A 114,106-nucleotide genomic window follows, 5' to 3' on the forward strand; every position below is an offset into this window, starting at 1 on the left:
CCGAGCGCCTTCGCCACGATATCGCCGAGTGCCAGGGCGTTGAGCCGTGGGCCAATGAAAAACGCAAGCAGGAGGCCAACAGCTATCGGCCCGAGCGCTGCGGCAATAGTGCCGTAGCTGACGCCGGCCAGATCGCCCGCAAGCCAGAAACGCAGGGATTGCAGCGTCTCCTCGTCGAAAAGCAGTATGGCCGAGGTGATGGACGAGGCCAGCGAAGACAGTGCGATGCCGCAGAAGGTAACCTTGAGCATCGTCGGGCCGGAGCGACCAGCGGAAGACACTGCCAGCACAAGAATAAACAGGGTGGCTGCGCCAACGGACGCGATCAGTGGGCGACTGAGACCACCAGACAGGAAAGGCACACTGCTTGTCGCTGTGACCGCCAGTGCGGCACCGGCATTGAGGCCGAGAATATGAGGCTCACCCAGCGGATTGTGCAGCAGCCCCTGCAGGAGAAGCCCGGAGACGCCGAGTGCCGCACCGACGAGGAGGGCGGCTGCCAGGCGTGCAAATCGCAACTTGACCAGCAGCTGATGATCGAAATTAGCGGGATCGAAATGGAAGACCGCTTGAAAAAAGGTCAGCGGTGAAACCGGTCGGGCGCCAATACTCACATGGATGCAGGCCAGTGTGAGGATCGCCAGGAGAAGCGCGCCCGTTACAAGGCCAACGCGAATCCCGCTTGAGGGCTGGCGCCTGGTATCCGAGGACATGACATAATTCACGTGATCGGCCCCGTGCCATGGGCAGGAACGAAAACCGGTTTGTCAGTCTGCGGATGGGTCAGTCGAATGACCTGCACGCTGAAGACGTCCTCTATGAGTTCGGCAGTGCAGGTACCGGGATCCTCCGCAATGTGCCGAATGGACCCGTTTTTCAAGAAGACGACGCAATCGGCATACTGGACGGCGAAATTCAGGTCGTGCAGCACGACGACGATCGTCCGGTCGTGATCCTGGGCGAGATGCCTCAGCAGTTCCATGACCTCCACCTGATAGTGGAGGTCCAGATAGGTCGTCGGTTCATCCAGCAGGATAACCGGGGTTTGCTGCGCGAGAGCCATGGCGATCCAGCACCGCTGCCGCTGACCGCCGGAAAGACTGTCCACCGGCCGGTGGAGGAGGTCGGAAAGGTCTGTAACCTCGAGTGCTTGCCTGACCGCTTGCTCGTCCTTGTCGGTCCACTGTTTCAGAAAGCCCTGATGCGGATGGCGGCCGCGCGACACGAGGTCATAGACCGTCAAACCTTCCGGAACCACGGGGCTTTGCGGCAGAAGGCCCAGCTTCCTCGCCACCGACCGCGTCGGTAAAACGTGAATGTCGTGTCCTTCCAGAAGCACATTGCCAGCGCTGGGCTTCATCAGGCGGGCGATGGTCGCCAGCATGGTCGACTTGCCACAGCCGTTGGGGCCAACCAGCGCGGTCAGCTTGCCTGCACCGATGTCGAGCGATATTCCGGATAAGACTGTCTGCCGTCCGTAGCCGGCAGAGACGTCGCGTGCGGAGAGGGGATGCCCTTGCCCGGCTCCTCGAGCGTTCGAGTTCAATCTGTCCGTCATGCCCGCGGCAGTCCTGTTTTAAAAATCCGACCTCTCCTACCGTCTCGAAACCGCGCGAGAAAGAGAATTCTTGAGTGTAGTAGTCAATTTTAAATTCGAAAAGATGCGATTGCCGTTGTTGGTTGTGCCTGCGTGACAGCCATATCGCGGCTCACCTCTCCCATAGGCGCACGCTCAACACATTGCTTCTATTTATATATTAGGGGTATCTCAGGGTCGAGAGCCTGACGGCAACGGGAACGCAGGCGAGCACGCCGGGCATAAAATTGCGGATATTCCAGCAATTAAAGTTGACTACTACATTCATGAAATCATACCTGCCATCGGCTTGCAGGCGGGCAAGGGGTAATTCTGACGAAGATATCCGCAAGGATATGGGGGTACGACATGATTGAACGGCGAGCCGCAGGGCGCTACGGTCCCAATATCCTGAGGGCGACTGCCTTGGCGCTGGCTGCCTGCGCCGCCTATCCGGCATTCGGCGAAGACGCTCAACCGGCTGCAACGGCAGAGACCGATGTATTGCCCAAGGAGAGCCGGATAAAGGGCGACACCGTGCTGAAGCCGATCGTCGTCGGTAAAGGCAGCAATGCCGCGACGCAGGGCTATCAACCGATCTCCACCGTAACCGCGACGCGTACGGATACACCTCTGCTCGATATCCCGCAGGCCGTGAACGTTGTCAGCCAGGACGTCCTGAGAGACCAGAATGCGCGGTCGCTGGACGATGCACTTGCGAATATCAGCGGTGTTGCGCAGTCGAATACGCTTGGCGGCACGCAAGAATCCATCATCCGCCGCGGTTTCGGGGACAACAGGGACGGTTCGATCCTCATCGATGGCATGAAAACCGCGATGTCTCGCAGCTTCAATGCGACGACCGATCGTGTCGAAGTTCTGAAAGGCCCGGCGTCGACACTTTACGGCATCCTCGATCCCGGCGGCATGATCAACGTCGTGACGAAGAAACCGGAACAGACTTTCAGCGGCAAGACCTATACCAGCGTTTCAAGCTTCGGCGGTGGATCTGCAGGGTTTGATTTCACAGGCCCGATCGAAGGCACCGATTTGAGCTATCGCTTCGTCGGAGACTACAAACACGTCGACTACTGGCGCAATTTTGGCGTCAACAAGGATTGGGTGCTCTCGCCATCGCTGACATGGTCCGGTGAAGATACCGAAGTGACCGTCTCCTACACGCATGAAGACTATAGCGTCCCCTTCGACCGCGGGACGATCTTCGATCTCGCCACCGGCCATGCCGTCGATGTCGACCCGAAGATCCGCTTCGACGAACCCTATAACATCAGCAAGGGGCAATCGAACCTTGCGTCTGTCCACGTCAAGCGCGACCTTGGCGACGACTGGAAGCTGACATTCGATTACACCTACAGCATCAATACCTATTCGGATAACCAGGCACGCGTCATCTCCTATAACGCAGCGACGGGGATCCTGACGCGACGCGCGGATGCCACGCAGGGCTCGACTATCTACAATCACGCCGTTCGCACCGATCTGTCCGGTGACGTCGATATTGCCGGTTTCCGAAATGAACTGCTGTTCGGGACGTCCTACGATTATGCGGATACGCTCCGGACCAAGCTGATCCGTTGCGCCAATCGCACCGGGTTCAATATCAATAACCCGACTTACGGCACGCTACCGGAATGCACCACCGTATCGGCTGCCGACAGTGACCAGACAGAGCAGATCTCTACAGCTTCCTTCTACGCTCAGGACGCTTTGCATCTCAACGATCAATGGACCCTGGTGGGCGGTTTTCGCTATCAGTATTATGACCTGATGGCCGGCAAAGGGCGTCCTTTTAACGAGAATACCGACAGCTTTGGTACTTCTTTCGTCCCACGGGGTGGGATTGTCTACAAGGTGACCCCGGACTTCTCGCTGTACGCCAATGCTGCCAAGACGTTCCGGCCACAATCTTCCATCGCCAGCTATTACGGCAATCTCGATCCTGAAGAAGGCGTGGCCTATGAGGTCGGTGCCAAATTCGACCTGCTTGACGGCATCACCGCGAACGTCGCGCTGTACACCAGCGACAAGAAGAATGTCGCTTATTCCAGCCTCGATCCGGCGACTGGCGATACGGTCGTGAAGACGGCAGGCCTCGTGCGGGCAAGCGGCATCGAAGCCGATCTGGCGGGCGAAATCACCGATGAGATGAGTTTCATTGCAAGCTACGGCTACACGCACGCGCGGATCCTCGAGGACCCCGACTACGCCGGAAACGAGCCGGTCAATGTACCGCATCATACAGGCTCGCTTTACCTCACCTACGATTTTGGCGAGATCGACAGCCGTGGTGATTCACTGAAGCTTGGAGGCGGTGTTCGCGCTGTTGGGCGGCGTGCCGGGATCAACACGAACGCCTATTACCTGCCGGGCTATATGGTGGCTGACGCATTTGCAGCCTACACCTGGAAGAACGACCGCCCGTTGACGCTCCAGCTCAACCTCAAGAATATATTCAACAAAACCTATTACACATCATCGATCGGCACGACGGCATTGGGAAACCAGATCGGCGAGCCTTTCAGCGCGGTATTGACGGCAAGCGTCCAGTTCTGACAGGTGGCTGAGACGATCGCTTGTCGATGGTTGGCTTGACGGCAGCCTTCCATCGGCCTCTTCGGCTTATTTCCGTAGTCCGCTTTCCTGACGCGGACTACGGGCGCGCGCTGCTGGCCTTATCGGCGCGGCAGCAACCATCAGCATTGCCGAACAGACCGCTGGATCCTCGTTTGTCAAACGGACGGCTACTCAGAACCTGCATTCTCAATTGCGTAGGAGTTCCATAATTACTATTACGAATTTTTCTGTGTGTAGCCGGTACATTCCATTTCCAAGTGCGACATGCCGCGCGCGCCTTTCATCACCCCTCAACCACCCATCTGTTTCATATCCCTGACGTTTTCGACCTTGGTGGTTGTGACGGCGAGGGATTGGGCGAGGATGCCGTTGAATAGGGGGCAGACGAAGAAGAGGTCGCGGTGTGTCTGGGTGGGGGCGTTTTCGAGGGCGTGGGCTAGCGCTTTCAGGAGGACGGATCCGGAACGGAACGCGTAGGTTCCAGCCGAGGCTTCGCTGGAGATGACCTTTTTCTCGGCCGCCTCTACAACGTTGCCCTCGTCGTTTTTACGTAGATAGCTGTAGAGGGGATTTTGGCTCTGGAAGGTCAGCGCGAGGCCGCCGACGTCAGCGTGCCGGGCAAAGTGGAGGGCTGGATCGAGGGCGGTCGCGTAGAGGATGTCGGCGAGATCGATGAGGACAGGATTGTTGTGGGCGCCGAGTTGCAGGGCTGCGCCGGCAAGGCTGCTGAAGGCTGCGCCGGCCGTGAAGTGCGACAGGAAGACGACGCGGCAACCGGGAAACCAGGCTTGGAGGTAGTCGCTTGCAAAGGCGCGTGTTTCCGCCCGATCATGGAGCACGAATGCGTAGCTGGAGGGGGCGGTGCCCCTCGCCCAAGGCCGCTGCTTCAATGTCGCGTAAAGGAAGGGGTCGGCTTGCCCGATATCCATGAGTGCCTTGAGGCTGCCGTCTGCCGACACGAAGTCCGGACCGGCCAGCGGCACGACGATATTGAGGCCGGAGATGTCCATCGGCGTTACGAGGCCATGGCGAGGGGCGCATCGGCCGAAGACGGCAAGCCGCTTGCGGCGAGGTATGCGTTCAGGTCCTCCGGGGTGCCGAGGCCTTTCATGGCATCCGGGCTGACCTCGTAGACGCCGATCCTGGCGCCGTTGCGGATCATGTAGTTGTAGACCGGGCAGGTGTAGAACTCGTTGTTCACCCGGTCGTTACAGGCGATCATGTCGACGGCGGCGCGGACGAAATCGGAGCCCCGACGGAAGAGATAGATGCCGACGGTGGCGAGATCGGAGATCGGCTTTTTCTCTGCCACCTCGGTGACCAGGCCCCGGTCGTCAACCTTGGCGAAGGACCATTTCGGATCCATCTGCGCATCGCGAAAGACCAGGATCGAGCCGTCGAGCTTGCGCTGCAGGCAATCCTCGATGAAGGCGCTGCAATCGAAATCGACCCACTGATCCGAGTTGGCAATCAGCAGCGGCCGGTCGTTGTCGAAGCTGCTGCGGGCAAGCAGCACCGTGCAGGCGGTGCCCTCCGTCAGGTGGTCCACGGGCTTGATCGTGGTGCCCATTGCCCGCAAGAGCTGGACGTCTCCATCGCATGCCTTCATGTGCTCGGCGCGCAGCAGCACAGTGGGTGTGGCATTCGGCGGGCATACATTGCCGATAACATGTTCGAGCATCATCCGGCCATCGACATCGATGAACGGTTTAGGCTTGCGCCAGTTCTGCCGGGCAAAGCGGCTGCCCTCGCCGGCCGCCGGGATGAGCACGTTGATCGGTCGGTCATCCCGTGACTGGTCGCGCAGGCTCGCAGCGAGCTCGGTCGCCGCAAATTCGGCAATCTTTTCCGGCGAATAGAAGCTGTAGTACCTGGAGGCCTCGATCTTCACATAGGCGACCTCTTCGTCGCTGAGGATGATCTGGTTGAGGGCGGCAGAGAAGTAATATTGGCCCTCGACGTCATCGCCGTTGAGGATCGCGCGGCGTGCCGCCGCGAAGAAGTCACCTGCCCGCCGAAAGTAATAGAAGCCGGCAACGGCGATATCGGAGACGACGCGCTTTTCCGCCGCCTGGGCAACACGTCCGTCGCCTTCGGGCACGATGTAGCACCAGCGCGGATGGACGGAGCGGAAGGTGACGACGCCGGAGGCGACGTCGTCATGGCGAAACTTCTCCAGGATTTCCATCAGCGGCGCATCGATGATCTGGTCGCTGTTACAGATGACGAGAGGCGCCTCCAGATCCAGTTCGTCGCCGGCGAGCAGCGCAGAGCAGAGGCCGCCCCTGGTCTCGCCGACGCGCTGGATGACCTTGGTCCCCTGCCCGCCGACAATCATCAGGGTCTCATCGAGCGAAAAGCGTCGCGCATCGTCGGCTGAAATGATGAAGCAGAAGCGGGCGTCGGCAATCGTCGTGCGCAGCGCCGAGACGACGCAGTCGATCATCGGCTTGCCGGCGATCTCGATCAGCGGTTTGGGAAAGAAATACTCCTGCTCGGGAAAGAACTGCGAGCGGCTGGCGATCGGCATAAGAATCTGCATGGAGAATCCTGATCGGGTTACGCTGTCTTGCGATGGGAGATTGCGGATGTGCCGGCATTTGCCGCTTCAGGCCTTGCGGGGTTGAGATCAGCGGCGCCCTGCCCCAGCATGCGGCCCATGTCTGCGAGCTCGATCTCGCTGATGCGCTGCATGATCCGCTCGTAGGTCACATCGGCGGGCGTGCCTATGACGAGCACATGACCGCCGCTTGCACGCGCCGCCCGGATGCCGTGCTCGTTGTCCTCGAGGATCAGGCACTCATGCGGCTCGACGCCGAAGCGCTGCATTGCCGAGAGGTACATTTCCGGATCGGGCTTTGCCTTGGCGACATCCTCGTTGGAGACAATGGCATCGATGAACGGCGAAAGCGCTGCGAGCCGCATCATCACCTCGATGGAATTGCGGATCGAATTTGAGCAGACGGCGATCTTGCGCCCCGACTTGTGCAGGCGTGAGAGCGCCTTCTGGTGGTGGAAGACGGGCTTGCAACGCAGATGGGTGAGTTCGATGGTGTAATTCTGCTTCAGCCCGTTCAGCAGATCGTGCAGCCCGCGCGGCAGTCCATGAGCCGCCGTCAAAATCTCTAGCTTGCGACGTGTCGGCAGTCCATCGAAGGTGGACAGATGGGATTCGCGGCTGATCGTGTAGCCGAACAGCTCGAGCGCGCGGTTCAGCGCCTCGTAATGCCAGTCCTTGGCGTCGATCAGGACACCATCCATGTCGAATAGAACGGCTTTGATCATGCTGCTTCACTCCCGAAGTAAACAGCTGCGGCATCGGGAAAATCCGTGCAGAGCAGCATGGAGGCGAGATCCAGGTTTGGTCGATCCCGCAGCGACGACCAGAAGGTTTCGTGCGGGCGCTTGTGCAGCTCTGGCGAAACCAGCGCGATCGGCTTGCCATTCGTGGACAGTCCCTCTGCCACGTCGACCTGGGGAAATTCGCCGGTAAAATTGTCGAGCCAGATGCCGGCCGATTCTGCGGCCAGAGCGGGCGTCGGCTCGTATTCGCTGACGCGCGTGTAGACCGGCATTCCAGCCCTGATGTAGGCCAACATGTCCGGGATCGACATATCGAAGACGAAATAGGAATTGACGCCGTGGGCGCGCAATGCGCGGTGGGTCATTTCGGCAAGACCGTCGGCCTTGATGTTCAGCGCCAGCGTTCCCGTGCAGCCATTGACGGCGTAGAAATCGAGTAGCCAGTCGAAGGTGATGATGTCGTCGGAACGGGTTGGCGGATCGTGGGAGATGACGAGTGCGCCATCGAGATCGCGAATGTCAGTTTCGAGGCCGAACCCGGCGAGGAGCGCGCTGCAAAGGGCAGTGCGCGAATTTCTCGCGACGTGTTCGTTCCAGCTGCCGCGATGAGCAAGGATGCTGCTTCTGGCAATCGTGCCCATTCTACCGCCCCATCCAAGATCACCGATCAGCACATGCTGTCGCTGCATGGCCATGCCGCAGCAAAACCATGAGTCGCGCTGTCGAGGTCATTGGAGGGGCTGCAGCTTGTGCCAGCCTTATGGTTGAACGATATGCGGGGAAAATCGTACGATAGCGATCAAGTCAAGGTTGTAGGCCCGGCGGCGGGACTTCGTACGGAAGATGGAAATATCAATCGGGCGCGTCGCGCGATCAGTGCGCCCGCAGCTCTATTGATTGCTCCGCAGACGCCGCTATGTCCGTGGAAGCTGTAACCTGCTCGGCCATGCGCGCGGAGAGATCGAAGAGCTCCGTCAGTTCCTGATGCTCGCGGTAGGCCGACAGCCAGTTCTGCTCGCTGGCAGCCTTTGCTTCCGCGGCATCGTCTATCCATGACACGAGGGGGTCGCGTGGTTCTTCCTGATCGGAAGGGTCGTCGATCGGCTGAAACTGGGCGATCAGGAGGCCAATTTTCTGTAGCTGAGAGCGCTGCTGCATCCGGCGTTCGTTGGCGATCAGCAGTCGGAAGGCGTTCACCAAGGTGCCCTTCGGTGAAGGCAGTTCTTCGATGTCTACAAGCCTTGTCTCGGCAATCGGGTTGGCTTTCAGGTAGACGAGAAACTCGCGGACAATGTGACCGGCGTGCAGCAGCGGCGCTGTGTCCATCGGTGTTTCCGACGTGCTCTGCTCGAGCGTTCTGTCCTGGAGTTCCATCTGTAAATCCTTCCGATTGCGCTCGTTAACGCATTCGAAAGGAATTGGTTCAACTGACGCCCGTACGGGCATCCACGGCCTCAGCTGGCTGAAACCGTGGAGGTTATGCTTTAGTCGCGGAACTTGCTGTCGAGTTCGTTGATGGCGGCGACGTTGGAGGCGCTGCGGCCGTTTTCGTCGAAGGTCTGGGCGAGGTAGGCATCGGCGATGGATTTTGCGACTTCGCTGCCGATGACGCGCGAGCCCATGGTGATAATCTGGGCGTTGTTGGAGAGGGCTGCGCGTTCCGCCGAATAGGTGTCGTGGCAAAGGGCGGCGCGGATGCCGGGGACCTTGTTAGCGGAGATCGACACGCCGATGCCGGTGCCGCAGACGAGGATGGCGCGGTCGTATTTGCCGGCCAGCACATCGGCAGCGACGCGAGCCGACAGATTGGCGTAGAATTCGTCCGAGCCATCGGTGGGCTTGGAGACTTCGGAGACCTCGTGGCGGTCCTTCAGGTATTCGGCGAGGACGTGGGCGAGCCCGTTTCCGGCGCTATCGCCAGCGATTGCGAGTTTCATGGGTTTTCTCCTTCGTGTGTGAACTGGATATGGGGTCGATCAGAGAACGGCGCAAACACGGGCCAGGATGTCGAGATAGCCGGTGACATTCCAGGCCGAGCGGCCGATGAATAGGCCGTCGATATGGTCGCAGGCCGCGAGTTCGGCGCAGTTGCCGGGATTGACGGAGCCGCCGTAGAGGCATGGCACGCGGCGCCCGAGGATGCCCTCCGCGACCTTGATGATCTCGGCTTGGCGGGCGTCCGCATAATCGGCTTTCGCGGGGATGCCATTTTCACCGATGGCCCAGACGGGTTCGTAGGCGAGCAGCAGCGGTGCTGTCCGCTGTTCCGCGCTGAGCTTGCCCAGCGCGCCGCGCACTTCGGCGGCCAGAACCTCGTCGGCGCGGCCGCTCTCGCGGTCGGCCAGCGTTTCGCCGATGCAGATCAGCGGGATCATCCCGTGCCGCACGGTCGCCTCGACCTTGAGACCGACCGTCTCGTCGGTTTCGCCAAAGAATTCGCGTCGCTCGGAGTGGCCGAGTTCGACGACATCCATGCCGCAGTCGACCAGCATCAGCGGCGAAATCTCGCCTGTCCAGGCGCCGGATTCAGCCCAGTGCATGTTCTGGGCACCGACCTTCACGGCACTGTCCTTCAGCATCGCCTTGACTTCGCGGATAGAAGTGAACGGCGGGATGACGAAACATTGCAGGCGCGGATCGTTGACGATCTCGGCGCTGGCAAGCCCCTCGGCAAAGCTGCGCGCCTCTGCGAGCGTCTTGTTCATCTTCCAGCTCGTGCCTATCCAGAAAGGCGTCTCGGTCATGGTCTTCTCCCCCGGCGCTAAAGGCTGCGCCCAAATTCATGCAACTAAGGTGACAACCGGCGCCGCCAAGGCGGTGGCCGGCTAGAGGTTAAGGTCGGCAATGCCGGTGTCGATGTGCGGCGCCCAGAAGGCGATCGATTCGGCGATCTGCTCGATCACCTGCCGGTCGTTGGGCTCGCGCTCCTTGAACGACAGCTCCAGGCAGATTTCATTGTCTTTCGCGCCACCCTCGGCGAAGGCAGCCAGCAGCGGCTCCGGCTGCACACGCCCCTTGGCGTTGAATTCCGCCGTGAACGGACGGTGGCCGCCCTTGTCCATCAGCGATTGCTTGATGTGGATGATCGGCGACACCGGCGGCACTGCCCGTGCCCAGGCATAGGGGTCGATATCGTCCGGATTGCTGCTGGTGACATCGCCGTGGTCGATATCGGCCATCATCCACATCGGCACCGCCATGTTGGCTGCGGTCAGACGATCCTGGAGGGCAAAGCTGGCGGCGATGGTTTCGCCGAACTCGCGGCCGATCGACATCGGCTCCCAGAACACGTAGCTCAGACCCGCTACCTTGGCATGCTCGGCGACCTCGGCCCAGCAATCGATGGCGATCTGAATCAGCTCTTCGCGCCGCGCCGTATCGTCGAAATCGCGATAGGTGAAAATGGCAAACTGCGTGCCGACGGAGCTACCGCCGAGATCTGCGGTGATGTCGGCGAAGGTCTTGAACCATTCGACATAGTAGCGCCGGACATCCGCATCCGGATGGCCGAAATGGTTGAGGCGGCCATAGGGCCCTGTCATGCCGGAGGTGATGCGTATGCCGGTATGGGTCAGGGCGGCGCGCATGTCACGTGTCAGCCTCCGGATGACGGCAGCGGGCCAGGATGGGTTGATGAACTCGTGCGTCAACTGCACATCGCGGATCTTCAGGTCACGCGCGATGGCGCCGATCAGGTCGGCCGGTTCGGCGTAGCGGTTGACCAGCGGGTTGGTGTTGAGCGACAGCGTCAGCCCCATCGGTAGCTCCTGTAAACGGCGCGTGGCCGATCCCGTCGACCACGCCTGTAAAAATCGAAACGGCTCAGGCCGAGCGCGCCATCTGCCCATCGAACCAGGCGCCGAAAGCGGCCTTTTCGTCGGCACTCATGTGCAGGCCGTGCTTGGTGCGGCGCGTCAGGATATCTTCCGCCGTTTCGGCCCATTCCTGCTCGATCACGTAGCGCACTTCTGCCTCATAGAAGTTGGGCCCGAAACATTGGCCGAGGGCTGCCACCGATGTGGCACCTCCGATCAGCTTCGATGTGCGGGCGCCATAGAGGCGGGCATAGTGGCGGGCGAGCCCGCGTGGCAGCCAGGCATAATCGCGCTGCAGCTTTTCGAGAAAGCGCGGCACGTCGGCGCCCTCGATGTCGCCACCCGGCAGGATGCCCTTGGCCGTCCAGTCCGGTCCCATCTTCGGGAAGGTCGCCTGCAACTTCTGGATCGCGTGCTCGGCGAGCTTGCGGAACGTGGTGATCTTGCCGCCGAAGACATTCAGCAAGGGCGCGCCGCCCGTCGTGTCTAGGTCGAAGACGTAGTCGCGGGTAACGGCGGAAGGGTTACCCTTGCCGTCGTCGTAGAGCGGCCGGACGCCGGAGAACGTCTGCAGCACATCCTCGCGGCGGAGCGTCTGCTTGAAGTAGCGATTGACGGCGTTGAGCAGGTATTCGATCTCGCTCTCGTCGGCCGAAACGGCTTCAGGAGCACCTTCGTAGGGGATGTCGGTGGTGCCGATCAGGGCCTTGTCGCCCTCGTAGGGGTTGATGAAGATCACGCGCTTGTCGTGGTTCTGCACCAGATAGGCCTGCGGTCCGTCCCAGAATTTCGGCGTGATGATGTGGCTGCCCTTGACCAGCCGAACGTTGCGGCTGGAATTGGTGCCGGCGACGCGGCCGATGATGTCGTTGACCCAGGGGCCGCCGGCATTGACCAGAGCCCGCGCCATGACGACGCGCTTGGCGCCGGTTCGCGTGTCCGTCATCTGCACCCGCCACAGATCGCCCTCGCGCCGGGCGGAGTTGCAGACGGTGCGCGTCAGTACTTCGGCGCCGTGTTCGGCGGCATCCTTGGCGTTCAGCACGACCAGGCGGGCATCGTCGACCCAGCAGTCGGAATACTCGAAGCCCCTGGTATATTCGTCCTTGATCGGTGCGCCTTCCGGATCGCGCCTGAGGTCGAGCGTGCGGGTTGCCGGCAGTTTCTTGCGGCCGCCGAGATGGTCGTAGAGAAACAGGCCGAGCCGCACCAGCCAGGCGGGCCGATCATTGGGGCTGTGCGGCAGCACGAAACGCATCGGCCAGATGATGTGGCTCGCTGAGTTCAGCAGCACTTCGCGCTCGATCAGGGCTTCGCGGACCAGGCGGAATTCGTAATATTCCAGGTAGCGCAACCCACCATGCACCAGCTTGCCGGAGCGCGACGACGTGCCCTGTGCCAGGTCGTCCTTTTCGCAGAGGATCACCGACAACCCACGGCCTGCAGCATCGCGCGCGATGCCGGCGCCATTGATGCCGCCACCGATGATGAACATGTCTACCGTTTGAATATCGCTCATCTGCATTCTCCTGCGGCACGTGCCAGTGTCTTGTTCCGGTTCTGCCGGATGTGATTGTCGATCGGACTTATTCTCGTGGGGATCATGCAGCCGGCGCCTGCTGCGCCGCGAGCATGTCCCATACGGGCTCGAGTGCCTCGCGCGCCTGCCTGTATGCTGGAAACGTCCGGTCGTAGACCGGCACCAGCGACGGGTCCGGTGCTGTACCCGCACCGAGCAAGGGCGTGACCCATTCGGCGATGCAGGCGTTCATGTCGGGGTAGACGCCGACAGCCACTGCCGCCATCATCGCCGCACCGGCAGCCCCGGCCTCCTCGCGCGCCGAGACGCGGACACTGGCGCCGGTAGCCGCAGCAAGCACGCCGCCCAGTGCCTTCGAGCGAGCAGCACCGCCCGTCAGCCGCAACTCGCGCGGCAGTGCACCCATCGCCACGTAGCAATCCCGCGCTGCCATGCCGAGACCCTCGATAACGCTGCGCAGGAGATCGGGATAACGATGGCCGGCATTCAGCCCGATGAAACCGGCGCGCGCGCTGGCGTTGACGAACGGGCCTCGTTCTCCGGCTTCGGAAATGTAGGGGTGATAGAGAACGGCGCCCGGCCGGCTGGCCGCCATCCAGTTGTCGATGCGGGCGACCATCTCTGCGTGGGAAGGTGCAGTACCAGCCTCGCCGATAAGGTCGGCGGCCACGTGCAGGATCCAGTCGAGATTGAGTGTCGCTGCCATGTTGGTCTGCATCTGCGTCACCATGCCTGGCACCGGCAGCGCCATGATATAGCCTGTTCCCTCGGCATTCAGTTGCGCATCGGCTGTTGCGACCGGACGCATGTGGACGCCGGTCGAGCCGATGACGGTGCAGGCGGCATTGAGGTCGCCGGTCCAGACGCCTGCCCCCATGCCGGTCATCACCATGTCGACATAGCCGAGACTGACAGGCGTGCCCTGCTTGAGGCCAGTTGCGGCAGCGGCGGCTGCCGTTAGCGGATGCGTTACCTCGGTTCCGTCGATGATTTCCGGAAGAAGATGCCGGCGCGATGAAAGCCCCAGCGCCGCAATTACACCGTCGTCATAGGCGCGGCTGCGAAAATCGCCGAAGGTCCAGCACGCTTCGGATGGGTCCGTGGCACGAACCCCGGTGAGATTGAGATAGAGCCAGTCCTTGCAATGCAGCGCCACTTCGGCGCGGTCGAGCAGTTCGGGCGCGGTGGCAGACATGTGCGCCATCTGTGCGCCCTGCTGGCAGGTGTTGAGGCCGGTTCCGGTGGTCTCGAAGCGCGTGCGCTCGCCGGATGCGCCGACCAGCTTTCTGACCGTCGGTGCGGCGCGCGCATCGAGCCAGATCCAGGCATCTCCGACCGGGGCATCGTTAGCGCCCACCAGCCAGGTGCCATCCCCCTGTGCCGTTACGGCGACTGCAGCAGTCCGCGCGGCAAGCCCCGGGACCTTTTCGCCGAGTCCCCGGAGTGCAGCGGCACATTCGTCCCAGGTTCGGGCAAGCGGTTGCGTCGCCGAACCGTCCTGCCCCGAATTATAGCGGTTCGCGACCGATGCCGAGGCGATCTGCCGTCCGGCAAGATCGAAGGCCACGGCCTTGATCACCGAGGTGCCGGCATCGATACCGACGAGGATGTCCTGTCCGGCATCAGCCATGGAACTTGGTTCCCGTTTCGCTGTGGCTCAATATCATGCTGTTATTCATAGAACTCTCCCCCTCACCCGTCCCCTCAGGCCAGGTTATCTAGCAGCAGTGCTTGCGCCGTGCGTTCGTCAGTGATCAGTCCGCTCAGCAATCCGCTTTTCATCACCGCCGCGATCGCCCCGACCTTATTCTTGCCGCCAGCAATCGCGACGATACGCCGGCCCTTCATGGCATCGAGACCCGGCGACAATGTTCGCGCCGACAGCGATGTCTCCACCGCCTTGCCGGTCCTGTCGAAGAAATGCCCGAGCACTTCGCCGACGCCTCCGAGTTCGCGGACTTCGGCGATCTCCGCCGCCTCGATCATATGCGACGCCACAAGCTGTGCGTCCGGCTCGACAGTGCCGATGCCGACGATCATCGGATCGGCGCCTGCCGCAAGTTCGAAAATCTCGCGCACGCCGCGTTGCGACAGGAGAACCTCGCGATCCTCCATGGTGTTGGCAAACAGCGGGATCGGCATGACGTAGGCAGCGGCCGCTGTTTTCTCGGTCAGGCGATGCATCACATCGTGCGGGTTCGCCGCATAGTTTCGTGTCACCCCGCCGAGCAGCGAAACGAACCGTACCCGGCTGGCATCGAGGCGTGCCATTTCCTTCACGGCCGCCGCCAGCGTCCGGCCGTGTCCTATGCCGATCACGCCGCCTTGGAAGTTCTCGATCTCGCGCTGCAGAAAGCCGGCCCCGGCCATGCCGAGTGCCTTGAGAGGCAACCCCTGTTCATGCAGATCAGGGACCACCTCCGCGTAGGTGAGGCCGTAGTCGCGCTCCAACTGGCGCTCGAGCGTCACGCACTCGGCGATGTCGCCTTCGATCGTCACCTTCACGGCACCGTTCTGGTTTGCGCGCGCAATCAGCCGGTGGGCTTTAACGCTGGTGATGCCGAGGCGGTTGGCGACTTCGGATTGCGTCAGGCCGGCAGCGTAATGAAGCCAGGCCGCGCGCACGGCGAGGCTGTCTTCATTGTCGCGCTTGTCGGCAAATCGCGCCATGTGCTTTCCGAAGCCTCCAGATTCAACTGAAATTATTGTCGCTCAATGTAATTTTTTGCACGTTTTTATAACATAAGTCAACATTATCACATGTCGTATTCGGGGGAATTTCGGATGGATTGCGAGGGGTACTGCCTTTGCAGGTCTCCGTCGCTTCAAGCGGCAGCCTGCAGAGTTAAGCAGGTCGTACTAACCCGAATTTACCGAAATATGCATTAATTTTGAGCATTTTGAGCTAGAAATTGCCATGAATTGACGGTTTTTGCATACCGAATAGACTCATGTCTTGGTCAATGCGGTTTAGGTCCGGTCTATCCGGGGGCTTCACTTCACACTCTTATGTTGCTCACTCGGCTTGGAGCTTTGTTTTTTGTCCTCTGAAACGGTTTGGAGGTAATTGACAACATCCTGGGTATATCACATATTGAAAGTGGCTGATAACATAAATATACCACAGCCGGTATCGGCGGGTTGAGGAAACTCCGCTTCAAGTGACATTCATAATGCAGAGGGTTTTCCATTTGGAGCCTGACGCAATCCGCCGCTTGGAGGAGGGGCGACCATGCAAGTTTCAGCGCCTCACCCCGTTCGTCTTCATCGTTTCGCTGTCCCTGTCGCCATTGGCAGTGCGCTCTGGCGCGGCAGCCTCTCCCCTTCCCGCATCGTCAAGTCAAAGGTGGTCACACCATGAGCAATCTGGTCGGTACCTCGATACCCAATCCTCCCAAGCCCCGCCTCGGCCTGATCATCGGTTCCGTCGCTATCGTCGTACTGGTCGCTGCCATGGCGCTCGATACCAAGGTGGTGAAGATCGGCTCTGAGGCGGGCGCGCAGCCCAATGCGTTCTCGCCCGAAACATTCGGTTCGACCGAGTTTCCGAAGATCCAGGCGGCTATCGAGAAGCGCGCAGTCAGCGCGGACACCTTGGCGACGGCGATTGCAGCGAACAAGGACGCGGCGGCTAAGCAGTACGGCGTGCCCGGTGGCGTAGGGCCCGAAATTTCGGTCAAGTTCACCGGCGTCGTCGGTGCGGCCAAGTCCGGCATCTACACGGTAGCAGTTCCCGGCGTTCCGAACACGGTGACGATCCGTGTCCAGACTGGGCCGGCGATCAACGGGACCGACCTGCGCGATTCGACCGGCACCGTGACGTTCGACCAGTTCACCAACCAGATCGAATATCAGAATGCCGGCTCGGCCCTGAACAAGGAAATGAAGGCGCAGGTGCTCTCCAAGATCGACACAGCAAACCTCACCGGCAAAACCGTGTCGGTCGTCGGCGTCTTCCAGCTCATCAACCCTAACAGCTGGCTTGTCACGCCGGCCAAGCTGGATGTCCAATGAGCGCCGCACTCAAGCCCGCACCGCAGAACGGAGACATCGTTCTTTCAGCGCATAACGTCGCCAAGTCCTATGGTAACGTTCATGCCCTCAAAGGCGTAAACTTCGATATTCGTCGCGGCAAGGTGACGACGCTGTTCGGCGAAAACGGCGCCGGCAAGTCGACGCTGATGAAGATCCTGTCAGGCGTGGTGACGCCGACCTCCGGGGATATTGTGCTCGATGGCGAACGCGTGGTGTTCAATTCCTCGACCGATGCCCGCGATCGCGGCATTTCCATCATCCATCAGGAACTCAGCCTGGCGCCCAATCTGAGCATCCGCGACAATATCTTCATGGGTCGCGAGATCAGAGGCCCGATGGGTGTCGATTTCGCCGAGGAAGCCCGCCAGGTCAAGGCGCTGATGGCGGATCTCAACGAGGATATCGATCCGATGACCCGCGTCGAGGAGCTCAGGCTCGGGCAACAGCAGATCGTCGAGATCGCCCGCGCCCTTTCCGTCGATTCCCGTATCCTGATCATGGACGAGCCGACATCGGCGCTGAGCGCAACCGAGGTCGAAGTGCTGTTCAAGGTCATCCGCGATCTTACCAGCCGCGGCGTGTCCATCGTCTATATCTCCCACCATCTCGAAGAAGCGCTTCAGATCACCGACTATGCCGTGGTGCTGCGCGATGGAGCCATGACGGCCAAGGCTGACGTCAAGGACATCGACCTCGAATGGATCGTCCGCAACATGGTCGGCGAAAACTTCGATCTCGGCTCGCCGCCATCGGGCTACGAGTTTGGCGATGTCGCGCTTTCGGTCAGCGGCGTCAGCGTCGCCGATGCCTCGGGTACCGGCTATTCCGTGGTCGACAACCTGTCGCTGGACGTGCGTGCCGGCGAGATCGTCTGCATCTACGGCCTGATGGGCGCCGGTCGTACCGAGCTGCTCGAATGCGTTGCAGGTCGCGTCCCGTCCACCGGCGGCAAGGTGATGCTCCAAGGCCAGGACGTGTCGAAGCTCAGCATCGCAGATCGCATCGGTCGCGGGCTGGCCCTTGTTCCCGAAGATCGCCAGCGGGACGGGCTCGTCCAGACGATGTCTGTTGGTACCAACCTGTCGCTCGCCAGCATCGGCACCTTCGTGAAGGGCATGCTGCTGTCGCACAGCCGCGAAAAGGCGCTGATCGACGATTCCATCCGCAATGTCCACATCAAGACGGCAGGCGGCGGCGCGCCGATTGGCTCGTTGTCCGGCGGCAACCAGCAGAAGGTCGTCATCGGCAAGATTCTCGCCACCCATCCGCGCGTCATCCTCCTCGACGAACCCAGCCGCGGCATCGATATCGGCGCCAAGGCCGAGGTCTTCAAGCTGCTCGCCGAACGGGCAGCGCAGGGGCTTGCGGTGGTGTTTTCGACCTCGGAAGTCTCGGAATGCCTGAGTATCGCCCACCGCATCATCGTGATGAGCAAGGGCAGGATCTCGGCGCAGTTTGGGTCCGACGCAACAAAAGAGCAGATCATGGCCGCCTCGGGCGAAGCGGTGATCGAACAATGACGAAGAAGAACGGAGCCATGACCATGAGCGAAGCTGGTCCATCCCGCACAACCACCAAGCCAGGCCTCTTCAGCGGCGGCTTCGATCTCGGCCGCCTGCTGCTCGAGGGGCGCGCCTTCTTCGCGCTGATCCTCATCATCGTCGTCTTCTCGATGCTTTCGCCCTATTATTTCTCGACCGCCAACTTCCTGACGATGGCCTCGCACGTTGCGATCTTCGGCATTCTCGCCGTCGGCATGCTGCTGGTCATCCTGAACGGCGGCATCGATCTTTCGGTCGGGTCGACGCTCGGCCTCTCCGGTTGCATCGCTGGCTTCATGATGCAGGGCATCACGCTGAAGGTGTTCGGCGTCATCCTGTTTCCCCCGGTCTGGGTCGTCGCCGTGTTGGCCTGCTGCCTCGGCGCGCTCGTCGGGCTGGTCAACGGCGTGTTGATTGCCCGCTTCAAGGTTCCAGCCTTCGTCGCGACGCTAGGCGTCATGTACATGGTGCGCGGCGTGGCGTTGCTGATGACCAACGGCCTCACCTACAACAACCTCGGCGGCAAGCCCGAACTCGGCAACACGGGCTTCGATTGGCTCGGCTTCAACCGGTTGGCCGGCGTGCCACTCGGCGTCGTCGTCCTCGTCGTCATCGCGTTCCTCGTCAGCGTCATGCTCAATCGCTCCGCCTTCGGTCGCTGGCTTTATGCTTCCGGCGGCAACGAGCGGGCAGCCGAACTCTCCGGCGTTCCGGTCAAGCGTGTGCAGATCCTGGTCTACGTGCTTTCCGGCGTTTGCGCCTCGATTGCCGGCCTGATCCTGTCCTCGCAGCTGACGTCGGCCGGGCCGACGGCCGGGACATCCTACGAATTGACTGCGATTGCTGCTGTCGTCATCGGCGGCGCGGCGCTCACCGGCGGACGCGGTAATATCCGTGGCACGCTGCTCGGCGCCTTCGTCATCGGCTTCCTGTCCGACGGTCTGGTGATCATCGGCATCTCGTCCTACTGGCAGACGGTTTTCACCGGCGCGGTCATCGTGCTCGCGGTGTTGCTCAATGCCATCCAGTATAGCCGCCGCGCCAAGAAACCCGTCTCGACGGGCGGCCAGACCACTTCTCCGCAACTGGGAGGTAAAGCGTGAAGGCTTGTTCCGCAGCCGAGAAGAATACCGGGTAACCGGGCACTACCATCAACCAAGGAGGAAAGTTTCCATGTTCAACAAGACAAGACTTCTCATGCTGTCGGCTGTCGTTCTCGCCGGACCGCTTATGGCCGCATCGTCCACCTCGGCATTCGCCGACGGCCTGATCTCCATCATCGTCAACGACCCGGCCAACCCCTACTGGCTGACCGAAGGCAACGTTGCTGCTGCCGAAGCCAAGAAGCTCGGCTATACCTCGAATGTCGGCGCCCACAAGGGTGATACCAACACCGAGAGCAACCTGATCGACACCGCGATCACCAACAAGTCGGTCGCGATCATTCTCGATCCGGCCAATGCCAGCGGTTCCGTCGGTGCCGTCAAGAAGGCCGTTGCCGCTAACATTCCGGTGTTTCTGGTCAATGCTGAAATCAACCAGGCCGGTCTTGCCAAGGCACAGCTCGTGTCGAACAACGCCCAGGGCGCTGCCCTCGGTGCGCAGGAGTGGATCAAGTCTGTCGGCGACAAGGGCAAATACGTCGAACTGCTCGGCGCGCCTTCCGACAACAACGCCGCAACCCGTTCTAACGGCTACGAGACCGTGCTGACCCAGTATCCGGACCTCGAAAAGGTCGGTTCCGACGTTGGCAACTGGGATCGTACCCAGGGTCACGACAAGATGCAGAACCTGCTGCAGGCCCATCCGGACATCACCGGCGTCATCAGCGGCAACGATGAAATGGCACTGGGCGCTATCGCTGCGCTGAAGGAAGCCGGCAAGCTCAAGGGCATCAAGGTCGGCGGCTTCGACGGTTCGCCGGATGCTGTGGCTGCCATCAAGGCCGGAGAACTGCAGTACACCGTTCTGCAGCCTGTCGCCGTGTTCTCGGCAAAGGCTGTCGACCAGGCAGATTCGTTCCTGAAGACGGGCAAGACCGGTGTCGACACCGAGAAGCAGCTCTTCGATTGCCTGATCATCAACAAGGACAACATTGCCAAGTATACGGCACCGTTTACTCTGTCCGAATAATCCGACTTTGGGGGCGGCCTTCGGGCCGCCTCCTCTCTTCATGACGAAAGCCCGGGATAGCCCGACTTGTCCACACTCTAGACCGTTGGCATGTCAGTCGCGACGCATTACCGTTTGTGACGACGCCCTGTTCGCGTCATAGATGATGGACGCCGGGCGGGACAACCGCCCAAGTGAACTCGAGCATGCCGGCCCGAACGTGATGATACTGTCCTCGCAGCTGCTGAAGACGACGGGTGATGTACATGATGCCTCTGCGACGTTGCTCGTGGTCGCATCCGACGGCGTGGCAGGCGTGGGCCGGTGATCATGGGTGACCACGACGATACCGGCGAAGCTGCGGACAATCCTCTGATGCAGGAGCAGGTTCCGAGCGACACGCGGCTGGCGCGTCAACTGGCCCGCCGCCAGCAGATGACCGAGGCCGTCATGGCCGAAGGCTCGGTACGCATCGAGGATCTGGCCGAACGCTTCGGCATCAGCCTGATGACTGCCCACCGGGATCTCGACGAACTCGTCAGCCGCGGTATCCTGCGCAAGACGCGCGGCATTGCCTCGGCGGCGCCGACAAGCCTGATCGAATCCAGCGACGTCTACCGCTCCAGTCGCCAGTCGGTCGAAAAGCGTGCGCTTGCGCTTGCGGCAATGCGCTTCGTCGAGCCCGGACAAGCGATCTTCTTCGACGATTCCACCACTGTGCTGCAGATGGCGCAATTCCTGCCCTCCGCCGTGCCGCTTACCGTCATCACCAACTCGCTGACGCTGATGAACGATCTCAAGGGTATCCGCGACCTGACGTTGCTCGGTCTTGGGGGCCAGTACTACAACTGGTGCAATGCCTTCATGGGCCGCATGACCACCCACGAGATCTCGCAGCTGCGGGCCGACACGTTGTTCATGTCGATGTCTGCGATCACCGACGATATCGCTTTTCACCAGTTTCTCGAGATGGTCGATACCAAGCGGGCGATGTTCGATTCCGCCTCCACCCGCATCCTTCTCGCCGACAATACGAAATTCGACCGGCGTGCCCTGCACGTCTTCTCGCCGCTTACCGATTTCGACATCGTCATCGTCGACGACGGCACGCCGCCGGTCCATATCGCCCGCATGCGCGACAAGGGCATCAATGTTGTTGTGGCTCCGACGCGCGGCTCAAGCCATGCATCCGCGCTGAAGCGATACGATCCCCAGGCCCGATAGCTCTCTGTCACGTCACTGAAACAAGGCGGTTGAAGCACCTTTTTACCCTTTGCTAAATGTAACATCACTTGACGTGAACTTACCATGTTTATATGATCCAGTGATGTTGCAGCTGTGGTACGAGCGCTCGTCTTGACGCTCCCGCACCCGGTCGTAAAAGGGAGCGAAAACCATGCCCAGCCTGCTAGGGATCGACAACGGCCTGACTGTCACCAAGGCGGTCATCTTCGATATCGACGGGACGCAGCTTTCGGTGGCGCGACGCCGGGTGCCGCAGTCGATACCCCGGGCGCGCTTTGTCGAGCGCGACATGGCAGGCCTCTGGCAGGCGACAGCAGAGGCGATATCGGAGGCGATAGCCCTTTCCGGCCGGCCGGCCGACGACATCAAGGCCGTTGCCGCCACTGCCCACGGCGACGGGATATATCTTCTGGACCACGCTCTCCAGCCGCTCGGCCCCGGCATCCTTTCGCTTGATAGTCGCGCCGGCGGTATTGTCGACCGCTGGTCGGAAGGATCGCTGTTTGACGAAGCGCTGGCCCTGACCGGCCAGGTGCCGCATGCATCTGCGCCATCGGCCTTGCTTGCCTGGTTGAAGGAAAACGATCCGGAGCGGTTCGGCCGCATCGGCCATGTTCTCGCCTGCAAGGACTGGCTGCGCTTCTGCCTCTCCGGCACGATCGGCACGGACCGGACCGAGGCAAGCACGTCCTTCACCGATGTCAGGACGCAAGCCTATTCGGCCGAGGCCTTGCGCATCTACGGGCTGGAGCAGGTGGAAAGTGCCCTGCCGCCCATCGCAGATTCCAGTGATATCGTCGGCCATGTCACGGCCGCGGCCGCAGCTCTTACCGGGCTCGTCGAGGGCACCCCCGTTGCCTGTGGCCTGCACGATGTCACTGCTTCTGCGCTCGGCATCGGCGGCCATGTCGAAGGTGTGATCAGCATCGTTGCTGGCACCTATTCGATCAACGAGGTCGTCTCGGCGGAACCGCTCACCGATCCCCGCTGGTTCTGCCGCAACGCCATTGCGCCGGGCCAGTGGAACGCCATGTCGATTTCTCCGGCCTCGACGGCCAATTACGACTGGTTTCTCGACACCTTCTGCCGGAAGGAGCAGGACGCCGCCGCCACTGAGGGTGGCTCCATTCATGCGCTGCTGGCAACCGAGATCGACGCGGCGCTGCAGCGGCGCTCGACGATCCTCTTCCACCCCTATCTGTTCGGTTCGCCCTACGGCAATCTTGCCAGCGGCAGCTTCCTCGGCCTGCACGGCTGGCACGACCGGGGCGACATGCTGAAGGCAGTACTGGAGGGGATCGCCTTCAATCACCGCACCCACGTGGATGCGCTCCGTGACGGCTTCCCATTCGGCCAGGTGCGGCTGACCGGCGGCGCCTCACGCAACCCGGCCTTCGCCCAGATGTTTGCGGATATCCTGAACCTGCCGGTGACCGTCACCTCGACGGACGAGCCGGCGGCCTTCGGCGCCGCGCTTTGTGCCGGCACGGCCATCGGCGTCTATGCCTCTCCGCAGCAACCGCATCTGACCGTCGGCGCCACCAGCCGGACCTATCAGCCGGATGCCGCCCGCAGCGCCGTGTTCAACGAGCGCTTTGGCCTGTACTCGCGCCTCGCCGAAGCCTTGAAATCGGAGTGGCCAGCGATCGAGCGGCTGGGCATGCCGCCGGAGACCGTCGCGTGATCAAGGCCGACGAACGGCGCGAGGAAATCGCCAACTATGTCATCAAGTGCGGTCAGGTCCGCATCGATGATCTTGTGACGCATTTCGGCGTGTCGCGGATGACCATTCACCGCCATATCGAGCAGCTGGCCCAGCAGGGCGTATTGCGAAAGCTGCATGGGGCTGTCACCGTGCAGCCCTCCGGCATCTATGAGAGCACGTTCCGCTACCGCATGACGGTCGGGCGTGTCGAGAAGGATGCACTGGCCCGCGCCGCGCTGGAATATGTCGAGGCCGGACAGGTGGTGATGCTCGACGATTCCACCACGGCCAGCGCCGTGGCGCCGCTGCTGGCCGAGATCAAGCCGTTGACGGTCATCACCAACAGCGTGTCGACCGCAGAGGTGCTGATCCATGTCGAGGACATGGATTTCATTTCCCTCGGCGGCCAGTTTCACCGCACCTACAACGCCTTCATCGGTCTCGTCACCGAGAATGCCATCTCGCGGCTGCGCGCCGACATCCTGATCTGCTCCACCTCGGCCATCACCGGCACGACCGGGTTCATCCAGGACCAGCAGGTCGTGCGGGTCAAGCAGGCGATGATGGCCGCCTCCCGCCGCCGCCTGCTTCTCGTCGACCATGGCAAATTCGACAGGATGGCGCTGCACGTGTTCGACGAGCTGACGGCATTCGACGCCGTGCTGGTCACCGACGGCATCGCCGACGCAACAGCGCAAAAGCTTGAACAGGCCGGTGTACGGCTGAAAATCGTAAGGATGGCATCATGACTTCCCCGGAAACAGCATCGGTCGATTTCGCCAGCCGCCTTGCGACTATGACCAATGAGGGCAGTGTCGATGTCGTGATCCTTGGGGCCGGCATCAACGGCGCCGGTCTCTTCCGCGATCTCTGCGCCCAAGGTATCAACTGCCTGATCGTCGAAAAGACGGATTTCGGCGCAGGCACTAGCGCCGCACCTTCGAGGCTCATCCATGGCGGGCTCAAATATCTCGAAACCGGCGAATTCGGCCTGGTGGCGCAATCGACTCTCGAGCGCAATCTGCTTTTGAAGAACGCTCCCCATTGCGTCACCGCGCTGCCGACGATCATTCCGATCTTCTCCTGGACCAAGGGCATCTTCGCGGCGCTGCGCACGCTGTTCGGCTCCACCAGCGCGCCCCGCAGCCGAGGTGCGATCCTCATCAAGATCGGCCTTTCCATCTACGACTACTACGGCTCGCGCGACCGGGTCATGCCACGCCACAAGCTTATCGGCCGAAAGCAGGCCCTGCGCGACATCCCGGCTATGACCAAGTCAATCGTCGCCACCGGCACTTACTACGACGCCAAGATCAGCCATCCGGAACGGCTGGTGCTGGAACTGGTGACCGATGGCCTCGACGCAAATCCGCGCTCGGCCATGGCCAACTACACGACGTTGACATCCGCCAAAGACGGCGTCCTGACCTTCCAGCCGGAGAACGGCCCAGCCTTTTCAGTGCGGCCGAAGTTCGTCGTCAACGCCGCCGGGCCGTGGATCGACCATGTCAACGCCGCCCTCGGCGTGCCGTCGAAAATGATCGGCGGCACCAAGGGATCGCATATCCTGCTGAAGCACGACGAACTGCTGAAGGCGCTAGACGGCCGGATGATCTACTTCGAGGCCGATGACGGGCGTATCTGCCTCGTCTACGACTATCTCGGACTTGCGCTGGTCGGCTCGACCGATATCCCCGCAGACAACCCCGACAGTGTCGTCTCGGAGCCGCAGGAAATCGACTATATGATCAACAGCCTCCGCGGCCTGTTGCCGGGCATGACCTTCGATCACAGCCAGATCGTCTACGCCTATAGCGGTATTCGCCCGCTGCCGGCCTCGAACGCATCCATCCCCGGTCTCATCAGCCGCGACCATTCCGCACCGGTCGCCGAACCCGATAAGGCCCGCCCCTTCCCGATCATCTCGCTGATCGGCGGCAAATGGACGACATTTCGCGGCTTTGCCGAAGAGGTGACCGACACCATCCTCAAGCGCATGGGCGCCAGCCGCAAGACCACGACCCGCGCCATGCCGATAGGCGGCGGCAAGGACTTTCCCACCACCGCTGCGGCCCGTGCCGAATGGTTGAAGCGGGAAAGCGCCGAGACCGGCCTCGATATCCCTCGCCTCGACCAGCTCCTGACACGCTACGGCACCAAGGCCCGGGAGATCGCCCGCTACCGCGGCAAGTGGACGGACCGCGATCGCTTGCCGGATTCGACGGATCACAGCCTCGCGGAAATCGACTACATCCTCCAGAACGAGGGTGTAGAGCACCTCTCCGACATCGTCATGCGCCGCACCACGCTCGCCATCACGGGATCGCTGACGCTGAACGACCTGCAACGGATCGCTGCCACCGTAGCTGTCATGCGCTGTTGGGATGAGACGCGGGTGTCAGCCGAGATCGACGCGGTCACGACACAGCTCGCCAAGAGGAACCATATGCGGGTGAAGTGAAGTTGCTGGCGGGAGGTGGTGCCGGATATTGCCAATGGGCAAGAATCTTGCCGAATAGACAGTCGTTCACAGGAGACAGCATCGCCTCGGCAGCCGTGCTGCACCAGAGGCGGTCATCGCGTGTTCGAAAAGTGAACCTTGCTAGGCTTTGGAATAACAGGGTTCTGGACCTGGGTGTCGCTCCAGATGAGTTCTCGGCCATCCACCGATGTCACTTCGAGGCGGGAAACAAGAGCACCGTTCTTCTTGTCCACCAGTGAAGATCGCTCTTCCTCGGGAGCGAACAGATTTTCTTCACCCCACTGGCGAAGAGCCACGATGACGGGGAACAGTCTGCTTCCCTTGGTTGTCAGCACGTATTCCCGATAGGCTGTGCCATCCGAGGCAGGCGCAGTTTCAAAGATTCCACGCTTCACGAGGTCGCGCAACCTGCTCGCTAATACGCCCTTGCCGATACCCAATCCGGTCTGGAATTCGCTAAAACGGCGGGCGCCATCAAATGCGTCGCGAATAATGAGCAAAGACCACCAATCCCCTATCACATCCAAGGAACGCGCTACCGGGCACCCTGAATTCCAGAGACTGACGCGCTTGACCATCGGCTCTCACTCCATGCAATCATTCTGGTTCTAACTTAGAACTAGAAATAACGCAATCCAGCGGGTCTGATGAAAAACAGGATTGAATTCATGCAGAGGATTGCAAGATGGAAGACGGATCGACCTACGCGGCACTCGGACAACAGGTTAAGGGCTTGTCAACCACGCAGACATTGATCGTCGCAGCATTCGCGGGTCTAAGCGTGGCGAATGTCTATTATGCCCAGCCACTGCTCGATATCATGGCACTTGATTTTGGGATGTCATCCGCGGCCACTGGATCTATCGTCACGCTCACGCAGATTGGCTACGGACTGGGCTTAATCTTCATCGTACCGATTGGCGATCTTTTTGACCGTCGATGCCTTATCGTCGGCCAGGGCGTCCTTTCAGCAATTATCCTGATGGTCGTGGCGACAGCCCGGACGGAGACAATCCTGTTTTCTGGCATGGCCGCCATGGGGCTTCTGGCTGTGGTCGCTCAGGTTCTTGTCGCATACGCCGCCGCGTTGGCAACGGTTGCCCAGCGAGGCAAGGTTATCGGTACGGTCACAACTGGCATCGTGATGGGCATTCTTGCCGCACGATCCATTGCTGGTTCGGTGGCCGACCTCGGCGGTTGGCGTGCGGTCTACATGCTGTCTGCAACGCTTACCTTGTTGATGGTCTGCCTTCTTTTGCGGGCCTTGCCTTCACATCATCCTGAACAGAGGTCAGAAACCTACATTTCTGCGGTCAGCTCGGTGCCGATCATGATCCTGCGTGAACCGGTACTGCTTATCCGAGGCATCCTCGCACTGCTCATTTTTGCTGCGTTCAGCACATTTTGGACAGCGCTCGTTCTTCCCCTTACAAATCAACCTTTCTCCTACAGCCATACCCAAGTCGGTCTGTTCGGCCTCGTCGGGCTGGCAGGCGCGGTTGCTTCGACATATGCAGGCAAGCTTGCCGACCGAGGACATGCCCATTGGACAACGGGAATTTCCCTGTTGCTCCTGCTGATATCTTGGGGCTGGATCGCCTTTCTTCCAGTTTCAATTCCAATACTGCTGATTGGAGTGGTTTTACTCGATCTGGCAGTTCAGGCGGTGCATGTCATCAGCCTGAGCATCATCGTGGCCTTGAATTTGCAGAAGAGCGGTCGTCTGATCGGAGGCTACATGGTCTTCTACTCAGTCGGCAGTGCGGTCGGGGCAATTGCCACGACAACGATCTATGCCCGTTTTGGTTGGTCAGGTGTCAGCGCGCTGGGAGCAACGTTTAGCCTGGGGGCATTGGCACTATGGTTAGCCACATCTCGGTTCTCGGAGATAGGTCGGGGAATCCATTTCTCTGATGGGACGGACTAATGGCCGCTGTTGGCCGATCGCGCTCACCCGAGACTCCCGTACCACCCCACCCTTCACCTCCCATGACAGCCATCGCAAAGCGTGATGGCTCCTGCGTGTCCGGGGTGGAACGTACAAGGCTCCACAACCGTTCTCGTTATGACAATTCCATTTTGGAGATCATACGATGGTTAAGGCCCTGATAGTCTCAGGCGCTCTTGCGCTTACAACTCTTACCGTTATCGGCTACGCAGCGAGTGCATCCGGCGCGGGTGCGGCTGGTGTCGAGACGATGGCTGCGCCTCCGGGTGCCGTGGTCTCGTTTGTCGAGGGGCAGCCTAACCCGGTGTCGACAGCCCTTGTCGAGGAGCCAGTCGTCGTCGGCCAGGCGCTCTCGTCGCATGTCATCCTGGTGCCGGTGCCGGACAATGCGAATTACGCCTATGCGATCGTCAACAACCAGCGGGTCATCGTTGAGCCCGCAAGCCGCAAGGTGGTGCAGATCATTCCTTGATCGGTTGCTGCAAGCAGGCATGACAAACCCGCCGGTCGCCCGGCGGGTTTGTTCGTTCTGGAGGTCTATCAGTGCTTGCCGAACGACTGGTCGAGCAGGCCGCCGTCCGCGAAATATTCTTTCTGAACCTTGTCCCATGAGCCAAAGACGTCTTCGACCTTCAGAAGCTTGACCTCCGGGAAATCGGCCTTGAACTCGGCGGTGACGGCGGGATCGTTCACGCGGTTGCCGTTTTGCGCCAGGATCCGCTGGCCATCGCCTGTGTAGAGAAAGTCGAGGTAGGATTTGGCCACCTCGCGCGAGCCGCGCTTGTCGACGACCTTGTTGACGATGGCGACCGGGAATTCCGCCAGCAGGCTGACGGCCGGCGTCACCACGGCGACCTTGTCGGCGCCGAACTGTTTGGCGATACCGCGGGTCTCCGCCTCGAAGGTCACCAGCACGTCGCCGATGTCGCGTTCGACGAAGGTCGTGGTTGCGGCGCGTCCGCCGGTGTCGAAGACCGGTACGTTGCTGAACAGCTTCTTGGTGAAGGCAGCAACCTTGGCATCGTCGTTGCCATAGGCCTGCTTGGCGAAGGCGACGGCGGCAAGATAGGTGTAGCGGGCATTGCCAGACGTCTTCGGGTTGGGAAAGACGACCTTGACGTCGTCACGCACCAGATCGTCCCAGTTCTTGATGTTCTTCGGGTTGCCGGCCCGCACCAGGAAGGACGGGAAGGAGTAGAAGGGCGAGGCGCCGTTCGGAAACTGCTGCTTCCAATCGGCAGATACAGCGCCCTTTTCGGCGAGGTGGTCAATATCGGTCACCTGGTTGAACGTCACCACGTCGGCATCCAGTCCCTCGATCACGGCACGCGCTTGTGCGGAAGATCCGGCATGGGACTGCTTGACCGTGATGTCCCGGCCGGTGTCGGCCTTGTATTTGGCGACGAACGCCTTGTTGACCGCGACGAAAAGCTCGCGGGAAACATCGTAGGATACGTTGAGGATCTTGTCCGGCGTTTCGGCCATAGCCGCGCCGGAAAGAGCAGCAGCCAAGGCTGCGCCGAACATCAAGGACCGATACATGAAAACCCCCGGAATATGCTGAAATGTGCCGCAAAATTATGCCAACCCACCTCGCGATACGAGGTATGGATTGGCATCGCTGGCAGCGACTTGGAAAATATTGCTCTTTCATCCACATAAACGGGATGAGTATGCTGCAGCGCTATTTCCAGCCCACATTGCTCCGGCGCTGGCTTGGCGCGCGTCAGTAGCCGCTCGTCTTGTCGACTAGGTGCGGAATGGCCTCGCCGCGCTCGAAACGCATGACGTTGCGGGCTATTTCCAGCACGGCGATGCGCGGATGGGTGGGCGCTGCCACGTGCGGGCTGACCCGGATATCGGGATGTCGCCAGAACGGGTCGCTCTCGGGCAACGGCTCGATGCGGAAGACGTCGAGGACGGCGCCGCTGAGCTGGCCGCTGTCGACAGCAGCAATCAGGTCGGCATCGACGACATGGCCGCCGCGCGCACCGTTGATGAAAAAGCCGCCTCTGGCCTGGGCGTTGAACAGGTCGGAACCGACGATGTTTTCCGTCTCTGTCGTCAGGGGCAAAAGGTTGACGAGAATATCGGCGCCGGTGACGGCCGCTACCAGGCTATCCCTGCCGGCGAAGGATTGCGCACCCTCGATTGCGCGCCCGCTGCGGCTCCAGACGCGTGTCTTAAACCCGAAGGCGACGAAATGCCTTGCAACCGGTGTTCCCAATGCACCGGCGCCGAGGATGGTCACGATGCGCTCATGGGCCAGCTTTTCGGCCTGCGGCTGCCAGCGCAATTCGCGCTGGAACCGCTCGTAGAGGCGGATGTTGCGGTGCCAGGACAGCGCCTCTGCCAGTACCCATTCCGTCATCCCTTCCGCCAGCCCATCGTCCACCATCCGCACGATCGGCGTCTTCTCGGCGATTTCGCCGGAACGCAGCAGGTGCTCGATGCCTGCGTTAAGGCTGAGGATAAGCTTCACCTCCGGCAATGCGACCATCAGGCCGGCCTTCGGACGGCCGACGACGAGATAGTCGATCGGCGCTTCGCCCGGCTGCGGCATGTCGATGAGGATCTCGTGGGCGGGAAGTGCCGCCCTGAAAAGGGCAGCCAGGTCTTCGCTGCCTTCGGCAATCAACAGGCGTTTCATCATTTTATCCTGGTCTTGGCTGTTATGCGCGCACGCGCTTCCCCTTCGGTCGACCATCAGGCAATCGTCGACCGAAGGAGAGAGTTCAAAGGCTAAATCAGTGGGTCGACAGTTCCGTCTGGAACTCCTCGATCGAGCGCTCGAAGATGTCGAAGATATCGTTGATCTGGCTCTGCGTGGTGATCATCGGCGGGCACAGCGCCAGCGAATCGCCGATGGCCCGGGCTATCAGTCCGTTATTCTGCAGGATGGCAAACAGCTTCGGCCCGAGCATGCCGGGCGCAAAGCCTTCTCGGGGCGCAAGCTCCAGCGCACCGATCAGGCCGGCGCCACGGGCTTCGATTGCCAGTGGGTGTTCGGCCAGGCCCTTGAGGCGCGAAAGGAAGTTGCCGCTGAGATCGCGGACGTTGCCGACCAGATCGCGCTCCTCGATGATCGCCAGGTTTTCCAGCGCCACCGCCGCAGCGACGGGATGACCTGCGGCCGTCACGCCATGACCGAAGGTGCCGATGACCTTGGATTCGTCGGCGATCGGCTGGTAGACCCGGTCGTTGATCAGCAATGCCGAGATAGGCAGGTAAGATGAGGAGAGCTGCTTCGACAGCGTCATGATGTCGGGGCGCATATCGTATGTGATCGATCCGAACATGTTGCCGGTACGTCCGAAACCGCAGATCACCTCGTCGGCGATCAGCAGGATATCGTGCTTGGCGAGCACAGCCTGAATGGCGCTCCAGTAGCCTTCCGGCGGCACGATGACGCCGCCGGCGCCCATCAGCGGTTCGCCGATGAACGCTGCAATCGTTTCCGGCCCTTCGGCCATGATGATTTCTTCGAGCTCTGCGGCCAGCCGCGCCGAGAAGGCCAGCTCGCTTTCGCCAGGCTTGGCAAAGACGCGGTGGTGCGGGCAACCCGTATGCAGGATACCCGGCATCGGCAGGTCGAACGAGCGATGGTTGTTCGGCAGGCCCGTCAGGCTGGCGCTCGCAAGCGTTACGCCGTGATAGCCTTTGACGCGGGAGATGATCTTCTTCTTGGCGGGAAGGCCCAGCGCATTGGCGCGATAGCGGATCATCTTGACGACGGTATCGTTGGCTTCCGAGCCTGAATTCGTGAAGTACGCCTTCGACATCGGCACAGGCGCCATGCCGATCAGCTTTTCGGCCAGATCGACGGAAGGTGCGTGGCTCTTCTGCGTGAAGGTGTGATAGTAGGGCAGCTTCTCCATCTGCCGGGCCGCAGCCTCGACAAGTCGCTTTTCGCCAAAGCCGACACCGACGCACCAGAGGCCGGACATGCCTTCGATGTATTTCTTGCCCTCGTTGTCGTAGACATAGATGCCTTCGCCGCGCTCGATGACCAGTGGCCCTTCCGCCTCGTTCTTCCGCGCGTTCGTATAGGAATGCATGTGGTAGGCGGCATCGCGCGCCTCGACGGAATTGGCTTTATATGTCACGAGCGTCTCCTTGAATCATCCTCTGTCTACAGTGCAGCAGCGCGCCTTGTTGTCAACGACAGCATCGCTCGGGCAAGCGATTGGGCGGATTTCTTGACGCAGACCTGCCACTCGGCCGCGAACGACTTTTCGACATTTAATAAGGCTCCCTTGCAGTCACGAATTAGTGAACAAGTGTGACCTTGCATCGGAACCTTTGTTCCAACGGCGGGTTACAGACCCTGTGATACTCAGCCGAAATCGGCTCGATATACGCATAGGGAGTTCAAACATGTCCAAGATGCTTTCTATCGCCGGCCTCGGCCTGGCTCTCGCCGGCAGCATTCTCGTCGGCTCGGCGACCATTGCAAGCGCCCAGAACCTCGACATCCAGGTTGGCCCGAACGGCATACGTCCGGTCATCCGTGACCAGGACCGCGACCGCGGCCCACGCGGCGAGTGCAGCCCCCGCGAAGCCATGGCCGCTGCGCGCGACGAAGGATACCGTCATCCGCGCATCGTCCGCGTCACCGATCGCCGCGTGGTGGTCGAAGGCATGACGGAAGAGGGTCTCGACCGCATCACCTTCGCCAACCGCCCCGGTTGCCCGGAAACCTGATCGAAAAATATACGCAACCGCTTCAGCCCCGCTTTCACGAGCGGGGCTTTTCATTGCGGTGAAGGCGCTCCTGCCAAGGGTGCTGGAGGTTATCGAGCGCCTGTGCAACAAGCGTTTCGCTGACGGGACGAGTGGGCTGGATAGAGACGTTCATGCGTTTGCTTTTGAAATTTTTGCGTGTCGTCGCAATCCTGGCCGGTGTGGTCGTTGCTTGCGGCATACTCGGCGTGCTCGTACCCCACCCACCTGCCCGAGATGTCGCCGACGCATCCAGAAACCATCGCATACTGATCCTCAGCAACCCTATCCACACCGATATCGCCATTCCAGTCGATGACGAACTTCGCAGGGAGTTCGACTTCCTGCCATCCGCGGGTCTCGATTTTAAACTCGATGGTGTGCGCTATGTCATCTTCGGATGGGGCGGGCGGGCGTTCTACACGGAGACGCCGACATGGTCGGAGCTGAAGACCATTCCAGTGCTGAAAAGCCTGACCCTTGATCGCTCCGTCATGCATGTGGAACTCGGCGGAGAAATTCCGGTGGGCAGCCCCTATGCCATGACGGTCAATCTCGATGACGCCGGCATGGCAGAGCTGCGCAAGGCGGTACGTCGGAGCTTTGCTGAAAGCGCCGGCGCCCCTTCCGTTTTGAATGGCTTCGCCTACGGTCCCTACGACGCGTTTTACGAGGCCAACGGGTATTTCAATGTGATTGCGGGCTGCAATACATGGACTGCGGCCATGCTGCGGCGCGCGGGTCTCACCACGGGATGGTGGACGCCCATGCCCTTCATGCTGCGGCTGGCGCTCCGGCTTCACAACGGTGCCGACAGCCTGCCTGCCGTGTCGTCCTAGAACTCGGACTTAGGCAGGCCATCGGTGCCGGCTCTCGTCATATGGCGGGCTTGGCCTTATAGTCGCCGGATGAGGATTCTCCTGGTCGAAGACAATCGCGAACTCGCATCCTGGCTCGGCAAGGCGCTGAGACAGGCGCATTATGCCGTCGACATCGTCCATGATGGCGAAGATGCCGAGCATTCGCTAAAAGTTGCCTTTTACGCCGCCGTCGTTCTCGATCTTTCATTGCCGAAGCTCGATGGTTTGACGCTGCTCAAGCGCCTGCGGCAGGGCGGCAACAAGGTGCCCGTCATTATCCTGACGGCGAACGCAAGCCTCGACGGTCGCGTTGCCGGATTGGATAGCGGCGCTGACGACTACCTCGCAAAGCCCTTTGAGATGCCGGAGCTCGAGGCCCGCATCCGCGCGCTGGTGCGCCGCGGTCACGACCGGGCAGCACCCGAGATTGTCGTCGGAGATCTGTTCTTCGACGGCGGGACGCGACAGTTCAAGCTGGCGGGCGATCTCCTTGCACTGACGCCGCGCGAACACTCCGTTCTGGAGCATCTTGTGATGCGGGTCGGCGTGACAGTCAGCAAGGACCGCTTGTCGGAAAGCGTCTTCGGGTTTGACGACGCTGCCGATCCGAGCGCCATCGAGATCTATGTGCATCGCGTCCGCAAGAAGCTGGAGGGCAGCAGCGTCCAGATCGCCACCCTGCGCGGCCTCGGCTATATGTTGCGCCATGCGGAGTGAGGGCGACACCGGCTTCCTTGCAAGGCCAACCCGAGTATTCGCAAGATTGCGCGACAGTCTGCGCGTCCAGCTGCTGACCTGGGTACTGCTGACGCTCGCCGGCGTCATCTGCGTCAATCTCTATCTGAGCTACAAGTCGGCGGAGGCTACGGCCGATCTCGTCACCGATCACACGCTGCTTGCCGCGACGCGGGTGATCGCCGAGGCGATGCGGGTCGATGCATCAGGCACGGTCGAAGCCAACATCCCGCCGGCAGCCCTCGAGATGTTCGATACCGGTTTCGGCGACCGGGTGTTCTATCAGGTCATCACCGCCTGGGGCGGCCTTGTGGCCGGCCTGCCGGACCTGCCTCAGCCGAAGGCCCCGCAACTGGCCGAGGACGGCGTCTTCCGCGGTGATCCGGTGCGGGCCATGACGCTGATCCACCCGATCGTCGGTCTCGGCGAGGACGGGACTATTTCTGTGACGGTGGCCGTCACCCATAACAGCCAATACGCCATGCGCCGCCGCCTTTGGCTTTCGGATTTCACCAAGCAGCTGGTGCTGGTGGTGATCGCCAGCCTGGTAACCATCATCGGCCTGCAGCGGGGGCTGGCGCCGGTGCTCAGGCTGCGCGATGCAGTCAGGGAACGCGGTCGCAATCGGCTAGATCCGCTGTCGCCCGATATGGTGCAGAGCGAGCTGCAACCCCTCGTCCATGCGCTCAACGACCATATGGAGCGGGTACAGAACCAGATGGCGGCCCAGCGCCGGTTTGTCTCCAATGCCGCGCACCAGCTGCGCACGCCGTTGGCGCTGATCTCGACGCAGGCAAGCGTCGCTGCGCGTGAGGGCGACCAGACGAAGCGCGACGAGGCGCTGCAGGCGTTGCGTTTGAGCACCCGACAGGTAACGCGCCTTGCCAGCCAGCTGCTGACGCTGTCGCGCGCCGAGCCCGGCAGTCGACGTCCGCGCAGCGATGTCATCGATCTCGCCGCCACCGCTCGTCAGGTGCTGGAAAGCCAGGCGGAAGAAGCGCTGCGCCGTCACATCGATCTGGGCCTGGAGGCCGAAGGGCCCGTGCATGTCGAGGGCGACGGCACGATGCTGCGCGAGATGCTGGTCAACCTGGTCGACAATGCGTTGCGTTACGGCTGTCGCGAGGGTGGCGTCGTCACCGTTTGCGTGCAGCGCGATGGTGCGACGGCGATCCTGACGGTCGAAGACGATGGTCCGGGCATCGCGGAATCGGAGCGTGGGCCGGTGTTCGAAAGGTTCTACAGGGTGATGGGCACGGAATCCGAAGGAAGCGGTCTCGGTCTGGCCATCGTGCGCGAGGTCGTTGACGGCGCTGGCGGCACGGTCGAACTCAGCGAGGCTTCGGCGGGTGGTCTGCTGGTCACCATTCGCCTGCCGCTGGCAGTCGTCCTGCCATAGAAGAGGCCGGGTTGGAGCCCGGCCCTTTCTGGATCGATATGAAGATCGTATGCCTATTGGGCATCCATATGTTGCTGTGGCCGCCACTTGGCCAGTCGGTTCTCGACCATCGTCATGATGAACTCGGCAATCAGTGTGACGAACATGACGAGGATGATAGCAGCAAACATGCCGGCGGCATCGAAGGTGCCCTTGGCAATCGAGATCAACTGGCCGATGCCGTAGCGTGCACCCACGAATTCGCCGACGATGGCACCGATGATCGCGAAGCCGAACGACACATGCAGGCTGGCGAAGATCCAGCTCATCGCCGATGGCACGATCACTTCCCGTGTTACCTGCCAGTCGGAGGCGCCGAGGATGCGGGCATTGGCAATCATGTTGCGGTCGGCTTCACGCACGCCCTGGAAGGCGTTGGCGAAAACTACGAAAAACACCATGATGAATGCGAGCGCTACCTTCGACGCAAGGCCGAGGCCCATGATCATGATGAAGATCGGGGCAAGCACGACGCGCGGAATAGAGTTGATCGCCTTGATATAGACCGAGAAGATGTCGGCCAGGAACCGGTTGCGGCCAAGGCCGACGCCGACGAGGACGCCGGTGATCGAGCCTGCGAAGAAGCCGATCAGGGCTTCCTCCATGGTGACCCAGAGATTGTACCAGAGCGAACCTTCCGTCGTGCCCTCGGTCGCCCATTCGTAGAGGCGTGAGGCGATAGAGCTCGGACTGGAATAGAAGAACGGGTCGATTATGTTGAAACGTGACGTCAGTTCCCAGAGCGCGATCGTTATGACGAGAATGGCGATCTGCCAGAAGAGGACAAGCTGCTTGCGCCGGGCGATTAGCTTCAGCGCTGCTGCTTCGATCTCGGCATCCGACGTGCCGGCGCGGAAAATCGGCGCGATGCCGGTTTCGAGTGTGGTGATTGACATGATCCGATCCTCCCTCAGGCTGCTTCGCTGGCGCGGCGATAGCTGGTCTCGACCTCCTGGCGGAGATCCTCCCAGATGGTCTTGCAGTAATCGATGAAGCTCTGCTCGTAGCGGATTTCCGAGACGACGCGCGGACGCGGCAGATCGATCTTGTAGACCGACTTGACCGTCGCCGGTCCTGCTGTCAGCACGTAGACCTTGTCGGCCAGCGCCACGGCCTCCTCGAGATCGTGGGTGACGAAGACGACGGACGCCTTGCGCTCGGCCCAAAGCTTCAGCAGTTCTTCATGCATGACGGTGCGTGTCTGCACGTCGAGCGCCGAGAAGGGCTCGTCCATCAACAGGATTTCCGGCTCGTTGATGAAGGTCTGGGCGAGCGAGACGCGCTTGCGCATGCCGCCTGAAAGCTGGTGGGGATAATGGTGGAGGAAGCGGGTGAGACCGACGCGTGCCAGCCAGTCCTTGGCGGTGCTCTCGGCTTCCGCCTTCGACTTGCCGCGAAACAGCGGCCCGGCCATGACGTTGTCTATGACGTTCTTCCACGGAAACAGCGCATCCGTCTGGAAGACGAAGCCGACGCGCGGATCGATGCCGTCGACCGGACCGCCCATCAGGCGGACTTCGCCGGCGCTCGGCTTGTTAAGGCCGGTTACGAGATTGAGGGTCGTTGACTTTCCGCAGCCTGTCGGGCCGACGACGGCGACGAATTCGCCGCGTTCCACGGTCATGTTGAAATCGCGAAGTGCCGTCAGCGACTTGCCGGTCGGCGAGACGAAGCGCAGGCTGACATTGATCAGCTCGATCGCCGGTCCCTGGGCGTTATCCTGTTGCATTTTCATACCTGGTGCGTGCCTGTCTAGGGGCGTGCACGCCTTGCCCCGGACGATCGATGGACCGCTTCCGATGTCTGCCGGAAGCGGGCAGAAGCGCTTACTTGACGTTCTTGACGTATTCCGTCGTGTACGTCTTCGACAGGTCGATCTGCTTGCCCTTGACGTTCTTCGAGAACTCCGAGAGCACGGTGAGGACTGTCTTCGGACCATCTTCCGGCATCACGCCATCAGGCGTGAACATGCCCTTGCCGGCCTCGAGCGCCTTGATGTAGCCGTCCTTGTCGCCGACGTAAAAATCCTTTGGCATCTTGTCTGCGATCTCGGCTGCAGAATGGGTGTTGATGAAACGCAGCGTCTTGACGAAGGCGTTAGCCAGCTTCTGGGCCTCTTCCTTGTGGCTGTCGATCCAGGCATTCTCCATATAGAACGAGGCTGCCGGATAGGTGCCGCCCAGTGCGGCGCGAGTCGATTCGACAGTACGCATGTCGACAAGGATCTTCGCCTCGTCTGTCTTCAGCATGCGCGAAATTGTCGGCTCGGTGGTCATGCCGGCCTGGATCTGGTCCTGCTGCATCGCGGCGATAAATGTGCCGCCAGCGCCGACAGGAATGGTGACAACGTCGCCCGGCTTCAGGCCTGCCTTGGATGCCATGTACAGCGTCAGGAAATTGGTCGACGAGCCGAGGCCGGTGACGCCGAGGTTCTTGCCCTTGAAATCGGCTGGCGACTTGATTTCGGGATGCTTGGTTGAAACGAGTTCGACTTCGCCGGGCGCCTGGCTGAACTGCACGAGGGATTCCACGAACTTGCCCTTCGCCTGCAGGTCGACGCAATGGTCGTAGAACCCGACCACGCCCTGCACTGCGCCGGCCAGCAGCTGGTTCTCGGCGTCGACGCCGGCCGCTTCGTTCAGCAGCTCCACGTCAAGGCCTTCGTCCTTGAAGTAGCCGAGTGCTTCCGTCAGCTTGGCCGGCAGGTAGATCTGCTTTTCGAAACCGCCGACCATGATGGTGATCTTGTCAGCAGCCTTTGCAGCGGTGGTTGCGCCGAGCGATGCAGCGGCCATAATGGCGGAAAGGGCGACGCAATGAAAAAATGCGTTGGAACGCATGGGATATCTCCTCCTGTTGTTGGCACCGTTCTCAGCCCTTGTCGGGCATGGGCTCCTCCACGATGCGTCTGCAACTTAGCGCTCCAACCTTTCATTCCGCTTTCAGTGGAAAACTTACGCGACACATCCCGCAATCTTTACTCGCGATGCCTCCGCGAAAGCGCTAGACGGAGTATATTGCTGACGACCGAAGAGGGACAAACATGAAAATTGCGCTTGCAGCCCTGGCCCTGCTTTGCCTCGCATCCCCCGCGCTGGCGATATCGCGCTACATCTCCACAGACCGTACCTGCGGCGACGTGCAGCAGATTATTGCCAGGGAAAAGGCAGTCCTGCTGCGCTATTTTTCGCGCCGCGGCAACATACAGGTCTATGATCGCTACGTAACAGACAGCGCCAAATGCGACTTCGGATCCTATGCCGCCAGCGCCTATGTTCCGACCAGCGACAATCCCAGCTGCCCGGTTCGAAACTGCCGCTCATCCTCGGCTATCCAGCCCCGATAGGCGCTGCGCTCGCTGATCAAAATATATGCGGTTTGTGAAATTTGCATACAGAGCGCGTTTTTTACGCAGCAGGTGTCGTTTTTCGAACAAATTTGGCATATATCGTACCGCAGCGTTTTCCTGAGCATTCCAAGTGGCTGAATGTTAGGGTTGTCATCGCCTTTTGATCCAGGAGACTGTGCAGTGACTGCAAAAGTACCAAACCCAATCGACATTTACGTCGGCTCACGAGTTCGTATGCGACGCCTGATGCTGGGTATGAGCCAGGAGCGGCTTGCCGACCAGATCGGCGTTACATTCCAGCAGGTCCAGAAATACGAAAAAGGCACCAACCGCATCGGTGCCAGCAGGCTGCAGACGATTGCCGGCGTTTTGGCGATCCAGGTAAGCTTCTTCTTCCAGCAGGATAATTCCCAGTCCATCACGACAGATGGCATCGGGCACTTGAACGGCCTCGACGACCTCTCCGAATTCCTGACCTCGAAAGAGGGACTGGGATTGAACAAGGCTTTTATGAAAATCGGTGACGCCGGCATTCGCCAGTCAATCCTGACGCTCGTGACATCCCTTGCCGACGCATCCGAAGCCGCACCGGCAGCAGTCGCTGTGACGACAGAAGCTCCCATTACACTGCACCATTGAACGCACGGTCGTTTGACCGCTGATCTGATCCAGAACGCGCGCCCTATGAAATCAGGGCGTGCTTTTTTTTGATAACACCACATGCCTCTACGGGCGTATTGGCGAGTCTCTCATCTATAAATTCCTTTTAAAGTTGTAACTAAAAATGAGCCGCACCCAAACGCTGTGTCACGGCTGTTGTCACGCGCCAATGTCCAGTGTCTGCGCTATAGAAACCGCGGAATGCGAACAACTTCGGCAGCGCATGTGGGGCAGCAATGACAACGATACTTCCTAATGAAAACAGAGAGATCGATTCCGACACCCTAAAGGAACTGGCATCGATTGCGCGGCTCATCACCTATGCCCGCGAGAGCGCCAAGGGAATGAATGCCGAGTTTCCAGTTTGGTGCCTGGATCTGGCGCTTGGCGCCGTGCTGCAGGAAATGTATGCGGCCCGCGATCCGCAGTCCCTGATGGGCGAAATGGACGACGACGTCTGCGCCATGGCGCAGCGACACTGATCCGTCCGCATAGCTTCCTCAAGGGCGTGGCAGCGCGCCCTTGAGGAAGACTTCGAAACAACAGCGCAGATGTTCGTTTCTCGCCTCGCGGCTCGGCCAGTGGTCTAGATTGCCCGGCATGGGAGCCAGCGCTCCCATCACCATGCTGAGCAGCATACGGGCCCCGCTTTCGGTATTCCGGATGCTGATTCGCCCGCGTTCGTTTTGTATCTGCAGCCATTCCGCAAGGAGGGTTCGCGATTGCTGCAGGCCGTGTTTGTGCAGCAGCCCGCCGATTTCCGGAAACCTCTCCGCCTCTCCCACGATAAAGTGAATGAACGCCTGGCGATCCCTGTCGACCTCCTCATCGATGTCGATCATGAAGATTTGCTCAAGCGTTTCCATCAGCGGCAGTGTCTCTGTCTCGTCGCGTGGAAGTGCCACCATCGATGCGCGATGAAGGTCGATCATCGCCATGAAAAGCTCTGTCTTGCTGGAAAAAAGCTTGTAGAGTGTCTGCTTGGAGACTTTGCAGCGCATTGCGACCAGATCCATTGTCGTACCGGCGTAACCCATCTGGTGGAAGGTGCTGCGAGCCTCGGCAATGATCATCCTGCGCCGTGTGTCGTCGCTTGCAGTCTGCGGACGGCCACGCGGGCGGCGGACAGCTTCTGCAGCAACCGTTCCTTGAGTCTGATTTTTCATTGACAAACTCCGGGAGCAATTGACATTAACGGCTACAGATATATTTGCCATACCGTGTCGTACTGTAAATAACAGGACTGGAAACCGCAACGTGCAAAACTCCGCCTCCTCTTCGCATGTGTCGCAACGCTCGTCTGCTCCGACGGCCCGGAGCCGGAGCGCCTCGATTGGCAGGGTAGTTGCGCTCGCTGCGGCGGGCCTTGGTATGGCCCTGTTGGTTGCCGGTTGCAACGAGCAGAAGTCCGGACAGAACAACGCGCCGGCGGTGAAGCCCGAGGTTTCCGCCATAGTGCTGCACCCGCAATCCGTCGCGATTACGGCGGAACTGCCGGGAAGAACCTCCGCCTACCTGACGGCAGACGTCCGCCCGCAGGTCGGCGGCATCATTCGCAGCCGAAATTTCAAGGAAGGCAGCGAAGTCAAGCAGGGCGATATCCTGTACGAGATCGACCCCAGGCCTTATCAGGCATCCTACGACAGCGCCGTGGCGGCGCTTCAGAAGGCGCAGGGTGCACTTCCCAGCGCGCAGGCGAAGGTCGATCGCTACAAGGGTCTGAGCCAGCAGAATGCTGTCAGCCAGCAGGATTTCGACGACGCCAACTCGACACTGTTGCAGGCGAAGGCAGACGTCGCGTCCGCCCAGGCTTCACTTGAAACCGCCCGCATCAATCTCGACTACACGAAGATCCGCGCTCCGATCGACGGTCGCGTCGATGCATCCACCGTTACCGTCGGCGCGCTCGTGACCGCCGATCAGACGACAGCGCTGACGACGATCAACAAGCTCGATCCGATGAATGTCGATGTGACTCAGTCGAGCACCAACCTGTTGAAATTCCGCCGTGCTGTCGATGAAGGCCGCCTCAAGACCAGCGGTGACAATGTCGCCGTGCACCTGACGCTGGAAGACGGCTCCACTTACAAGGAAACGGGCAAGTTTCAGTTTGCCAACGCAACAGTGGCTGAAACCGTCGGTACGATCAGCGTCCGGGTTATCTTCCCCAACCCGGACCGCACTCTTCTGCCCGGCATGTACGTGCGGGCGAACATCGAAGAGGGTGTGGCTCCGAACAGCTTCCTCGTTCCGCAGCGCGCCGTGGCTCGCAACACCAAAGGCGAACCGACAGCAATGTTCGTGACGCCCGAAGGCAAGGTCCAGGCCCGGACGCTGGTCGTCCAGCGCAGCTATGGCAACAGCTGGCTTGTCAGCGAAGGCCTGAAGGACGGCGATCGGGTGATCATCGAAGGCGGTCAGCGCGTCAAGGATGGGCAGGACGTCAACGTTTCGATGGTGACCATCGACGACGCGACCGGCAACATCAAGCAGGCTTCCGCTGACCCGAAAAAGTCGACGGATCAGGCTAGCCTCGTAAATACCGACAAGGGTGCCGCCAGCGGCATCGCGGAGTAAGCTGCACGATGTCACGTTTCTTCATCGACCGCCCCATCTTCGCGTGGGTCATCGCCATCGTCGTCATGCTCGCGGGCGCACTTGCGATCACGACACTGTCGATTTCGCAGTATCCGCAGATCGCCCCGACGACAGTGCGCATCACGGCCAACTACACCGGTGCCGATGCGTCGACGGTCGAAAACTCGGTGACCAAGGTCATCGAGCAGGGCATGACAGGTATCGATAACCTGGACTACATGACCTCGACGTCGACCTCGACCGGGCAGACCTCGATTTCGCTGACGTTCACCAATGCCGCCGATCCTGATACCGCACAGGTTCAGGTGCAGAACAAGCTGTCGCTCGTCCAGTCGCAGCTGCCCAATTCCGTTACCAGCACCGGTATTACCGTCTCGAAATCCACCTCCAACTTCCTGATGGTCATCGGCTTCGTGTCGATGGACGACAAGCTTAATGCCAACGATCTCGCCGATTATGTCGACAGCACTCTGAACGATACGATCAAGCGTGTAGAGGGCGTTGGCGACACGACGCTGTTCGGTTCTAACTACGCCATGCGCATCTGGGTCGATCCGGACAAGCTGGCCAAGTACCAGTTGATGGTCAGCGACGTCTCGACCGCCATCGAAGCCCAGAACAGCCAGGTCGCCGCTGGCCAGCTGGGTGCGTTGCCGCAGCGCAAGGGCCAGGAACTGAACGCAACTGTAACGGCCAAGAGCCGCCTGCAGACACCGCAGCAGTTCGAAAACATCATTCTGAAAAGCCTTCCGAACGGTTCGCTTGTCCGCATCAACGACGTGGCGCGCGTTGAACTCGGCGCAAAGAGCTACGCAAGCTCGAGCACCTATAACGGCCATCCGTCTGCCGGTCTTGCTATCCAGCTTGCAGCCGGGGCGAATGCTATCAGCACGGCTGAAGCCGTCGAGTCGACCATCAACGCCCTGAAGCAGACGCTGCCGGCCAATGTCGAGGTCGTCTATCCCTACGACACGACGCCTTTCGTACGGCTGTCGATCGAAGACGTGGTCAAGACGCTGATCGAGGCCATCGTCCTCGTGTTCATCGTGATGTTCGTGTTCCTGCAGAACCTGCGGGCAACCTTGATCCCGACGCTTGCTGTACCGGTTGTGCTGCTCGGAACCTTCGGCATCCTGTCGCTGTTCGGCTACTCGATCAACAACTTGACCATGTTCGGGATGGTGCTGGCAATCGGCCTGCTCGTCGACGATGCCATCGTGGTGGTTGAAAACGTCGAGCGCGTGATGGAAGAGGAAGATCTTTCCCCACGCGATGCGACGATCAAGTCGATGGGCGAAATCACCGGCGCGCTTGTCGGTATCGCGACTGTGCTATCGGCTGTGTTCATCCCGATGGCGTTCTTCGCGGGCTCGGTCGGCGTCATCTACCGCCAGTTCTCCGTGACCATCGTGTCGGCCATGATCCTCTCGGTCATCGTCGCGCTTATCCTGACGCCGGCACTTTGCGCCACTCTGTTGCGCAAGCCGAAGCACGGTTCGAAGACCAAGGGCGTATTTGGCTGGTTTAACCGCAATTTCGATCGCGGCAGCCATGCCTATCAGCGCGGCGTCGGCGGCATTATCCGGCGCAGCTGGGTCGGCCTCGTCGTATTCGTGCTGATCGTCGTCGGTGTCGGCTTTCTGTTCACGCGTCTGCCGAGCTCGTTCCTGCCGGACGAAGACCAGGGCATTCTGATCACCAGCGTCACCTTGCCACCGGGAGCCACCGATGCCCGCGCTAAGGAAGTGCTGGGACAGGTGCGCGATTATTATCTGAATACCGAGAAAGACTATGTGGACGGCGTCTTTGCCGTCGCCGGCTTCGGCTTCGGTGGCCAAGGGCAGAACATCGGTCTCGCCTTCATCAAGCTGAAGGATTTCGCGTCCCGCACGACGCCGCAATCCAAGGCACAGGCAATTGCTGGTCGCGCCATGGGGGCGTTTTCGAAAATCAAGGACGGTAGCGTCTTCGCGTTGGCGCCACCGGCTATTCCTGGCTTCGGTTCTTCCAGCGGGTTTGACTTCTACCTCCAAGACGTCAACGGCCAGGGCCATGAGAAGCTGATGGCGGCCCGCAACCAGCTGCTCGGCATGGCGTCCAAAAGCCCGCTCTTGGTCGGTACCCGACCGAACGGCCAAGAGGATCAGCCGCAGTATCAGGTGGAGATCGACCAGGAAAAGGCGAGCGCACTGGATATCTCGCTAGCCGACATCGACACCACGCTGGCAACCGCCTGGGGCGGCAGCTATGTCAACGACTTCATCGACAGGGGCCGCGTCAAGCAGGTCTATGTCCAGGCCGATGCGGATTTCCGGATGCAGCCTGAGGATTTCGATCGCTGGTATGTTCGAAATTCCGAAGGCTCCATGGTGCCGTTCTCAGCCTTTGCCACGGGAAGCTGGAGCTTCGGTTCTCCTCGTCTCGAGCGATACAACGGCTCTTCCGCAGTCGAGATCCAAGGTGCTGCAGCTCCGGGGGTCAGCTCCGGTGATGCGATGAACGAAGTCAACAAGCTGGTGTCCCAGCTGCCACCTGGCTTCCGTCTGGAATGGACAGGATTGTCCGAGCAGGAAGAGTTGTCAGGCAGCCAGGCGAGCAAGCTCTACGCCATCTCGATCCTCGTGGTCTTCCTGGCGCTTGCAGCCTTGTACGAGAGCTGGTCGATCCCGCTCGCTGTCATGCTGTCGGTGCCGGTCGGCATCTTCGGGGCCCTTCTGGCGGCGACCCTCTTCGGTCAGTCGAATGACGTGTACTTCAAGGTCGGCCTGCTGACGACGATCGGCCTGGCCGCCAAAAACGCCATTCTGATCGTCGAATTCGCGCTGGAGCAGCAGAAGAATGGCAAGAGCCTGATCGACGGAACGCTCGAAGCCTCGCGGCAACGCTTGCGACCGATCCTGATGACGTCTCTGGCTTTTATTCTCGGCGTCATGCCGCTTGCCATCGCGAGTGGCGCAGGTTCCGGAAGCCAGAATTCGATCGGTATCGGCGTCATGGGCGGCATGCTTGCCGCCACCATCCTCGGCGTATTCTTCATTCCGTTGCTGTTCGTTACGACACGGCGGATCTTCAAGGGCAAGAAGCCTGAAGAGGATGTCGCAGCACCGGACGTGAAGCCGGAAGCGACCCACTAAAACGAGACTGAAAGCACAGCCCGGGAGCCGTCAAAAGACCGCTCCCGGGCTGTAGCGATTCTGGGAGGAAGTCGCTATGACAGCTTCAGAGGACATGCCCGTTCGGGAGATGTGACGGGACAGGGAGGGATCATGATCAAGGCACTGCGTATCGAAGCGGAAAACGTAACGCGTTTTCAGGAGATCGAGGCCACGCCTCTCGGACCCGGCCAGGTGCGCGTCAGCGTCCGCCATATCGGTCTTTGCGGCAGCGATCTCAACACCTTCAAGGGTCTGAACCCGCTGGTCCAGCTTCCGCGCATCCCTGGCCATGAAATTGGCGGTGTGATCATGGAAGCAGGCGAAGGCGTCTCCGCCGACTATGCGGCAGGCCGGCGCGTTATTGTCATGCCCTATACCAGTTGCGGCAAGTGTACCTCTTGCCGAAAAGGCCGGGTGAATGCCTGCCGTTACAACAAGACGCTGGGAGTCCAGCAGGATGGCGGCCTCGCCGAGGAAATCGTCCTGCCGGCTGAAAAGCTCATCCTCAACGACGTGCTGCCGCCACGCCATCTGGCCTTGGTCGAGCCATTGTCCGTCGGCTTCCACGCCGTCGAGCGCGGCCGCGTTGCCCGTGGCGACCGCGTCGCAGTGCTGGGCTGCGGCATGATCGGCATGGGCGTACTGATTGCCGCCGTCGCCCGTGGTGCTGAAGTTATCGCGGTCGATCTCAGCCCGGAGAAACGTGCTCTCGCCATGCAGTTCGGCGCCGTCGAGACGATCGATGCCCGCAGCGAGGATGTGGTGGCGCGCGTCATGGCGTGGACAAACGAAGACGGCGTCGATGTCGCCTTCGAGGCGGTCGGCCTGCCCGCTACCTTTACGCAGGCGGTCGATATCGCCTGCTTCGGCGGCCGCGTCGTCTATGTCGGCTATTCCAAGGCGCCGGTCACTTACCAGACGCAGTTCTTCAATCTCAAGGAACTCGACATCATGGGGTCTCGCAATGCCATGATGCAGGACTTCCTGGCCGTCGCCACCCATCTCCAAAAAATCGGCCAAGGCGCCGATGCCTTGATCAGCAAGGTGATTGCGTTTGACGAGGCTGAAACGGCCCTTCCCTATTGGGACGGCAACCGCAATGCCCTGAAGATCATCATAGAGCGCAACGTTTAGGGGTTGCGCGCATCTTTGCTTATAAACGCGCGCCAGGACGCTTGACAAAGACGGCATGCCTGTATTTTACTCAGGCCTGCCGAATAGGCAAATTTTAACACATGACTTCGATGTCGCCGGGCAGTTTCGCCCCCATGATGCCCCATCCAAGATGGGATCCGCGTCGTGGGGTTTTTCGCGTTTGGGTATTGAACAATGATCGACGCACTAAAGATCGGCATCCTCTTTTCGACGACCGGGCCCTATGCGTCGATGGGTCGGGATGCGCGCGACGGTGCCGAATGTGCCATCGAGGAATTTGCTGCCACGGGCGGGCTGCGCTTAGAGCCCGTCTTCGCCGATCCTCGCGCTGATCTTTCCGCCTATCTGGATGGCGCCCGCCATATGCTGCGCAACGAAGGTTGCCGCCATATCGTCGGGACGATCACCTCGGCGGCGCGCAAGGAAATCATTCCGCTGGTCGAAAAGCATGACGGCCTGCTCTGGTACATGTGCCCCTACGAGGGTTTCGAGGCCAACGAGAACGTCATTTATATCGGCGGCTGCCCCAACCAGCACCTGCTGCCGCTCTTCCAGCATCTCATCCCCCGTTACGGCAAGCGCCCCTACCTCGTCGGCGCCAACTACGTGTGGGGCTGGGAAATGAACCGGCTGGCCCGCGAGCTGATTTCCACGGCTGGCGGCGAGGTGCTGGGCGAGCGCTATCTGCCGCTCGAGGAGACTGCGGTCGAGCGCATCGTCGCGGATATTGCCGAGCGCCGGCCGAGCTTCATCCTCAACAATTTGATCGGCCCCTCCAGCTACGCATTTCTGGCGGCCATCCGCGCGCTTGCAGACCGGGACCCGGCCTTCCTGCCGGAGAATTGCCCGGTCGTCAGCTGCGATCTGATGGAGTGCGAACTTTCCGATATCGCCGCAGGTGCGGCCGTCGGGCAGCTTTGCGCCGCCTCCTATTTCGCCAGCATCGTGTCGCCCGAAAATGCCGAGTTCAAGAGCCGCGTGGCGGCGGCATTCGGGCCGGAGCGTGGCGTGTCCAGCGTTTTTGCCAGCGCCTATACCGCTGTCAAACTTTGCGTCGAGGCCATAATCGCAGCCGGTAGCGACGAGCCGCAGGCAGTGCGACGGGCGCTTCATGGCGCCTCTTGGCCGAGCCTGTTCGGTCCGCTCGCGATCGACCGGCAGACCAACCACGCGGCCCTCCCCTTTCATCTCGGACGGATCAATGCCGGCAATGGTTTCGATGTCATCGCCTCGCGTCCGGCCATCCCTGCCGACCCATATCTGACTGCGCGTCACACGATTGCGGCGCCGAAGTTGCGGGTGGTTTCATGAGGGAAACACCGAATTTCACTGGCTGGCATGCTGCGATCCTGCACAGGGAAGACAGCAACACGGAGCGCTTGATCCGCCAGCTGACACTTCTCGGCCTCAGCACATCGCTGCGCTGGGAGCCGCTCTCTGCCATGGAATGTCCGGACCTCGTGATCGTCGATGCCGATCAGGGCTGGGACGGGCTGCTCGCTTCGGCACCCGCCGCGCATCCGGCGGTGCCTGTGATTGCGCTGCTGGGTTCGGAAGCACCGGGCCGGATCGCCTGGGCGCTCGAACAGGGTGCCGGCGCGATCATCGCCAAGCCGGTTGCAAGCTCGGCCGTCTATCCGGCGCTGGTCATGGCGGTCTCCATCCACCAAGAGCGAATGGCGACGCGCTCGAAGATGGATCGTCTGGAGGAGCGCGTACGCATGCGACCGCTCGTTCATGCCGCCGTGCAAAAGATCATGGAGGCGCGGGGCGTCGGGGAAGAGCAGGCCTATACGATCCTGCGCGGCTCGGCCATGCAGCGTAGATTGCCAATGGAACAACTGGCGGCCTTCATTCTCGGCGGCTCCGAACCCTTGCCGGAGGCCGTCTGATGCGTGTCCTGAAATCGATGTTTCGCCAGCCCTCGGCGCTGTTCGGGTTGATCATCGTCATCGCCGTTGTCGTCATGGCGATCGCGGCGCCGCTGCTGGCGCCCTTCAGCCCCGATGACCAGATGTTCGATGGCCTGTCGCTGGATGGCGCGCCGTTGCCGCCCGGCGGCCCCTATCTGCTCGGCACCGATACGCTCGGCCGCGACCTGTTCTCCCGGCTGCTGTTCGGCGCCCGCACCTCGCTGGTCATCGGCTTGGTCGCCAATGGCATTGCGGTCGCCATCGGCCTCTTCATCGGTATTGTGGCTGGTTACGTGGGGGGCTTCTTCGGCAATCTGCTGATGCGCTTCACCGACCTGATGATGGCATTTCCGGCCCTGCTGCTTGCCATCGTGCTGGCGGCCCTGCTGCACCCGAGCCTGTGGATCGTGGCGATGGTCATCGCGCTCGTCAACTGGGTGCAGGTCGCGCGCATCGTCTATACCGAGACGCGCGGACTGGTGGAGCGCGACTTCATCATGGCGGAGCGCTCGCTGGGCGCCGGCCACGGCCGTATCCTGCTGCTGCATATTCTGCCGCATCTGATGCCGACGGCGATCGTCTGGGGCACGCTCGGTATCGCAACGACTGTGCTGCTCGAGGCGACGCTGTCCTTCCTCGGCATTGGCGTGCAGCCGCCGCAGCCCTCCTGGGGAAATATCATCTTCGAGAGCCAGAGCTACTTCGAATCCGCCCCCTGGTTGGTGTTCATTCCGGGCGCCGTGATCCTGCTGACCGCTTTGTCGTTCAACCTCGTCGGCGATGCGCTGCGCGACATTCTCGATCCGACCCAGAGAGGGCGCGGCTGATGGCCCTTCTCATTCTCCGCCGACTTGTCCAGGCGGCACTCATCCTGCTCGGCGTCGGCGCTATCACCTTCCTGCTGCTCTACGCACTGCCGGCCGATCCTGCCGTACTGATCGCCGGCCGTAGCGCGACACCGGCAACCGTTGCCGCCATTCGCCATGAACTGGGGCTGGACCAGCCATTGGTGCTGCAGTTCCTACATTATCTCAGCGGCATCCTCCATGGAGATCTCGGTCGATCCTATACGCAGAAGACATCCGTGCTGCCGCTGATCCTCGCCCGCCTGCCGGCAACGCTGATCCTCATGGCGGCGGGCATCCTGGTCGAAGTTGTCCTCGGTATTACGCTTGGGACCATCGCCGCCGTACGCCGCGGGGGCTTTGTCGACCGGCTGGTGATGATGGCGTCCTTCGTCGGGGTGTCCGCCCCGCAATTTGTCGTCGCGCTGCTGCTCCTCTACGTCTTTGCGGCAAAGCTCGGCTGGTTCCCCATGAGCGGCTATGGCACGCCCAACCATGTGGTGTTGCCGGCCGTGACGCTCGGCATCCTCGGTGCCGGCTGGTATGCGCGCATGGTGCGCTCGGCGATGATCGACGTGCTCAACCAGGATTATGTGCGCACCGCCCGCGCCAAGGGCCTGTCGTCGTCGCGGATCATCTTTCGCCATGCCCTGCCCAACGCCATCCTGCCGATCATCGCCATGATCGGCATCGACATCGGCCAGTTCATGGGCGGTGTCGTCGTCGTCGAGGCCGTCTATGGCTGGCCGGGTATCGGGCAACTTGCCTGGCAGGCCATCCAGCAGGTCGACATCCCGATCATCATGGGTGTCACCATCGTCTCGGCCCTCGCCATCGTCATCGGCAACCTGATCGCCGATATCGTCGCTCCGTTCATCGACCCGCGTATCCGCGCTCAATAACCAAGCAAAAACCAACAGAGGAGTTCACCAATGACAAAAACCTTCCTGCGACGTGCAGCTCTGGCTGCCATGCTCGCGACCACTTCCCTGGTGCCGGCGCTCGCCGTCCAGGCTGCCGACAAGCCTGTCGACGGCGGCAAGATCGTCGTCACCTACAAGGACGACATCGCCACGCTCGATCCGGCCATTGGCTATGACTGGCAGAACTGGTCGATGATCAACGCGATGTTCTCGCGCCTTGTCGATTACACGCCCGGCACGACCGAGTTGAAGCCTTCGCTGGCCGAAAGCTACACGGTGTCCGAGGACGGCAAGACATACACCTTCAAGCTGCGCCCAGGCGTTAAGTTCACCAACGGCCGCGAAGTGACGGCTGCCGACGTCAAGTATTCGATCGAGCGCGCCGTCAATCCGAAGACACAGGGCCCTGGCGCCGGCTTCTTCCATTCGATTGTCGGCTCCGACGCGATGACCGCCGGCACGTCACAGACGCTTGACGGCATCACTGTCGTCGACGACCACACCGTCAAGTTCACGCTGGTGCAGCCGGACGCGACGTTCCTCAATGTGCTCGCCCTCAACTTCTCTTCCGTCGTTCCGAAGGAAGCAGTCGAGGCTGCGAACGGCGACTTCGGCAAGAAGCCGGTCGGCTCCGGCGCTTTCATCCTGAAGGAATGGACGGTCGGCCAGCGCCTCGTGTTCGAGAAGAACCCGGACTACTTCGTCAAGGACCGCCCGCATATCGATGGCTATACGGTCGAAATCGGCCAGGAGCCGCTGGTGGCGCTGCTGCGTCTGCAGAAGGGCGAAGTCGATGTTGCCGGCGACGGCATCCCGCCTGCCAAATACCTCGAGATGAAGAACTCGAAGGATTTCGAAGGCATGATCGTGGATCGTCAGCAGCTGGAAACGAGCTATGTGACGCTCAACACGCAGGTAAAGCCGCTCGACAACGTCAAGGTCCGCCAGGCGCTGAACATGGCTGTCAACAAGGAGCGCATCGTTCGCATCATCAACGGTCGCGCCGTGCCGGCAAACCAGGTGCTGCCGCCGCTGATGCCGGGCTATGACAAGGACTACAAGGGCTATGCCTACAGTGTTGAGAAGGCCAAGGCACTGCTGGCCGAAGCCGGACTGAAGGACGGCTTCACAACCCAGCTCTACACCTCCAACACCGATCCGCAGCCGCGCATCGCCCAGGCGATCCAGCAGGATCTGGCGGCCGTCGGCGTCAAGGTCGAGATCAAGGCGCTTGCCAATCCGAACGTCATCGCTGCCGGCGGTACGCAGGGCCAGGCGCCGATGGCCTGGTCCGGCGGTCTTGGCTGGATCGCTGACTTCCCGGATCCGTCCGACTTCTACGGACCGATCCTCGGCTGCGGCAGTGCCGTCGCCGGTGGGTGGAACTGGTCGTGGTATTGCAACAAGGAAATCGAACCGCGCGCCCAGGCGGCCGACGCCCTGCCGCTGCCTGCCAAGGCTGCGGAGCGCAACGAAGCCTGGAAAAAGATCTTCACCGAGATCCAGGAAAAGGATGCGCCTTGGATCCCTGTGTTCAACGAGCGCCGGGTCGTTGCCAAGTCGAAGCGGATGGGCGGACCGGATGAGATCTACATCGATCCGACCCGCGTCATCGATTACGAAGCGATCTTCGTCAAGAAGTAAGCCGATCGGTTCAATACCTCCCTGGGCATCGCCCCGGGGAGGCTCAATCTTCGGAGGCACCCATGTGCATCGTCTGCACCCACACCATTCACCGCGCCCAGCATAATTTCGGCTGGAACCGGGATTTCGAACCCGCGGTCGTCGCCAAACCCGGTGAAACCATCCATTTCGAATGTATGGATTCCTCCGGCGGACAGCTTGGAGCCGACGCGACGCTGGAATCGCTGAAGGAGCTCGATTTCGGCAAGATCAATCCGGTCTCCGGCCCTGTCTATGTCGAGGGCGCGATGCCGGGCGACGCGCTGAAGGTTACCCTCCGCCGCTTCGTGCCGTCGGGCCTCGGCTGGACTGCCAATATTCCAGGCTTCGGCCTTCTGGCCGACCAGTTTCCCGATCCGGCTCTCCACATGTGGTCCTATGATGCCAACGCCATGACGCCTGCCCTTTATGGGCCCGGCGGTCGCGTGCCGCTGAAGCCATTTGCCGGCACCATCGGGGTTGCGCCTGCAGCCCCGGGTCTGCACTCCGTCGTGCCGCCACGCAATGTCGGCGGCAATCTCGATATTCGTGATCTCAGCGCCGGCGTGACGCTGTACCTGCCGATCGAAGTCGAGGGTGCGCTGTTCTCGATCGGCGACACCCACGCGGCGCAGGGCGACGGCGAGGTCTGTGGAACCGCCATCGAAAGCCAGATGAATGTCGAGGCGACGATCGAACTGGTCAAGGATGCGCGCCTGAAGAGCCCGCGCTTTACGACAACCGAGCCGGTCACCCGCCATCTGGACGGCGCCGGCTATGAGGTGACAACGGGCATCGGGCCGGACCTGATGACGGGTGCGCGGGAAAGCCTGATGCGGATGATCGACCTGCTCGGCGACGAACACGGCATGAGCCCGGTCGACGCCTACATGCTGTGCTCTGTCTGCGGCGACCTCCGGATCAGCGAGATCGTCGACATGCCGAACTGGGTGGTGTCGTTCTACTTCCCGAGGATCGTGTTCGCGTGACGGAAACAGCCTCGTCGCCCGCCGCGCTTTCGGTGAGAAACCTGTGTGTCGATGCCCGCACGCCGGAAGGCCGCCGGCGGGTGCTCGACGACATCGATTTCGATCTGATGACCGGCGAGACTCTCTGCCTTGCCGGCGAATCGGGCTCCGGCAAGTCGGTAACCTCGCTCGCTGTCATGGGCTTGCTGCCGAAAGCATCATTGCAGGTGGCCTCCGGCAAGATCATGCTCGGCGGCCGTGACCTGCTATCCCTGCCCGAGCGGGCGATGCGCAAGGTGCGTGGCGGCGAGATCGCCATGGTCTTCCAGGAGCCGATGACCTCGCTCAACCCGGTGATCTCAGTCGGCGACCAGCTGACCGAGGCGATCCGCGAGCATCAGGAGAGCGACACTGCGAGTGCCGTGGCGTCCGCCCTGCGCATGCTCGACGCCGTCCAGATCACCGATCCGGCTCGGCGGCTGAAGCAGTTTCCCCACGAGCTTTCCGGGGGGATGCGACAGCGGGTGATGATCGCCATGGCGCTCTCCTGCCGCCCCAAGGTGCTGATCGCCGACGAACCGACCACGGCGCTCGATGTCACTGTCCAGGCACAGATCCTGAGTTTGATGCGCGAGTTGAAATCGGAGTTCGGCACCTCGATCATCCTCATCACCCATGACATGGGGGTTGTGGCGGAAATGGCGGATCGCGTCGTGATCATGCAAAACGGCCGCATGGTCGAAAAGGGAGCTGCGATCGATATCTTCGAGCGCCCGACCCACGCCTATACGCAGGAGTTGCTGGGGGCCGTGCCGCGTCTTGGCGCCCATGCCGGTACGGACGGTCCACCGCGCGTCACTGCCAGAGGCCTGGTCGCGCCGATGCCGCTCGACCGGACGCCGGTGCTCAACGTCAGCAATCTGACCGTTACCTACGGCAGCCAGGCCGGCTGGCTCTTCAAGCCAACCAGGCGGGCGGCAGCGGTCGATGGCGTATCCTTCGAGATCCTGCCCGGCAAGACGCTCGGTCTCGTCGGCGAAAGCGGCTCGGGAAAGTCGACGACCGGCAAGGCTGTGCTCGGCCTCATCCCCTACGAGGGGGACGTTGTGATCGACGGCCGCAATATCGGTGGGCTTAGCCAGCGCGAAATGCAGCCGGTTCGCCGCTCCGCGCAGATGATCTTCCAGGACCCCTATGCATCGCTCGATCCGCGCATGGCGGTGGGGGCTGCAGTTGCCGAGCCGATGATCATCCACGGCATCGGCAGCAAATCGGAGCGTCGCGACCGGGTGGCAGAGCTGCTGCGCCGCGTCGGCCTGACGCCCGATGCCGCCACCCGCTATCCGCACGAGTTCTCCGGCGGCCAGCGCCAGCGCATCTGTATCGCACGTGCCCTGGCGCTGGAACCGAAGCTGATCGTTGCCGACGAAAGCGTGGCGGCCCTCGATGTGTCCGTGCGGGCGCGGGTTCTCGATCTGCTGCTCGAATTGCAGGAGACGATGGGTCTCGCCTATCTGTTCATTTCGCACGATATGGCGGTCATCGAGCGGATGTCGCACCATGTCGTGGTCATGCGCTACGGTAAAATCGTCGAGAGCGGCACGCGCCGCCAGGTGTTCGAGACGCCGAAGGATGCCTATACGCAGGCCCTTCTGGCCGCCGTTCCCGCACCTGATCCGCGCGCCCGTGGCCGCAGGCTGGCAGTCCAGCAGTCATGAGAAAATCCGGAAACCAGACCAATGCCTGGTTTCCGGCCCGGCTTAGCGCTTGCGCCAGGTAATGGCTGAGTTGGTGAAGTAGTTCCAGGCAGCCCCGATAGCGGCACCTGCGAGGCCGGCCAACCACCAGCGTGGTTCGCTATTATAGAAGGCGGTCGATACGCCGACCCCGGCAAAAACGCCGAAACTGCAGAGTGCTGCAAACATGCCCAGCCCGGTCACGAACCTCCACCCGTGCCTACGCCTGTCCCTGTAGGTGAGAGCGTTGTTCAGGGTGTAGTTCACAACCATGGTGATGAGCATGGCGGCAGTCTGCGCCGTTGGAAAGTCCAGCCCTGCCCCGAGCAGTATGCGCAGAAACACGAGGTTGACCACGAGGCCCGTCGAGCCGACCAGGCAGAAGGCCAGGAAGCGCGCAGAGATGAAGTCGCCAGAAGCCTTGGAGATGAGAAGCCCGAGATATTCGAACACCACAGATGCATCGAGTTTGCTGACACCGTGCAGGCGCGGGCTGAATGCGTAGGACACTTCCTCGATCCGCATCTGTTTCGGTGACGACGCGACGATGTCGAGCAATATCTTGAAGCCCTGGTTCGACAGGCGCGGCGCCACTGCCTCGACGAATTCGCGACGGATCATGAAAAACCCGCTCATGGGATCGCTTAGCCGCACTCCCAGCAGGGACTGCGCCATTCCCACCGCAAGCCGGCTGCCGGCATGGCGAATTCTCGAAAGCCCGTCCGATGCGCCGTCCGCCTGAATGTAGCGGCTGGCGACGACGAGGTCCGCGTTGCCGGTGCGCAGAACGTTGAACATTTCCGCCAGCCGGGTTTCATCGTGCTGAAGGTCGGCATCCATGACGGCAACCACGGGTGCGGAGCTGGACAGGATACCTTCTATGCAGGCGCCGGCGAGCCCCCGCCTGCCGACGCGGCGCAAACCGCGAATGCGCCGGTCGTTGACGGAAAGGGCGCGAACCTGGCCGATGGTGTCGTCGCTGGAATCGTCATCGACGAAAATCACCTCCCAGTCGATACCGGCCAGCGTCGCGCGCAGTCGGTCAACGAGAATGGCGACGCTTTCGCGCTCATTCAGCGTTGGAATGACGATAGAAAGCTCGGGACCGATATGATCGAGGCTGATTTGAGCGCTGATGGCCGAGAGATCGTCCTCGACAAGGCGCGCGGCAGAGACACTTACATTCATCAATCTTACGACCTTCGAGCGTTAATCCGGCAGTGGCATCAGGCCTTTGGATCGGCTGCCGGAATACGAACACCAAGCTCAGTCTCTGTCGGCGACGCGGACTGTCTGATCATGTCACTCTTGCACCCTTACCCTGACGACAAACTGAAGCGCTGCATGCGAATTCGATCGGGGTGCTCATTGCGACGGGCATTGTGCCGCCGGCGAGGCGCAGTCCCGATAGCCATATCCAATGCGGTAGTAGAACTTGCCGATGGTAACGCCATTCCGGCTGACGCCATGCGTCTGGATATCCGTGAGGCGATCGAAGTAGCGTCCCGCGCCGGGTTTATCGACGTCGCTCTTTTTCAGGCTGACCAGCATGATGGTGCGGCCCTGCATTTCCGCAGGCCTGTACCAATATCCGTACATGAGACTATCGTTGCCAAGCGGACCGGCGCCGACGGAGTTGCCCGCAACGTTGCCGTCGCGCCTGTTGTAGAAAGCGAGTTCGCTGGCAACGAAGTATTTGTCCATGCCTGCCACAAGCACGCTCTGGCCCGCCTGCTCCTCGACAGACCGTTCGATCAGGCCGACTTCGCGGCCGAGATCGTCCCAGGCCACCGGCAATGTGCGGATGTTTCCGAGATGGCCCGCGAACGGCAGCCCGAGGACCAGATAGTGCAGACACACGGCGTATATGGCCAGCGTACCAAGCAGCGTCGGCGCCCAGGACCGGCGCAGCGCTGCGGCAATCCTGGAAGAACCGGAATTGGCGTCGATGATGGTCGCGGCGACGGCGGGCAGGATCGCGAGCCACACCGGCCCCGTCCAGTTGAGCTTCACCTCATGCCCGAGACTGAACGCTGCAAAAACCGACAGGGGCGTCAACGTGAACACCAGCATGAACAGCGTCCTTCGTCTCACCTGCACATCGGTTTTCTGCGCCGTGACGAGGCGGCGAAGACATGAGACCAGCGTTGCGATTGCGACGATGAGCCCAAGCGGCGTCAGCAGCAATGCCGCGCTTGCGACCAGCGCCGGCGAGGAAAAAGCCGGCGTGTCGGCGAGACGCTGGGTGCTCTGGAAGGCGAAAGACGCCCAGGCATGTGTCGCATTCCAGTAGATGACGGGGCTGAACAGGAAAAGCGCCGTGGCAGCTGCAAGATAGGGTTGGGGCCTCATCAGCCATCGCCGCGCTCGCGGGTCGATGAGCATGAAGATCAGGGCTGCGGGGCCGAGCAGCGCAATCGTGTATTTCGACAGCATGCCGAGACCGGCACAGACCCCCACGCCCCACCAGGCATTGCGCTTGTCTGCAACCAGCGCCCGTTCGAGGAAGTACAGCGCCCCTGCCCAGGCCGCAGTCAGGGGCACGTCCGGTGTCATCAGGAACCCGGTGTAAAAGAAGACGGGTAGCACGGCGGTGAGGACAAGCCCGACAATTGCGGTCGTCTTGTCGAAAAGATGGGCTGTCAGGCGGTAGACGAACAAGCACGCAACGATCCACGCAAGGTAGGCCCCGATGCGGACGCCGAATTCGGTATCGCCGAAAAGCGCGGTCCCAAGCCAGATCATCCACGCGGACATCGGTGGGTGATCCAGGTAGCCGATGTCGATATGGCGGGAGAAGTTCCAATAATAGGCCTCTTCCGGCAGAAGATCGACGACGCCGATATAGGCGAGACGCAGCGCCAGCATATAGCAAACCACGCCTGCTGCCGCCAACTGCCAGCGCGCCGGCGCCGAGGAAGGCCACGTCATCCGGAAGACGAAAAAGTGATTGCCGAAATAGCACGCAACCGCTGAAGCGCCGGCGCCGAGGACGATTGCGGCTGACGGCGACCATGTCAGCAACGCCATCGCGTCCGCAAATACCCCGCCGCGCAGTCCGAACCCCAGAAAGCAGATTGCCACGTAGCGGCCAAGCTGATGCCAGACGCCGCCTCCGGCTGCCGCTCTGGAGTGCAGAATGTAGGAGAAGGTCGACGCCACAGCAAAGCTTGCGGCCAATGCCACCGGCAGGCTGATGCCGAGACCGAAAAGCATCTCGAAGAGCAACACGTCGATAGCGTAGGCCGTCAAGCTCCCCCAGAGGAAAGGACGTGCTGCGAGCCCGGATCGTTGCTCCACGGAAATGTCGAGCGCTTGCCTGGCACCTGAGCCGGGACCTCCGGCCACCATCGCAGGCGTCGTCACGTCGCGCACGACAGACCGGGGACCAACAGGTTGAGATGGGAAAAACTGGTCATGTTCGGAGTACGGCTTTCTCTGAGGCCAGTCTGTTGGGCTGGCGGCACTTTGAAGTCGACCACAGCAAGACGGACCGATGACGGTTGCCGTTCACTATCTTGCGCAAAGCTGACAGACGCCTGAACCTGCCTGTTCCGGGGACGCAAACAGCGCGCCCCAGTCGAGTGTCACCGGTATTTGGCGGGGCGCATTGATCGAGAACAATTTCAGGTGAATGTCAGTATAAACGTGCATCTACCGACGCTAATGCTTCGGGGGTAGCGGATTTGCGTATTCTTTTGGTCGAGGACAACTTCCTCATCGGCGATGCGCTGCACGACCACATCGTAGCGGACGGATGGGACGTGGACTGGGTGCTGACCCTTGCGGCAGCCCGCGTCGCCGCAGACGAGGGGTCGTACGCTCTGGTGCTGCTGGATCTGCATCTGCCTGACGGAAGCGGGCTCTGTCTGCTCCGTTCCTTGCAGCAGACGTCGCCGCACATCCCTGTCATTATCCTGTCCGCTTACGACCAGGCTTCCGACAGGATCGAGGGGTTGGAAAACGGTGCGATTGACTACCTGACGAAGCCCTTCGACCTTGGCGATGCTCTTGTCCGTATTCGCCGTTTTGCCAGGCCTCAGGGGATCTCACCCTGGTGGCCGTCGCTGAAGACGATCGCCGGATGCGGATTGCGCACGATAAATGGCGTTTCAAAGAAGAGCGTCAGTCACTTTGATTGAAAATTTTCTGGCTTGACCGCGGACGCTCAGAGATAGCGACGGTTGGTCATTCCCTCAGCCACCGCCAGAACTCCCGCAAAAATCACCACGGACGACAGCCAGCCAAGGATGACATCCGAGAGATAGTGCGCGCCCGTGAGCACGCGCATCACGGGGATGATGAGGGAGATAAAGGCCATGGGCAACCCCAGCGTCAGGCGCCAGCGTGCCGGCAGAAGAAGGATGAGACAGAAAAGCCATCCCGCCGACGATGCCTCTCCCGACACGAACGAGCAGTTCTTGAGACATTTCCCGGCGAACGAGCCCGCTTGGACAAAATCCAGCTGGCCTCCGAACCAGGACGTCTCGCGCGGGCGTGGGCGGCCTGAAAATGTCTTCAGGAAAAGGTTGACGGTCAGGCCGCAACCGAGCGCCAGCGACATCAGCGCTGTCAGGCTGAGCATCACCCGCGGGCTCTTCCAGTCCGCAGCACCAGTGAATTTGCAGCGGATGAGGTCGGCAATCAAGACGGCGACTGCGATGTAGGGAAGCACGAAGAGCACGTTGCGTGCCGCTGTGAAAAACGGGCTGGCATCGTAGGCAAAACTGCCGCAAGTCCGGCCGACGGCGTCGAATATGCTGCAATTTGTGCCGGTGAAGAACCGCTGTGCGACGGCGATATCGATGGAAGGAAAGGCATTGAACAGAGCGAGGATTGCCCACCAGAGAACGAACGTCACCATAAATATGACACGGCTTCTCGCCGTATAGGCTTGCGGGGCGGCAACGCTCGTCAGATCAGACATCGGCACAATATTCTCGCTTACGGTGTTTTATCCCACCTGCCTTGCTGCGTTCGACGCCCACGATCATCTGCAGCCATGCTGCTGGATATCGCTCGACGCTGACAGGAGCCTGAAGCGCCAAAGGAAATCTGGCTGCACTCTTGCAAACCGCTGTCAGCCCCCCGCACCCTCGCCCTGCTTTGCCAAGCCAGCGGCGTCCCGGCATCTGACTACCGCGCCCGTGTGAAAGGTTGATGATCCCGTTGGTGTCATGCACGTCGGCGTCCTTGTCGCCGCTGCCTGCTGTGCTGGTCCGTTGAAACGGCCATGTCTGGCAGGTATCGGTCTTCGCCGAGAAGCGCTCGATCATAGGCGTGCCGATCGGGTTCGGCGCCGTCCCTTGCGAGGGCCGATAGCAACCGCGCAGACCGGCTGAGCAGACGCGTGATCTCCAGCCATGCCCTGTAGGGCTGGACGGATAGATAATGCCAGCGCGAAAGATGAAACGCCCGTCGGTGGCCCTGTATCTGTGATATCAGGCCGATATCCTGAACGACCGGCACGGGAACGACGAAGGCTGCCTTCAGGCCGGCAAAATATTCAAGATCGAAGGCAATGTCGAAGGGAAGGCGCATGGGCATCAGGCCGGTGACGAACCACTCCGCCGCCCGCCGGTTGATGACGTATGCGCCAGACCCTTTTTCGCGCGTCAGTGAGATCGCCAGGCTCCGGCGGGGCGTGAGCTTGCGGAAAACATGCTTTTTGCCGCTGTTGACGCTCGATAGCCGCAGAATATCCCAGGTCTCGCCAGCTTTAATAGCGCCGTGGATGAGGTCGCTGATATCGTCGGGAAGAACCGCGTCGTCCTCGAGCACGAGGGCATGCTCCGACGATGAGGCCAGCAGCCGGCGAGCGCATTCGATGTGGCTCAGATAGCATCCGACCTCGGCCGGGTTGCGCCGCCTGCCGTGGCGCAGGACATAGGCGCGCTCGGCAAAATCGGCGGTCGGGAACTGGATTGCTCTCCCGTCGATGGCGGAGACCCTCTCGAACGGCAACGACAGATCCGAAAGCATCGAGGTCATCAGTTCCAGACGGTCGGGCGCCCTGTCCAGATTGATCAGATAGACAGGGACGGTAAGTGTCTCGCGATTGACCCGGTGCATGTCGTCATTACCCGCTGCGATCTCTTGTCGGCGCATTCGCCGATTTGCTGCCACAGCTATTGGCGGCAGGAATTACAGCTGACTTACGGAATAGCGGCGACACGGCAGCAGGCCGGCTCGCCGCCACTTTGATGCGTCCTAGCGGTCGTCTGAATCGCCATCCGACGCGCTACGCAGAGAGAGTGCGGCGATGGCAGACGGCACATTGGCGGCCGATGAGGCGCCAACTGTCGGCTGGGGAGTGCCCGACGGATTGGCAGATGCAGCCGGGGAAACCGGTGGTCGTGTCTGGACGGCTGCGGTGGTGGAAAGGGCGGCGATGGATGAAATGGCAGACAAGGATGCATCTCCTTCGGCCGGCCTCCGCATCATGCGTCGGGCGCAGCCAGATTGAGCGCACGGTTCATCCATCCGCGTTTGGCGATGGGGCTGTGAGGGCCATTCGATCGCTTCGCTGGTTATGCCGGCTGCAGCTTACAGGCGACTTACAGAGCTCGAGGAGAAGAGGGTGTCGGAAAGACCATCCGCGCAGACGCTCCGCCGCCGGTCGGGTTGGACAGGAACAGCAATCCCCCGTGCGCCATCATTGTTTCGTCGACGATGGAGAGCCCAAGCCCCAGTCCATCGGAACGATCGCTGACGGACTGCTGGGTTCTTCTTGCCACCGGATCGAGCTTGATGGGCGGAAACCCTGTCCCCTCGTCCGTGACTGTGATTTCGCGCTCGTTGCTGACGGTGATCGTCACCGTGCCGGCGACAGGACTGTGTTCGACCGCATTCTCGATCAGGTTTCGCAGCGCCCGGAAGATGAAGTCGTTGGCGCCGCTGATGAGAACGGGGTGGTCTGGCGTGATGATCTCGATCGACCTGCCCTTCTGGATTATGATCGGGGCGAGGAAGGCGCCGACGCGACGGACGATCTCGCACAGGTCGACGCAGTCGTCCGTTTCGAAATGAAGGCCGCCGAGCCGCACCCTGTCCACCAGTTGCGTGACGATCCGCTCCAGCGCATCGAAGTCTCGTTCGAGGTCGCAGGAAAACGCTCCGTCGGAGGCCGAAAGCTGCGCCTTGATGATGGTCATCGGCGTGCGCAGCTCGTGGGCGATGTTGCCGGAGAAGCGCTCGAGGGCCAGATAGCCGCCCTGCAGCCCGCCGAGCGCATTGTTCACAGCCTTGACGATGGCCAGCACATCGGGCGGCATGTCGCCTTCGGTCAGGCGAACGCTGATGCTGGCCGGGCTGATCCCTTCCGCCTCGCGCGCCGCGCGGGTGAGTGGCCGGAGCGCGAGTTTGGCAACCACGATGTTGGTCACGAGGATCGCCACGACGAAGGGCAGCCAGATCCAGGCGATGTCCCCGACGAATTCTTCTAGAACGCTGTCGAACACGAGATGACTGCTGGGAAAGGCCACCTGGACATAGCGAGCCAAGCCTTTGTCGGCAAGGCGCAGCGACAGGCCAAAAAGTCTCGGGATGCCGTCATGGGCAGGCAGTGAGAAATAGCGCTGGTCGACATCGTCGGCGGGCACGAGTGGTCCGGAAACACCGTCGGATGCGCTCAGCAACTCATTCGCCGCAGTTAGCACGGCGTATTGGCCGTGCAGTTCGCCAAGCCGGTTCACCACGAACTTGAAGCCGCCCTGCTGCAAGGGCAGTTCCTTGGCCATTCCCCGGGCAAAGGTCAGCAGCGTCTCCTCGCGAAAGCGATTATTGGCCGATGCGAAGCGGATGTAGAGAAAACCGATGCTGGCGAAGACCGCAAGCGTCGCCACGAGCGACATGGAGAGCACCAGCCGCGAAAACAGCGATAGTTTTCGGTAGCTCATGGCCGCTTTTCTGCCAGCATGTAGCCGAGGCCGCGCAGATTGTGGATCTCGATCTCCGCCCCTGCCCCTTCCAGCTTCCGTCGCAGGCGGTGGATGAGCACCTCCACCGCGTTGGAGCTGACTTCCTCACCGAAGCCGTACATCGATTCCTCGAAATCGGCGCGCGATATGACGCGCGAGGACCGTCGCATGAGAAGTTCCAGCGCCGAAAGCTCGCGACGGCTGATGTCGAGATCATGCCCGCCGACCCGGACGCGATATTGCGCGGGATCGAGCTCCACGTTGCGCTCGCTCAGTACCGACGTGCGCATGGTTCCCGGCCGGCGCAGCAGCGCGCGAACCCGTGCAATCAGAACATCCATGACGAACGGCTTGCAGAGGTAGTCGTCGGCGCCGCGGTTGAGCAAGTCTATCACCGACGAGCTATCGTCGCGGGCTGTCAGGATGAGGATCGGCGCGGATGGCGCGTGTCGCCGGGCGGGCTCCAACAGCGACGCGCCGTCCCGATCCGGCAGGCCGAGATCGAGCACGATCACATCGTAGGCGACGACAGCCATCGCCGCCTCTGCCTCTTCGGCATTCGAAAACAGATCGGCTGCAAAGCCTGCCGCCTTCAGCGCACCGCAGGTCAGTTTGCCGAGGCGGCTGTTGTCTTCGACCAAAAGCAGTCGCATCCAACGGTTCTCCAGATGGCGAAGTTTGAGTTTTCCAGTGTTTTTCTATTCGGGAACGGCTGCTACAAGCGTCAGCCTACGGTCATCCGGCGCAGGACATTTGTCTTCCAGTAGAACTGGTGGACCAGCGCTCCGAGCACATGTCCGCCGATCAGCACCCAGAGGATGACCTTCAGCACATCCGCATGAATACCGCCTGCGACGTCGATGCCGAAATAGTAGGCCGCCCCACCGGTCAGCGGCATAGCAAGCAGTAGGAGGTAAAGCGTTGCATGCGCGAACTTGGCAGCGATGCTGAAAATCTTCGGTTCCTGTGAAGGCGATGCCGGGGCGCCGCTGGTGAAGCGCAGGAAAAGGCGCGCGAGGACGACGAAGAATATGGCGATGCCGACATAGGCGTGGATATTGGCGCTTGCGATCTGGTCTGCGCTCGCCGAGCCGGTCTCCTCGATGGCGCGGTTCCACTCGCTCATTCCATCGGGAAGCAACAGGTTGAAGAACACCAGGAGAACCGTCAGCCAGTGAAGCACACGCTGCGGCAGCGAAAAAGAATTTGAATGGTGATTTTCCAAGACGGGATCTTTCAGGTTGGGGGATCTGCTTGGTGAAACCTAAGATACCAAACAGCTGACATCGACCTGAACACTATTCGAGAAATTGTAAACTTGTGACGATGCAATAAAAGGTTGATAAGCTGTCCATGTAAGTCTGGCGTAAGTTTTGGCCTTCAATGGCCGTCGCATTTCGGAATTCGGTCTGGTATGGACCCTGCCATCAGACCTATCGAGGGAACGCTTGCGTGTTGGTGAAAAAGACGTGTCTGCATAAGTCCGCCGCGGCAGTTGTTGACGTCCGAACACGCGCGTCCGCAATCCTTAAGGTCATTCCGCGTGCACTATAAAGCCGGCGGGATACGCGTCGGTGACTGGTGGCCGGTCATGCTGCTGGCTGCGGTGCTCGCGGCGTTTCGGCTCTTTGCCATGGCACACACCGACCTCAATTCCGACGAGGCTTATTACTGGCTTTGGTCCCGCGTTCCCTCGGCCGGTTATTACGATCATCCGCCGATGATCGCGTGGTGGATATGGCTGTCCACCCATGTCTTCGGCGATACCGCGCTCGGCGTTCGCGCCTTACCCGTGTTGTCGGTCTCCGTGGCATCGCTGGCGGTGTATGCGACCGTCATCGAACTCTATAACGACACCCGATTGGCTTTTCGTTCTGCGGTCTGGCTGAACGCAATGTTCCTGGTGGGGCTCGAGGCTATTTTCGCGACCCCAGATGCGCCGTCCGTGATGTTCTGGTCCCTGACAATCTGGGCCCTGGCGCGCCTGCGACGCACGGAAAATCCGCTTTGGTGGATCGTTGTCGGTGTACTTGCCGGAGCCGGCTGCGTCGGCAAGTACACCAACTTCTTCATCGGTCCCGGGATCCTGCTGTGGCTCTTACTTGATCCCAGGGCCGCACGCTGGCGCTTTAGCCCATGGATCCTGCTGGGAGGCTTGGCGGCCTTTGCGGTCTTCATGCCGGTGCTGGTCTGGAATGCAGATCATGGCTGGGCGTCCTTTGCCAAGCAGTTCGGCCGGCTCGGCGACAATCATCCGGCGCTCAATTCGCTTGCCACATTCATCGGCGGGCAATTCGGACTGATGAACCCGGTCATCGCCATCTTTGCGGGTATTGCGGTCTGGCGGTTTTGCCGCCATTGCCAAAATCGCCGGTCGGACCCCTTCATCTTTCTGGTCGCACTGACCGCCCCCCTGGTCGCGTATCTGATCATTCACTCGCTACATGACTGGGTGCATCCGAACTGGCCTGCCCCTGCCTACCCGGCGCTTGCCATTGCCGCAGCGGTGGCAGGTGAGGCTTCGGGCAACGTCCATCTGAGGCGTCTCCGGCTCTGGGTCGTGCCGGTCGGCATAGGACTGTCGTCCCTGCTCCCTCTCTACCTCGCCACGCCGATGGGCGAGCGCGTTCCGTTTACGAGCCCGGCCGACACGGTCATCGGCTGGCAAGACCTGACGACGGAGCTGGAAGGCCGCAGGCAGCAAACCGGTGCCGCATGGATCGCCACGACCGACTATGGGCTCACAGGCGAAATCGCCTTCTATTCGCATCAAGCAGACAAGGTTCAATCGATCGTCGATCGGCAGCGCTACACATTCGAAAGCCCCGACGCCTCTCTTGCGGAAAAGTCTGCCTTGCTGGTGGTGCGCACCGGCGAAGGGCGGCTGGCACAGTATCTGAAATGCTTCCGATCCACCGGCCCCGTCGAGCACGTTGCCCGCCGTGCCGGGACGAGGGTCATCGACGACTATTCGGTCGTTGCCGTCTCCGGGGCTGCAGGCAATATCCTGTCCAGCGGTTGCCAGGCAGCGCAATGATCGGGTTTCAAAGCAAGCGGTTGGGACAAATGACGTCTCGCCCGCGTCACCTCGACGGTATCGCCTTGAGATAGGCGGCGATCGCTTCGCGGTCCGAGGCGGGCAGATGGGCCAGATTCTGCTGGACCTCCACCATGGAACCGCCGACGCTGTCGAAATCCGGAGTCATGCCGGTTTCCAGGTAGCTTGCGATATCGGCTTCGCTCCAGGATCCGATCGACTTTGAGCCGGGCGTGATATCGGGAATGTTGCCCTCTCCCTCAGGATTGGGGGCCCCCGCAAGCCAGCTGTCGGCCTTGAAGCCACCCAGCGGATCGCGCGGGGTATGGCATTCGCCGCAGTGACCGGGTCCTTCGACGATGTATTGCCCGCGCTTCACCTTGTCGCTCGGATTGTCCAGCACGACGCGTGGCTTTTCACTGAAGTACAAGAGTTTCCAGCCGCCGAGCAACAGCCGGATGTTGAAAGGAAACGGCAGCTCGTGGGGTGGTGCGACGTTGCTGCTCTTCGGCAATGTCTTCAGGTAGCCGAACAGGTCGTTCACATCGGCATCGCTCATGCGGCTGTAGGAGCCGTAAGGGAAAGCCGGATAAAGATGTTCGCCGTCGGGTCCAACGCCGCGTTTCATGGCGTTGCCGAACTGCGCAAGTGTCCACTTGCCAAGACCTGCGGTGTCATCCGGGGAGATGTTCGGCACATGAAACGTGCCAAACGGGCTCTTGAGCGCGAGGCCGCCGGAGAGGACGAGCTTTGCATCGCCTTCCGCACCTTTAGCCGCATGGCAGCTCGAACAGCCGCCCGTCCAGAAAACCATCTCGCCCTTCTTGACGTCCGGAGTTCCGAGGTTGGCCCAATGGCTATCGGGAAGTGGAGTTGGCTTGGTCAGGACATAAAATCCCGCCACGCCAGCAAGGGCGGCGCCAGCAATGATTGCCAGGACCCGCCGAAAATTCAGGATCAAGGTCTTCCTCCCATTTCAGTTTCGGCGGATTTGGCGATGTCAGTCAACTCGCCGCTGCAACCGGAGGCGCGCTACTCCTTCTGCCGGTAGACCTGATGACAGCTGCTGCAATCCGCGCCGAGCTGCTTCAATGCCGGGCCGAGGGCTGCAGCGTCTGCCGGCAGTTTCATGGCGATCATCTCGGCATCGGCCGAGAGCTTGTCGGCATGCGCCTTGAAGTCGGCCGGGTTTTCCCAGATCTTCGGGCTTGCGGCTTTGTCGGTCTTGTCCGAATCCGGCTTGAACTGGTCCGGGAAGGCCTTGGCCGTTTCCGAAATCGTCATGAGAGCGGCTTTCACTGCCGCTGCATCGTATGGCTTGTCGCCCTTTGCCATTGCCGCCATGATGCCGACGGAACCGCCGATCTTCTTCATCATGGCCTCGCGGGCAGGCTTGGTTCCCTCGTCAGCAGCGAAGGCGGCAGTCAATCCCATTGCAACGACGAATGTAGTCATCATCATTTTGGCGCGCATAGCTTTGTCTCCGATCATGAGGAACTCTGTCCAGGTGGTGGCCGGAAAGGCACTGTCGGGCGTTTCGCGAACCTGCTGGCTGTCAACGACGAAGGGTCGAGGCCGCGCCATCGAGCGGGGGCGACCTCGGCTGGTTTCAGGGCGTGACTGTCAAGGTTGCAGCCATGCCAGCTTCATAGTGTCCCTTGATGTTGCAGAACACAAGGTAGCTGCCGGGCTTCAGATTGACCTTGAGCTCGCCGTTAGCGCCTGGCTTCAGGTCGGAGACTTCGCCAAGGCTCTTCAGCTGCTTCTCGTCGACCCGATGCTTGGCGGTGTTCAACGGGATCTTCTGGTCGGCCGACTTGAGCTTGACCACGATCATCTCGTGATTTTCCGTCGCTGCGTCGTTGTGAACAGAAAGGACAGCCGGGCCGGCCTTGACGGTCATCGGATCGAGCTTGAGACCCATGGCGCCCCCGCCCTCGCCGGTTTCAACCACCTTGATCGTCGTCTCGGCCCATGAGGGCGAAGCAAAGGCGACCAGAGTTACTGCCGCAACAGTGGCAAAAGTCATTTTCAAGACATTCATCGACAAGTCCTCCTTTTTGCACGGTGATTACCGTGCAAGCTTCATCGCGAGTGTTTATTACAAGAAGCTTACAGGGGCCAAGTTTAGTTAACAAGTCCCTGATTTCCTTGACTTGCGATGGCGAGCAACCTCGTAGAAACAAATACCGGCTTGCCCCAAGACGGATAGTTTTGCCTTCAGATGGTGACGCCTGTGCGACGGGCGATGAGATGATCGACGGACAGTCTTCCGGGCCCGCCGGCGATGATGACGAGGAAGCAGACAGCCCATGTGCCGTGGGTTGGCCAGGCGTCGGGATAGACGAAGATCTCGATGACCATAGTCATCCCCAGCAGCGCCAGTGCCGATAACCTGCTGGCAAACCCGATCACCAGCAGCAGCGGGAAAAAGTGTTCGGCAAATGCCGACAGGTGGGCTGCGAGCCATGGATCGACGAAAGGCAGCTTGTACTCGGTCTCGAACAGGTAGACGGCATTGTCGGTGACATGCCATCCTTCGACCTTCGTTTCACCCGACTGCCAGAAGACGGCAGCGATCGACAGCCGCGAAAGCAATGCGATTGCGTCGTGCGGAATACGATCGAGGAGACGCAGTATGGCGCGACTTTTCCCCAGCAGCGTGCGGTCCGGCCTTGCGGCCAGGGTCATATCGTCGGTCATGATGTGTCTCCAGATGGATCAGATGATTGCGGCGAAGGCACCGGATTGCAGGATGCCCGCGAGATTGGCGGACAGGTCGAAGTCTGGGGCCTCATTGATGGCAGCCACTGCCGCCGCCCCGAACGTTTGGCCTTCGGCCAGCGCCGTCACGAAGGTTGCTCCGCCCGGTGGCAGGCGGTGAATATTGACGATCATTTGCGGCCTGACGATCATCGCGTCTTCACCGCGCCAGTCGTCTATCGGCGCGAGCTCCAGTTCCCCCGCATTCATCGCCCAGATGGTAACGGCCGGAGTGGTGAAGCGCAGGACGGACATTGACGGATGCGGTCGGAGAATGACCCCGGCGAGATACTCCGGCGCAACCGTTGCAAGCTCTGCGCCGTCGAGCGGCATGCTGTCCCCGGCGTGATAGGCCATGCCGCGGGCAGCCTCCAGGCGGATGACATCGGGCAGATAGGCCAATTCCCGGGCCGGTTCGAACTCAACCACGAAGGCGGCAAAATCGTCACCATAGGCCAGAAGCAGGGGCGAAAGCGGTGGATGGCAGCGAACGAATTCAAGCGCCATGGCTGTAAAGAATGCCTCGCCGACGATCTCGACCGTGACCGGAAACCGCGCCGCCAACGCGCCCGTCAGGGCCATGGCAACGTTGTTGCGGTACACGCCGAACCGCCGTGCGGGATGCTGCGTGTTCCAGGCGGTCAGGCCGTCCGGCATGTCGTGGGGCGGGTTGCTCAGCGCGTTAGCAAACTGCGCCTGAGTGTCGAGGGACATGGCGGCCTCAGGCTGCGTGGCGGGTGGCGGCCCGTTGCAGGATTGCATCGGCCATTTCTGCTTCGGCACGCAAGATGGACCAGGAGGGAACGTCGTTGTCCCATTCCACCAGGCTCGCAATGGGGCCGGTGCGGGCAATTGCCTCTTCGTAGAGCGTCCAGACGGGATCCTTGACCGGCGTGTCGTGGCTATCGATCAGCAGCGGCGCGCCGGCGTCGTCGGTGGTTTCGGAATGGCCGCTCAGATGAATTTCGCGCACGGCCTGCAGCGGGAAGCGGGAAAGGTACTCGCGGGGGTTCATGTGATGGTTGGTGGAGGCGACGAAGACGTTGTTGACGTCGAGCAACAAGCCGCAGCCGGTGCGACGGACCAGTTCCGCAAGGAACTCGGTTTCGTCGATGCAGCTCTCCTCGAACAGCAGGTAGGTGGCCGGGTTTTCGAGCAGCATCTGGCGCTTCATCGTCGTCTGCACCTCGTCTATATGTTCTGCGACGCGGGCCAGCGTCTCCTCCGTATAGGGAAGCGGTAGCAGGTCGTTGAGGAAAACGCTGTCGTGGCTCGACCAGGCCAGGTGCTCGGAAAAGCTCTCCGGATCGTAGCGATCGCAGAGCATCTTGAGCCTGTAGAGATGCGCGGTGTCGAGCGCCTGCATCGAGCCGATGGAGAGGCCGACGCCATGGATCGACAGGGCATAATCCTCGCGCAGGCGGCCAAGGCGGGCATGCGGCGGTCCGCCGGCACCCATGTAGTTTTCGGCATGCACCTCGAAGAAGCCGATCGGCTGTCGCTCGGCATCGATGGCGGAAAAATGCTCCGGTTTGAAGCCGACGCCGGCACGGGGCGGCAGTGTGGGGGATTTCATGGCACTCTCCCTTCGATAACGGGGCGGCACGACAATCGTGCCGCCGCTCTTGGCTGAGGTCGCCTCGCAGTAGGCTCAGATAGGGGCCGGACCCTGGGTCAGCGTGCCGTGGCCCTTGGGCGTCGTCATCGTGACGCAGCTGCCGGCGGGAACGAGCTTCCAGGAGTTCTGCTGGTAGTCGACCTTGGAGGTACCGGCGCATGTGGTGCCGGCACCGGCGGCGCAATCGTTCTGGCCCTTGAGGGCGACGCCGTAGCATTTTTCCTTCTTGGCATCGGCGGCCGAGGCCGAGACGGCGCCGATGAGGCTCAATGCCGTTGCCAGAGAGGCGACGACGACGGTTGTCGTAAGGTTGGTCATGTCAAACTCCGATGAATGGATCGCTGTGCGGGCGTTTCGGCTCAGACCGGCTTCAGCATGCCGTGGCCATGCGGCGTCTTCATCGAGACGCAGGTGCCGGTCGGTACGAGCTTGAAGGATGCCTTGTCGTAGCTCATCGTCGACTTGCCGGCGCAATCGTGCTTGCCGGCGGCGCAGTCGTTCTGGCCTTTCATGGCGACGCCGTAGCACTTTTCCTTGGTGTCGGCGGCGAAGGCTGCAGGGGCGGCAATGGTTGCGAGTGCTGATGCCAGCGAGCCGGCCAGTGCCAGTGTAGCGATGCTGTTCTTCATAATTTTGTCTCCCGTCGATGAGCCGTGATTGGCTTGCAACAGGGACTACGGCGACGACCCGAGGGTTGTTACAGGCCGTTCGAAATCTTTTTGCAAACGGCCCTTGCCGTCCTGGCGAATGCGCGGGACAAGGCTTGGCTGCAAGGATATTGGCAGGGTGCAAAAGATTGTTGCAGCATCGGTAACAAGATCGTGCGTCTCGCCGTAGGGGATGATGTGGGTTGAATTATTCAGCGCGCGAAGAGCAATGGGCGGAGTGGATGCGCAGCGCCATCGAAGGCGACACGCAGGCCTACACCCGATTTCTGACGGCAGTGACACCTTATCTGCGAGCCATGGCGAGAAGACGCTGCGAGCAGCTTGGCGCGCCGCCGAGCGAAGCGGAAGATGTCGTTCAGGAAGTGCTTCTTGCTGTGCACCTGAAGCGGGGAACCTGGGACCCTGCCCGCCCCATCGGTCCATGGCTGTCGGTCATCGTCCGCAACAAGCTGATCGACAGCCTTAGGCGAAGGGGCCGCAGGGTCAACGTGCCGATCGAGGACGTCATCGAAACGCTCGAAGCCGAGCCGTCGAGCGATGGGTTCGACCGGCTCGACGCGGAACGGATGCTGCAGCATCTGAAGGATCCACAGCGCGACATAGTCCGCTCTATCTCCCTGCAGGGAACGAGCATTGGCGAAACGGCCGCAAGGCTGAAAATGACGGAAGGTGCAGTGCGCGTTGCGCTGCATCGGGCCCTGAAGTCTCTGGCCCTGTTCTATCGGAGTGAAACGCGTGAAGACGAATGATCTGATCAGCCTCCTGGCGGAAGACGCCCCGGTCCGCTTACGGCTCGGCCGCAGACTGGCGCTGGCGCTGGCGATCGGCATCGTTGCATCCGCCGTCCTGCTACTGTCGACCATCGGTATGCGTGCCGATATGGCGGATGCGATCGATACGGTGCGTGTCGCCTTCAAGCTGCTCTTGACACTGACATTGGCAATTATCGCCTGCGCCCTCGTCTTTCGGATCGGCCGCCCCGGTGCATCGCTGACGATCTCGCGCTGGTTGTTGCTGCCGCTTGCGGCGTTGGTCGTGGCAGTCGCCAGCGAATTGGTGGTCGTTCCCGAGGTCGCGTGGAAATCCAGCATGATGGGTCAACACGCCGCATTCTGCCTCATCTTCATCCCGGTATTGTCGCTTGTCCCGCTGGCAGGCTTCATGCTCGCCCTCCGCCATGGAGCGCCGGAAAGTCCGCGGCTGGCGGGCGCTGTCGCCGGCCTTGCGGCTGGCGGTATCGCGGCTGCCATCTATGCCTGGCACTGCCCCGACGACAGCCCTCTGTTCGTCGCATCCTGGTACATGATGGCCGTCACCCTCGTCACCGGCATCGGCGCACTGCTCGGCAACCGCTTGCTCCGGTGGTGAAATTACCAGGTGGGCGCCGCAGCATAGCTGCGACGCCCATTCTTCGGGGAGGAGAGCGGTAGATCAGGCCGCCTGCGCGGCTTTTTTGGTGCGGGCCCATTCCGGCAGCCATTCGCCGTGGGCTGCCAGCAGGTCGTCGACCAGCGACCAGATCTGGTCGAGATCGAGTTCGGCGGCTGTGTGCGGGTCCATCATGGCCGCATGGTAGATGTGCTCGCGGTTCTCCGTCATCAGCGCCTGGACCGTGAGTTCCTGGACATTGATGTTGGTCCGCATCAGCGCTGTCAGCTGCGGTGGCAGGGCGCCGATATAGGTCGGCTGGATGCCTGAGGCATCGACGAGGCAGGGAACTTCGGCGGCGCAATTGTTGGGCAGCGAGGTAATGCAGCCATTGTTGCGGACGTTGCCGTAGATCACCGAGGGTTCGCCGGTCCAGACCGAGTTGATGATCGACGAGGCGTATTCCTTCGACTGCGCGACTTCGATCTTGTCGGCGCTCCGGTATGTATCCGCCTGGCTTTGCCACTTGGCGATCTGCTCGATGCAGCGTTTCGGATATTCATCGAGCGGAATGCCGAATTTCTCGATCAGGTCCTCGCGACCTTCCTTGATGAAATAGGGTGTGTACTCCGCGAAATGCTCCGAGCTCTCGGTGACGAAATATCCGAGCCGCGTCAGCATCTCGTAGCGCACCTTGTTCGGGCAGCGTGGGTTCCATGTCGGTTTCGGTGCACGGCCTTCGCCATAGCCGCGCAACAGGTCCGGATAAAGATCGCGATAGGAGCCATCCGGCTGGCGATGCTCGAACTTCAGGAAGAAGGCCATGTGGTTGATGCCCGCCGAGCGGTAGCGGATTTCGTCGTAGGGGATCTCAAGATCTTCGGCGAGTTCCATCGCCGTGCCCTGCACGGAGTGGCAGAGGCCAACCTGCCTGATGGTCGGGTATTTCTCGGAGATCGCCCAGGTGTTGATCGCCATCGGGTTGACATATTGCAGCAGGATCGCGTCCGGGCAGACGGCCAGCATGTCTTCGCAGATCTTCCACAGATGCGGGACGGTGCGCAGGCCGCGCATGATGCCGCCGACGCCCAGCGTATCGGCGATGGTCTGGCGCAGGCCATATTTCTTCGGCACCTCGAAGTCGGTCACGGTGCAGGGTTCATAACCGCCGATCTGGAAGGCGACGACGACGAAATCCGCCTTGTCCAGCGCCCGGCGCTGATCGGTAAAGGTTTCGACCGTGGCCGAGGCGCCCAGCGTGGAGGCCAGCTTGCGGGCGACGATGGCGCTCTCTTCGAGACGCTGTGGATTGAGATCCATCAGCGCGATCTTGGCGCCCGAGAGCGCGGGACGCTGCAGCACGTCGCCGATGATATTCTTCATGAAGACGGTCGAACCGGCGCCGATGAAAGTGATTTTGGGGTTGTTTGCCATGTAAGCCTCCGGACAAAAAATGTTCAAGCTACCTCGAATGCGGCTTTGACGAGCCGTTCGGTGTAGGCGGTCTTGGGGTGGGAGAGGACGTCTTCGACGGGGCCCTGCTCGACGATATTGCCATTCTGCATGACGATCACGCGATGGCAAAGAGCGCGCACGACTTTCAGATCGTGCGAAATAAAGAGATAGCTGAGGCCGCGCTCGTCCTGCAGCTTGCGCAGCAGGTCGATGATCTGGGCCTGGACAGAAAGGTCCAGCGCCGATGTCGGTTCGTCGAGCAGGATGAATTCCGGCTCGAGAGCGATGGCCCGCGCGATGGCGATGCGCTGGCGCTGGCCACCGGAAAATTCATGCGGGAAGCGCGACAGGATGTTCGACGGCATGCCGGCCGATACCAGTGCCTCCTTCACCCGCGCCAGCCGTTCCGCCTTGTTGGCGCCGATGTTGTTGACGATCAGCCCCTCCTCGATGATCTGCCCGACCGGCATGCGCGGATTGAGCGATGAAAACGGATCCTGGAAGACGATCTGCATGCGTGAGCGCAGGGGCCGCATGTTGTTGCGCGAATGATCGTGGATCGGCTGGCGGTCGAAATAGATCTCCCCGCTATCGGCATTGATCAGCCGCAGCAGCGCTTGCCCGAACGTGGTCTTGCCGGAGCCGGATTCGCCAACGATGCCCAGCGTTTCATGCCGGCGCAATTCGAGGTCGAGGCCGCCGACGGCTACCAGCTCGCGCATCTCCGGCTTGAAGAAGGTGCCGTGCTTCAGCATGAAGGAAACGCGCACGGACTTGGCTTCGAGGATCGGCTCGCAGCCTTCCGGCAGCGGCTTGGCGTGCCCCTTCGGCTCGGAGCCGAGCAGATGGCGGGTGTACGGGTGCTGCGGATTGGCGAACAGCTGCGCCGTCGTGTTGTGCTCGCGCATTTCGCCAAGCTGCATCACGTAGACGTAGTCGGAAAACTGTTTGACCACTGTCAGGTCGTGGGTAATCAGGATCACCGCCATGCCGAGTTGCTTCTGCAGGTCGCGGATCAGGTTGAGGATCTGCGCCTGCACCGTGACGTCGAGCGCTGTCGTCGGCTCGTCGGCGATCAGCAAGTCCGGATCGTTGGCAAGTGCCATTGCGATCATCACCCGCTGCCGCTGGCCGCCCGAAAGTTGATGCGGATATTGGTTGAGCCGGGCCTTCGGGTCCGGAATCTGTACCTTTTCCAGTAGTTCGAGCGCCCGCTTGTAGGCATCCTGCCGGCTGACCCGGCGATGGACGCGGATGGCTTCGACGATCTGGCTGCCGATGGTGTAGATCGGGTTGAGCGAACTCATCGGCTCCTGGAAGATCATCGAGATCCGGTCACCGCGCAGCTTGCGGCGTTCGCGCTCGGAGAATTTCAGCACGTTTCGCCCGTCATAGGCGACGGTCGACTGCGGTGCGACGACGGCGCGCTTGGTGAGCAGGCCCATGACGGTGCGGGCGGTGACGGACTTGCCGGACCCGGATTCGCCGACGATCGCAATGGTCTCGCCACGGTAGAGTTGAAAGGAGATATCCTTTACGGCCTCGACGATACCGTCCTCGACCTTGAAATTGACCGCGACATTGCGGGCATCGATGATCGGCGCTGTCGTTCGGCCCGGATGATCGAGCCGCAGCACGGGAGCGAAATTTTCGAAGACGGAAAGAGGCATGGAGCGTCTTCCTTCAGTAGGGATCGACAGCATCGCGCAGACCGTCGCCGAGCGCATTGAACGCAAAGACGGTGACGAGCACGAAGGCGACGGGGGTGAGGATCCAGGGATAGGAGCCAATGACCGAATAGGTCGAGGTATCCTGCAGCATCAGGCCCCAGGAGATCAGCGGCGGCTTGACGGCGAAACCGAGGAAGCCAAGGAAGGATTCGAGCAGCACGACGCTCGGGATGGCGAGCGTCACTGAGACGATGACATGGCTCATGACGTTGGGGAAAATGTGCTGCATGATGATGCGCCGGTCGGTGGCGCCGACGGCCATTGCCGCCCGGACATAGTCGATGCGGGCGAGCGCCAGCGTCTTGCCGCGCACCTCGCGCGACATCTGCGCCCAGCCGAGTGCCGACATGACGAAGATGACGAAGGCGAGGAAGACATTGGTCGGCGCGGTGACCGGGATCAGCGACGTCAGCGCCAGATAGAGCGGCAGTTGCGGAAAGGCCAGCACGAGGTCGACGAAGCGCTGCATCCAGGCATCGAACGTGCCGCCGAAATAGCCGGACACCATGCCAACAGTCGTGCCGACGACGGTGACGATGAACACGACGGTGAGCGCGATCATCAGCGACACGCGCGATCCGTAGATGGCGCGCGACAGCACGTCGCGGCCGAACTTGTCGGTGCCGAGGAAATGCACCGCCTGTCCATCCGTCGAGCCGAACAGATGGCGGTCGCCGGGGATCAGGCCGAACAGGTCGTAGCTGTCACCCTTGACGAACAGGCCGATCAGTCGCGGATTGTTGTAGTCCGGACCGACGACGGGCTGGAACGTGACGGGGTCGAGGGCATCGGTTTCAGCAAGCGCGTAAACGCGTGGCTGGAGCACAAGGCCGCCATCCTTGTCGTGGAAGCTGATGATCTGCGGCGGTGCGAAGCCGCTGTCAGTGGCCTTCGGATCCATCGGCGCCACGAATTCGGCGAAGATCGACATCAGTAGCAGCAGTGCGACCAGAACCAAGCCGCCCATGCCTGTCCACGAGCGCTTCAGCCGGCGCCAGACGAGGGCCGGGTAACTCTCGTTGCCGCCTCTCAGCTTGACCTTTTCGACCTGAGGTTCGACGACTGGCTGGGGCAAGTCCGTTTTGATGAAGGCACCCATCAGAAAGCTCCTCCCTGTTGGCGAACGCGGGGATCGAGCAGGGCCAGCAGCAGGTCGGCGATGATGTTGCCGACGATCAGGGTGGCCGACAGCACCATCATGAAGGTCGCCGTGACATAGACGTCACCAACGGCCATAGACCCGACAATGGCCGGGCCGACGGTCGGGAGCGCGAAGATAATCGCCGTCTCGATCTCGCCGGTGAGCATGTAGGGCAGCACGACGCCCTGGTACATGACCAGCGGATGCAGTGCATTCGGCACTGCGTGGCGCATGACGACGGCAGCGCCGCTCAATCCCTTGGCGCGTGCAGTCTCGACATACTGGGCATTCAGCGTATCCAGCAGATTACCGCGCATGATGCGCATGTTGTAGGCGAGGCCGCCGAAAGTGGCGATGGCGACGACCGGCCAGACGTGATGGATGAGGTCTCCGAGTTTGGCGAAGGACCACGGTGCGCCGCCATATTGCGGCGAATAGAAGCTGCCGATTTCCGCGACATTGAGCTGGAAGACCAGCAGATAGACGATAATCAATGCCATCAGGAAGCGCGGCACCGTCATGCCGAGGAAGGCGACCGCCGACAGCACGCTGTCGATCCAGCTATACTGGCGGGTGGCGGCGATGATGCCGAAGGAAATACCGAGGATCGAAGCGAGGATATGACAGACAAGCGCCAGGATCAGCGTTCTCGGAAGACGCTCGCCGACCACATCGGCCACCGGCTTGTTGTAATACATGCTGTAGCCGAAATCGCCGCGGGTGACGATGCCGCCGATCCAGTTCAGGTATTGCACCGGCAGCGATTTATCGAGGCCGTGCTCAGTGCGATAGGCCTGCGCCTGCGCATCGGCCTGCGCGAAGGAGGCGCCGCCCTGGTTCATAGCCTGCGAGCGGATATAGTCGGCGTAGTCGCCCGGCGGCGCCTGGATGATGGTGAAGGTCACCAGGCTGAGGATGAACAGGATCGGTATCGCCGAGGCGATGCGGACCATTAGAAATCGCAACATGGGATTTTTCGCTTCTCTTGTTGCCGTCTGACAGTTCGGGTTTGTGGAACGGACTGCATGTTTCAGAGATATCCGGCCGCCTTGCTCTGCGGCCGGATATCTCACTGCCTTGGGAGGCTAGTCTATCGGCCCCTTGCCGCCCGGCGCGCCCGGCAGTTGTTGCGGGAAGAGCTCGTATTTACCCTGCTTGTCGGCCGCCACGAAGATGCGCTCGCGGATGATCGCGTCCTCCGCCCAGTTGAACATGAAGATCGGCGTTCCCTGGGGAATGTTCGAGAAGCGCTTGTTGATGATGAGCGCACCCGGATACTCGGTCAGGCCGACGGTGTTGACGTTTTCGGTGTAGATCTTCTGGTACTGCTTCATCAGGCTGGTGCGCTCATCGTTGTCCTGGGTGGTGATGAACTTGCGGACGACATCGACAAGCTGCTGCTCGAAGGGCATCAGGTCGAGTTCGCCGCTTTCCGGCGACCGATGATGGAAGCTCGTCCGTGGGCCGATTGGCGCAAGCTGCTCGGTGTTCTGGACCACCGAAGACAGTTCGGTGTGATTGCGCATGATCATCCAGTCAAAACGACCGGCGTAATTGGCGTCGTCGCGCTTGGTGCCGGTCTGTGAGTTGAGGATCACGCGGATCCCGAGCTTCTCCATCTGGGCGATCACGCCCTCGGCAAGGCTCTTGTCGGTGCCGTAGTCGTTGTTGACCAGCAGCACGATCTCGACATCCTTGCCGCCTGCAGTGCCAGCCGGAAAGTTGACGATGCCGTCGCCATCGGTATCCTTCAGCCCGGCCTTGGCGAGTTCGGCCTTGGCTGCGGCGAGATCATAAGGGTAGTAAACCGTGGACTGGCGGTCGTAAAAGCTGGTGCCGGAGGAGAGCCCGCCGGGATAGATCGCCGTGAACGGCCCCTTGACCAGGGACTCGCCGATGGCCTTGCGATCGAGCGCCATCGTCACCGCCTTGCGGAAGTCGAGATTGCGGTTCAGTTCGCGGATGGCCTGCTCGCGTGCATCCGGCTGTCCCCAGCCGTTGGCGGAGAAGTTCATGGAGAGGTTATAGCCCGTCAGGCGCGGACCGAAGGCGAGGCGCGCCGGTGCATCCGGTTGGGCAGCCCGTTTCAGCGAGGCGACGAAATTTTCAGGCTGCTCGAGGTTGGAGATATCGCCGGAGCCGGCCACGGCCTGCACGTCGCGATCCGCCCATGTCGAGAGCTTGTAGTGGGCCTCGTTGAGATAGGGCAGCTGGTTACCCTTCTCGTCGACCTTCCAGTAATAGGGATTGCGGCGCATGACGATGATGTCGTCAGGGCGGTATTCGACCGGCACCCAGGCGCCCATCACAGGCATGTTCATGAATTCCGGCGGGAAGGCATTCTTGAATTGGTCGTAGGTGTTCTTCGAGTATTTCGGATGCTGCGGCTTCAGGATATGCGACGGACCCGGGCAGAAGGTGCCGTAGGCCATGGCGAACAGATATTGCCGCGGGAATGCTTCCTTGAACGTCCACTCGATAGTGTAGTCATCGACCTTCTTGAGCGTCGTGCCGACCCCGAATGTCTCGGGCGTGGCGCCGTTCAGCGGCGAGACGTTGGGGTCCACCACTTCGTCGTCCCAATAGAACATCACGTCGTCAGCGTTGAAGGCGACGCCGTCGGACCATTTGGCGCCCTCGATCAGGTGCATGGTCAGCTTGTGGCCATCCGGCGACCAGTCCCAGCTCTTGGCAAGGTTCGGCAGCGGCTCGGTATCCTTTGCCTCGACCTGGAACAGCGGCGCGGTGCGCGTCAGGCATTCGGACAGGCCGATATCGATGCCGCCCCAGCCCTGGCTCTGGCCTGCACCGTAGTTCCAGCCTTCCGGCCGGCCGCCGATGACATGGCGCAGCGTGTCGCCGTAGACGCCGATGCCGTCGGTCATGTTGCCGGTCTTGTAGACCATCGGCTCCTTCGGCAGGCGGTCCTTGACGGGCGGCAGCTTGCCGGTCTTGACGAACTTTTCCGTCATCCAGTCCGGCTCGTGATATTCGGGCAGCGCCTTGAATTCGAGGATGGAGTCGCGCGCGACATACTTAATCTTGCCTTCGGCCGGAAAAGTCGGCGCGACCGGCGCAATTGTCGGCTCGGCGGCATGGGCGTTCATCGCGATGACGGACGCCGCAAGCGCCAGACCCGCTGCCAGGCTGATGGATCGGAAATGGCTCATTGTCTCTCCCCTTGTCGTGAACTGCCTCCTTCAAAGACAGCTCCGCTCCTCCAAATCAGGGCGTACGGTATGAGCGGGCGCCTCTCCTCAAGCGCTCCGCCGCCGTTCGTCCCTGCAATCTCAACTGGCCTGTTTCAGGCTGGCCTTTTCTACGCGCAGTTCCTCGATCGACCGGACATTGCGTGTCGCCGCGCCCTTCCAGTCGCCTGTCTTGACCTTCGATCGCGAAAGCCTTTCCTTCGCAGGCTCGATGGCATCGGCATATTGCGGCAACCAGCGCGCCTGGGCGACCACCATTTCGTCGACCATCTGCCAGACCTCTTCCGGCGTCGAGACAGCACCGACGAGCGGATCGTGCAAGACGGCCAGCTTCAAAAGGTCGATGTCGCCGGTGACGGCAGCATGGACAGACATCCGCTGGACGTTGATCGAGGCGATGCAGGTGGCGGCGCAAGCTTCCGGCAGCGTGATGCTGGCCACCATGTTGATGCCGAAGCGATCGACGAAGCCGGGCGACTCGATAATCGCATCGGCCGGCAGATTGGTAATGATGCCATTGTTCTTGACGTTGAAGTGTCCGCGATAGACCCGGTTGGTCTCCAGCGCTTCGAGGATATGGCTCGCATGCTCGTTGGAGCGGCGGGCCGGATCTATCGGTGCGGAAGCGGATTCGAGGATCTGGTCGAATTCGGTTTCGAACCAGTTGCGCGTCTCCGTCGAGTGGCGCAGGTAGCCGCCGGTCTCGCCGTGGATCCAGTCCGACATGTCGATCCACTTGCCGATCTCTTCAGGCCGCTTGCGGTACCACGGCAGGTATTCGGACAGATGGCCGTTGCTCTCGGTCGAATAGACCCCGAAGCGCTTCAGCACGTCGATGCGCAGCTTTTCCTGCTGCGAGAAGACGGGATGCGCTTCGAAAGCGGCGACCAATTCGTCCTTGCCGATCTTGCGGCCCCTGAGCCTGAGGTCGACGAACCAGGTCTGGTGGTTGATGCCCGAGCAGATGTAGTCCAGTTCGTCCTTGGACGTGGCTCCAAGCACTTCGGCGATCTGTTCCGCGCCGTGCTGGACGCCGTGGCAGAGGCCGACGGTGTCGACCTTGCCGTATTCGATAGCCGCCCAGGTGTTCATCGCCATCGGGTTGGCGTAGTTCAGGAACTTCGCACCTGGCTCGGCAACCTCGCGGATATCCTTGCAGAAATCGAGTATGACAGGAATATTGCGCTGGCCGTAAAGAATTCCGCCGGCGCAGATCGTATCGCCAACGCACTGGTCGATGCCGTATTTCAAAGGGATGCGGATATCGTCGGCATAGGCTTCGAGGCCGCCGACGCGCACGCAGCTGATGATGTAGCGGGCACCCTCGATCGCCTCGCGGCGATTGGTCGTGGCGGTCACCCGGGTCGGCAGCTTGCTGCTTTCGACGATGCGATCGAGGATCGCCTTGATCATCCCGAGATTGTGTTCGCTGAGGTCCGTCAGCGCGAATTCGACGTCGTGGAACTCCGGAATGCAAAGGATGTCGGTGAAAAGCTTCTTCGTGAAGCCGACACTGCCTGCGCCGATAATTGCGATTTTGAAACTCATGATCCTCACCCTGTCTGTCAAGCGAACGATGCGCGACTGCATCCGCTGCAACCTCGCCCGTCGTCTCCAGCGGCCTCGCATCGCTGCAGGCTCGCGTCCCCCCGCCTCTCCTCGGCGGATCGTTCGGTACTCTTGTCTGGCCGGGATTATGCCGATTATGCATCGTGCGACCAGAGAACTATTATGCTTTCAAGGGTAATTTTGTGCTGTCGAAACGATCTCCCATTACCCGCCTGATCGCCGCCGGTGGAAGGGCAATCGAGCCTTTTCTCGCCGCAACGCAATCTCTGGACAGACGGCGCGCTCGTCCCGTAAGCTGCCTCATCGGTACTTCACGACAACGGCCTGGCACTGCAGATGAACAAGATGGATAAACCGGCAGCCCACGACGGTCAGACCTTCGCTCCTTCGCAACTCGGCGTGCGGCTGCGGCTGGCGCGGCAGACATTGGGAATGACGCTGAAGGCGCTGTCGACAGCTGCGGACTGCTCGGAAAGCCTGTTGTCGAAGATCGAGAACGGCAAGGCGTCGCCATCGTTGCCGATGCTGCACCGGCTGGTGGGGGTGCTTGGCACCAATATCGGCTGGATGTTCGAGGAGGCCGACGGCGACGAGGGTATCATCTTCCGGGCCGGCGACAGGCCGCTGATCGCGCTCGATCCGCTGCGCCGTGGCGAAGGCATTTCCCTCGAGCGCGTCATCCCCTATTCTGCAGGCCACCTGCTTCAGTGCAACATCCATCACATCGAGGCCGGCGGCGAGAGTGCCGGTCCCATCCAGCATGCGGGCGAGGAAGTCGGATATCTCCTCGCCGGGGAAATCGAGTTGATGGTCGGCGAACGGACCTTTCGGCTTGCGCAAGGCGATAGTTTCGTCTTCAAATCGGAAATGCCGCACTGGTACCGCAACGTCGGCAGCGAGCGTGCCAGTATTTTCTGGGTCAACACACCGGCGACCTTCTAGCTTCCGGGAGGTTCTTCATTTCGGCGGCTAAAGCTAATTCAAGTATCTTGACAATCATTCAAGTCTCTTGAATTATGATTGGGCTTGAAGCCAATGAGCCCGGTCACGGGCCTATCCGAAAAGGGGAACTACATGCGATTTTCCAGATATCTGATGGCCTGCACGGCAGCCATCGCGGTGACGATGGCCGTCGGCTCGGCCGCAGCCTCCGCCAAGACGTTCGCGCTCGTCACCATCAACCAGCAGGCGCTGTTCTTCAACCAGATCAATGACGGCGCCAAGGCTGCGGCCAAGACCGCCGGCGCCGACCTGGTTATCTTCAACGCCAACAACGTCCCCAGCGCCCAGAACGACGCAATCGAAAATTACATCACCCAGAAGGTCGACGGTATCATCCTCGTCGCCATCGACGTCAACGGCGTCAAGCCGGCCGTCACTGCCGCCAAGAAAGCCGGCATCCCGGTCATCGCCATCGATGCGCAGATCCCCGACGGCGATAACATTGCCTTCGTCGGCGTCGACAATACCAAGGCCGGCAGCGATATCGGCAAGTTCTATGCGGACTACGTCAAGGCCAACATGAAGGGGTCGGCCAAGATCGGCGTCGTCGGCGCACTCAATTCGTTCATCCAGAACCAGCGCCTCGACGGCTTCAAGAAGGCTGTTACCGACAGCGGCGAGAAGGTCACCTTCCTCGACACCGTCGATGGCCAGAATGTCCAGGACGTGGCCTTGAGCGCCGCTGAAAACCTGATGACCGCCAATCCCGACATGACGACGCTCTATGCCACCGGCGAACCGGCCCTGCTCGGCGCCGTGTCGGCCGTCACCAGCCAGGGTCGCACCGGGGACATCAAGGTATTCGGTTGGGACCTCACCAAGCAGGCGATCGAAGGCATCGATGCCGGTTGGGTTGCGGGCGTTATCCAGCAGGATCCGGCCGGCGAAGGCAAGGCTGCCGTCGAAGCGCTCGACAAGATCTCCAAGGGCGGCTCGGTCGACAAGATCATCAACGTCCCGGTCACCATTGTCACCAAGGACAATGTCGACAAGTTCAAGGACATGTTCAAGTAAGATCTCCCGAACCGTGTGACCGCGGCCGGCAACAGCCGCGGTCAAATTGACAGCCGTGGAGCAACGCTCCCTGTCAGGTGAAATCATATGACCAATGCCGATACCTACCGCGTCAGGATGACCGGTATCTCCAAGCGCTACAACACGATCCAGACCCTCGACAATGTGTCGCTGAACCTGAAGCCGGGAGAAGTCCTCGGTCTCGTCGGCGACAACGGGGCGGGCAAGTCGACCCTGAGCAAGGTACTCTCTGGCGCCGTTATTCCGGACGCTGGCACCATCGAGATAGACGGCAAGACCGTCAGCTTCGCCTCGCCGGCCGATTCCCGTGCTGCACGCGTCGAGATGGTCTACCAGGACCTCTCGCTCTGCGACAGCGTCGACGTTGCCGGCAACATATTCCTCGGTCGCGAGCCGCGGCGACACATCGCCGGCGTCCCGTTCCTCGACAACAGGAAAATGCACGACGAGGCCCGCGACATGCTCGAGCGGCTTGGCATCGTCATTGCCGATACGCGGCTGAAGGTTGAAAATCTCTCCGGCGGACAGCGTCAGTCGATCGCCATCGGCCGTGCGGCGTCCTTCAATCCTTCGGTCCTGATCATGGACGAGCCGACGGCAGCGCTTGCCGTTGCCGAGGTCGAGGCCGTGCTCGAATTGATCCGCACGGTCAGCGCTCGCGGCGTCAGCGTCATCCTCATCACCCATCGGCTGCAGGACCTGTTCCTCGTCTGCGACCGCATCCAAGTGATGTACGAGGGCCGCAACGTTGCAGAGCGGCGGATCGAGGACACCAGCATCGAAGAGGTCGTCAACCTGATTGTCGGCCGCAAGTTCAACGCCCGCTCCGCCGGCCACAAAGACCAGGGGATCCCGGCATGACCGTCTCCACTACCGAACCCTCCCTGCACGCCGCTGCACCGCCGCGCGTCCACAAGACCCGGCTGCGCGACAAGGCGATGGCGAATGGCAGCATCATCTCGATTGCGCTGTTCTTCCTCGTCGTCTGTATCGTCTTCTCGGTTGCAACAGGCGCTTTCCTGACGGCGCCCAATCTGCTCAACGTCGTGCGCCAGTCGGCACCGCTGCTGATCGTCGCCGCTGCTATGACATTCGTCATCACAACGGGTGGCATCGATCTCTCCGTCGGCTCCGTGTTGGCGCTGACATCGACGCTCTCGGCGGCCTCGTTGCAGGCGGGCATTCCGTGGCCTGTGGTCGTAGTGCTGATGCTGGCCCTCGGCGGCTTCGTCGGTGCGCTGCAGGGCTTCTTCATCGCCTATGAGCGCATCCCGTCCTTCATCGTCACGTTGGCCGGCCTCTCGGTAATTCGCGGGCTCGCCCTGCTAATCACCGGCGGCTATTCGATCCCGGTCGATGCGGAAAACCCGTTCACCGCTCTCGGCCGGGCCTGGTTCCTCGGTGTCCCCGTGCCGGCGCTGATCGCTCTCGTCATTCTCGTCGTCAGTTTTATCGTCTTCAACCAGACGCCGTTCGGTCGCTATGTGACCGGCGTCGGGGCCAATGCCGAGGCAGTGCGCCGCGCCGGCGTCAACACCCGCCTGACGACGCTGCTGGTCTACGTAATTTCCGGCACCGCTGCAGCTGCTGCCGGCATCATCCTTGCTGCCCGTCTGGGTTCCGGTTCGTCGAATGCCGGCCAAGGCTTCGAACTGGATGTCATCGCCGCGGTGGTGCTCGGCGGCACCAGCCTGTTCGGCGGTCGCGGCACGATCCTCGGCACCGTACTCGGCGCCCTCACCGTCGCGGTCATTGCCAACGGCTTGATCCTTGCGCACATGTCTCCCTTCCTGACGCCAATCGTGACCGGCTCCATCATCCTGATCGCCATCTGGCTGAATTTCCGCATCTTCAAGGGTGCCGTGAGGAGCCGCTGAGACATGGATCACCTGTTCGATACAAAGCCCGTCGAACGCGCGGGGATCGGTGTGCGCTCCGGCACGGCGATGACGGTGCTCGGGCCTGTCGCGGTGGACGACCTCGGGGTCACGCTGATGCACGAGCACATCCTGCTCGACGGCGCCAGCACCTGGAAATGCCCGTGCCATCCCGACGAAAAGCTGATCGCCGAGCAGCCGGTCAATATCGAGATCGTCGGCGAGCTCAGGATGAACCCCTACATGAACCGCGACAACGTCTCGCTCGACGACAGCGACTTGGCGCTCACGGAACTGAAGAAGTTCCAGGCGCTCGGTGGCCATACCGTCGTCGAGGCGACGAATATCGGCATCGGCCGCGACCCCCCGAAGCTCGCCCGTATATCGCGCATGTCCGGCATGAAGATCATCATGGGCACCGGCTTCTATCTGCAGCATACGCATCCGGAATGGCTGAAGGCTATGGATGTCGAGGCGGTGACTGAGTTCATCGTCAACGATGTCGGTGGTGGCGAGACGCAGCCGGAAATCATGGCCGGCATTATCGGTGAGGTCGGCGTCAGCAAGGACTTCACCTCCGAGGAGCTGAAGTCGCTGCAGGCCTCGGCGCGCGCATCGCGGATCACCGGCCTGCCCCTGACCATCCACCTGCCCGGCTGGGAGCGGCTCGCTCACAAGGTGCTCGACGTCGTCGAGGAGGAAGGGGCCGATCTCAGGCACACTGTGCTCTGCCATATGAACCCCAGCCACAGCGACCTGCCCTACCAGAAGAGCCTCGCCGAGCGCGGCGCCTTCCTGGAATACGACATGATCGGCATGGACTATTACTATGCCGACCAGGATGCACAGTCGCCGTCCGACGAGGAGAATGCCCGCGCTCTGCGCTCGCTGATCGACATGGGTTTCGTCGACCGGCTGCTGCTGTCGCAAGACGTGTTCCTGAAGATCATGCTGACCCGCTATGGCGGGTTCGGATATGGCTTCATCCTCAAGCATTTCGTGCCGCGGCTGAAGCGCCACGGCGTCGATCAGGCCTCCATCGACCGGATGCTGGTCGATAATCCGAAATCGGTTTTTTCCGCGGCCACCTGAGCCGCAATCGCAATCTATCGAAGGAGTAAAGCATGCCCAAGAAGAAGGTTCTTCTCGCCGGCGAATCCTGGGTGTCGACCGCCACCCACATCAAGGGCTTCGACCAGTTCCCGACCGTCACCTACCACACCGGCGCCGACGAGTTGCTGACCGCCCTGAAGGACAGCGATTTCGACGTCACCTTCATGCCGGCCCATGAGGCCCAGCGGGATTTCCCGCAGACCATCGAGGCGCTTTCGGCCTACGATGCCATCGTTCTGTCGGATATCGGCGCCAACACGCTGCTGCTGCATCCCGATACATGGATCCATTCCAAGCCGACCCCAAACCGCCTGCGCCTGCTGCGCGACTACGTCGGCAACGGCGGTGGCCTGCTGATGTTCGGCGGCTACTACAGCTTCCAGGGTATCAATGGCGGCGCCCGCTATCACAATACGCCGATCGAGGATGTGCTGCCGGTCGATTGCCTCTCGGTCGATGACCGCGTCGAGGTACCGGAAGGCTTTGCACCGGCGGTCAACGGTTCAGAGGACCACCCCATCCTCAAGGGTCTCGGCAAGGACTGGCCAATCCTGCTCGGTTTCAACGAAGTTACGGTGAAGCCCGGTGCCGAAGTTTTGGCGACCGTTTCGACGGACTATGGTTCGCTGCCGCTGCTGGTTGCCGGCTCTTACGGCAAGGGTCGGACCGTCGCCTGGACATCGGATGTCGGCCCCCACTGGCTGCCGCAGAGCTTCATCGCGTGGAGCGGCTACAAGACCCTGTTCGAGCAGATGCTGGCCTGGGCAACCACCAAGGATTGATCCATGCGCGTCCACGTCGTCGGCAATGTCTGCATCGACACCACGTTCCGCCTCGACCGTTTTGCGCGGCCGGGGGAAACGCTGAATGCCGACGGCCATAGCGATGGCATCGGCGGCAAAGGGGCCAACCAGGCGGTCGCGGCCGCCCGGACAGGTGCTCCGGTCGACTTTCTCGCTGCCACCGGCACGGATGCTGCGGCCAGAACCATCCGCGAGATGCTGTCGGAGGAATTCGACACAGCACTGATGCCGGCCCTGGAGCTGCCGACCGACCGCTCCACGATCATGGTCGATGCCAGCGGTGAAAACATTATCGTCAGCGGCGTCACATGCGCTGAGGCCTTTGATCCCCTGCTTCAAACCGGCCTCGCGGCCTCGATCGGGGATCAGGATATCGTGCTGTTGCAGGGAAACCTGCGCGCCGATGTGACAATCGCCTGTCTGAAGGCCGCCAAGGCGAGCGGGGCAACGACAGTGTTCAATCCAAGCCCACTCGCACCGGGCAGCAGTCCGGACCTTGCGGCGGCCGATATCGTGATTGTCAACGAGGGTGAGGCTGCCGAGATTTCGGGGCATGCCGATCCGCGGGAGGCCGCCCGTGATCTCATCTCCCGGGGCGCAGGCTCCGTCGTCATTACGCTCGGCGCGCGCGGTTGCCTTGTTGTCGACAGGGCGGGAGGCGCGCCGGACTGGGTCGAAGGCCTGCGCGCCGATGTCGTCGATACCAGCGGTGCGGGCGATGTCTTTTGCGGCTGTGTCGCCGGATGTCTTGCGCAAAAGATCCCACTCGGTCATGCCGTCCGCATTGCCACGGCTGCTGCGGCACTGTCCGTCGGCCGCACCGGTACAATGCAGTCCTGCCCCAGCCAGCAGGAGATGGCACACCTTATCGATATGGAAATGGAAACGGAAAACACATGACAGCCCCTACGAACCGCATCGGCCAGGTTGCCGACAACGTGCTGGTCTCCCTGTTCGGAAAGCCCAAGGCCGTCATCGGTGTCGTCCATCTGATGCCGCTGCCGGGATCGCCCCGCTACGACGGCGAGACGGTGGAAGCGATCTACCAGCGCGGCCTCGATGACGCAAAAGCCTATCTGCACGGCGGATGCGACGGTGTGATCGTCGAGAACCACGGCGACATTCCCTTTGCCAAGCCGGACGATATCGGCCCGGAAACGTCGGCCTACATGTCTGTGGTTTCCGACCGCATCCGCCGCGAACTCGGCCGACCCATCGGCATCAACGTGTTGGCCAACGCCTCGATCCCGGCGCTGTCGATTGCCAGCGCCTCGGGTGCCGGCTTCGTTCGCGTCAATCAATGGGCCAACGCCTATGTCGCCAATGAAGGCTTCATCGAGGGCGAGGCCGCGCGCGCCATGCGGTTCCGCGCCAAGTTGCGTGCCAACGGAATCCGTATTTTCGCCGATGCCCATGTCAAGCACGGCGCCCATGCTATCGTTGCTGACCGTCCGGTCGAGGAGCAGGTCAAGGATCTCGTGTTCTTCGACGCCGATGCGATTATCGCCACCGGACAGCGCACGGGCCATGCAGCTGACCTCGGCTACATCAGGATGATCAAGGAGGCCGCCGGCCTGCCGACATTGGTGGGCAGCGGCGTCACGCCCGACAACGTCAACGACATTCTCGGCATCGTCGACGGTGTCATCGTCGCAAGTTCGCTGAAGTATGACGGCGTCTGGTGGAACCCGGTCGAACTGTCGCGCGTCCAGTCATTCATAGCGGGCATCAGGGCGTGACATCGGCTTCCATCAACGGCAAACGGTTGCTGGCCCGAATGCAGGCCTTTGCCGCAATCGGAGCCACGCCTGCCGGTGGTGTCAACCGCCAGGCGCTGAGCGATGGCGATCGCCAGGCTCGCCGGCTGCTGGCGGAACTCGCGCTGGCACGCGGTTTCGGCGTTTTCCAGGACAGCATGGCCAATCTGTTCATCCGGCGGGAAGGCCGCAACGCGGTGCATGCGCCGGTGCTGATCGGAAGTCACCTCGACAGCCAGCCGACGGGCGGCCGGTTCGATGGTGCGCTGGGCACACTGTCGGCGTTCGAGGTACTGGAATCGCTGGAAGATTTCGACGTAGATACCGAGGTTCCGGTCGAAGTCGTCGCCTGGACCAACGAAGAGGGCAGCCGATTTTCGCCTGGGGCGATGGGCTCGATGGCCTTTGCCGGCGCCGCCGACCCCGCAGAGTGGGACTCTCTTTCAGGTGCCGACGGTGGCTCCTTTGCCGACGAACTCGCCGCCACTCTCTCGGCGCTGCCGGAAGCCACGATGCGCCCGCTCGGCACGCCGGTGTCGCGTTATCTCGAATTGCACATCGAACAGGGGCCATCCCTGGAGGCGGAAAATATTCCTATCGGCGTCGTCACCGGTGTGCAGGGCACGCGCTGGCTGCAGGTGACGTTCTCCGGACAGGCTGGACACGCCGGCACCACGGCTCTTGCCTATAGACGCGATCCGATGGTGGCAGCCGCTTCCGCCCTGCACGAGTTGCAGGCAACCGTGATGCACAACGATGCGCATGCGCGGTTGACCGTCGGTCGGATAGCCATCCATCCGGGCTCCATAAACGCCATTCCGGACTCGGTTGCCTTCAGCGTCGATATCCGCCATCCCGACCCAAACAGGCTGGATGGCATCGAGGCCGAGGTCCGCAGTGTCTGCGACAGTCGAGCCATTGCCGAGAGATGTAGCTGCAGCATCCTCCAGACCTTCGATATGCCGTCGGCGACCTTCTCGCCTATCGTCACCGGTGCCGTCGAGGCGGCAGCGACAAGCCTTTCACTGACATCCAAGCGTATGGTCTCCGGCGCCTTTCATGACGCCCTGTTCCTCGCCCGCGTAGCCCCGTCGGCGATGATTTTCGTCCCCTGCCGCGATGGCTTGAGCCACAACGAGGCGGAATATGTTGCCCCAGAGCACATCGTGACGGGCGCCCGCGTCATGTTCGAAGCAACGCTGTTGCTGGCCAATTCGATGACAGCTGCCGTTTGATCCATCGTTCGCAGTCAACCGGCGCACAATCTGCAGACGACGTGTTGACGCGGCCTCAAATCTGAGGCGTCATCGGCATGGATGGCTCGTGCCCGCGGTCGGTGCCGGGTCGGGCAAGGCATCATGACAGAGTGAGTTTGCAACGGGGGAGTTCGGAACCTATCGTCGAAGCTGTAGTTTAATTTTCAACCACTACAGAAACCTCGTCAATTCCGGGCTCGCGTCCGAGGCCAGAGATCAATCAATGTCGCTTGTGCTCACCAGACCCGAAATATCGATGCCGCAAATGGCATTCATGACCGACGCCGCCCAGGAGATCCTGCAATTCGCGGCCGACTCCGTCGACGAAGGCTTCGAGACGGCGCTTGTCACCCTGGTCGAGATCCGTGGCGGTGCAGCGCGAGCGCTCGGTGCCCAGATGGCAGTTCGCCGGGACGGCCTTTACTGCGGCTACGTCTCGGGCGGATGTACGGAGGCGGCGGTCGCGGCGGAGGCCCTGCAGGCCATCGCTGGCGGCAATGACCGGTTCTTGCGCCTGGGGGAAGGGTCACGGTTCTTCGATATCGTCCTGCCTTGCGGCGGTGGTATCACGCTGGCAATCCATGTGCTCAGGGACAATCTCAGTCTGCGCAGCGTGCTGGAAGGCCTGAAATCTCGGCGTCGCATGGGGCTCAGGTACGATGCTGGCGCGCAGTCACTCGAGGTTGCAGCCTTTCCGGCCAAGGATGCCTGGGACGGAGAGCATTTGTCGAGAGGCTATCGTCCGCGTCCTCGCCTGTTGCTGAGCGGCAGGTCCATCGAGGCCGAGCGCACGGCCAAACTCGCAGCCTCCACCGGCTATGAGGTCGTCCGCCGGGAAGATGGTGCAAATTTGCTGGGCGGTGCGTTGCCCGACCACGATATGGCGGTTGTCCTCCTGCACCACGATCTCGATCTCGAACTGCCGGTCCTTCGTGCAGCGCTGGACGGAAATCCGTTTTACATTGGTGCCCTCGGCAGCAGCAAAACCCACGAGCGGCGCTCGGCGGCGCTGAAAGAGCTTGGATACGAGCAAGCTGCCATCGACCGGATCAAGGCGCCGATCGGCGTGATCGCCAAGGCCCGGGACGCCAATACGCTGGCACTCTCCGTACTCGGTGATGTCGCTGCTGCCTACGCGATCTCGCGCTGACTGGGCAAGTTTTTCCAATATCGGACTACGGGCCGAACCTCAGTTTGGGCAGCCCGGGCGGCGGTCCGATTGGTTGGCGGGGCATGGCTTGCCCGACTGGTTGGTATCCTGGGGAAATCCTGCAGCGCCTGCGGTATCGCCAACGGATCCCAGCGTGTTGCCGACCGATCGGCCGAGGCGCTGAACCTGCTCACCATAGTTGCGCCGCGTGCGCGGATCGAACACGGCAATCGGCGCGCTGACGGCGACGCTTGCCGCATTGCCAACGGTGTTGGAAACACCGAGCGCCACGGCGCCGACGGCCTCGCCGAGACCGACATCGGAATCGGTGATGGTCTGCCCGGATATCAGCCGTTGGCCGATCAACTTGACCACGTCGGCGCTCTCGGCAAATTTGCCGTGGTTCAGGCTGTCGCCGGATTTTAGCTTGGTTAGGTCGATAACGCTGATACCGGCTTTTTCGAACTGGGTGCGGTAAGGCTCGGCATTGGCATCCACCTGGCCGAGACGATCGACATTGCCTGAAATGCGTCTGGACACGCTGAGTGCCCGGTCATCCTGGGATACGAACAGCGTGAAATGTGGCGGGTTCTTTCCCAGTGCGAGAAACTGCCGGCTGAAAACATCGACGTCGAGATCGGGAGAGGCAAGAATGACGTTCTTGATCTTCGGCAGTGTCCTGCCATCGCGGATCGCCATTTGACGAAGCGCTTCCACCGCCAGCCAGGTCCCCATCGAATGGGCCATCACGGTGACTTCGCTGATCGACGGATCGGCGCTGATCCGCCGCAGCAGATCCTCCAGCGCGTCGCGAGAATAGTTGGTGCTTTTCTTGTCGTAGTTATAATCGAAAATGCTGGCGCGTGATGGCCATGTGAAGACAACAGGAACGACATCTGCGCCGGAATCGTGGACGATCTGTGCGAAGCGATAGACGGCATCCTCGTAGCGATTGTTGAATCCATGCACGAAGACAAGCGCGCGATGGCTTTTCGTAAGATTCTGCTTCAACCAGCGTTCGTCTTCCGCCTTCGAGACGAGGGGCACGACATTGACGGTCGAGAAATCCTTGAGCGGATTGGCAGGCAGGCGCGCCGGCCATTGTACCTGGCCAACCGTGCGGTTGGCTTCGGGCGGAATGGAGACGGTGATCGCATCGATCTTCAGGTCGCTGCCGCGCTCGCCGCTTAACAGGATGGCCTTGTCGTCAGACGGCGCTCTCGTGGTTGCTGCCAGCAGGCGGACCTGCGAGGTGCCCCTGACGACTGTGCCGCTCGGCGTCATGACTCCGATCAGGCGCCCACCGCAGCCGGAAAGCAGCAACAGGGTCGCCACGATTGCCAAAGGACGCATAATAGCCACGCATGCGCAGGCTGCTTTACGACCTGGCTGTCCCACACTTGCCACCAATGATATGTCCCGCCGCTCTAATTTAGCCCCTCATACATTTCCGGCCATCCGGGTTCCAGACTTTTCCGTAAAAGAAAGCAAATGAGACTGAGCAGCCGTGTGGAACCGACGCCGCTTTGTGGATATCCAGAAGCGAAGCGTCGGGCATACGAAGCCGCAGCAAACGGCTTCTCCGGCCTCTAGATGCCGATGAAAGGCTGGATGAAACGCAGGATGCGACTGGTAAACCGCAGGGGGGCTTCCGTGATGGCAAGGCAGATGCAGTCTTCCCCCGGCGTTGCCGCCGGCTGATGCGTCAGTTCGTCGTCGGCGAGCTCCACGTCGCCGCGGTTGAAGACGGAAACCGAATCACCAAAGCTGCCGGCCAGCACCAGCGTCAGTTCCCGGCCGCGATGTCCATGTTCGGGAACGGGCTTGCCGGCCGGTATCTTCAGGAGCCTGACGATGGTGCTCGGGTCGGATGTCGGTATCTTCATCTGCGATGCGCCGCTGCCGAGCGAGCGCCACTTCAGTCCGCCAGCGGCATCCACGTAGGAGAGCAGCGGCTGCGGAAGCAGCGGATCCGAGCGTCTCGGCGCGGGCACCGACGGTTGCTCGGGAATTTCCATGCGCTTCTTCATGTCTTCCCAGGCGACCGGTTCGGCGGGCGTGACTTCCTCGCACTCGAGAAAATATCCGCCTATCGTCTCGAACTCGGCCAGGCGCTCGCGACAGCCGGGGCAGAACGACAGATGCGTCGCGACCCCGATGTTCCATCCCTCCGACAGCGTTCCCGCAGCATGGGACATCAGCAGTTCGTCACCGAGGTGATGCACGACGATCAATCGTCCTTGAGTATGTTGCGCAGCTTCAGACATGCATTCCTTATCCTTGATTTAACAGTCCCGATGGGGATGCCCAGCGAAGCGGCAATTGCCGGATGCGCCATGTCCTCGAAGAAAGACATCTTCAGCGCCTTGATTTCGTCCGGCTTCAGCGAGGCCATCGCCCGCCTGAGCCTGTCGGCATCCTGCTCCTTGTCGAACGCGACATCGGCGGCAGGCGTATCGTCGGGAACGAAGGCCGGGTCGTTCGGGTCGAAATCCGGTCGGGGCCCACGACGCAACGCATCGATGCGAACGTTTCGGGCGATCGTGTAAATCCAGGTCGAGGCAGCGCCCCTTTCCGGATCGAACTGGTTGGCTTTTCGCCACACGGACAACATGGCTTCCTGCGCCATTTCTTCAGCCATGATGCGATCGCCGCCGATCTTGAACATATAGGAGCGGACCTTCGGTACGAAATACTTGTACAGCATCTCGTACGAATCCACGTCCCGATGCTCGGCGACCGCTGCCATCAGTTCGTTGATGCGCTTGCGGTCGAGTGCGGCTTGTGTTTCTGCCAAAGGCAGGACCTTCCTAAACGGCGGTGCCGTCCGCCCCATCCCCATACTGGCGGCCGACACGGGAAGCGAGACAGATTGGGCGGGCTCCGATATTGTCATAGCCGATATACGCCATTTATCAAAAGACGGATCATAGGCGTCGTTGTGCCGACCGACGGCCATGATTACCAGCAGGGACCGAGAACGTAGTGCAGCAGCATGATGTCGTAGGCGAACGACACGACCAGCGTCACCCAGAGGCGCAGCTTCCAGTACCATCGCTGCTCCGGGTTGCCGGCATAGACGCGGTAATCGGCAAAAAGCAGCAGTCCAAAGACAGCAAGCTGGGTCACCAGCGCGACAGGCGATAGCGAAAAGACGGCGGTCGCGAAGGAGGCGAGCGCCAGCACGTTGCTGGAGAGAAGCAGGGCGATGTCCGCCTTGCCATTCTGGGCACGTCCCCAGAGGGCTCCCGCCATGAACGAACTGATGATGGCGCCGTAGGTGACGAAGACGGAGGCGGAGTTCAATCCGGCGATGGTCTCCGGGGCGAGCGCGAAGAACCAGAACGGCAAGGCGCCCGCAAAGGCAAGCGCTGTCGATACCTTGCGTAAAACGCCGTTCACTCCGCCGCTCCCATGACTGCGCCCAAGGCATCGCCGAGGCCGGCTGCGCTCAGAAATGCGGCTTCCACCCTCCCCGCGATGCACCAGTCGCCGCAAGCGGCAAGCTGCGAATCCTTGTCGAGCAGATAAGGCTCGCCAGCCGGACGTTCGACATTTGCATATCGCCAGCGATGAACGATGGCGGTATCGGCCTCTCCTGCATCGATCTGCACGTAGTGCCGTATCGCCTCGATCAACGCCTGCCTGACCTTTTCGAGGGGCATATCCATGTTGAGGTCAGCCCAGACCGCGTTGGAATTGACCACCAGGCAGGGCGAAGCCGGGCGGCCCGGCTTGCTGTTGTTGAGCGAGATCCAGTTGATGACGGGATCGTCGACATGGGCTGCGGCGAAAGGGATCCGTGCTCTCTGCTTCATATCGATATTGACCATCAGCGTGAAACATCCGTTCATCCGGACATGGCCGAGCTTGTCGTGATGAGCGAACCTCGCCGGAAGCATGAGGGCGGACTGCGGGGCCGGTGCTGTGGCAATCACCCAGTCGAAGGGGCCTTCCGTCCGGTCGCGGATGTTGACGAACCATCGGCCGGGTTCGCCGGTGATCGCGCCGACAGTGCTCTCCGGCTGGATATCGAGGCCGACGGACATCGATTTCGGCAACGCGTTCATCGAAGGGGTGCCGACATATCTGACGGTGTCCGACTTCGGTCTTTCCAGCAGGCCGTCCTCTGTCAGAGAAACCACATGGCCGTTCCAGGGTTCGACCACGCCGTTCGCGCGCGCTGTTTCCAGTGCATCGTGGAAACGGTCATTCCTGATCGTGAAGTACTGTGCGCCGTGGTCGTAGGAGACGGCATCGATCCATCTGGTTGCCATCCGGCCGCCGACGCCGTGGCTCTTCTCGAACACACGCACGGATGCGACCTCGGAAATGGCTTTGGCCAACGTCAGTCCCGCCATTCCCGCGCCGATGATGCCAACTCGTGGTCGTATTGCCATATGGTTTCCGGTTTGCTGGACCTGCAGTCTTGCTTGGTGGCTCTGTCAGGTCGGATGGGCAGGTCGGTCTCGGTCTGTCAGGCGTCGCATTCCGCGTATCGGAAATCGTTTGCCGCAAGCCGCCTGATACGGCCCTCCGCGATGAAGCGTTCGACCAGGATGCGCTCCGCATCGAAAGGATGTCCGTTCCATCCCTTGTGGTCAAAACCTGCCAGGATGACCCTATCGTCCGGGCCTGCGGCTTCTTCCATCACATAGGCGAGTGCCATCAGTCCGGAACTCGGCACGATGTAGCTGCCCGACATGATGCGCTGTAACTCGACGTCGATCCGGTCGTGGTGATGGCGCGGTATGATCTCGAAGCTCTTCCCGGTCATGGCCGCGAACCGTGCGAATTCCGCCGTGTAGTCGTCGCAGAAGTCTTCCAGACCGGGATCCAGCTTCGGTTTCAGCTCCGCGAATTTGTGATAGTCGCGCACGCACCAGATGGCGGAGGCTGAGGCGACCGCCGGGAGCTCGCGCCACGAGGCGCTGCGGATCATGCCCAGCGCGGGCCGCCCGGTGTTGCAGACTGCAACCACGTCTGTGCGCATACCGCCCTCGCCGACCGAACGGCAGTCGTTGAAGCGTATTACCAGGTCGCACGAGTCGATCACGCCAGCATGGGCGCTGGCGAACGAGCCGTTTCCAACAATTGCGATCCTGCGTGACACAAATCCACCCGTCGAATTTTCAGCCAATACGGTGCCATTGCCCGACCGGATCAAAGCACAGCTTTGAACGGTTCGAAATCTGTCGATTGATCTGAAGCCTGGAAGTTCCCGTACGCAACGTCGTTTATGAATTTGGAGAATAGCAATGGATGCCATGCTCGCCAATGCCGACCTCGCCGCCTTCGAGCGCCCCTCGCAACAGGAGGCAGAGGCCGCAGTCAGGACGCTGATCCGCTGGGCTGGCGAAGACCCGACGCGCGAAGGCCTGCTGGACACCCCGAAGCGCGTCGCCAAGGCCTATCGCGAACTGTTCGCCGGGTATGACATGGAACCGGAAGACGTCCTGTCACGGACATTCTCCGAAGTGGCCGGCTACAACGACATGGTAATCGTCAAGGACATCACGTTCCACTCCCACTGCGAACACCACATGGTACCTTTCCATGGCGTGGCCCACATCGCCTATGTGCCCGACAAGGGCGTGCTCGGCCTTTCCAAGATGGCGCGTCTCGTCGATGTCTATGCCCGACGCCTACAGACACAGGAAACCATGACGGCCCAGATCGCCACGGCGCTGGACGAAAGCCTGCGGCCGAAGGGCGTGGCTGTCATGATCGAGGCGGAACATATGTGCATGGCCATGCGCGGCGTTGCAAAACAGGGTGCGAAGACTTTGACGACGCGCTTTACGGGAACGTTTGAAATGTCGGCGGCGGACCAGGCGCGCTTCATCACGCTCGCAAGAGGATAAGCGCTGGAGGGATGAGATGGAGGGGTATATGTCGGACGCATTGATGACATCGCTCGATGTCGGCTACAGAGCCCTGGTGATCGGCGCCAGCGGCGGCATTGGTGGAGCCCTTGCTGGACAGCTGGCCGATGACGGAAATTGCGAAAAGCTGGTGCTGCTGTCACGCCGGACCGACGGGTTCGACATCACGGACGAGGCCTCTGTCAAGCGCGCCGCCGAAGCGCTTGCACCCCAGGCGTTCGATATCATCCTGTGTGCGACCGGGGCTTTGACCATCGACGGTGCGGGTCCGGAAAAATCGATCCGGCATATCTCGCAGGATGCGATGATGGCGCAGTTTGCCGTCAATGCCGCAGGTCCGGCGATCGTCCTCAAGCATTTCGTGCCGCTCCTTGCCAAGCGAAAGAGGGTCATCATGGCGTTCCTGTCGGCGAGGGTGGGCTCGATCGGCGACAACGGTCTTGGCGGGTGGATCTCCTATCGCTCGGCAAAGGCTGCCCTCAACCAGATCGTTCACACCGCCGCCATCGAGGTGGCGCGCAGCTCTCCTTTGGCGACCGTCGTCACCATCCATCCCGGCACCGTCATGACCGGCCTGTCCGATCCCTTTTCGTCCGGTCATCCCCGCACCGAACCGGACGACGCCGCACACCAGATCCTGCGAACGCTGGATGGCCTTCAGCCACACGACACCGGCAAATTCTTTGCCTACGACGGTACGACCATTCCGTGGTGAAGCCCGCCGCTTTAGCCCGCCGGCCATGATCTGAAAGCCGAACCGGCCGTATACCATGCATGATCAAGATTTTTTACGATGGCGCGTGCGGCATGTGCTCGCGGGAAATCAACCACTACCGCAAGGTTGCTCCCGCTGGCGTTTTCGACTGGGTAGACGTCATGAAGGACGGAACTGCTCTGGAAAACGAGAATGTGTCGCTCGCCGATGCGCTGATGGAGCTGCACGGCAAGGACGACAATGGCCGCATGCATGTCGGCGTCGATGCCTTCCTGCTGATCTGGCGGCACATACCGCGGTGGCGGACCGCTGCGAAGATTGCAAGCTTCCCGCCCATCAATGCGGCCTTGAGGGCGATATATCCGATCTTTGCAAAATGGCGGTTTGCGAGGCTCGCCCATTGCCAGGTCGCAGCGAAATCCTGAGGGCAGACGTCGATTTCCGTCGGCCCTTCTGAATGCGTGACGTGATCATCCGGCAGGCATCTCCTGCCCAATGCCCATTCCTGTGGGGGAGAATGCGATGAGTTATCTAGCTGCAAATTTCGAAGGCGTGTCGGGCGATAGTGACGCCGCGCCCCTCTCCCTCCTCATCGTCGATGACGACAGCGTTTTCGGCCACAGGCTCGGAAAAGCATTCTCGGATCGGGGCTTCGACGTGGAAGTGTGCGAGACCGTAGACCATGCATTGGGCCTCGTGGGTAAAAGACATCTCGACATCGTCATCACAGATCTCAGGATCGGTGAAAAAAGCGGTCTTACTGTGATCGAAGCGGTGAACACGCTGTCGAAGAACACCAAGACGCTGGTTTTGACAGGCTACGGAAATATCCATTCCGCAGTGGTAGCCGTGAAGCTCGGGGCGACCGAATATCTCAGCAAGCCTGCGGATGCCGACGAGATCCTCGAGGTGCTGGGCTTTGTCGACAAGTCGGCAAGCGAGCCGAATACGGCGCTGAAGCCACCGGATCTCGTTCGCTGGGAACACATCGTCAGCATTTTCGAGGCGACCGGCGGGAACATGTCGGAGTCAGCAAGGTTGCTCAACATGCATCGCCGCACACTGCAGCGAATGCTGGCGCGTGGCGGACCCGGTCCCACGGACTGAAGTCCATCTCGCCCACAATACGTCAGTAAGTTTCGCTTGCTGCCTGCATCGTGCAGACAGATCACACGAGGAAGACAAGATATGGCCAATATCAAGCTTTGGGGCTTCGACGGCTCCACCTACGTTCGCACCGTAAAGATGCTTCTCGCGGAAAAGGGCGTCACCGATTTCGAGCAGATCCCGCTCAACGTCCTGAAGGGAGAGCCAAAGTCGCCGGAGCATCTGAAGCGCCACCCGTTCGGCAAGGTTCCCGTGCTCGAGCATGACGGCATTACGATCCTGGAGACTGCGGCGATCACGCGCTATCTCGATGACGTCCTGCCGGGCAAATCGCTTGTTCCGGCGAACGCCAAGGATCGCGCCCGCATGGACATGGCCGTCGGCATCATCGATTCCTACGGCTACGGAGCGCTTCTCGGTGGCATCGCGGCCTACCACCTGTTTCCGGATTTCGTCGGCGGCAAGAATGAAGACAGCCGCAAAGAGGGAATCGCGAATGGCCGCAAGGTGCTCGAATTCATCATGACGACACGAGCCGGCGACACGTTCATCGCGGGCAACGAGCTCAGCCTCGCAGACCTGTACCTAGCGCCGATAGCCTTCTACATCTCCCTGACCCCCGACAAGAGCGTCCTTTTCGACGTTCCGGGCTTCAGCGACTGGTGGACGGCTATCCAGGCCCTGCCGAGCTACAAGGCCACCCAGCCCAATCTTGGCTGATATCTTCGCTGTTAGATCGACGTCTCCCCTACGCCCGGTAAACGGCGGCGGGGAGGCGCAGAATGGCCCGTAGGCCGGTCGGCGATGCCGGCTCCAGCACCAGCGATCCGCCATAGAGCCCGGCCATTTCAGTCACAATGGTCAGCCCGAAGCCGTCTCCCGGAACGCGCTCGTCCTCCCGGACACCGGGCAACAACACTGCCTTTATGCGCTCCTGCGGGATACCGGGTCCGTCATCCTCGAAGGTGATACGAACAAAGGCGCCGTCTCTGACGGCAACAGCGGTAACGCGCGACGATGCCCATTTGAAGGCGTTGTCCATCAGGTTTCCCAGCATTTCCTCGACATCGCTTTCCTCGCAGGCGACAGCTAGCCCGTTCGTCACGTCCGCCTTGAACGCGATGCCGCGTTCGGCGTGGATCAGGCTGATGGCGCCGTGGATGTCGGCTAGGGACTTTGCAACCTCTGTTCGCGCTACCGTCCCAGATGACGCCATGACCCGCCTGGCGGAGCTCAGGTGATGCTTGATGCGGTTATCGATGCGCAAGGCGAGGTCTCGGAGTGCACCGTCAGGATCATTGCGACCGTCGAGCGCCAGCAAAAGGCTTGCGACCGGTGTCTTGAGGCCATGCGCGAGGTTTGCAAACTGGATACGGGTGGCCGCCAGCCTTTCGGCGTTCGCTTGGATCAGCGCATTGGTTTTCGAGGCGAGCGGGGCCAGTTCGACGGTGGCCTCGTCCTGGAGTCGCGACTGTTCCCCGCGGTTGATGGCGTCGATGCCGGCTGCCATGGACTTCAGCGGGCGCAGGCCAAAGCGGATCTGCCAGAGCGTGCCGGCCAGCAGCACCACGCCCAAAAGCAGCATGCAGGGCACGAGCCAAAACAGCGCGCGCACGGCGGGATCGACCAACGCACCCTCTGGCGCTGTCACGGTGATCAGCACCATCTCGCCGTCGATATCGCGCGAGCTCTGGCGAAGATAGAGTTTGCGGCCGTTTTGCCTGCCTTCCCCGGGTGTCGGCATGGCCGTCAGCATGTGGAGAAAGTCCTGGCGCGGGGGCGGCGCATCGATCGTGCCATCCAGAAGCGAATGCGATGCAAGGCGTTGGCCAGTGCCCTCCACCTGCCAGTACCAGCCGGAACCCGGGCGATCGAATGGCGGCGCATCGAGGATGGTCGACAACTCAAGCCGTCCGTCCGGCCCGTGTGTCACTGCGGAGGCGAGCGCGCCGATCTGTGTGTCGAGGCGTTGATCGATCTGCTCGCGGATGACGGCATTCAGTGCCAGCCACAGGATTGCGGACGCGACCACAAGCGCCAGCGTCACGAAGATACCCGAAAATATCAGCAGTCTGCCGGCTATCGATTTCGGTCGCGCGGGGAAAAATAGCTTCATGGCATCGCCGCGGCGGTCAGCATGTAGCCCCGCCCACGCACCGTCTCAATGAGGTCTGGCCCGAGCTTCTTGCGCAGCCTGCCGATGATGACCTCGATGGAGTTCGAATCCACTTCGGCATCCCCGTCATAGACCCGTTCGTTCAGTTCCTGCCGGTCGACGACTGTCTCCTTGCGCAGCATCAGGCAGGACAGTACCCGCCATTCCAGCGCCGTGAGCTTCAGAGGCAGGCCATCCAGCTCGAACGTGCCAAGTTGGGCATCGAAGACGAGGCCGCCACAGCTGACGCGCGACGCGGCGTGACCGGTGGCGCGCCGCACAAGGGCGCGAAGCCTGAGCACGAGTTCCTCGATCTTGAAGGGCTTGCCTAGGAAATCGTCGGCTCCCGCCTTGAAGCTCGAAACCTTGTCCGGCCATCCGTCACGAGCGGTAAGCACGAGCACGGGAAGATTGCGTTCGCTCTCCCGCCAACCCTTGAGGACGGTCACGCCATCGATCTTCGGCAGCCCGAGGTCGAGGACTGCGGCGTCGAACATCTCGGTCAGGCCGGCATGCAAGGCATCTTCACCGTTGCGGGCAATATCCACCACGAAATTTTCCGACCTGAGTGCCGCAGCGATGCGGCCGCTGAGGTCGTCGTCGTCTTCAACGAGCAGTACGCGCATGAGGTGACTTTCGGCTGCAAAATGATCGCCCAGTCCTAGCGAAATTGCCTGAACTGAATCTGAACCGCGAGGTTCAGCCGTGTGATGGCACATAGGGCCTAGATTGCGGTTGTCACTTACAAAGGAGCACCAAGATGACGATTGATCACGACAGCAGCGAGCGTCCCGGCAAGGGCGGCGCCCACGTTCCTCCGCACGAGCGCCGCCGCCACTGGATCGTCTTCCCGGCGATCGCGATTGCGCTTGCAGTCGGTGCTGCAGGCGGTGCTGGCGCGATGCGGATGGTTCGTCCGACGGCGGAAATGGCGCCGATGACGCCGATTTCCATCGCGACGATGCCGGCTTCCAGCCTGGTCACCATCAAGGGCACCGTTACCGAGATCTACGGCAACAAGTTCATCCTGCAGGATACCAGCGGCAAGGCCCTGGTCGAGACCGGACCGGCCGGCGACGGCGGCGATCTCGTCAAGCAGAATGAAGCGGTCACAGTTCAGGGCCGCTTCGACCAGGGCTTCGTTCGCGCGAGCTTCCTGGTCGACAAGGACGGGAAGACTGAAGCGCTGCGCGCGCCCGGTCCTCCACCGCACGGGCCATTCGGCGATCTGATCCACAGACCGGGTCCATGATCACTCCAGCAATCCCGATTGACCCATCCTCAACCTCACAGAAAGTCGATACGATGAGAAAATATGTTCTGTCTGCAATCGCGTTCGCTGCCCTGGCAGGAACCGCCTTCGCCCAGCAGCCACCGGCCCCGCCTCCGCCCGGCGGCCCCGCGCCTGTGGTCGATCCCGGCGCACCGCCCCCGCCGCCGCCTGCGCCTCCAATGCGCGGTGGTCCCGGTGGCCCTGGTGGCCCTGATGGCGGCCCGGATCGCATGGGTCCTCCTCCCGGCGGACCGGATGGCGACATGGGACCTCGCGGCCATCGCCCACCCCCGCCACCACCGCCGTCCAAGGCTGCGCACTTCCATATCGACCACGGTGATACCCGGATCGACGTAAAATGCGCCGATGACGAACCGATGAAGGTTTGCTCGGACACGCTGATGCAGCTGATGGATCGCCTCAACGGTCCTGCCGCCCAGCCAGTCCGCCCTCCGGTCCAGTAAGCCAGCCGTAAATGCAGCCGCGCGCAGAAATGTGCGCGGCTGTCGTAGTGGAGAGCCTCGACCATGCACTGATCTGTGCAATTTGCCGCATTGAGCTCGCCAGCGTAATGACGTACCACCGTTACGGTCGATGTGGTGGGCGATATGAGGACGGTTTCTTCCGACATAAGGCAATGGACGGTGCGCCTGCTGTGCGCGCTGGCCGTCGTGTTTGTCGGCTTCGGTGCGCAGCCGGCCATTTCAAGCCCCGATCAACTGACCCCGGCAGAACTCGCCCAGTATCGCCTGCCCGATGGCACCTTGCCGATCTTCTGCATCACCTATCGCGACGCAGATGGAAAGGCGCATGGCGAAGTCCATATTCCCGGATGCTACCTTTGCCAGACCGCTCCGGCCGCACTTCTGCCGGCAGCACCCGTTTTCGACTACGGCCACCTCCCCTTCGTCTTCGCCCGCCTGGCGGCGCCTCTCTCGGTCGCCTTTCACCGCCGGCTCTATCCTCCGAACAGCGGCCCCCGCGCCCCACCACTTCTGTCGATCGTTGCCTGAGCCTGCGTTGCGGCCTGAGCTGTGACGCGTTCTGTCAACGGCGGCCGTATGATCGTGGGCGGAGAGCCCGCAAGGCTGCGGGAGAATGCCATTTGCAGGTTGCCTGTCGCGTATCGGACTGCTCGTTCCGGACGCCGCAGCGGGTCTGCACAAGGCGATGACCTCAACGGTCATTTCCTCCCCCGCACGAGATCATCTGCGTCGTCGCGATCCCCAGGGGGAATTCCATGTCTGCTTTTGCAGCGGCCGACCCGTCGGCTCCGTCTACTACCCATGTTTCGCTCTACCGGGCCATCTGGCGCTGGCATTTTTTCGCCGGCCTGCTGGTCATCCCGTTCATGCTCAATCTGGCGATCACCGGATCGCTCTACCTTTTCAAGGATGAGATCGCCGATACGTTCTACGCGCATCGCCATATCGTCAACGATTTAGGGCCGATGCAGTCGCCGCAGCAGATCGTCGATGTCGCGGTGGGGAGCATTCCGGGCGCCAAAGTGACCAACTACCGGGAGGCTGCATCTGCGACCCGCTCGGCCGAGGTCACCGTGGCAAAGGACGGCGTGTCCACCATCGTCTACGTCAATCCGCACAATGGCGCTGTCCTTGGCAAGGTCGATTCCAAGGAGGAGTTCGGTTGGGTCGTCAAGCGGATCCACAGTCTCGAATATTTCGGCGAATGGACAAACCGGATCATCGAGATCGTCGCCGGTTTCGCGCTGGTGCTGGTCGTCACCGGCATTTACCTCTGGTGGCCGCGACAACAGACGGGCGGCGTCCTGACAGTCCGTGGGAAACCGTCACGGCGGGTTTTTTGGCGCGACCTTCATGCTGTCACCGGGGCCATCGCCGGCATCGTCATTTTCTTCCTCGCCTTCAGCGGGCTGCCCTGGTCCGGCTACTGGGGCGCCAATGTCAACGCCTGGCTGACCGCCCATGACCTCGGCGCGCCGGCAGCGCTCTGGGACAACGTTCCGGTCTCGACCAAGGTGACGCAGGACGTCGTCGCGCGGGCCGGATGGGTCGTTGAAAACGCACCTGTGCCGCTCTCCGACATCGCCGCAGCCCAGGCTGTGAAACCCATCGGCCTCGACAGGGCTGTGGAGATCATACACGGGCTGGGGATGGTTCGGGGTGCCGACCTCGCCATTCCTTCGACCGACACCGGCGTCTATACGGCAAGCCACTATTTCGGCGATCTCGGCAAGGAACGCACAGTCCACATCGACCAGTATTCGGGAAAGCCGCTCGTCGATCTTTCCTACGACCAGTACCCGGCGCTGGGCCGCGCGATCGAGTGGGGCATCAACCTCCACCAGGGCCAGCAATGGGGATTGTTCAACCAGCTCGTGATGCTGGCGACCTGCATTGCGATCGTGCTTTCCTGCGTCACCGGCGTCGCAATGTGGTGGAAGCGGCGACCGGCAGGGCGTCTCGGCGTGCCACCGATGCCACAAGACAAATCCGTCTATCTCGGCCTCTGGCTGATCGCCATCGTCTTCGGCGTCCTCTTTCCCCTGACCGGCCTTGCCATCGTTGCCATGGTTGTTATCGACCAGGTCGTCATCCGCTTCATTCCCGCCATAAGCCGGGTCTTCCAGTCGGGAGTTTCGTCATGAGCAGAATAATCGCAGCCGCTCTCTTCGCCTTGGCGGCGATGTTTTCGACGCCGGGCTTTGCGGCCGATACGATCAGGATCGACAACGCCCAAGCACGCGCCATGCTGCCGGGCGCAAAGGTCGGAGGCGGCTATCTCGCGATCACCAATACCGGCCCGCAAAACGACACCCTGGTTTCGGTGACCTCCCCCCGTGCCAGCAGCGTCCAGCTGCACCAGATGAGTATCGACAATGGGATCATGATCATGCGCGAGCTGCGCGATGGCATCGAGATCCCGGCCGGGAAGACCATCCTGTTCAAGCCGGGCGCCTACCACCTGATGTTCATGGATGTCCGTGAACCCTTCAAACGCGGCGAAACAATCACCGCGACGTTGACTTTCGCCAAGGCGGGCGCCGTCGAGGTCGCCTTTGACGTCGGCAGTGCGGGCGGTGACATGAGCGCCCCGGCTGCTGGTGCCGAACAGGCCGGGGACGATCACACCATGCCTGGCATGGAGGTGGGAAAGACGGATATGGGCGGAATGGATATGCCGGGCATGTCGATGGATCCGAAGCAGGAGATCCGGCAGACGATGCGCAAGCAGTTCGAGACGCCAGAGAAGCCGCTGACGACGGACCTCATCATTGTCCGGAACGACTGGGCCATTGCCGCCTGGCAGCAGGATGGACGTGGCGGTAGGGTGTTGCTGAGGAAAGGTCCACATGGGTTCGAAGCGCTGCTCTGCAGCGGCGACAGTCTCAAGGACCCGGCAGTGCTCGAAACTCTCGGCGTCGATGTGGCTGATGCGAGGGCGCTAACCAACGAGTTGGCGACGGCCGAGCGCTCGCTCGATCCAGCAACGGTTGCGCTGTTTGCGAGCTTCGCCGGAACAGTGATGCTGGATAAGGCTGCCGGTGGGCATGCCGATCACGCGGGGCATTCAAAATGAGGCCCCGCACCCTTTTGCTGAGCGCGTCGATAGCCGCAGGCATGTTCGTATCCTGCCTCGTTGGCTCGCTGGTCTGGCTTTACGCGTCCGAACCACGCAGTGGGCCCTTCGACGCGTCGTTTTCGTTGAGCGACGATCGCGGGCGTCCAGTCGACAAGAGCGTTTTCCATGGCCGCCCGGCCCTTGTCTATTTCGGATATACCAATTGCCCCGAGGTGTGCCCGACGATGCTCCTCGAGGTTACGGACTGGCTCCAGACGTTCGGTCCCGAGGGCAAGGATCTCGCGGCCTACTTCTTCTCTGTCGATCCCGAGCGCGACACGCCAGCCATCATGCACGATTATGTCTCCGCTTTCGGCGATCGTATCGTCGGTGTGACTGGCAGGCCTGAGGAAATGCGCAAGGTCATGGACGGGTGGATGATCCGCGCTGAAAAAGTGCCGAGCGAGGATGGCAACTACCATATGAGCCATACCATCACTCTGCTGATGATTGGCGCCGATGGACGGCTGAAGGGCTTGATCCCCTATGGAACGGATCGGGAGGCGGCGATTTCCAAGATAAGGGCCGTGCTCCTGAAGAAAGGGCTCGGGTCCGCATGACCTCTTCAGGGGGAAATTCAGGTCTCGGTGGATCTTCCGCCGAGACCGTGAATTTCGCCTGCTACAGCCTCGAAGACCGGCTTGGAAAACAGGTATCCCTGCATCAGCTCAACCCCCAGATCCTCCAGCACCGTCTGTTCGGCACGGGTTTCGATACCTTCGCAGAGGGGAGTTATGCCCATATCCTTCAGCATCGCAACGGTGTGGCGAACGATAGTCTGCTTGGCTTTATGGCTGTCGATATTCCGAACCAGTTCCATGTCCAGCTTGACGATATCGGGCTGGAATTTCGATAGTAGGCCCAGGCCGGCGTGACCTGCGCCGAAATCGTCGACCGCCGTCTTGAAGCCGATTTCACGGTAGGTTTCGAGGATGCCGAGAATGTGCTTGGTGTCGAGTTCCTCGACTTCGGTGAACTCGAAAATGATGTGGTCTGCCGGGAACCCGGTTTTCAAAGCAGTTGCCAAGGTGAGCCGAATGCAGGCGCGTGGCTCGTAGACGGCGTTCGGCATGAAGTTGATGGACAGACGCGGCCGGTTCTGTTGCGGGAACACTTTCGCTGCCAGTTCGATAGCCTTCACCCTGCACTGCTGGTCGAACGCATAGCGGGTTTCGGCGTCCACCGAGGAAAGGACAGTGGCTGCTCCCTCGCCGTTGACGCCGCGCACCAATGCTTCGTGGGCGTAGACGGTTCCATCTGTAATATTGACTATCGGCTGCAATGCCATCGAGAAATCAAAGGGAAACTTCTGGCCGTCGTTGCAGCCCTGGCATCGCGTGGTCATCACTGGTTCCTCCGGTCGGCTCTAAACGTCTATTCCAGAAATAAGTTCGGTCACTGGAAATTCAAAGCGTACGCCGGATTTGCTACAGCCAGTCTCGCCTGATCAGGTCGTCGTTGATGTAGAATTGCTGAAACGTCCACCCTGCTGTTGCGAGTTCTCGTTCTCTCCACCGGCGCTAGCGCCGTTCGACACTGCGGCCCAGGATCTTTCTACGGCCGCTATCAGTGCCTCGGCATGATAGGGCTTGCCGACAACAACGGCACCGATTTCGCTCTTCACGCTTGAGGGATCGCCCGTTGCAAAGACGATCGCCGCCGACGGTCGCACGGAACGCGCGCGCTTCGCCAAGTCGGCGCCTGACGCCCCTGGCAGGTTGACGTCGGTAACCAGCACGTCGAAGGGGACTGTCTCCAGGGCAGCCATGGCCTCCTCGGCGCTGCCTGCCTCGACAACGATGCAGCCGGCGTTCTTCAACGCTTCGCCGGTGCTGACACGGATCAGGTTGTCATCTTCCACCAGAAGAACCGTCAGCCGCGTCGTGATCGATGCGCTCGATGCCGGCGCTTCCAGAGACGGGTTCGAGGCGGGTCCGCTTTCCGCGGGCTTCAATCTCTGGCTTCGGTTGGCGAGTACGTGGCGGAACTTGCGGGCCATTGCCTCGCGTGTGTAGGGCTTGGAAAGCAGCTCGATTCCGGCGTCGAGCTTTCCGCCATGGACGATCGAGTTTTCGGTATAGCCGGACGTGAACAGGATGGCGATATCAGGCAGGCGTTCCCGAGCCTTGCGGGCAAGTTCAGGACTTTTCAGGGTGCCGGGCATGACGACGTCTGTGAACAGGATGTCGATCGGTATGCCACTCTCGATCACGCTCAGGGCGCTTGCCGCATCGATCGCTTTCAGCACGCGATAGCCAAGGTCGGTGAGCAGGTTGACGACGGTGTCGCGCACGGCATCGTCATCCTCGACAACCAGCACCGTCTCCGTGCCACCGGTGATCGGACCGGTATCGACGGCGACTTCCATATCTTCGGACTGCATCGCGCGTGGCAGGTAGAGCTTGATCGTCGTGCCCTCGCCGACCTCGGAGTATATCTTGACGTGGCCGCCCGACTGCTTGACGAAACCGTAGACCATCGACAGGCCCAGACCCGAACCCTTGCCTTCTGCCTTGGTGGAGAAGAACGGCTCGAACACCTTGTCGATGATATCTGGCGACATTCCGGTACCCGTGTCGCTGACCGCAAGCATGACATACTGGCCGGGCGTGACTTCGTCGTGCTCCAGCGCATAGCTGTCGTCGAGATGGGCGTTGGCGAGCTCGATTGTCAGCTTGCCGCGACCTGCCATCGCATCGCGGGCGTTGATGGCGAGATTGAGAAGCGCATTTTCGACCTGCGCGGGATCGATGAAGGTGTTCCAGAGCCCACCGGTCACGACGGTCTCCACCTCGATTGCCTCGCCGATAGCCCTTCGCAGCATGTCGTCCATGCCGCGCACGAAGCGGCTGATATTGACGACCTTCGGCTCGAGCGCCTGCCGGCGTCCGAAGGCCAGAAGCTGGCTCGCAAGCTTCGAGCCGCGGGATACGCCCGCCATGGCGTTGGCCACTCGGGTTTCGGCCCTCGGGTTGCCGGCGATATCCCTTGCAAGCAGCTGAAGGTTACCGGAGACGACCTGCAGCAGGTTGTTGAAATCGTGGGCCACGCCGCCGGTCAGCTTGCCGACGGTCTCCATCTTTTGCGCCTGGGCGAGCTTCGCCTCGGCGGCGCGTCGTTCGCCGATCTCGGCAACGACCCGCGCTTCCAGATTCTCGTTGACCTGTCGCAGCTGCTCCTCGGCGCGTTCGCGATGGCGGACCTGCCGCGACAGCACCTCGGCCTGTTCGCGAAGCGCTGCTTCGGCCGCTCGCTGATGGGTGATATCGGTGTGGACGCCGACCCATTCGACGATGTCGCCGGATGCGTCGAGGATCGGCAGGCCACGGATGGCAAACTGACGCCAGGAACCGTCGTGGCGGCGCACCCGGTGCTCGTGAATGAACATGCTCTTGGTCGCCACGGCCTCTTTCCAGGCTTCTACGGTCGCAGCCGCGTCGTCGGGATGGACGGCATTCGACCAGCCGTAGCCCTGATATTCTTCCGCGGTCTGGCCGGTCAGCTTGGACCAGCCATGCTGCTCCCCGATCATCCGGCCATCGGCGCTGTTGGTCCAAAGCACGCCGTGCACAGCGTCCATCGCGTAGCGGAAGCGCTTGTTGCTGACAGCGAGATCGGTTTCACGCTGCGCGCGTTCCTCGACGTCGATGCCAAGAATGTGGACCCCGAGGACGGCGCCATCTGCTCCGAAATGTGGGACATAGCGGATCTCGATGCGGCGCAGGGCGCCACCGTTATAGGCAAGTTGCGCTTCGGACGCGAAAGTCTCGCCGGCGAGGCCACGAACGATTGATTGGCGGCGATCTGCATAGGCCTTTTCGCCGATGACATCGCTTACATGCCGGCCGACCATGCTTTGGGGATCGACCCCGAACCAATCGCGGTAGGTGCCGTTGGCAAATCGATAGATATGATCCTGATCGACGTAGGAAATCAGCATGGGCACGGCGTCGGTGACGCTGCGCAGCTCGGCTTCCCTCTCCGCCAGTCGCGTTTCGGCCAGGAGCCGCGCGCTGTTGTCGACGATGGTGCACATGACCCCGCCCACATGGCCGTCCGCGTCATACACAGGTGTGTAGAAGAGATCGAGAAACATGGTCTGCGGGCCGTCAGGCCGATTGAACACGATAGGCTGATCGCGATGCGTCACGATTTCGCCGCGCAGACCCGCTTCGAGAATGGAACGGTTCCAATCCCATACTTCGGGAAATGCCACGGCAACGGGTGTTCCTAAGGCTGAAGGGTGGCGCTCGCCGGCAATCTCCCGGTAGGCGTCGTTATAGAGCATGACGTGGTGGCGGCCCCACATGAGGACTTTTGCCACGGGCGAATTGACGATGTTGGCAACGGTCGTCCGCATCTCCGTGCTCCATCCTTCGATGGGGCCGAGAAGGCTCTTGTTCCAGTCCATGCTCCGGATCAGCGCGCCGCATTCGCCGCCGCCCTTGGGCCAATCCCTGACAGATGAAGTCGCAGGCACTGCTGCACCGTCGCGCAGCCTGCACAAGGCGGCGCGAACCACTTCACTGGCGTTGGCATAGTCACCCGTAGCCAGGCTTTCATGAATGAAAGCTTCCAGCTCGGGGGTCAGCGAGACGTTACGAGATTGACGTGGGGCCATGACTCCTCCTGACAGGTCATTTCTTCCGTGTCAACAAATGTCAGGATCGGCGGATTCACTTTGCATGAAAAGATCCGCCGGTCGTCATATTGGCCCGCTCTGCCAGCGTTTTGCGCTCTCAAACCGAGCGTAGATCAGACCCGCTCGAGGGCGATTGCGATCCCCTGCCCGACGCCGACGCACATAGTGGACAAAGCGTACCGACCGCCGGTTTCCTTCAGCTCCAGTGCTGCCGTGCCGGTGATGCGTGCGCCGGACATGCCGAGCGGGTGACCGAGCGCAATTGCGCCGCCGTTGCGGTTGACGCGGGCGTCGTCGTCGGCGATGCCGAGTTCGCGCAGGACAGCGAGCCCCTGGCTCGCGAATGCCTCATTCAGCTCGATGATGTCGAACTGGTCCTGCGTCATGCCGAGGCGCGCCATCAGTTTGCGGGATGCGGGTACCGGGCCGATGCCCATCACCCGTGGCGGCACGCCGGCAGCAGCGCCGCCGAGGATGCGCGCGATGGGCGTCAGGCCGTATTTCCGGGCTGCCGCTTCCGAGGCAATGATGAGCGATGCCGCCCCGTCGTTGACGCCGGACGCATTGCCGGCGGTGACGGTGCCGCCCTCTTTCTTGAACGGGGTACCGAGCTTGCCCAGCACCTCCATCGTCGTTGCGCGCGGATGTTCGTCTTTGTCGACCACGATCGGGTCACCCTTGCGCTGCGGGATGGTGACGGCGGTGATCTCCCGTGCCAGCCGGCCGCTTGTCTGGGCGGCGGCGGCCTTGTCCTGGCTGCGAACGGCAAAGGCATCCTGGTCGTGACGGCTGACCTTGTAGTCCTCCGCGACGTTCTCTCCCGTCTCCGGCATGCTGTCGACGCCGTACTGCTTCTTCATCAGCGGGTTGACGAAGCGCCAGCCGATGGTCGTGTCGTGGATTTCGGCGCTGCGCGAAAACGCCGTCTCGGCCTTGGGCATGACGAAGGGCGCGCGCGACATGCTCTCGACACCGCCGGCAATCATCAATTCGGCCTCTCCCGCCTTGATGGCGCGGGCCGCCGCAATGACGGCATCCATGCCGGAACCGCAGAGGCGGTTGATGGTCGTGCCCGAGACCGAATGGGGCAGGCCGGCCAGCAGCGACGACATGCGCGCGACGTTGCGATTGTCTTCACCTGCCTGGTTGGCGCAGCCGAAGATCACATCGTCGACGGCATCCCAGTCGACAGAGGCATTGCGCTCCATCAGGGCCTTCAGTGGAATGGCGCCGAGATCGTCGGCGCGCACCGAGGACAGCGAGCCGCCGAAGCGGCCGATGGGCGTCCGGATATAATCGCAGATGAATGCATCAGCCATGGGGGCCTCCTCGGAGTTCGGGGACGACGAGATCGCCGACCTCGCCGTCGATATGCAGCGTCGCCCCGGTCATTGCTTGCAACTCCTCGAGCGACATGGCGGCAAGCTTTTCACGCAACACGAAGCGGCCGTCAACGATGTCGACGACCGCGTGGCTTGTATAGACGCGCGTGATGCAGCCGACTCCTGTCAGGGGAAACGTGCATTTCTCGACGAGCTTGGGTTCTCCCGCCTTGGTGACATGCTCGGTGATGACGCAAACCTGCTTGGCGCCGTGCACGAGATCCATCGCCCCGCCGACCGCCGGCACGCCCTTGCTGCCGACCCGCCAGTTCGCCAGGTCGCCGTTCTGCGCAACCTGGTAGGCGCCAAGAATGGCGACATCCAGATGTCCGCCGCGCACCATCGCAAAGCTGTCGGCGTGATGGAAGAAGGCGGCCCCCGGCTTCAGGGTCACGGCTTTCTTGCCGGCGTTGATCAGGTCCCAGTCTTCTTCTCCTGGAGCCGGCGGTTCGCCGAAGTTGAGGATACCGTTCTCGGTGTGGAAGATAGCCTGCCGGCCGGGCGGCTGGTAGCGCGCCACCATCTCGGGAAAGCCGATGCCGAGGTTCACATAGGCGTCGTTGGCAATGTCCTGCGCCGCGCGCCAGGCGATCTGGGCGTTGGAGAGCTTGATGTCTTCGCGGGTATCGATGGTCATGCGTAGGCCACTCCGGCTCGAATGAGGTCTTCTTCCTGCCGGGGATTGGCGACCTCGACAATGTGGTTGACGAAGATGCCGGGCGTGACGACCTGTTCCGGATCGATCTCGCCGGCAGCGACGATTTTCGAGACCTGGACGATTGTCCTTGCGGCCGCCATGCACATCAGCGGATTGAAGTTGCGGCCAGCCTTGTTGTAGGTGAGGTTGCCGTGGACGTCGCCAACATGGGCCTTGACGATGGCGAAATCGGCTTTCAGCCAGCGCTCCTGGACATAGGACCTGCCCTCGAATTCGGCGATCGGCTTGCCTTCCGCGAGTTCGGTGCCGAAGGCCGTCGGCGTGTAGAATGCCGGAATGCCGGCGCCGCCAGCGCGGATGCGCTCGGCCAACGTTCCCTGCGGAACGAGTTCCAGCTCGATCTCTCCGGCGAGATACCGATCGGTAAATGCGCGCGGGTCGGATGAGCGCGGGAAAGAGCAGATCATCTTGCGCACCATGCCGGCATCGATCATCGCCGCGATGCCGATGCGACCGTTGCCGGCATTGTTGTTGATGACGGTAAGGTTCCTCGGCCCTTTGTCGATCAGGGCGTGGATCAGCTCTATCGGGGCGCCAGAGCCACCGAACCCGCCGATCATAACCGTTGCGCCATCGCCGATATCAGCGACGGCTTCTGCGGTGCTGCCGATTGTTTTGTCCATGCGTGATTCTCCGACGACCGTATGACCGAAATCTATCTGCGGTCGTCGTCTGGAATACCGGCCCAAGGGCTCGGCAGCAAGATATTAGTGCGTTAATCGACATTTGTTCGTATAACGCACGAGAGATATCTAGGTGATGATCAGGAAAACCGCTCCGGACGGAATTCGGCCAGCAACGGATGCAGATTGCCAGTGGCAATCTCGTCCGCAATCAATTCACCGGCGATCAGCCCAAGCGTCGCGCCGCTGTGGCTGAAGGCGACATAGCAGCCAGGTACCTTCGTCAGCGCCCCGAAAACCGGCTCTCCGTCGCCCGGGATAGGCTTCGGGCCGACGCCGTAGCTATCGAGTTCGAGCTTCGGATTGCCCTCGAGAACACGGGATGCCTCGTCGAGAAGGCCCTGAACCGTCGAATCCTTGACCTCGTAGCTGCCATCGGCCTTGACGATCACTTCCTCCTCCGACCAACCGGAATCCAGCACCAGGGCACCGGTCGGTGTCTGGCGGACAGCGACGCGCGGGGTGTTGAGGACTGCTTTCAGCGGCAGGTCGACAGGCTTGGTCTTTACCAGCAGCGAAACCGGCGTGCCGTCGGCGATGGTCTGTCCAAGCTCGGCGGCCATGCGCGGAACGGCCGGTCCGGTGGCGAGCAACACGGTATCGGCATCGAACTCGCGGCCGCTCGAGGTCGTGACGCCATCGACACGGCCATCGGTTTTACGCGGCGTGACTTTCCCGGCATCGGTGATCACAGTGCCGCCGAGGGCCTTGAACTCCGACAGCAGCACGTCGATCAGGCTCGGCAGATCTACCCAGCCTTCGCCGGGATTGAGGATGGCCCCCTGCGGCGTGACCGGACGCGCATCGACGCCGGGCGTCGCATCGGCTATGTCGTCGGCCGATAGCAGCTTGGCATC

General features: G+C 61.4%; 110 protein-coding genes (2 of these 110 running past the window's edge). 54 read left to right on the forward strand and 56 right to left on the reverse strand.

The window, feature by feature from the left end:
* Both J5289_RS25635 and J5289_RS25640 read right to left on the reverse strand, forming a co-directional pair.
* Nucleotides 1-713 carry the 5' portion of an iron ABC transporter permease gene (locus J5289_RS25635; RefSeq protein WP_209185579.1) on the reverse strand. 307 nt of this gene lie to the left of the window's left edge, so the window shows 713 of its 1,020 coding nt (coding positions 1-713); the start codon lies at nt 711-713; the stop codon falls past the left edge of the window.
* Nucleotides 714-721: 8 nt separating this feature from the next.
* Nucleotides 722-1,558, reverse strand: a complete 837-nt coding sequence (locus tag J5289_RS25640) for an ABC transporter ATP-binding protein (RefSeq protein ID WP_209185578.1) — start codon at nt 1,556-1,558, stop codon at nt 722-724.
* Between the two features lie 387 nt (nt 1,559-1,945).
* Between J5289_RS25640 and J5289_RS25645 the strand changes: the two genes are divergently transcribed.
* The gene (locus J5289_RS25645; protein ID WP_209185577.1) at nt 1,946-4,150 is read left to right on the forward strand and encodes a TonB-dependent siderophore receptor; all 2,205 of its coding nucleotides are present in this window, start codon (nt 1,946-1,948) and stop codon (nt 4,148-4,150) included.
* A gap of 311 nt (nt 4,151-4,461) precedes the next feature.
* On the opposite strand, the gene J5289_RS25650 is transcribed toward J5289_RS25645, so the two are convergent.
* From J5289_RS25650 to J5289_RS25700, 11 genes are all read right to left on the reverse strand, one after another.
* Nucleotides 4,462-5,181, reverse strand: coding sequence for a hypothetical protein (locus tag J5289_RS25650; protein WP_209185576.1), 720 nt, complete (start codon nt 5,179-5,181; stop codon nt 4,462-4,464).
* Between the two features lie 5 nt (nt 5,182-5,186).
* The gene (locus J5289_RS25655; protein WP_209185575.1) at nt 5,187-6,713 is read right to left on the reverse strand and encodes a glycosyltransferase family 2 protein; all 1,527 of its coding nucleotides are present in this window, start codon (nt 6,711-6,713) and stop codon (nt 5,187-5,189) included.
* A 17-nt stretch (nt 6,714-6,730) separates the two neighbouring features.
* Complete coding sequence (locus J5289_RS25660; RefSeq protein ID WP_209185574.1) at nt 6,731-7,456, reverse strand: HAD family phosphatase; 726 nt, start codon at nt 7,454-7,456, stop codon at nt 6,731-6,733.
* Nucleotides 7,453-8,169 carry a hypothetical protein gene (locus J5289_RS25665; RefSeq protein ID WP_209185573.1) on the reverse strand — a complete coding sequence of 239 codons (717 nt, stop codon included), beginning with the start codon at nt 8,167-8,169 and terminating at the stop codon, nt 7,453-7,455. Before J5289_RS25665 ends, J5289_RS25660 begins: the two co-directional genes overlap by 4 nt.
* Before the next feature lie 178 nt (nt 8,170-8,347).
* Nucleotides 8,348-8,848: a hypothetical protein gene (locus J5289_RS25670; protein ID WP_209185572.1), complete on the reverse strand. Its 501-nt coding sequence runs from the start codon at nt 8,846-8,848 to the stop codon at nt 8,348-8,350.
* 110 nt (nt 8,849-8,958) lie between these two features.
* Nucleotides 8,959-9,411, reverse strand: coding sequence for an RpiB/LacA/LacB family sugar-phosphate isomerase (locus tag J5289_RS25675; RefSeq protein WP_142825031.1), 453 nt, complete (start codon nt 9,409-9,411; stop codon nt 8,959-8,961).
* 39 nt (nt 9,412-9,450) lie between these two features.
* Entirely contained in the window at nt 9,451-10,218 is a 768-nt protein-coding gene (locus tag J5289_RS25680) for a triose-phosphate isomerase (protein ID WP_209185571.1), read from the reverse strand.
* A gap of 81 nt (nt 10,219-10,299) precedes the next feature.
* Nucleotides 10,300-11,232, reverse strand: a complete 933-nt coding sequence (locus J5289_RS25685) for a sugar phosphate isomerase/epimerase (RefSeq protein WP_209185570.1) — start codon at nt 11,230-11,232, stop codon at nt 10,300-10,302.
* A 64-nt stretch (nt 11,233-11,296) separates the two neighbouring features.
* Nucleotides 11,297-12,808 carry a glycerol-3-phosphate dehydrogenase gene (locus J5289_RS25690; protein WP_142825034.1) on the reverse strand — a complete coding sequence of 504 codons (1,512 nt, stop codon included), beginning with the start codon at nt 12,806-12,808 and terminating at the stop codon, nt 11,297-11,299.
* An 82-nt stretch (nt 12,809-12,890) separates the two neighbouring features.
* On the reverse strand, nt 12,891-14,459 hold the full coding sequence (locus tag J5289_RS25695; protein ID WP_209185569.1) for an FGGY-family carbohydrate kinase: 1,569 nt from the start codon (nt 14,457-14,459) through the stop codon (nt 12,891-12,893).
* A gap of 74 nt (nt 14,460-14,533) precedes the next feature.
* Nucleotides 14,534-15,499, reverse strand: coding sequence for a sugar-binding transcriptional regulator (locus J5289_RS25700; protein ID WP_209185568.1), 966 nt, complete (start codon nt 15,497-15,499; stop codon nt 14,534-14,536).
* A 687-nt stretch (nt 15,500-16,186) separates the two neighbouring features.
* Between J5289_RS25700 and J5289_RS25705 the strand changes: the two genes are divergently transcribed.
* The 8 genes from J5289_RS25705 to J5289_RS25740 all read left to right on the forward strand — a co-directional run bounded on the left by J5289_RS25705 (nt 16,187) and on the right by J5289_RS25740 (nt 25,928).
* Nucleotides 16,187-16,843 (forward strand): DUF2291 family protein, encoded by a 657-nt coding sequence (locus J5289_RS25705; RefSeq protein WP_209185567.1) that lies wholly within the window; start codon nt 16,187-16,189, stop codon nt 16,841-16,843.
* A complete protein-coding gene (locus J5289_RS25710) occupies nt 16,840-18,384 on the forward strand; it encodes a sugar ABC transporter ATP-binding protein (protein WP_209185566.1) in 1,545 nt (514 codons plus the stop codon). The genes J5289_RS25705 and J5289_RS25710 overlap by 4 nt, the downstream gene beginning before the upstream one ends.
* Nucleotides 18,385-18,407: 23 nt before the next feature.
* On the forward strand, nt 18,408-19,508 hold the full coding sequence (locus tag J5289_RS25715; protein WP_209185714.1) for an ABC transporter permease: 1,101 nt from the start codon (nt 18,408-18,410) through the stop codon (nt 19,506-19,508).
* A gap of 70 nt (nt 19,509-19,578) precedes the next feature.
* Complete coding sequence (locus J5289_RS25720; RefSeq protein ID WP_142825039.1) at nt 19,579-20,538, forward strand: D-ribose ABC transporter substrate-binding protein; 960 nt, start codon at nt 19,579-19,581, stop codon at nt 20,536-20,538.
* A gap of 309 nt (nt 20,539-20,847) precedes the next feature.
* Nucleotides 20,848-21,741 (forward strand): DeoR/GlpR family DNA-binding transcription regulator, encoded by an 894-nt coding sequence (locus tag J5289_RS25725; RefSeq protein WP_209185565.1) that lies wholly within the window; start codon nt 20,848-20,850, stop codon nt 21,739-21,741.
* 172 nt (nt 21,742-21,913) lie between these two features.
* On the forward strand, nt 21,914-23,446 hold the full coding sequence (locus J5289_RS25730; RefSeq protein ID WP_209185564.1) for an FGGY-family carbohydrate kinase: 1,533 nt from the start codon (nt 21,914-21,916) through the stop codon (nt 23,444-23,446).
* Complete coding sequence (locus tag J5289_RS25735) at nt 23,443-24,216, forward strand: DeoR/GlpR family DNA-binding transcription regulator (protein WP_209185563.1); 774 nt, start codon at nt 23,443-23,445, stop codon at nt 24,214-24,216. The genes J5289_RS25730 and J5289_RS25735 overlap by 4 nt, the downstream gene beginning before the upstream one ends.
* Nucleotides 24,217-24,263: 47 nt before the next feature.
* On the forward strand, nt 24,264-25,928 hold the full coding sequence (locus J5289_RS25740; protein WP_247749371.1) for a glycerol-3-phosphate dehydrogenase/oxidase: 1,665 nt from the start codon (nt 24,264-24,266) through the stop codon (nt 25,926-25,928).
* Nucleotides 25,929-26,041: 113 nt separating this feature from the next.
* On the opposite strand, the gene J5289_RS25745 is transcribed toward J5289_RS25740, so the two are convergent.
* Nucleotides 26,042-26,527, reverse strand: a complete 486-nt coding sequence (locus tag J5289_RS25745; RefSeq protein ID WP_142829415.1) for a helix-turn-helix domain-containing protein — start codon at nt 26,525-26,527, stop codon at nt 26,042-26,044.
* A gap of 107 nt (nt 26,528-26,634) precedes the next feature.
* Between J5289_RS25745 and J5289_RS25750 the strand changes: the two genes are divergently transcribed.
* Both J5289_RS25750 and J5289_RS25755 read left to right on the forward strand, forming a co-directional pair.
* A complete protein-coding gene (locus J5289_RS25750; RefSeq protein ID WP_209207543.1) occupies nt 26,635-27,876 on the forward strand; it encodes an MFS transporter in 1,242 nt (413 codons plus the stop codon).
* A 166-nt stretch (nt 27,877-28,042) separates the two neighbouring features.
* Complete coding sequence (locus tag J5289_RS25755; protein ID WP_209185560.1) at nt 28,043-28,369, forward strand: DUF1236 domain-containing protein; 327 nt, start codon at nt 28,043-28,045, stop codon at nt 28,367-28,369.
* Between the two features lie 68 nt (nt 28,370-28,437).
* On the opposite strand, the gene J5289_RS25760 is transcribed toward J5289_RS25755, so the two are convergent.
* From J5289_RS25760 to J5289_RS25770, 3 genes are all read right to left on the reverse strand, one after another.
* Nucleotides 28,438-29,439, reverse strand: coding sequence for a sulfate ABC transporter substrate-binding protein (locus J5289_RS25760; RefSeq protein WP_209185559.1), 1,002 nt, complete (start codon nt 29,437-29,439; stop codon nt 28,438-28,440).
* 184 nt (nt 29,440-29,623) lie between these two features.
* A complete protein-coding gene (locus J5289_RS25765) occupies nt 29,624-30,550 on the reverse strand; it encodes a glyoxylate/hydroxypyruvate reductase A (protein WP_219276645.1) in 927 nt (308 codons plus the stop codon).
* A gap of 94 nt (nt 30,551-30,644) precedes the next feature.
* The gene (locus tag J5289_RS25770; RefSeq protein WP_209185557.1) at nt 30,645-32,003 is read right to left on the reverse strand and encodes an aspartate aminotransferase family protein; all 1,359 of its coding nucleotides are present in this window, start codon (nt 32,001-32,003) and stop codon (nt 30,645-30,647) included.
* A gap of 271 nt (nt 32,004-32,274) precedes the next feature.
* Here J5289_RS25770 and J5289_RS25775 point away from each other — a divergent pair, with 271 nt between their 5' ends.
* From J5289_RS25775 to J5289_RS25790, 4 genes are all read left to right on the forward strand, one after another.
* A complete protein-coding gene (locus J5289_RS25775) occupies nt 32,275-32,601 on the forward strand; it encodes a hypothetical protein (RefSeq protein WP_209185556.1) in 327 nt (108 codons plus the stop codon).
* 152 nt (nt 32,602-32,753) lie between these two features.
* Nucleotides 32,754-33,458 carry a TIGR02117 family protein gene (locus J5289_RS25780; protein WP_209188069.1) on the forward strand — a complete coding sequence of 235 codons (705 nt, stop codon included), beginning with the start codon at nt 32,754-32,756 and terminating at the stop codon, nt 33,456-33,458.
* Nucleotides 33,459-33,527: 69 nt separating this feature from the next.
* Nucleotides 33,528-34,196 (forward strand): response regulator, encoded by a 669-nt coding sequence (locus J5289_RS25785; protein WP_111221015.1) that lies wholly within the window; start codon nt 33,528-33,530, stop codon nt 34,194-34,196.
* Nucleotides 34,186-35,613 (forward strand): sensor histidine kinase, encoded by a 1,428-nt coding sequence (locus J5289_RS25790; protein WP_209185554.1) that lies wholly within the window; start codon nt 34,186-34,188, stop codon nt 35,611-35,613. The genes J5289_RS25785 and J5289_RS25790 overlap by 11 nt, the downstream gene beginning before the upstream one ends.
* A 53-nt stretch (nt 35,614-35,666) precedes the next feature.
* On the opposite strand, the gene J5289_RS25795 is transcribed toward J5289_RS25790, so the two are convergent.
* The 3 genes from J5289_RS25795 to J5289_RS25805 form a co-directional block, all read right to left on the reverse strand.
* On the reverse strand, nt 35,667-36,548 hold the full coding sequence (locus J5289_RS25795; protein ID WP_142825053.1) for an ABC transporter permease: 882 nt from the start codon (nt 36,546-36,548) through the stop codon (nt 35,667-35,669).
* Between the two features lie 14 nt (nt 36,549-36,562).
* Entirely contained in the window at nt 36,563-37,381 is an 819-nt protein-coding gene (locus tag J5289_RS25800; RefSeq protein WP_209185553.1) for an ABC transporter ATP-binding protein, read from the reverse strand.
* 97 nt (nt 37,382-37,478) lie between these two features.
* Nucleotides 37,479-38,492, reverse strand: a complete 1,014-nt coding sequence (locus J5289_RS25805; protein ID WP_142825055.1) for an ABC transporter substrate-binding protein — start codon at nt 38,490-38,492, stop codon at nt 37,479-37,481.
* A gap of 203 nt (nt 38,493-38,695) precedes the next feature.
* Here J5289_RS25805 and J5289_RS25810 point away from each other — a divergent pair, with 203 nt between their 5' ends.
* The 3 genes from J5289_RS25810 to J5289_RS25820 all read left to right on the forward strand — a co-directional run bounded on the left by J5289_RS25810 (nt 38,696) and on the right by J5289_RS25820 (nt 40,143).
* Nucleotides 38,696-38,998 (forward strand): hypothetical protein, encoded by a 303-nt coding sequence (locus J5289_RS25810; protein WP_209185552.1) that lies wholly within the window; start codon nt 38,696-38,698, stop codon nt 38,996-38,998.
* A 183-nt stretch (nt 38,999-39,181) separates the two neighbouring features.
* Complete coding sequence (locus J5289_RS25815) at nt 39,182-39,640, forward strand: helix-turn-helix domain-containing protein (protein ID WP_111221020.1); 459 nt, start codon at nt 39,182-39,184, stop codon at nt 39,638-39,640.
* A gap of 257 nt (nt 39,641-39,897) precedes the next feature.
* A complete protein-coding gene (locus tag J5289_RS25820) occupies nt 39,898-40,143 on the forward strand; it encodes a hypothetical protein (RefSeq protein WP_209185729.1) in 246 nt (81 codons plus the stop codon).
* Nucleotides 40,144-40,161: 18 nt separating this feature from the next.
* Here J5289_RS25820 and J5289_RS25825 read toward each other — a convergent pair whose 3' ends face one another.
* Nucleotides 40,162-40,827: a TetR/AcrR family transcriptional regulator gene (locus J5289_RS25825; protein WP_209185551.1), complete on the reverse strand. Its 666-nt coding sequence runs from the start codon at nt 40,825-40,827 to the stop codon at nt 40,162-40,164.
* A 205-nt stretch (nt 40,828-41,032) separates the two neighbouring features.
* Between J5289_RS25825 and J5289_RS25830 the strand changes: the two genes are divergently transcribed.
* From J5289_RS25830 to J5289_RS25875, 10 genes are all read left to right on the forward strand, one after another.
* Nucleotides 41,033-42,238, forward strand: coding sequence for an efflux RND transporter periplasmic adaptor subunit (locus J5289_RS25830; RefSeq protein ID WP_142825059.1), 1,206 nt, complete (start codon nt 41,033-41,035; stop codon nt 42,236-42,238).
* Between the two features lie 8 nt (nt 42,239-42,246).
* Complete coding sequence (locus J5289_RS25835) at nt 42,247-45,393, forward strand: efflux RND transporter permease subunit (protein WP_142825060.1); 3,147 nt, start codon at nt 42,247-42,249, stop codon at nt 45,391-45,393.
* Nucleotides 45,394-45,525: 132 nt separating this feature from the next.
* Complete coding sequence (locus J5289_RS25840) at nt 45,526-46,548, forward strand: zinc-binding alcohol dehydrogenase family protein (protein WP_209185550.1); 1,023 nt, start codon at nt 45,526-45,528, stop codon at nt 46,546-46,548.
* 195 nt (nt 46,549-46,743) lie between these two features.
* A complete protein-coding gene (locus J5289_RS25845) occupies nt 46,744-47,880 on the forward strand; it encodes a transporter substrate-binding protein (protein WP_209185549.1) in 1,137 nt (378 codons plus the stop codon).
* Nucleotides 47,877-48,461 (forward strand): ANTAR domain-containing response regulator, encoded by a 585-nt coding sequence (locus tag J5289_RS25850; protein WP_209185548.1) that lies wholly within the window; start codon nt 47,877-47,879, stop codon nt 48,459-48,461. The genes J5289_RS25845 and J5289_RS25850 overlap by 4 nt, the downstream gene beginning before the upstream one ends.
* Complete coding sequence (locus tag J5289_RS25855; protein WP_209185547.1) at nt 48,461-49,309, forward strand: ABC transporter permease; 849 nt, start codon at nt 48,461-48,463, stop codon at nt 49,307-49,309. Before J5289_RS25850 ends, J5289_RS25855 begins: the two co-directional genes overlap by 1 nt.
* Nucleotides 49,309-50,229, forward strand: coding sequence for an ABC transporter permease (locus J5289_RS25860; RefSeq protein ID WP_209185546.1), 921 nt, complete (start codon nt 49,309-49,311; stop codon nt 50,227-50,229). The genes J5289_RS25855 and J5289_RS25860 overlap by 1 nt, the downstream gene beginning before the upstream one ends.
* Nucleotides 50,230-50,259: 30 nt before the next feature.
* Nucleotides 50,260-51,894, forward strand: a complete 1,635-nt coding sequence (locus J5289_RS25865) for an ABC transporter substrate-binding protein (protein ID WP_209185545.1) — start codon at nt 50,260-50,262, stop codon at nt 51,892-51,894.
* A gap of 62 nt (nt 51,895-51,956) precedes the next feature.
* The gene (locus tag J5289_RS25870) at nt 51,957-52,901 is read left to right on the forward strand and encodes an acetamidase/formamidase family protein (RefSeq protein WP_209185544.1); all 945 of its coding nucleotides are present in this window, start codon (nt 51,957-51,959) and stop codon (nt 52,899-52,901) included.
* Nucleotides 52,898-54,598 carry an ABC transporter ATP-binding protein gene (locus J5289_RS25875; RefSeq protein ID WP_209185543.1) on the forward strand — a complete coding sequence of 567 codons (1,701 nt, stop codon included), beginning with the start codon at nt 52,898-52,900 and terminating at the stop codon, nt 54,596-54,598. Before J5289_RS25870 ends, J5289_RS25875 begins: the two co-directional genes overlap by 4 nt.
* A gap of 42 nt (nt 54,599-54,640) precedes the next feature.
* On the opposite strand, the gene J5289_RS25880 is transcribed toward J5289_RS25875, so the two are convergent.
* Nucleotides 54,641-55,804: a glycosyltransferase gene (locus J5289_RS25880; RefSeq protein WP_209185542.1), complete on the reverse strand. Its 1,164-nt coding sequence runs from the start codon at nt 55,802-55,804 to the stop codon at nt 54,641-54,643.
* 177 nt (nt 55,805-55,981) lie between these two features.
* On the reverse strand, nt 55,982-57,982 hold the full coding sequence (locus tag J5289_RS25885) for a glycosyltransferase family 39 protein (RefSeq protein WP_209185541.1): 2,001 nt from the start codon (nt 57,980-57,982) through the stop codon (nt 55,982-55,984).
* A gap of 320 nt (nt 57,983-58,302) precedes the next feature.
* On the opposite strand from J5289_RS25885, the gene J5289_RS25890 reads away from it, so the two are divergent.
* Nucleotides 58,303-58,758: a response regulator gene (locus J5289_RS25890; protein WP_209185540.1), complete on the forward strand. Its 456-nt coding sequence runs from the start codon at nt 58,303-58,305 to the stop codon at nt 58,756-58,758.
* Between the two features lie 26 nt (nt 58,759-58,784).
* Here J5289_RS25890 and J5289_RS25895 read toward each other — a convergent pair whose 3' ends face one another.
* Together J5289_RS25895 and J5289_RS25900 are read right to left on the reverse strand one after the other, a co-directional pair.
* Entirely contained in the window at nt 58,785-59,543 is a 759-nt protein-coding gene (locus J5289_RS25895) for a phosphatase PAP2 family protein (protein WP_209188071.1), read from the reverse strand.
* Between the two features lie 248 nt (nt 59,544-59,791).
* The gene (locus J5289_RS25900) at nt 59,792-60,724 is read right to left on the reverse strand and encodes a glycosyltransferase family 25 protein (RefSeq protein WP_247749361.1); all 933 of its coding nucleotides are present in this window, start codon (nt 60,722-60,724) and stop codon (nt 59,792-59,794) included.
* A gap of 154 nt (nt 60,725-60,878) precedes the next feature.
* Between J5289_RS25900 and J5289_RS25905 the strand changes: the two genes are divergently transcribed.
* Nucleotides 60,879-61,082, forward strand: coding sequence for a hypothetical protein (locus J5289_RS25905; RefSeq protein WP_209185538.1), 204 nt, complete (start codon nt 60,879-60,881; stop codon nt 61,080-61,082).
* A gap of 91 nt (nt 61,083-61,173) precedes the next feature.
* Here the strand turns inward: J5289_RS25905 and J5289_RS25910 are convergent, their stop codons facing one another.
* The 3 genes from J5289_RS25910 to J5289_RS25920 form a co-directional block, all read right to left on the reverse strand.
* Nucleotides 61,174-62,514, reverse strand: coding sequence for a HAMP domain-containing sensor histidine kinase (locus J5289_RS25910; RefSeq protein ID WP_209207544.1), 1,341 nt, complete (start codon nt 62,512-62,514; stop codon nt 61,174-61,176).
* Nucleotides 62,511-63,188 (reverse strand): response regulator transcription factor, encoded by a 678-nt coding sequence (locus tag J5289_RS25915; RefSeq protein ID WP_111221038.1) that lies wholly within the window; start codon nt 63,186-63,188, stop codon nt 62,511-62,513. Before J5289_RS25915 ends, J5289_RS25910 begins: the two co-directional genes overlap by 4 nt.
* 71 nt (nt 63,189-63,259) lie before the next feature.
* The gene (locus J5289_RS25920; RefSeq protein ID WP_209185536.1) at nt 63,260-63,760 is read right to left on the reverse strand and encodes a cytochrome b; all 501 of its coding nucleotides are present in this window, start codon (nt 63,758-63,760) and stop codon (nt 63,260-63,262) included.
* Nucleotides 63,761-64,078: 318 nt separating this feature from the next.
* On the opposite strand from J5289_RS25920, the gene J5289_RS25925 reads away from it, so the two are divergent.
* On the forward strand, nt 64,079-65,572 hold the full coding sequence (locus J5289_RS25925) for a glycosyltransferase family 39 protein (RefSeq protein WP_209185535.1): 1,494 nt from the start codon (nt 64,079-64,081) through the stop codon (nt 65,570-65,572).
* A gap of 46 nt (nt 65,573-65,618) precedes the next feature.
* On the opposite strand, the gene J5289_RS25930 is transcribed toward J5289_RS25925, so the two are convergent.
* The 8 genes from J5289_RS25930 to J5289_RS25965 all read right to left on the reverse strand — a co-directional run bounded on the left by J5289_RS25930 (nt 65,619) and on the right by J5289_RS25965 (nt 70,582).
* A complete protein-coding gene (locus J5289_RS25930; protein WP_374108341.1) occupies nt 65,619-66,527 on the reverse strand; it encodes a cytochrome c in 909 nt (302 codons plus the stop codon).
* A 77-nt stretch (nt 66,528-66,604) separates the two neighbouring features.
* Entirely contained in the window at nt 66,605-67,045 is a 441-nt protein-coding gene (locus J5289_RS25935) for a cytochrome c (protein ID WP_142825079.1), read from the reverse strand.
* A gap of 136 nt (nt 67,046-67,181) precedes the next feature.
* Nucleotides 67,182-67,601: a plastocyanin/azurin family copper-binding protein gene (locus tag J5289_RS25940; protein ID WP_142829468.1), complete on the reverse strand. Its 420-nt coding sequence runs from the start codon at nt 67,599-67,601 to the stop codon at nt 67,182-67,184.
* Between the two features lie 191 nt (nt 67,602-67,792).
* Nucleotides 67,793-68,263 (reverse strand): DoxX family protein, encoded by a 471-nt coding sequence (locus J5289_RS25945; protein WP_247749376.1) that lies wholly within the window; start codon nt 68,261-68,263, stop codon nt 67,793-67,795.
* A 30-nt stretch (nt 68,264-68,293) separates the two neighbouring features.
* The gene (locus J5289_RS25950) at nt 68,294-69,049 is read right to left on the reverse strand and encodes a DNA-binding domain-containing protein (RefSeq protein WP_209185533.1); all 756 of its coding nucleotides are present in this window, start codon (nt 69,047-69,049) and stop codon (nt 68,294-68,296) included.
* 7 nt (nt 69,050-69,056) lie between these two features.
* Nucleotides 69,057-69,911, reverse strand: a complete 855-nt coding sequence (locus J5289_RS25955; protein WP_209185532.1) for a DUF692 family multinuclear iron-containing protein — start codon at nt 69,909-69,911, stop codon at nt 69,057-69,059.
* A 75-nt stretch (nt 69,912-69,986) separates the two neighbouring features.
* Nucleotides 69,987-70,271, reverse strand: a complete 285-nt coding sequence (locus tag J5289_RS25960) for a DUF2282 domain-containing protein (RefSeq protein WP_142825082.1) — start codon at nt 70,269-70,271, stop codon at nt 69,987-69,989.
* A 41-nt stretch (nt 70,272-70,312) separates the two neighbouring features.
* Nucleotides 70,313-70,582 (reverse strand): DUF2282 domain-containing protein, encoded by a 270-nt coding sequence (locus J5289_RS25965; protein WP_209185531.1) that lies wholly within the window; start codon nt 70,580-70,582, stop codon nt 70,313-70,315.
* Between the two features lie 221 nt (nt 70,583-70,803).
* On the opposite strand from J5289_RS25965, the gene J5289_RS25970 reads away from it, so the two are divergent.
* Both J5289_RS25970 and J5289_RS25975 read left to right on the forward strand, forming a co-directional pair.
* Nucleotides 70,804-71,370 (forward strand): sigma-70 family RNA polymerase sigma factor, encoded by a 567-nt coding sequence (locus tag J5289_RS25970; protein ID WP_209185530.1) that lies wholly within the window; start codon nt 70,804-70,806, stop codon nt 71,368-71,370.
* On the forward strand, nt 71,357-71,989 hold the full coding sequence (locus J5289_RS25975) for an NrsF family protein (RefSeq protein ID WP_209185529.1): 633 nt from the start codon (nt 71,357-71,359) through the stop codon (nt 71,987-71,989). The genes J5289_RS25970 and J5289_RS25975 overlap by 14 nt, the downstream gene beginning before the upstream one ends.
* A gap of 63 nt (nt 71,990-72,052) precedes the next feature.
* On the opposite strand, the gene J5289_RS25980 is transcribed toward J5289_RS25975, so the two are convergent.
* The 6 genes from J5289_RS25980 to J5289_RS26005 form a co-directional block, all read right to left on the reverse strand.
* Nucleotides 72,053-73,423, reverse strand: coding sequence for an alpha-glucosidase/alpha-galactosidase (locus J5289_RS25980; protein ID WP_209185528.1), 1,371 nt, complete (start codon nt 73,421-73,423; stop codon nt 72,053-72,055).
* A gap of 23 nt (nt 73,424-73,446) precedes the next feature.
* Nucleotides 73,447-75,114: an ABC transporter ATP-binding protein gene (locus J5289_RS25985; RefSeq protein ID WP_209207545.1), complete on the reverse strand. Its 1,668-nt coding sequence runs from the start codon at nt 75,112-75,114 to the stop codon at nt 73,447-73,449.
* Nucleotides 75,115-75,127: 13 nt separating this feature from the next.
* Nucleotides 75,128-76,273 carry an ABC transporter permease gene (locus tag J5289_RS25990; protein ID WP_247749362.1) on the reverse strand — a complete coding sequence of 382 codons (1,146 nt, stop codon included), beginning with the start codon at nt 76,271-76,273 and terminating at the stop codon, nt 75,128-75,130.
* The gene (locus J5289_RS25995) at nt 76,273-77,283 is read right to left on the reverse strand and encodes an ABC transporter permease (RefSeq protein ID WP_142829403.1); all 1,011 of its coding nucleotides are present in this window, start codon (nt 77,281-77,283) and stop codon (nt 76,273-76,275) included. The genes J5289_RS25990 and J5289_RS25995 overlap by 1 nt, the downstream gene beginning before the upstream one ends.
* 117 nt (nt 77,284-77,400) lie before the next feature.
* Entirely contained in the window at nt 77,401-79,485 is a 2,085-nt protein-coding gene (locus tag J5289_RS26000) for an ABC transporter substrate-binding protein (protein ID WP_209185526.1), read from the reverse strand.
* Between the two features lie 120 nt (nt 79,486-79,605).
* Nucleotides 79,606-81,072 (reverse strand): alpha-glucosidase/alpha-galactosidase, encoded by a 1,467-nt coding sequence (locus J5289_RS26005; protein WP_209185525.1) that lies wholly within the window; start codon nt 81,070-81,072, stop codon nt 79,606-79,608.
* A gap of 357 nt (nt 81,073-81,429) precedes the next feature.
* On the opposite strand from J5289_RS26005, the gene J5289_RS26010 reads away from it, so the two are divergent.
* The 10 genes from J5289_RS26010 (at nt 81,430) to J5289_RS26055 (ending at nt 91,086) form a co-directional block, all read left to right on the forward strand.
* Nucleotides 81,430-82,035 (forward strand): cupin domain-containing protein, encoded by a 606-nt coding sequence (locus tag J5289_RS26010; protein WP_142829398.1) that lies wholly within the window; start codon nt 81,430-81,432, stop codon nt 82,033-82,035.
* 132 nt (nt 82,036-82,167) lie between these two features.
* Complete coding sequence (locus tag J5289_RS26015) at nt 82,168-83,109, forward strand: substrate-binding domain-containing protein (protein WP_209185524.1); 942 nt, start codon at nt 82,168-82,170, stop codon at nt 83,107-83,109.
* Between the two features lie 87 nt (nt 83,110-83,196).
* A complete protein-coding gene (locus J5289_RS26020; RefSeq protein WP_142829394.1) occupies nt 83,197-83,991 on the forward strand; it encodes an ATP-binding cassette domain-containing protein in 795 nt (264 codons plus the stop codon).
* 77 nt (nt 83,992-84,068) lie between these two features.
* Nucleotides 84,069-85,007 (forward strand): ABC transporter permease, encoded by a 939-nt coding sequence (locus J5289_RS26025; protein ID WP_257623520.1) that lies wholly within the window; start codon nt 84,069-84,071, stop codon nt 85,005-85,007.
* Nucleotides 85,008-85,010: 3 nt separating this feature from the next.
* Entirely contained in the window at nt 85,011-86,099 is a 1,089-nt protein-coding gene (locus tag J5289_RS26030) for a phosphotriesterase (RefSeq protein ID WP_209185522.1), read from the forward strand.
* A gap of 32 nt (nt 86,100-86,131) precedes the next feature.
* Nucleotides 86,132-86,902 (forward strand): glutamine amidotransferase, encoded by a 771-nt coding sequence (locus J5289_RS26035; protein ID WP_142829388.1) that lies wholly within the window; start codon nt 86,132-86,134, stop codon nt 86,900-86,902.
* A 3-nt stretch (nt 86,903-86,905) separates the two neighbouring features.
* Nucleotides 86,906-87,823, forward strand: a complete 918-nt coding sequence (locus J5289_RS26040) for a ribokinase (protein WP_209185521.1) — start codon at nt 86,906-86,908, stop codon at nt 87,821-87,823.
* Entirely contained in the window at nt 87,820-88,662 is an 843-nt protein-coding gene (locus J5289_RS26045; RefSeq protein ID WP_209185520.1) for a BtpA/SgcQ family protein, read from the forward strand. Before J5289_RS26040 ends, J5289_RS26045 begins: the two co-directional genes overlap by 4 nt.
* Nucleotides 88,663-88,700: 38 nt before the next feature.
* Nucleotides 88,701-89,915 carry a Zn-dependent hydrolase gene (locus tag J5289_RS26050; RefSeq protein ID WP_209185711.1) on the forward strand — a complete coding sequence of 405 codons (1,215 nt, stop codon included), beginning with the start codon at nt 88,701-88,703 and terminating at the stop codon, nt 89,913-89,915.
* A gap of 286 nt (nt 89,916-90,201) precedes the next feature.
* Entirely contained in the window at nt 90,202-91,086 is an 885-nt protein-coding gene (locus J5289_RS26055) for an XdhC family protein (protein ID WP_280636346.1), read from the forward strand.
* Between the two features lie 39 nt (nt 91,087-91,125).
* On the opposite strand, the gene J5289_RS26060 is transcribed toward J5289_RS26055, so the two are convergent.
* From J5289_RS26060 to J5289_RS26085, 6 genes are all read right to left on the reverse strand, one after another.
* A complete protein-coding gene (locus tag J5289_RS26060) occupies nt 91,126-92,439 on the reverse strand; it encodes an alpha/beta hydrolase (RefSeq protein ID WP_209207546.1) in 1,314 nt (437 codons plus the stop codon).
* Between the two features lie 236 nt (nt 92,440-92,675).
* On the reverse strand, nt 92,676-93,353 hold the full coding sequence (locus J5289_RS26065; RefSeq protein WP_247749364.1) for a ChrR family anti-sigma-E factor: 678 nt from the start codon (nt 93,351-93,353) through the stop codon (nt 92,676-92,678).
* Nucleotides 93,317-93,883, reverse strand: a complete 567-nt coding sequence (locus J5289_RS26070) for a sigma-70 family RNA polymerase sigma factor (protein ID WP_224128004.1) — start codon at nt 93,881-93,883, stop codon at nt 93,317-93,319. The genes J5289_RS26065 and J5289_RS26070 overlap by 37 nt, the downstream gene beginning before the upstream one ends.
* A 164-nt stretch (nt 93,884-94,047) precedes the next feature.
* The gene (locus J5289_RS26075) at nt 94,048-94,488 is read right to left on the reverse strand and encodes a DUF3429 domain-containing protein (protein ID WP_161990949.1); all 441 of its coding nucleotides are present in this window, start codon (nt 94,486-94,488) and stop codon (nt 94,048-94,050) included.
* Nucleotides 94,485-95,486: an NAD(P)/FAD-dependent oxidoreductase gene (locus J5289_RS26080; protein ID WP_142829376.1), complete on the reverse strand. Its 1,002-nt coding sequence runs from the start codon at nt 95,484-95,486 to the stop codon at nt 94,485-94,487. The genes J5289_RS26075 and J5289_RS26080 overlap by 4 nt, the downstream gene beginning before the upstream one ends.
* Before the next feature lie 77 nt (nt 95,487-95,563).
* Entirely contained in the window at nt 95,564-96,199 is a 636-nt protein-coding gene (locus tag J5289_RS26085) for a Urease operon accessory protein (RefSeq protein WP_209185517.1), read from the reverse strand.
* A gap of 145 nt (nt 96,200-96,344) precedes the next feature.
* Here J5289_RS26085 and folE point away from each other — a divergent pair, with 145 nt between their 5' ends.
* The 5 genes from folE to J5289_RS26110 all read left to right on the forward strand — a co-directional run bounded on the left by folE (nt 96,345) and on the right by J5289_RS26110 (nt 99,513).
* On the forward strand, nt 96,345-96,950 hold the full coding sequence (folE, locus tag J5289_RS26090) for a GTP cyclohydrolase I FolE (RefSeq protein ID WP_142829374.1): 606 nt from the start codon (nt 96,345-96,347) through the stop codon (nt 96,948-96,950).
* 28 nt (nt 96,951-96,978) lie between these two features.
* Nucleotides 96,979-97,686, forward strand: a complete 708-nt coding sequence (locus J5289_RS26095; protein ID WP_247749365.1) for an SDR family NAD(P)-dependent oxidoreductase — start codon at nt 96,979-96,981, stop codon at nt 97,684-97,686.
* 59 nt (nt 97,687-97,745) lie between these two features.
* Nucleotides 97,746-98,111: a thiol-disulfide oxidoreductase DCC family protein gene (locus J5289_RS26100; RefSeq protein ID WP_209185516.1), complete on the forward strand. Its 366-nt coding sequence runs from the start codon at nt 97,746-97,748 to the stop codon at nt 98,109-98,111.
* Nucleotides 98,112-98,208: 97 nt separating this feature from the next.
* Nucleotides 98,209-98,793 (forward strand): response regulator, encoded by a 585-nt coding sequence (locus J5289_RS26105; RefSeq protein WP_209185515.1) that lies wholly within the window; start codon nt 98,209-98,211, stop codon nt 98,791-98,793.
* Between the two features lie 81 nt (nt 98,794-98,874).
* A complete protein-coding gene (locus J5289_RS26110) occupies nt 98,875-99,513 on the forward strand; it encodes a glutathione S-transferase family protein (RefSeq protein ID WP_209188076.1) in 639 nt (212 codons plus the stop codon).
* Nucleotides 99,514-99,541: 28 nt separating this feature from the next.
* On the opposite strand, the gene J5289_RS26115 is transcribed toward J5289_RS26110, so the two are convergent.
* Both J5289_RS26115 and J5289_RS26120 read right to left on the reverse strand, forming a co-directional pair.
* Nucleotides 99,542-100,909, reverse strand: coding sequence for a HAMP domain-containing sensor histidine kinase (locus tag J5289_RS26115; RefSeq protein WP_209207547.1), 1,368 nt, complete (start codon nt 100,907-100,909; stop codon nt 99,542-99,544).
* Nucleotides 100,906-101,574 (reverse strand): response regulator transcription factor, encoded by a 669-nt coding sequence (locus J5289_RS26120; RefSeq protein WP_209207548.1) that lies wholly within the window; start codon nt 101,572-101,574, stop codon nt 100,906-100,908. Before J5289_RS26120 ends, J5289_RS26115 begins: the two co-directional genes overlap by 4 nt.
* Nucleotides 101,575-101,708: 134 nt before the next feature.
* Between J5289_RS26120 and J5289_RS26125 the strand changes: the two genes are divergently transcribed.
* The 6 genes from J5289_RS26125 (at nt 101,709) to J5289_RS26150 (ending at nt 106,384) form a co-directional block, all read left to right on the forward strand.
* Nucleotides 101,709-102,200: a hypothetical protein gene (locus J5289_RS26125; RefSeq protein WP_209185511.1), complete on the forward strand. Its 492-nt coding sequence runs from the start codon at nt 101,709-101,711 to the stop codon at nt 102,198-102,200.
* Nucleotides 102,201-102,253: 53 nt separating this feature from the next.
* Nucleotides 102,254-102,685 carry a hypothetical protein gene (locus J5289_RS26130; RefSeq protein ID WP_209185510.1) on the forward strand — a complete coding sequence of 144 codons (432 nt, stop codon included), beginning with the start codon at nt 102,254-102,256 and terminating at the stop codon, nt 102,683-102,685.
* Nucleotides 102,686-102,829: 144 nt separating this feature from the next.
* Nucleotides 102,830-103,234 carry a hypothetical protein gene (locus J5289_RS26135; protein WP_142829358.1) on the forward strand — a complete coding sequence of 135 codons (405 nt, stop codon included), beginning with the start codon at nt 102,830-102,832 and terminating at the stop codon, nt 103,232-103,234.
* Between the two features lie 227 nt (nt 103,235-103,461).
* Nucleotides 103,462-104,850, forward strand: a complete 1,389-nt coding sequence (locus tag J5289_RS26140) for a PepSY domain-containing protein (protein ID WP_209185509.1) — start codon at nt 103,462-103,464, stop codon at nt 104,848-104,850.
* Nucleotides 104,847-105,782 carry a copper uptake system-associated protein gene (locus J5289_RS26145; RefSeq protein ID WP_209185508.1) on the forward strand — a complete coding sequence of 312 codons (936 nt, stop codon included), beginning with the start codon at nt 104,847-104,849 and terminating at the stop codon, nt 105,780-105,782. Before J5289_RS26140 ends, J5289_RS26145 begins: the two co-directional genes overlap by 4 nt.
* A complete protein-coding gene (locus J5289_RS26150) occupies nt 105,779-106,384 on the forward strand; it encodes an SCO family protein (protein WP_209185507.1) in 606 nt (201 codons plus the stop codon). Before J5289_RS26145 ends, J5289_RS26150 begins: the two co-directional genes overlap by 4 nt.
* Nucleotides 106,385-106,401: 17 nt before the next feature.
* Here J5289_RS26150 and J5289_RS26155 read toward each other — a convergent pair whose 3' ends face one another.
* The 6 genes from J5289_RS26155 to J5289_RS26180 all read right to left on the reverse strand — a co-directional run.
* Nucleotides 106,402-107,169, reverse strand: a complete 768-nt coding sequence (locus J5289_RS26155) for an EAL domain-containing protein (RefSeq protein ID WP_209185506.1) — start codon at nt 107,167-107,169, stop codon at nt 106,402-106,404.
* Nucleotides 107,170-107,271: 102 nt separating this feature from the next.
* Nucleotides 107,272-110,445, reverse strand: coding sequence for a PAS domain-containing protein (locus J5289_RS26160; protein ID WP_209185505.1), 3,174 nt, complete (start codon nt 110,443-110,445; stop codon nt 107,272-107,274).
* Nucleotides 110,446-110,579: 134 nt separating this feature from the next.
* Entirely contained in the window at nt 110,580-111,785 is a 1,206-nt protein-coding gene (gene pcaF, locus J5289_RS26165) for a 3-oxoadipyl-CoA thiolase (RefSeq protein ID WP_209185504.1), read from the reverse strand.
* On the reverse strand, nt 111,778-112,485 hold the full coding sequence (locus J5289_RS26170; RefSeq protein WP_209185503.1) for a CoA transferase subunit B: 708 nt from the start codon (nt 112,483-112,485) through the stop codon (nt 111,778-111,780). The genes pcaF and J5289_RS26170 overlap by 8 nt, the downstream gene beginning before the upstream one ends.
* The gene (locus J5289_RS26175; protein WP_209185502.1) at nt 112,482-113,189 is read right to left on the reverse strand and encodes a 3-oxoacid CoA-transferase subunit A; all 708 of its coding nucleotides are present in this window, start codon (nt 113,187-113,189) and stop codon (nt 112,482-112,484) included. The genes J5289_RS26170 and J5289_RS26175 overlap by 4 nt, the downstream gene beginning before the upstream one ends.
* Nucleotides 113,190-113,329: 140 nt before the next feature.
* Nucleotides 113,330-114,106 carry the 3' portion of an FAD-binding oxidoreductase gene (locus J5289_RS26180; protein ID WP_209185501.1) on the reverse strand. It continues 345 nt past the right edge of the window, so the window shows 777 of its 1,122 coding nt (coding positions 346-1,122); its start codon lies beyond the right edge, outside the window; its stop codon occupies nt 113,330-113,332.

It is taken from the genome of Rhizobium sp. B230/85, assembly GCF_019355735.1.
Lineage (GTDB): Bacteria > Pseudomonadota > Alphaproteobacteria > Rhizobiales > Rhizobiaceae > Rhizobium > Rhizobium rhododendri.

Excerpts from the sequence above, each read along its gene's own strand:
- J5289_RS25640 (WP_209185578.1), bottom strand. The coding sequence starts at position 1,558 with ATGACGGACAGATTGAACTCGAACGCTCGAGGAGCCGGGCAAGGGCAT.
- J5289_RS25645 (WP_209185577.1), top strand. The coding sequence starts at position 1,946 with ATGATTGAACGGCGAGCCGCAGGGCGCTACGGTCCCAATATCCTGAGG.
- J5289_RS25650 (WP_209185576.1), bottom strand. The coding sequence starts at position 5,181 with ATGGACATCTCCGGCCTCAATATCGTCGTGCCGCTGGCCGGTCCGGAC.
- J5289_RS25655 (WP_209185575.1), bottom strand. The coding sequence starts at position 6,713 with ATGCAGATTCTTATGCCGATCGCCAGCCGCTCGCAGTTCTTTCCCGAG.
- J5289_RS25660 (WP_209185574.1), bottom strand. The coding sequence starts at position 7,456 with ATGATCAAAGCCGTTCTATTCGACATGGATGGTGTCCTGATCGACGCC.
- J5289_RS25665 (WP_209185573.1), bottom strand. The coding sequence starts at position 8,169 with ATGGCCATGCAGCGACAGCATGTGCTGATCGGTGATCTTGGATGGGGC.
- J5289_RS25670 (WP_209185572.1), bottom strand. The coding sequence starts at position 8,848 with ATGGAACTCCAGGACAGAACGCTCGAGCAGAGCACGTCGGAAACACCG.
- J5289_RS25675 (WP_142825031.1), bottom strand. The coding sequence starts at position 9,411 with ATGAAACTCGCAATCGCTGGCGATAGCGCCGGAAACGGGCTCGCCCAC.
- J5289_RS25680 (WP_209185571.1), bottom strand. The coding sequence starts at position 10,218 with ATGACCGAGACGCCTTTCTGGATAGGCACGAGCTGGAAGATGAACAAG.
- J5289_RS25685 (WP_209185570.1), bottom strand. The coding sequence starts at position 11,232 with ATGGGGCTGACGCTGTCGCTCAACACCAACCCGCTGGTCAACCGCTAC.
- J5289_RS25690 (WP_142825034.1), bottom strand. The coding sequence starts at position 12,808 with ATGAGCGATATTCAAACGGTAGACATGTTCATCATCGGTGGCGGCATC.
- J5289_RS25695 (WP_209185569.1), bottom strand. The coding sequence starts at position 14,459 with ATGGCTGATGCCGGACAGGACATCCTCGTCGGTATCGATGCCGGCACC.
- J5289_RS25700 (WP_209185568.1), bottom strand. The coding sequence starts at position 15,499 with ATGGCGCGATTTGCCGACAAGCGCGACAATGAAGACAGCCTCGCCGTG.
- J5289_RS25705 (WP_209185567.1), top strand. The coding sequence starts at position 16,187 with ATGAGCAATCTGGTCGGTACCTCGATACCCAATCCTCCCAAGCCCCGC.
- J5289_RS25710 (WP_209185566.1), top strand. The coding sequence starts at position 16,840 with ATGAGCGCCGCACTCAAGCCCGCACCGCAGAACGGAGACATCGTTCTT.
- J5289_RS25715 (WP_209185714.1), top strand. The coding sequence starts at position 18,408 with ATGAGCGAAGCTGGTCCATCCCGCACAACCACCAAGCCAGGCCTCTTC.
- J5289_RS25720 (WP_142825039.1), top strand. The coding sequence starts at position 19,579 with ATGTTCAACAAGACAAGACTTCTCATGCTGTCGGCTGTCGTTCTCGCC.
- J5289_RS25725 (WP_209185565.1), top strand. The coding sequence starts at position 20,848 with ATGGGTGACCACGACGATACCGGCGAAGCTGCGGACAATCCTCTGATG.
- J5289_RS25730 (WP_209185564.1), top strand. The coding sequence starts at position 21,914 with ATGCCCAGCCTGCTAGGGATCGACAACGGCCTGACTGTCACCAAGGCG.
- J5289_RS25740 (WP_247749371.1), top strand. The coding sequence starts at position 24,264 with ATGACCAATGAGGGCAGTGTCGATGTCGTGATCCTTGGGGCCGGCATC.
- J5289_RS25745 (WP_142829415.1), bottom strand. The coding sequence starts at position 26,527 with ATGGTCAAGCGCGTCAGTCTCTGGAATTCAGGGTGCCCGGTAGCGCGT.
- J5289_RS25750 (WP_209207543.1), top strand. The coding sequence starts at position 26,635 with ATGGAAGACGGATCGACCTACGCGGCACTCGGACAACAGGTTAAGGGC.
- J5289_RS25755 (WP_209185560.1), top strand. The coding sequence starts at position 28,043 with ATGGTTAAGGCCCTGATAGTCTCAGGCGCTCTTGCGCTTACAACTCTT.
- J5289_RS25760 (WP_209185559.1), bottom strand. The coding sequence starts at position 29,439 with ATGTATCGGTCCTTGATGTTCGGCGCAGCCTTGGCTGCTGCTCTTTCC.
- J5289_RS25765 (WP_219276645.1), bottom strand. The coding sequence starts at position 30,550 with ATGATGAAACGCCTGTTGATTGCCGAAGGCAGCGAAGACCTGGCTGCC.
- J5289_RS25775 (WP_209185556.1), top strand. The coding sequence starts at position 32,275 with ATGTCCAAGATGCTTTCTATCGCCGGCCTCGGCCTGGCTCTCGCCGGC.
- J5289_RS25780 (WP_209188069.1), top strand. The coding sequence starts at position 32,754 with ATGCGTTTGCTTTTGAAATTTTTGCGTGTCGTCGCAATCCTGGCCGGT.
- J5289_RS25785 (WP_111221015.1), top strand. The coding sequence starts at position 33,528 with ATGAGGATTCTCCTGGTCGAAGACAATCGCGAACTCGCATCCTGGCTC.
- J5289_RS25790 (WP_209185554.1), top strand. The coding sequence starts at position 34,186 with ATGCGGAGTGAGGGCGACACCGGCTTCCTTGCAAGGCCAACCCGAGTA.
- J5289_RS25795 (WP_142825053.1), bottom strand. The coding sequence starts at position 36,548 with ATGTCAATCACCACACTCGAAACCGGCATCGCGCCGATTTTCCGCGCC.
- J5289_RS25800 (WP_209185553.1), bottom strand. The coding sequence starts at position 37,381 with ATGCAACAGGATAACGCCCAGGGACCGGCGATCGAGCTGATCAATGTC.
- J5289_RS25805 (WP_142825055.1), bottom strand. The coding sequence starts at position 38,492 with ATGCGTTCCAACGCATTTTTTCATTGCGTCGCCCTTTCCGCCATTATG.
- J5289_RS25810 (WP_209185552.1), top strand. The coding sequence starts at position 38,696 with ATGAAAATTGCGCTTGCAGCCCTGGCCCTGCTTTGCCTCGCATCCCCC.
- J5289_RS25820 (WP_209185729.1), top strand. The coding sequence starts at position 39,898 with ATGACAACGATACTTCCTAATGAAAACAGAGAGATCGATTCCGACACC.
- J5289_RS25825 (WP_209185551.1), bottom strand. The coding sequence starts at position 40,827 with ATGAAAAATCAGACTCAAGGAACGGTTGCTGCAGAAGCTGTCCGCCGC.
- J5289_RS25830 (WP_142825059.1), top strand. The coding sequence starts at position 41,033 with ATGGCCCTGTTGGTTGCCGGTTGCAACGAGCAGAAGTCCGGACAGAAC.
- J5289_RS25835 (WP_142825060.1), top strand. The coding sequence starts at position 42,247 with ATGTCACGTTTCTTCATCGACCGCCCCATCTTCGCGTGGGTCATCGCC.
- J5289_RS25840 (WP_209185550.1), top strand. The coding sequence starts at position 45,526 with ATGATCAAGGCACTGCGTATCGAAGCGGAAAACGTAACGCGTTTTCAG.
- J5289_RS25845 (WP_209185549.1), top strand. The coding sequence starts at position 46,744 with ATGATCGACGCACTAAAGATCGGCATCCTCTTTTCGACGACCGGGCCC.
- J5289_RS25850 (WP_209185548.1), top strand. The coding sequence starts at position 47,877 with ATGAGGGAAACACCGAATTTCACTGGCTGGCATGCTGCGATCCTGCAC.
- J5289_RS25855 (WP_209185547.1), top strand. The coding sequence starts at position 48,461 with ATGCGTGTCCTGAAATCGATGTTTCGCCAGCCCTCGGCGCTGTTCGGG.
- J5289_RS25860 (WP_209185546.1), top strand. The coding sequence starts at position 49,309 with ATGGCCCTTCTCATTCTCCGCCGACTTGTCCAGGCGGCACTCATCCTG.
- J5289_RS25865 (WP_209185545.1), top strand. The coding sequence starts at position 50,260 with ATGACAAAAACCTTCCTGCGACGTGCAGCTCTGGCTGCCATGCTCGCG.
- J5289_RS25870 (WP_209185544.1), top strand. The coding sequence starts at position 51,957 with ATGTGCATCGTCTGCACCCACACCATTCACCGCGCCCAGCATAATTTC.
- J5289_RS25880 (WP_209185542.1), bottom strand. The coding sequence starts at position 55,804 with ATGAATGTAAGTGTCTCTGCCGCGCGCCTTGTCGAGGACGATCTCTCG.
- J5289_RS25895 (WP_209188071.1), bottom strand. The coding sequence starts at position 59,543 with ATGTCTGATCTGACGAGCGTTGCCGCCCCGCAAGCCTATACGGCGAGA.
- J5289_RS25900 (WP_247749361.1), bottom strand. The coding sequence starts at position 60,724 with ATGCGCCGACAAGAGATCGCAGCGGGTAATGACGACATGCACCGGGTC.
- J5289_RS25905 (WP_209185538.1), top strand. The coding sequence starts at position 60,879 with ATGGCAGACGGCACATTGGCGGCCGATGAGGCGCCAACTGTCGGCTGG.
- J5289_RS25910 (WP_209207544.1), bottom strand. The coding sequence starts at position 62,514 with ATGAGCTACCGAAAACTATCGCTGTTTTCGCGGCTGGTGCTCTCCATG.
- J5289_RS25915 (WP_111221038.1), bottom strand. The coding sequence starts at position 63,188 with ATGCGACTGCTTTTGGTCGAAGACAACAGCCGCCTCGGCAAACTGACC.
- J5289_RS25935 (WP_142825079.1), bottom strand. The coding sequence starts at position 67,045 with ATGCGCGCCAAAATGATGATGACTACATTCGTCGTTGCAATGGGATTG.
- J5289_RS25940 (WP_142829468.1), bottom strand. The coding sequence starts at position 67,601 with ATGACTTTTGCCACTGTTGCGGCAGTAACTCTGGTCGCCTTTGCTTCG.
- J5289_RS25945 (WP_247749376.1), bottom strand. The coding sequence starts at position 68,263 with ATGACCCTGGCCGCAAGGCCGGACCGCACGCTGCTGGGGAAAAGTCGC.
- J5289_RS25950 (WP_209185533.1), bottom strand. The coding sequence starts at position 69,049 with ATGTCCCTCGACACTCAGGCGCAGTTTGCTAACGCGCTGAGCAACCCG.
- J5289_RS25955 (WP_209185532.1), bottom strand. The coding sequence starts at position 69,911 with ATGAAATCCCCCACACTGCCGCCCCGTGCCGGCGTCGGCTTCAAACCG.
- J5289_RS25960 (WP_142825082.1), bottom strand. The coding sequence starts at position 70,271 with ATGACCAACCTTACGACAACCGTCGTCGTCGCCTCTCTGGCAACGGCA.
- J5289_RS25965 (WP_209185531.1), bottom strand. The coding sequence starts at position 70,582 with ATGAAGAACAGCATCGCTACACTGGCACTGGCCGGCTCGCTGGCATCA.
- J5289_RS25980 (WP_209185528.1), bottom strand. The coding sequence starts at position 73,423 with ATGGCAAACAACCCCAAAATCACTTTCATCGGCGCCGGTTCGACCGTC.
- J5289_RS25985 (WP_209207545.1), bottom strand. The coding sequence starts at position 75,114 with ATGCCTCTTTCCGTCTTCGAAAATTTCGCTCCCGTGCTGCGGCTCGAT.
- J5289_RS25990 (WP_247749362.1), bottom strand. The coding sequence starts at position 76,273 with ATGGGTGCCTTCATCAAAACGGACTTGCCCCAGCCAGTCGTCGAACCT.
- J5289_RS25995 (WP_142829403.1), bottom strand. The coding sequence starts at position 77,283 with ATGTTGCGATTTCTAATGGTCCGCATCGCCTCGGCGATACCGATCCTG.
- J5289_RS26000 (WP_209185526.1), bottom strand. The coding sequence starts at position 79,485 with ATGAGCCATTTCCGATCCATCAGCCTGGCAGCGGGTCTGGCGCTTGCG.
- J5289_RS26005 (WP_209185525.1), bottom strand. The coding sequence starts at position 81,072 with ATGAGTTTCAAAATCGCAATTATCGGCGCAGGCAGTGTCGGCTTCACG.
- J5289_RS26010 (WP_142829398.1), top strand. The coding sequence starts at position 81,430 with ATGAACAAGATGGATAAACCGGCAGCCCACGACGGTCAGACCTTCGCT.
- J5289_RS26015 (WP_209185524.1), top strand. The coding sequence starts at position 82,168 with ATGCGATTTTCCAGATATCTGATGGCCTGCACGGCAGCCATCGCGGTG.
- J5289_RS26020 (WP_142829394.1), top strand. The coding sequence starts at position 83,197 with ATGACCAATGCCGATACCTACCGCGTCAGGATGACCGGTATCTCCAAG.
- J5289_RS26025 (WP_257623520.1), top strand. The coding sequence starts at position 84,069 with ATGGCGAATGGCAGCATCATCTCGATTGCGCTGTTCTTCCTCGTCGTC.
- J5289_RS26030 (WP_209185522.1), top strand. The coding sequence starts at position 85,011 with ATGGATCACCTGTTCGATACAAAGCCCGTCGAACGCGCGGGGATCGGT.
- J5289_RS26035 (WP_142829388.1), top strand. The coding sequence starts at position 86,132 with ATGCCCAAGAAGAAGGTTCTTCTCGCCGGCGAATCCTGGGTGTCGACC.
- J5289_RS26040 (WP_209185521.1), top strand. The coding sequence starts at position 86,906 with ATGCGCGTCCACGTCGTCGGCAATGTCTGCATCGACACCACGTTCCGC.
- J5289_RS26045 (WP_209185520.1), top strand. The coding sequence starts at position 87,820 with ATGACAGCCCCTACGAACCGCATCGGCCAGGTTGCCGACAACGTGCTG.
- J5289_RS26050 (WP_209185711.1), top strand. The coding sequence starts at position 88,701 with ATGCAGGCCTTTGCCGCAATCGGAGCCACGCCTGCCGGTGGTGTCAAC.
- J5289_RS26055 (WP_280636346.1), top strand. The coding sequence starts at position 90,202 with ATGGCATTCATGACCGACGCCGCCCAGGAGATCCTGCAATTCGCGGCC.
- J5289_RS26060 (WP_209207546.1), bottom strand. The coding sequence starts at position 92,439 with ATGCGTCCTTTGGCAATCGTGGCGACCCTGTTGCTGCTTTCCGGCTGC.
- J5289_RS26065 (WP_247749364.1), bottom strand. The coding sequence starts at position 93,353 with ATGTCTGAAGCTGCGCAACATACTCAAGGACGATTGATCGTCGTGCAT.
- J5289_RS26080 (WP_142829376.1), bottom strand. The coding sequence starts at position 95,486 with ATGGCAATACGACCACGAGTTGGCATCATCGGCGCGGGAATGGCGGGA.
- folE (WP_142829374.1), top strand. The coding sequence starts at position 96,345 with ATGGATGCCATGCTCGCCAATGCCGACCTCGCCGCCTTCGAGCGCCCC.
- J5289_RS26095 (WP_247749365.1), top strand. The coding sequence starts at position 96,979 with ATGTCGGACGCATTGATGACATCGCTCGATGTCGGCTACAGAGCCCTG.
- J5289_RS26100 (WP_209185516.1), top strand. The coding sequence starts at position 97,746 with ATGATCAAGATTTTTTACGATGGCGCGTGCGGCATGTGCTCGCGGGAA.
- J5289_RS26105 (WP_209185515.1), top strand. The coding sequence starts at position 98,209 with ATGAGTTATCTAGCTGCAAATTTCGAAGGCGTGTCGGGCGATAGTGAC.
- J5289_RS26110 (WP_209188076.1), top strand. The coding sequence starts at position 98,875 with ATGGCCAATATCAAGCTTTGGGGCTTCGACGGCTCCACCTACGTTCGC.
- J5289_RS26115 (WP_209207547.1), bottom strand. The coding sequence starts at position 100,909 with ATGAAGCTATTTTTCCCCGCGCGACCGAAATCGATAGCCGGCAGACTG.
- J5289_RS26120 (WP_209207548.1), bottom strand. The coding sequence starts at position 101,574 with ATGCGCGTACTGCTCGTTGAAGACGACGACGACCTCAGCGGCCGCATC.
- J5289_RS26125 (WP_209185511.1), top strand. The coding sequence starts at position 101,709 with ATGACGATTGATCACGACAGCAGCGAGCGTCCCGGCAAGGGCGGCGCC.
- J5289_RS26130 (WP_209185510.1), top strand. The coding sequence starts at position 102,254 with ATGAGAAAATATGTTCTGTCTGCAATCGCGTTCGCTGCCCTGGCAGGA.
- J5289_RS26135 (WP_142829358.1), top strand. The coding sequence starts at position 102,830 with ATGAGGACGGTTTCTTCCGACATAAGGCAATGGACGGTGCGCCTGCTG.
- J5289_RS26140 (WP_209185509.1), top strand. The coding sequence starts at position 103,462 with ATGTCTGCTTTTGCAGCGGCCGACCCGTCGGCTCCGTCTACTACCCAT.
- J5289_RS26145 (WP_209185508.1), top strand. The coding sequence starts at position 104,847 with ATGAGCAGAATAATCGCAGCCGCTCTCTTCGCCTTGGCGGCGATGTTT.
- J5289_RS26150 (WP_209185507.1), top strand. The coding sequence starts at position 105,779 with ATGAGGCCCCGCACCCTTTTGCTGAGCGCGTCGATAGCCGCAGGCATG.
- J5289_RS26155 (WP_209185506.1), bottom strand. The coding sequence starts at position 107,169 with ATGACCACGCGATGCCAGGGCTGCAACGACGGCCAGAAGTTTCCCTTT.
- J5289_RS26160 (WP_209185505.1), bottom strand. The coding sequence starts at position 110,445 with ATGGCCCCACGTCAATCTCGTAACGTCTCGCTGACCCCCGAGCTGGAA.
- pcaF (WP_209185504.1), bottom strand. The coding sequence starts at position 111,785 with ATGGCTGATGCATTCATCTGCGATTATATCCGGACGCCCATCGGCCGC.
- J5289_RS26170 (WP_209185503.1), bottom strand. The coding sequence starts at position 112,485 with ATGACCATCGATACCCGCGAAGACATCAAGCTCTCCAACGCCCAGATC.
- J5289_RS26175 (WP_209185502.1), bottom strand. The coding sequence starts at position 113,189 with ATGGACAAAACAATCGGCAGCACCGCAGAAGCCGTCGCTGATATCGGC.